Annotated in this window: 109 protein-coding genes, 3 tRNA genes, 1 pseudogene and 1 riboswitch (2 of these 114 only partly in view); of the genes and pseudogenes, 71 read left to right on the top strand and 42 right to left on the bottom strand. The window is 71.4% G+C overall.

Features of this window, described 5'->3' with window-relative positions; translation table 11 throughout:
- The 4 genes from ACGFT2_RS27440 to ACGFT2_RS27455 all read right to left on the bottom strand — a co-directional run.
- Positions 1–1,634, bottom strand: partial view of a hypothetical protein gene (locus ACGFT2_RS27440; protein WP_393282985.1) — the 5' portion only. The gene continues 520 nt to the left of window position 1, outside the view; 1,634 of the gene's 2,154 nt are visible here — the first part of the coding sequence; it begins with the start codon at positions 1,632–1,634; its stop codon lies beyond the left edge, outside the window.
- Positions 1,635–1,705: 71 nt separating this feature from the next.
- Positions 1,706–3,112: a condensation domain-containing protein gene (locus ACGFT2_RS27445; protein WP_393282987.1), complete on the bottom strand. Its 1,407-nt coding sequence runs from the start codon at positions 3,110–3,112 to the stop codon at positions 1,706–1,708.
- 197 nt (positions 3,113–3,309) lie between these two features.
- Positions 3,310–3,759 carry a nucleoside deaminase gene (locus tag ACGFT2_RS27450; RefSeq protein WP_393282990.1) on the bottom strand — a complete coding sequence of 150 codons (450 nt, stop codon included), beginning with the start codon at positions 3,757–3,759 and terminating at the stop codon, positions 3,310–3,312.
- A 214-nt stretch (positions 3,760–3,973) separates the two neighbouring features.
- Positions 3,974–4,285, bottom strand: coding sequence for a PLD nuclease N-terminal domain-containing protein (locus ACGFT2_RS27455; protein WP_393282993.1), 312 nt, complete (start codon positions 4,283–4,285; stop codon positions 3,974–3,976).
- Between the two features lie 76 nt (positions 4,286–4,361).
- Here ACGFT2_RS27455 and ACGFT2_RS27460 point away from each other — a divergent pair, with 76 nt between their 5' ends.
- The 9 genes from ACGFT2_RS27460 to ACGFT2_RS27500 all read left to right on the top strand — a co-directional run bounded on the left by ACGFT2_RS27460 (position 4,362) and on the right by ACGFT2_RS27500 (position 12,023).
- Complete coding sequence (locus ACGFT2_RS27460; protein WP_393282995.1) at positions 4,362–5,819, top strand: menaquinone biosynthesis decarboxylase; 1,458 nt, start codon at positions 4,362–4,364, stop codon at positions 5,817–5,819.
- Complete coding sequence (gene mqnP / locus ACGFT2_RS27465) at positions 5,816–6,718, top strand: menaquinone biosynthesis prenyltransferase MqnP (RefSeq protein ID WP_393282998.1); 903 nt, start codon at positions 5,816–5,818, stop codon at positions 6,716–6,718. Before ACGFT2_RS27460 ends, mqnP begins: the two co-directional genes overlap by 4 nt.
- Before the next feature lie 91 nt (positions 6,719–6,809).
- Positions 6,810–7,484: a UbiX family flavin prenyltransferase gene (locus ACGFT2_RS27470; protein ID WP_393282999.1), complete on the top strand. Its 675-nt coding sequence runs from the start codon at positions 6,810–6,812 to the stop codon at positions 7,482–7,484.
- Positions 7,485–7,563: 79 nt separating this feature from the next.
- Positions 7,564–8,019 (top strand): Lrp/AsnC family transcriptional regulator, encoded by a 456-nt coding sequence (locus ACGFT2_RS27475; RefSeq protein WP_393283001.1) that lies wholly within the window; start codon positions 7,564–7,566, stop codon positions 8,017–8,019.
- Between the two features lie 38 nt (positions 8,020–8,057).
- Complete coding sequence (gene mqnE / locus ACGFT2_RS27480; RefSeq protein ID WP_393283004.1) at positions 8,058–9,221, top strand: aminofutalosine synthase MqnE; 1,164 nt, start codon at positions 8,058–8,060, stop codon at positions 9,219–9,221.
- Positions 9,222–9,688: 467 nt separating this feature from the next.
- Positions 9,689–10,342 (top strand): UdgX family uracil-DNA binding protein, encoded by a 654-nt coding sequence (locus ACGFT2_RS27485; protein WP_393283006.1) that lies wholly within the window; start codon positions 9,689–9,691, stop codon positions 10,340–10,342.
- Between the two features lie 54 nt (positions 10,343–10,396).
- Positions 10,397–10,921 (top strand): GNAT family N-acetyltransferase, encoded by a 525-nt coding sequence (locus ACGFT2_RS27490; protein WP_393283009.1) that lies wholly within the window; start codon positions 10,397–10,399, stop codon positions 10,919–10,921.
- A 104-nt stretch (positions 10,922–11,025) separates the two neighbouring features.
- Complete coding sequence (locus ACGFT2_RS27495) at positions 11,026–11,325, top strand: DUF4229 domain-containing protein (protein ID WP_393283012.1); 300 nt, start codon at positions 11,026–11,028, stop codon at positions 11,323–11,325.
- A gap of 47 nt (positions 11,326–11,372) precedes the next feature.
- Entirely contained in the window at positions 11,373–12,023 is a 651-nt protein-coding gene (locus ACGFT2_RS27500; protein ID WP_393283015.1) for a TetR/AcrR family transcriptional regulator, read from the top strand.
- Positions 12,024–12,390: 367 nt separating this feature from the next.
- On the opposite strand, the gene ACGFT2_RS27505 is transcribed toward ACGFT2_RS27500, so the two are convergent.
- Positions 12,391–13,377 carry a MaoC family dehydratase gene (locus ACGFT2_RS27505; RefSeq protein ID WP_393283016.1) on the bottom strand — a complete coding sequence of 329 codons (987 nt, stop codon included), beginning with the start codon at positions 13,375–13,377 and terminating at the stop codon, positions 12,391–12,393.
- A gap of 345 nt (positions 13,378–13,722) precedes the next feature.
- Between ACGFT2_RS27505 and ACGFT2_RS27510 the strand changes: the two genes are divergently transcribed.
- The 3 genes from ACGFT2_RS27510 to ACGFT2_RS27520 all read left to right on the top strand — a co-directional run bounded on the left by ACGFT2_RS27510 (position 13,723) and on the right by ACGFT2_RS27520 (position 16,943).
- On the top strand, positions 13,723–15,690 hold the full coding sequence (locus ACGFT2_RS27510) for an AMP-dependent synthetase/ligase (RefSeq protein ID WP_393283019.1): 1,968 nt from the start codon (positions 13,723–13,725) through the stop codon (positions 15,688–15,690).
- 142 nt (positions 15,691–15,832) lie between these two features.
- Positions 15,833–16,735 (top strand): LysR family transcriptional regulator, encoded by a 903-nt coding sequence (locus ACGFT2_RS27515; protein WP_393283022.1) that lies wholly within the window; start codon positions 15,833–15,835, stop codon positions 16,733–16,735.
- 109 nt (positions 16,736–16,844) lie between these two features.
- A complete protein-coding gene (locus ACGFT2_RS27520; RefSeq protein ID WP_393283477.1) occupies positions 16,845–16,943 on the top strand; it encodes a hypothetical protein in 99 nt (32 codons plus the stop codon).
- Here the strand turns inward: ACGFT2_RS27520 and ACGFT2_RS27525 are convergent.
- Positions 16,902–17,552, bottom strand: a complete 651-nt coding sequence (locus ACGFT2_RS27525; protein WP_393283025.1) for a class I SAM-dependent methyltransferase — start codon at positions 17,550–17,552, stop codon at positions 16,902–16,904. The genes ACGFT2_RS27520 and ACGFT2_RS27525 overlap by 42 nt on opposite strands.
- Positions 17,553–17,638: 86 nt before the next feature.
- Here ACGFT2_RS27525 and ACGFT2_RS27530 point away from each other — a divergent pair, with 86 nt between their 5' ends.
- Positions 17,639–19,333 (top strand): protein kinase, encoded by a 1,695-nt coding sequence (locus ACGFT2_RS27530; RefSeq protein WP_393283026.1) that lies wholly within the window; start codon positions 17,639–17,641, stop codon positions 19,331–19,333.
- Here ACGFT2_RS27530 and ACGFT2_RS27535 read toward each other — a convergent pair.
- Both ACGFT2_RS27535 and ACGFT2_RS27540 read right to left on the bottom strand, forming a co-directional pair.
- Positions 19,330–19,644 (bottom strand): AzlD domain-containing protein, encoded by a 315-nt coding sequence (locus ACGFT2_RS27535; protein ID WP_393283029.1) that lies wholly within the window; start codon positions 19,642–19,644, stop codon positions 19,330–19,332. The genes ACGFT2_RS27530 and ACGFT2_RS27535 overlap by 4 nt on opposite strands.
- Positions 19,641–20,375: an AzlC family ABC transporter permease gene (locus ACGFT2_RS27540; RefSeq protein ID WP_393283032.1), complete on the bottom strand. Its 735-nt coding sequence runs from the start codon at positions 20,373–20,375 to the stop codon at positions 19,641–19,643. Before ACGFT2_RS27540 ends, ACGFT2_RS27535 begins: the two co-directional genes overlap by 4 nt.
- Before the next feature lie 68 nt (positions 20,376–20,443).
- Here ACGFT2_RS27540 and ACGFT2_RS27545 point away from each other — a divergent pair, with 68 nt between their 5' ends.
- Positions 20,444–21,010: a helix-turn-helix domain-containing protein gene (locus tag ACGFT2_RS27545; RefSeq protein WP_393283034.1), complete on the top strand. Its 567-nt coding sequence runs from the start codon at positions 20,444–20,446 to the stop codon at positions 21,008–21,010.
- Between the two features lie 133 nt (positions 21,011–21,143).
- Here the strand turns inward: ACGFT2_RS27545 and ACGFT2_RS27550 are convergent, their stop codons facing one another.
- Complete coding sequence (locus ACGFT2_RS27550) at positions 21,144–21,347, bottom strand: cold-shock protein (RefSeq protein WP_161146353.1); 204 nt, start codon at positions 21,345–21,347, stop codon at positions 21,144–21,146.
- A 286-nt stretch (positions 21,348–21,633) separates the two neighbouring features.
- On the opposite strand from ACGFT2_RS27550, the gene ACGFT2_RS27555 reads away from it, so the two are divergent.
- From ACGFT2_RS27555 to ACGFT2_RS27580, 6 genes are all read left to right on the top strand, one after another.
- Entirely contained in the window at positions 21,634–22,482 is an 849-nt protein-coding gene (locus ACGFT2_RS27555; RefSeq protein WP_393283036.1) for a menaquinone biosynthetic enzyme MqnA/MqnD family protein, read from the top strand.
- A gap of 50 nt (positions 22,483–22,532) precedes the next feature.
- Positions 22,533–24,395 (top strand): protein kinase, encoded by a 1,863-nt coding sequence (locus ACGFT2_RS27560; RefSeq protein ID WP_393283039.1) that lies wholly within the window; start codon positions 22,533–22,535, stop codon positions 24,393–24,395.
- 42 nt (positions 24,396–24,437) lie between these two features.
- Entirely contained in the window at positions 24,438–25,211 is a 774-nt protein-coding gene (locus ACGFT2_RS27565; RefSeq protein ID WP_393283042.1) for a prepilin peptidase, read from the top strand.
- Between the two features lie 72 nt (positions 25,212–25,283).
- Entirely contained in the window at positions 25,284–26,483 is a 1,200-nt protein-coding gene (mqnC, locus tag ACGFT2_RS27570; protein WP_393283045.1) for a cyclic dehypoxanthinyl futalosine synthase, read from the top strand.
- Between the two features lie 7 nt (positions 26,484–26,490).
- Positions 26,491–27,156 carry a hypothetical protein gene (locus ACGFT2_RS27575; protein ID WP_393283048.1) on the top strand — a complete coding sequence of 222 codons (666 nt, stop codon included), beginning with the start codon at positions 26,491–26,493 and terminating at the stop codon, positions 27,154–27,156.
- A gap of 65 nt (positions 27,157–27,221) precedes the next feature.
- Positions 27,222–27,917 carry a demethylmenaquinone methyltransferase gene (locus ACGFT2_RS27580; protein ID WP_393283051.1) on the top strand — a complete coding sequence of 232 codons (696 nt, stop codon included), beginning with the start codon at positions 27,222–27,224 and terminating at the stop codon, positions 27,915–27,917.
- 191 nt (positions 27,918–28,108) lie between these two features.
- Here ACGFT2_RS27580 and ACGFT2_RS27585 read toward each other — a convergent pair whose 3' ends face one another.
- Together ACGFT2_RS27585 and ACGFT2_RS27590 are read right to left on the bottom strand one after the other, a co-directional pair.
- Positions 28,109–28,417 (bottom strand): PASTA domain-containing protein, encoded by a 309-nt coding sequence (locus ACGFT2_RS27585; RefSeq protein ID WP_393283054.1) that lies wholly within the window; start codon positions 28,415–28,417, stop codon positions 28,109–28,111.
- A gap of 110 nt (positions 28,418–28,527) precedes the next feature.
- On the bottom strand, positions 28,528–29,046 hold the full coding sequence (locus ACGFT2_RS27590) for a GNAT family N-acetyltransferase (protein ID WP_393283056.1): 519 nt from the start codon (positions 29,044–29,046) through the stop codon (positions 28,528–28,530).
- A 47-nt stretch (positions 29,047–29,093) separates the two neighbouring features.
- Between ACGFT2_RS27590 and ACGFT2_RS27595 the strand changes: the two genes are divergently transcribed.
- Positions 29,094–30,428 (top strand): geranylgeranyl reductase family protein, encoded by a 1,335-nt coding sequence (locus ACGFT2_RS27595; RefSeq protein WP_393283059.1) that lies wholly within the window; start codon positions 29,094–29,096, stop codon positions 30,426–30,428.
- 48 nt (positions 30,429–30,476) lie between these two features.
- Here the strand turns inward: ACGFT2_RS27595 and def are convergent, their stop codons facing one another.
- Both def and ACGFT2_RS27605 read right to left on the bottom strand, forming a co-directional pair.
- A complete protein-coding gene (gene def / locus ACGFT2_RS27600; RefSeq protein ID WP_393283062.1) occupies positions 30,477–31,103 on the bottom strand; it encodes a peptide deformylase in 627 nt (208 codons plus the stop codon).
- Between the two features lie 345 nt (positions 31,104–31,448).
- A complete protein-coding gene (locus ACGFT2_RS27605; protein ID WP_393283064.1) occupies positions 31,449–32,276 on the bottom strand; it encodes a C40 family peptidase in 828 nt (275 codons plus the stop codon).
- 775 nt (positions 32,277–33,051) lie between these two features.
- Here ACGFT2_RS27605 and ACGFT2_RS27610 point away from each other — a divergent pair.
- The 15 genes from ACGFT2_RS27610 to recQ all read left to right on the top strand — a co-directional run bounded on the left by ACGFT2_RS27610 (position 33,052) and on the right by recQ (position 51,629).
- The gene (locus ACGFT2_RS27610) at positions 33,052–33,411 is read left to right on the top strand and encodes an NADH-quinone oxidoreductase subunit A (RefSeq protein ID WP_123460983.1); all 360 of its coding nucleotides are present in this window, start codon (positions 33,052–33,054) and stop codon (positions 33,409–33,411) included.
- A gap of 13 nt (positions 33,412–33,424) precedes the next feature.
- A complete protein-coding gene (locus tag ACGFT2_RS27615) occupies positions 33,425–33,979 on the top strand; it encodes a NuoB/complex I 20 kDa subunit family protein (protein WP_393283066.1) in 555 nt (184 codons plus the stop codon).
- The gene (locus ACGFT2_RS27620) at positions 33,976–34,812 is read left to right on the top strand and encodes an NADH-quinone oxidoreductase subunit C (RefSeq protein ID WP_393283067.1); all 837 of its coding nucleotides are present in this window, start codon (positions 33,976–33,978) and stop codon (positions 34,810–34,812) included. Before ACGFT2_RS27615 ends, ACGFT2_RS27620 begins: the two co-directional genes overlap by 4 nt.
- Positions 34,809–36,131: an NADH-quinone oxidoreductase subunit D gene (locus ACGFT2_RS27625; protein WP_353600408.1), complete on the top strand. Its 1,323-nt coding sequence runs from the start codon at positions 34,809–34,811 to the stop codon at positions 36,129–36,131. Before ACGFT2_RS27620 ends, ACGFT2_RS27625 begins: the two co-directional genes overlap by 4 nt.
- Positions 36,128–36,997, top strand: coding sequence for an NADH-quinone oxidoreductase subunit NuoE (gene nuoE / locus ACGFT2_RS27630; protein ID WP_393283069.1), 870 nt, complete (start codon positions 36,128–36,130; stop codon positions 36,995–36,997). Before ACGFT2_RS27625 ends, nuoE begins: the two co-directional genes overlap by 4 nt.
- Positions 36,994–38,343 carry an NADH-quinone oxidoreductase subunit NuoF gene (gene nuoF / locus ACGFT2_RS27635; protein WP_393283071.1) on the top strand — a complete coding sequence of 450 codons (1,350 nt, stop codon included), beginning with the start codon at positions 36,994–36,996 and terminating at the stop codon, positions 38,341–38,343. Before nuoE ends, nuoF begins: the two co-directional genes overlap by 4 nt.
- A complete protein-coding gene (locus tag ACGFT2_RS27640; RefSeq protein ID WP_393283074.1) occupies positions 38,340–40,844 on the top strand; it encodes an NADH-quinone oxidoreductase subunit G in 2,505 nt (834 codons plus the stop codon). Before nuoF ends, ACGFT2_RS27640 begins: the two co-directional genes overlap by 4 nt.
- Entirely contained in the window at positions 40,841–42,205 is a 1,365-nt protein-coding gene (gene nuoH / locus ACGFT2_RS27645; RefSeq protein ID WP_393283076.1) for an NADH-quinone oxidoreductase subunit NuoH, read from the top strand. Before ACGFT2_RS27640 ends, nuoH begins: the two co-directional genes overlap by 4 nt.
- Positions 42,198–42,839: an NADH-quinone oxidoreductase subunit NuoI gene (gene nuoI, locus ACGFT2_RS27650; RefSeq protein WP_393283079.1), complete on the top strand. Its 642-nt coding sequence runs from the start codon at positions 42,198–42,200 to the stop codon at positions 42,837–42,839. The genes nuoH and nuoI overlap by 8 nt, the downstream gene beginning before the upstream one ends.
- Positions 42,836–43,681 (top strand): NADH-quinone oxidoreductase subunit J, encoded by an 846-nt coding sequence (locus ACGFT2_RS27655; RefSeq protein ID WP_393283081.1) that lies wholly within the window; start codon positions 42,836–42,838, stop codon positions 43,679–43,681. Before nuoI ends, ACGFT2_RS27655 begins: the two co-directional genes overlap by 4 nt.
- Positions 43,678–43,977: an NADH-quinone oxidoreductase subunit NuoK gene (gene nuoK / locus ACGFT2_RS27660; RefSeq protein WP_393283084.1), complete on the top strand. Its 300-nt coding sequence runs from the start codon at positions 43,678–43,680 to the stop codon at positions 43,975–43,977. The genes ACGFT2_RS27655 and nuoK (ACGFT2_RS27660) overlap by 4 nt, the downstream gene beginning before the upstream one ends.
- 15 nt (positions 43,978–43,992) lie before the next feature.
- Positions 43,993–45,939, top strand: coding sequence for an NADH-quinone oxidoreductase subunit L (gene nuoL, locus ACGFT2_RS27665; RefSeq protein ID WP_393283087.1), 1,947 nt, complete (start codon positions 43,993–43,995; stop codon positions 45,937–45,939).
- Between the two features lie 5 nt (positions 45,940–45,944).
- Positions 45,945–47,516, top strand: coding sequence for an NADH-quinone oxidoreductase subunit M (locus ACGFT2_RS27670; protein WP_393283089.1), 1,572 nt, complete (start codon positions 45,945–45,947; stop codon positions 47,514–47,516).
- Positions 47,513–49,162, top strand: a complete 1,650-nt coding sequence (gene nuoN / locus ACGFT2_RS27675; protein ID WP_393283092.1) for an NADH-quinone oxidoreductase subunit NuoN — start codon at positions 47,513–47,515, stop codon at positions 49,160–49,162. The genes ACGFT2_RS27670 and nuoN overlap by 4 nt, the downstream gene beginning before the upstream one ends.
- Before the next feature lie 448 nt (positions 49,163–49,610).
- On the top strand, positions 49,611–51,629 hold the full coding sequence (gene recQ, locus ACGFT2_RS27680) for a DNA helicase RecQ (protein ID WP_393283094.1): 2,019 nt from the start codon (positions 49,611–49,613) through the stop codon (positions 51,627–51,629).
- A 22-nt stretch (positions 51,630–51,651) separates the two neighbouring features.
- On the opposite strand, the gene ACGFT2_RS27685 is transcribed toward recQ, so the two are convergent.
- From ACGFT2_RS27685 to fahA, 8 genes are all read right to left on the bottom strand, one after another.
- Complete coding sequence (locus ACGFT2_RS27685) at positions 51,652–54,417, bottom strand: fumarate reductase/succinate dehydrogenase flavoprotein subunit (RefSeq protein ID WP_393283097.1); 2,766 nt, start codon at positions 54,415–54,417, stop codon at positions 51,652–51,654.
- Positions 54,418–54,428: 11 nt separating this feature from the next.
- Positions 54,429–55,217 (bottom strand): ABC transporter ATP-binding protein, encoded by a 789-nt coding sequence (locus ACGFT2_RS27690; protein ID WP_393283099.1) that lies wholly within the window; start codon positions 55,215–55,217, stop codon positions 54,429–54,431.
- Positions 55,201–56,115, bottom strand: coding sequence for an ABC transporter permease (locus tag ACGFT2_RS27695; protein WP_393283102.1), 915 nt, complete (start codon positions 56,113–56,115; stop codon positions 55,201–55,203). The genes ACGFT2_RS27690 and ACGFT2_RS27695 overlap by 17 nt, the downstream gene beginning before the upstream one ends.
- Positions 56,112–57,455 (bottom strand): ABC transporter substrate-binding protein, encoded by a 1,344-nt coding sequence (locus ACGFT2_RS27700; RefSeq protein WP_393283105.1) that lies wholly within the window; start codon positions 57,453–57,455, stop codon positions 56,112–56,114. The genes ACGFT2_RS27695 and ACGFT2_RS27700 overlap by 4 nt, the downstream gene beginning before the upstream one ends.
- 36 nt (positions 57,456–57,491) lie before the next feature.
- Positions 57,492–57,719, bottom strand: coding sequence for a ferredoxin family protein (locus ACGFT2_RS27705; RefSeq protein ID WP_053852588.1), 228 nt, complete (start codon positions 57,717–57,719; stop codon positions 57,492–57,494).
- A gap of 64 nt (positions 57,720–57,783) precedes the next feature.
- Positions 57,784–58,572, bottom strand: coding sequence for a GntR family transcriptional regulator (locus ACGFT2_RS27710; protein WP_393283108.1), 789 nt, complete (start codon positions 58,570–58,572; stop codon positions 57,784–57,786).
- Positions 58,573–58,713: 141 nt separating this feature from the next.
- Positions 58,714–59,652, bottom strand: a complete 939-nt coding sequence (locus ACGFT2_RS27715) for a M56 family metallopeptidase (RefSeq protein WP_393283111.1) — start codon at positions 59,650–59,652, stop codon at positions 58,714–58,716.
- A 289-nt stretch (positions 59,653–59,941) separates the two neighbouring features.
- Positions 59,942–61,159, bottom strand: coding sequence for a fumarylacetoacetase (fahA, locus tag ACGFT2_RS27720; RefSeq protein WP_393283113.1), 1,218 nt, complete (start codon positions 61,157–61,159; stop codon positions 59,942–59,944).
- A gap of 304 nt (positions 61,160–61,463) precedes the next feature.
- Between fahA and ACGFT2_RS27725 the strand changes: the two genes are divergently transcribed.
- The 4 genes from ACGFT2_RS27725 to ACGFT2_RS27740 all read left to right on the top strand — a co-directional run bounded on the left by ACGFT2_RS27725 (position 61,464) and on the right by ACGFT2_RS27740 (position 65,254).
- Positions 61,464–62,708 carry an ATP-grasp domain-containing protein gene (locus ACGFT2_RS27725; RefSeq protein ID WP_393283480.1) on the top strand — a complete coding sequence of 415 codons (1,245 nt, stop codon included), beginning with the start codon at positions 61,464–61,466 and terminating at the stop codon, positions 62,706–62,708.
- Positions 62,709–62,837: 129 nt separating this feature from the next.
- On the top strand, positions 62,838–64,040 hold the full coding sequence (locus tag ACGFT2_RS27730; RefSeq protein ID WP_393283116.1) for an FAD-dependent oxidoreductase: 1,203 nt from the start codon (positions 62,838–62,840) through the stop codon (positions 64,038–64,040).
- Between the two features lie 276 nt (positions 64,041–64,316).
- Complete coding sequence (locus ACGFT2_RS27735; RefSeq protein WP_393283118.1) at positions 64,317–65,129, top strand: HAD family hydrolase; 813 nt, start codon at positions 64,317–64,319, stop codon at positions 65,127–65,129.
- 8 nt (positions 65,130–65,137) lie between these two features.
- Positions 65,138–65,254, top strand: a complete 117-nt coding sequence (locus tag ACGFT2_RS27740; RefSeq protein WP_393283119.1) for a PT domain-containing protein — start codon at positions 65,138–65,140, stop codon at positions 65,252–65,254.
- A gap of 113 nt (positions 65,255–65,367) precedes the next feature.
- Here the strand turns inward: ACGFT2_RS27740 and ACGFT2_RS27745 are convergent, their stop codons facing one another.
- Complete coding sequence (locus ACGFT2_RS27745; protein WP_393283120.1) at positions 65,368–65,868, bottom strand: transglycosylase SLT domain-containing protein; 501 nt, start codon at positions 65,866–65,868, stop codon at positions 65,368–65,370.
- A gap of 3 nt (positions 65,869–65,871) precedes the next feature.
- Positions 65,872–66,051: riboswitch (cyclic di-AMP (ydaO/yuaA leader) on the bottom strand.
- A gap of 748 nt (positions 66,052–66,799) precedes the next feature.
- On the opposite strand from ACGFT2_RS27745, the gene ACGFT2_RS27750 reads away from it, so the two are divergent.
- The 4 genes from ACGFT2_RS27750 (at position 66,800) to ACGFT2_RS27765 (ending at position 71,545) form a co-directional block, all read left to right on the top strand.
- On the top strand, positions 66,800–67,810 hold the full coding sequence (locus tag ACGFT2_RS27750; protein WP_393283121.1) for a polyprenyl synthetase family protein: 1,011 nt from the start codon (positions 66,800–66,802) through the stop codon (positions 67,808–67,810).
- 616 nt (positions 67,811–68,426) lie between these two features.
- Positions 68,427–69,629, top strand: coding sequence for an outer membrane lipoprotein carrier protein LolA (locus ACGFT2_RS27755; RefSeq protein ID WP_393283124.1), 1,203 nt, complete (start codon positions 68,427–68,429; stop codon positions 69,627–69,629).
- 82 nt (positions 69,630–69,711) lie between these two features.
- Entirely contained in the window at positions 69,712–70,671 is a 960-nt protein-coding gene (locus ACGFT2_RS27760; protein ID WP_393283483.1) for an ABC transporter ATP-binding protein, read from the top strand.
- Entirely contained in the window at positions 70,658–71,545 is an 888-nt protein-coding gene (locus tag ACGFT2_RS27765; protein WP_393283127.1) for an ABC transporter permease, read from the top strand. The genes ACGFT2_RS27760 and ACGFT2_RS27765 overlap by 14 nt, the downstream gene beginning before the upstream one ends.
- 6 nt (positions 71,546–71,551) lie before the next feature.
- Here ACGFT2_RS27765 and ACGFT2_RS27770 read toward each other — a convergent pair whose 3' ends face one another.
- Positions 71,552–72,139 (bottom strand): flavodoxin family protein, encoded by a 588-nt coding sequence (locus ACGFT2_RS27770; protein WP_393283130.1) that lies wholly within the window; start codon positions 72,137–72,139, stop codon positions 71,552–71,554.
- Between the two features lie 196 nt (positions 72,140–72,335).
- On the opposite strand from ACGFT2_RS27770, the gene ACGFT2_RS27775 reads away from it, so the two are divergent.
- Positions 72,336–73,316, top strand: a complete 981-nt coding sequence (locus tag ACGFT2_RS27775) for a hypothetical protein (RefSeq protein WP_393283132.1) — start codon at positions 72,336–72,338, stop codon at positions 73,314–73,316.
- Positions 73,317–73,516: 200 nt separating this feature from the next.
- Here ACGFT2_RS27775 and ACGFT2_RS27780 read toward each other — a convergent pair whose 3' ends face one another.
- The 3 genes from ACGFT2_RS27780 to ACGFT2_RS27790 form a co-directional block, all read right to left on the bottom strand.
- Positions 73,517–73,993: a VOC family protein gene (locus ACGFT2_RS27780; RefSeq protein ID WP_393283135.1), complete on the bottom strand. Its 477-nt coding sequence runs from the start codon at positions 73,991–73,993 to the stop codon at positions 73,517–73,519.
- Between the two features lie 74 nt (positions 73,994–74,067).
- Complete coding sequence (rarD, locus tag ACGFT2_RS27785) at positions 74,068–75,222, bottom strand: EamA family transporter RarD (protein WP_393283137.1); 1,155 nt, start codon at positions 75,220–75,222, stop codon at positions 74,068–74,070.
- Positions 75,223–75,443: 221 nt separating this feature from the next.
- The gene (locus ACGFT2_RS27790; RefSeq protein WP_393283140.1) at positions 75,444–76,298 is read right to left on the bottom strand and encodes an NAD(P)H-binding protein; all 855 of its coding nucleotides are present in this window, start codon (positions 76,296–76,298) and stop codon (positions 75,444–75,446) included.
- Positions 76,299–76,390: 92 nt separating this feature from the next.
- Between ACGFT2_RS27790 and ACGFT2_RS27795 the strand changes: the two genes are divergently transcribed.
- Positions 76,391–76,801, top strand: a complete 411-nt coding sequence (locus ACGFT2_RS27795; RefSeq protein WP_393283143.1) for a winged helix-turn-helix transcriptional regulator — start codon at positions 76,391–76,393, stop codon at positions 76,799–76,801.
- A 13-nt stretch (positions 76,802–76,814) separates the two neighbouring features.
- Here ACGFT2_RS27795 and ACGFT2_RS27800 read toward each other — a convergent pair whose 3' ends face one another.
- From ACGFT2_RS27800 to ACGFT2_RS27820, 5 genes are all read right to left on the bottom strand, one after another.
- Entirely contained in the window at positions 76,815–77,876 is a 1,062-nt protein-coding gene (locus tag ACGFT2_RS27800; RefSeq protein WP_393283145.1) for a 2-oxoacid:ferredoxin oxidoreductase subunit beta, read from the bottom strand.
- Positions 77,869–79,797 (bottom strand): 2-oxoacid:acceptor oxidoreductase subunit alpha, encoded by a 1,929-nt coding sequence (locus ACGFT2_RS27805; RefSeq protein WP_393283148.1) that lies wholly within the window; start codon positions 79,795–79,797, stop codon positions 77,869–77,871. The genes ACGFT2_RS27800 and ACGFT2_RS27805 overlap by 8 nt, the downstream gene beginning before the upstream one ends.
- A gap of 408 nt (positions 79,798–80,205) precedes the next feature.
- A complete protein-coding gene (locus ACGFT2_RS27810; protein ID WP_393283486.1) occupies positions 80,206–80,865 on the bottom strand; it encodes a LuxR C-terminal-related transcriptional regulator in 660 nt (219 codons plus the stop codon).
- Between the two features lie 271 nt (positions 80,866–81,136).
- Entirely contained in the window at positions 81,137–82,480 is a 1,344-nt protein-coding gene (locus tag ACGFT2_RS27815) for a sensor histidine kinase (RefSeq protein ID WP_393283151.1), read from the bottom strand.
- A gap of 266 nt (positions 82,481–82,746) precedes the next feature.
- Entirely contained in the window at positions 82,747–84,012 is a 1,266-nt protein-coding gene (locus tag ACGFT2_RS27820; RefSeq protein WP_393283153.1) for a sensor histidine kinase, read from the bottom strand.
- A 254-nt stretch (positions 84,013–84,266) separates the two neighbouring features.
- Here ACGFT2_RS27820 and ACGFT2_RS27825 point away from each other — a divergent pair, with 254 nt between their 5' ends.
- The 11 genes from ACGFT2_RS27825 (at position 84,267) to htpX (ending at position 95,713) form a co-directional block, all read left to right on the top strand.
- Entirely contained in the window at positions 84,267–84,686 is a 420-nt protein-coding gene (locus tag ACGFT2_RS27825) for an NADH-quinone oxidoreductase subunit A (protein ID WP_393283156.1), read from the top strand.
- Positions 84,677–85,288: an NADH-quinone oxidoreductase subunit B gene (locus tag ACGFT2_RS27830; protein ID WP_393283158.1), complete on the top strand. Its 612-nt coding sequence runs from the start codon at positions 84,677–84,679 to the stop codon at positions 85,286–85,288. Before ACGFT2_RS27825 ends, ACGFT2_RS27830 begins: the two co-directional genes overlap by 10 nt.
- Positions 85,285–86,844, top strand: a complete 1,560-nt coding sequence (locus ACGFT2_RS27835) for an NADH-quinone oxidoreductase subunit C (protein WP_393283161.1) — start codon at positions 85,285–85,287, stop codon at positions 86,842–86,844. The genes ACGFT2_RS27830 and ACGFT2_RS27835 overlap by 4 nt, the downstream gene beginning before the upstream one ends.
- On the top strand, positions 86,841–87,809 hold the full coding sequence (locus tag ACGFT2_RS27840) for an NADH-quinone oxidoreductase subunit H (protein WP_393283163.1): 969 nt from the start codon (positions 86,841–86,843) through the stop codon (positions 87,807–87,809). The genes ACGFT2_RS27835 and ACGFT2_RS27840 overlap by 4 nt, the downstream gene beginning before the upstream one ends.
- Positions 87,810–87,811: 2 nt before the next feature.
- Entirely contained in the window at positions 87,812–88,435 is a 624-nt protein-coding gene (locus tag ACGFT2_RS27845; protein ID WP_393283166.1) for a NuoI/complex I 23 kDa subunit family protein, read from the top strand.
- Positions 88,432–89,181 carry an NADH-quinone oxidoreductase subunit J gene (locus ACGFT2_RS27850; protein ID WP_393283169.1) on the top strand — a complete coding sequence of 250 codons (750 nt, stop codon included), beginning with the start codon at positions 88,432–88,434 and terminating at the stop codon, positions 89,179–89,181. The genes ACGFT2_RS27845 and ACGFT2_RS27850 overlap by 4 nt, the downstream gene beginning before the upstream one ends.
- A complete protein-coding gene (gene nuoK / locus ACGFT2_RS27855) occupies positions 89,181–89,555 on the top strand; it encodes an NADH-quinone oxidoreductase subunit NuoK (RefSeq protein ID WP_393283171.1) in 375 nt (124 codons plus the stop codon). Before ACGFT2_RS27850 ends, nuoK (ACGFT2_RS27855) begins: the two co-directional genes overlap by 1 nt.
- Entirely contained in the window at positions 89,552–91,546 is a 1,995-nt protein-coding gene (locus tag ACGFT2_RS27860) for an NADH-quinone oxidoreductase subunit L (protein ID WP_393283174.1), read from the top strand. The genes nuoK (ACGFT2_RS27855) and ACGFT2_RS27860 overlap by 4 nt, the downstream gene beginning before the upstream one ends.
- 6 nt (positions 91,547–91,552) lie before the next feature.
- The gene (locus ACGFT2_RS27865) at positions 91,553–93,127 is read left to right on the top strand and encodes an NADH-quinone oxidoreductase subunit M (RefSeq protein ID WP_393283176.1); all 1,575 of its coding nucleotides are present in this window, start codon (positions 91,553–91,555) and stop codon (positions 93,125–93,127) included.
- Positions 93,124–94,641, top strand: a complete 1,518-nt coding sequence (locus ACGFT2_RS27870; RefSeq protein WP_393283177.1) for an NADH-quinone oxidoreductase subunit N — start codon at positions 93,124–93,126, stop codon at positions 94,639–94,641. Before ACGFT2_RS27865 ends, ACGFT2_RS27870 begins: the two co-directional genes overlap by 4 nt.
- A 208-nt stretch (positions 94,642–94,849) precedes the next feature.
- Positions 94,850–95,713, top strand: coding sequence for a zinc metalloprotease HtpX (htpX, locus tag ACGFT2_RS27875; protein WP_393283180.1), 864 nt, complete (start codon positions 94,850–94,852; stop codon positions 95,711–95,713).
- Positions 95,714–95,865: 152 nt separating this feature from the next.
- Here htpX and ACGFT2_RS27880 read toward each other — a convergent pair whose 3' ends face one another.
- From ACGFT2_RS27880 to ACGFT2_RS27890, 3 genes are all read right to left on the bottom strand, one after another.
- On the bottom strand, positions 95,866–96,840 hold the full coding sequence (locus ACGFT2_RS27880) for a DUF2637 domain-containing protein (protein WP_393283183.1): 975 nt from the start codon (positions 96,838–96,840) through the stop codon (positions 95,866–95,868).
- Between the two features lie 8 nt (positions 96,841–96,848).
- Positions 96,849–97,130 (bottom strand): hypothetical protein, encoded by a 282-nt coding sequence (locus ACGFT2_RS27885; protein ID WP_393283186.1) that lies wholly within the window; start codon positions 97,128–97,130, stop codon positions 96,849–96,851.
- A gap of 546 nt (positions 97,131–97,676) precedes the next feature.
- On the bottom strand, positions 97,677–98,078 hold the full coding sequence (locus ACGFT2_RS27890; RefSeq protein ID WP_393283188.1) for a YccF domain-containing protein: 402 nt from the start codon (positions 98,076–98,078) through the stop codon (positions 97,677–97,679).
- A gap of 298 nt (positions 98,079–98,376) precedes the next feature.
- On the opposite strand from ACGFT2_RS27890, the gene ACGFT2_RS27895 reads away from it, so the two are divergent.
- A complete protein-coding gene (locus ACGFT2_RS27895; RefSeq protein ID WP_393283190.1) occupies positions 98,377–98,643 on the top strand; it encodes a GlsB/YeaQ/YmgE family stress response membrane protein in 267 nt (88 codons plus the stop codon).
- Positions 98,644–98,890: 247 nt separating this feature from the next.
- On the opposite strand, the gene ACGFT2_RS27900 is transcribed toward ACGFT2_RS27895, so the two are convergent.
- Positions 98,891–99,379 carry a YajQ family cyclic di-GMP-binding protein gene (locus ACGFT2_RS27900; protein ID WP_393283192.1) on the bottom strand — a complete coding sequence of 163 codons (489 nt, stop codon included), beginning with the start codon at positions 99,377–99,379 and terminating at the stop codon, positions 98,891–98,893.
- A gap of 228 nt (positions 99,380–99,607) precedes the next feature.
- On the opposite strand from ACGFT2_RS27900, the gene ACGFT2_RS27905 reads away from it, so the two are divergent.
- Positions 99,608–99,689, top strand: a tRNA-Tyr gene (locus ACGFT2_RS27905).
- Between the two features lie 254 nt (positions 99,690–99,943).
- Here the strand turns inward: ACGFT2_RS27905 and ACGFT2_RS27910 are convergent.
- Both ACGFT2_RS27910 and ACGFT2_RS27915 read right to left on the bottom strand, forming a co-directional pair.
- Entirely contained in the window at positions 99,944–100,336 is a 393-nt protein-coding gene (locus ACGFT2_RS27910; RefSeq protein ID WP_393283194.1) for a VOC family protein, read from the bottom strand.
- Positions 100,333–100,644: pseudogene (locus tag ACGFT2_RS27915) on the bottom strand (ArsR/SmtB family transcription factor). The gene ACGFT2_RS27910 and the pseudogene ACGFT2_RS27915 overlap by 4 nt, the downstream one beginning before the upstream one ends.
- A gap of 172 nt (positions 100,645–100,816) precedes the next feature.
- On the opposite strand from ACGFT2_RS27915, the gene ACGFT2_RS27920 reads away from it, so the two are divergent.
- The 3 genes from ACGFT2_RS27920 to ACGFT2_RS27930 are packed head-to-tail and all read left to right on the top strand — an operon-like array spanning position 100,817 to position 101,694.
- Positions 100,817–101,170 (top strand): DUF6233 domain-containing protein, encoded by a 354-nt coding sequence (locus ACGFT2_RS27920; protein WP_393283197.1) that lies wholly within the window; start codon positions 100,817–100,819, stop codon positions 101,168–101,170.
- A 44-nt stretch (positions 101,171–101,214) separates the two neighbouring features.
- A complete protein-coding gene (locus tag ACGFT2_RS27925; RefSeq protein WP_393283199.1) occupies positions 101,215–101,439 on the top strand; it encodes a hypothetical protein in 225 nt (74 codons plus the stop codon).
- 42 nt (positions 101,440–101,481) lie between these two features.
- On the top strand, positions 101,482–101,694 hold the full coding sequence (locus ACGFT2_RS27930; protein WP_393283201.1) for a hypothetical protein: 213 nt from the start codon (positions 101,482–101,484) through the stop codon (positions 101,692–101,694).
- 193 nt (positions 101,695–101,887) lie between these two features.
- Here ACGFT2_RS27930 and ACGFT2_RS27935 read toward each other — a convergent pair whose 3' ends face one another.
- Positions 101,888–102,544 (bottom strand): SDR family oxidoreductase, encoded by a 657-nt coding sequence (locus ACGFT2_RS27935; protein ID WP_393283204.1) that lies wholly within the window; start codon positions 102,542–102,544, stop codon positions 101,888–101,890.
- Between the two features lie 175 nt (positions 102,545–102,719).
- Positions 102,720–103,985 (bottom strand): hydrolase, encoded by a 1,266-nt coding sequence (locus tag ACGFT2_RS27940; RefSeq protein ID WP_393283207.1) that lies wholly within the window; start codon positions 103,983–103,985, stop codon positions 102,720–102,722.
- Positions 103,986–104,536: 551 nt separating this feature from the next.
- Between ACGFT2_RS27940 and ACGFT2_RS27945 the strand changes: the two genes are divergently transcribed.
- From ACGFT2_RS27945 to ACGFT2_RS27980, 8 genes are all read left to right on the top strand, one after another.
- A tRNA-Thr gene (locus tag ACGFT2_RS27945) sits at positions 104,537–104,609 on the top strand.
- 46 nt (positions 104,610–104,655) lie between these two features.
- Positions 104,656–104,728: transfer RNA gene (locus ACGFT2_RS27950), tRNA-Met, on the top strand.
- 90 nt (positions 104,729–104,818) lie between these two features.
- Positions 104,819–104,983 carry a 50S ribosomal protein L33 gene (rpmG, locus tag ACGFT2_RS27955; protein ID WP_003948671.1) on the top strand — a complete coding sequence of 55 codons (165 nt, stop codon included), beginning with the start codon at positions 104,819–104,821 and terminating at the stop codon, positions 104,981–104,983.
- 188 nt (positions 104,984–105,171) lie between these two features.
- Positions 105,172–105,624, top strand: a complete 453-nt coding sequence (locus ACGFT2_RS27960) for a MaoC family dehydratase N-terminal domain-containing protein (protein ID WP_393283210.1) — start codon at positions 105,172–105,174, stop codon at positions 105,622–105,624.
- A 7-nt stretch (positions 105,625–105,631) separates the two neighbouring features.
- The gene (locus tag ACGFT2_RS27965; protein WP_393283212.1) at positions 105,632–106,060 is read left to right on the top strand and encodes a MaoC family dehydratase; all 429 of its coding nucleotides are present in this window, start codon (positions 105,632–105,634) and stop codon (positions 106,058–106,060) included.
- Between the two features lie 391 nt (positions 106,061–106,451).
- On the top strand, positions 106,452–107,021 hold the full coding sequence (locus ACGFT2_RS27970; protein ID WP_393283215.1) for a TetR/AcrR family transcriptional regulator: 570 nt from the start codon (positions 106,452–106,454) through the stop codon (positions 107,019–107,021).
- Between the two features lie 111 nt (positions 107,022–107,132).
- On the top strand, positions 107,133–108,590 hold the full coding sequence (locus ACGFT2_RS27975) for a DHA2 family efflux MFS transporter permease subunit (RefSeq protein ID WP_393283218.1): 1,458 nt from the start codon (positions 107,133–107,135) through the stop codon (positions 108,588–108,590).
- A 107-nt stretch (positions 108,591–108,697) separates the two neighbouring features.
- The gene (locus ACGFT2_RS27980; RefSeq protein ID WP_393283221.1) at positions 108,698–109,753 is read left to right on the top strand and encodes a UDP-N-acetylmuramate dehydrogenase; all 1,056 of its coding nucleotides are present in this window, start codon (positions 108,698–108,700) and stop codon (positions 109,751–109,753) included.
- Positions 109,754–109,763: 10 nt separating this feature from the next.
- Here ACGFT2_RS27980 and ACGFT2_RS27985 read toward each other — a convergent pair whose 3' ends face one another.
- On the bottom strand, positions 109,764–110,396 hold the full coding sequence (locus tag ACGFT2_RS27985; protein WP_393283224.1) for an NAD(P)-dependent oxidoreductase: 633 nt from the start codon (positions 110,394–110,396) through the stop codon (positions 109,764–109,766).
- Between the two features lie 104 nt (positions 110,397–110,500).
- Here ACGFT2_RS27985 and ACGFT2_RS27990 point away from each other — a divergent pair, with 104 nt between their 5' ends.
- On the top strand, positions 110,501–111,109 hold the full coding sequence (locus ACGFT2_RS27990) for a TetR/AcrR family transcriptional regulator (protein WP_393283226.1): 609 nt from the start codon (positions 110,501–110,503) through the stop codon (positions 111,107–111,109).
- A gap of 72 nt (positions 111,110–111,181) precedes the next feature.
- Here ACGFT2_RS27990 and ACGFT2_RS27995 read toward each other — a convergent pair whose 3' ends face one another.
- Together ACGFT2_RS27995 and ACGFT2_RS28000 are read right to left on the bottom strand one after the other, a co-directional pair.
- Positions 111,182–112,222, bottom strand: a complete 1,041-nt coding sequence (locus tag ACGFT2_RS27995; RefSeq protein ID WP_393283229.1) for an adenosine deaminase — start codon at positions 112,220–112,222, stop codon at positions 111,182–111,184.
- A 212-nt stretch (positions 112,223–112,434) separates the two neighbouring features.
- Positions 112,435–112,949 carry the 3' portion of a pyridoxal phosphate-dependent aminotransferase gene (locus ACGFT2_RS28000; protein ID WP_393283232.1) on the bottom strand. Its footprint extends 712 nt past the window's final position, so the window shows 515 of its 1,227 coding nt (coding positions 713–1,227); its start codon lies off the right edge, out of view — the gene reads right to left on this strand; its stop codon occupies positions 112,435–112,437.

Below are 112,949 nucleotides of genomic sequence, written 5' to 3' on the forward strand. Positions count from 1 at the left end.
TGCAGCCGGTAACGGGCGTGCCCGGCCCCGGTGTAGTGGGCGGCCAGCGTCTCGTGCGCGGTGCGCCAGGCGGTGTGGTCCGCGTCCCGCAGGTGCAGCCGGAGCAGCAGCAGGGTGCGCACGAACGGGTCGCCCACGAACCGGCCCGGCCGGGCGGGCAGCCCCTCCTCGGCGAGGAGTGTCTGCAGGGCCCGTACGCTCGCCGGGCCGAAGGTGTCCGGCAGCAGCGCGGCGGCCAGGACGCAGGCCGAGTCGTGATCGTGCGCGGCGGCCAGCACGGTCAGCTCCTCCAGGTGCCCGGCCGGCACCAGCCGGCCCAGCAGCGTCTCGTAGGCGGGCCGGCCGGGCCGGTCCTCGGCGGGCCGTAACTCCGCGGTGAGCAGCCGGCCCAGTGCGGACGCCCCCGGCAGCTGCCGCCCGGACGCCTCCGGCAACTGCTGCGCGGCCGCCTCGGCGAGCAGCACGACGCCCAGTGGGTTCCCGCCGGTCAGCCGGTGCACGGCGGGCGGCAGCCGGGGCGGCACGGGCACCTCCGCGCAGACGGCGCCGACGATGTGCAGGGTGTCGTCCGCGCTCAGCGGCGGCAGCGCGACCGCCAGCGCCCGCGAGGAGGGCGCCGCGTCCGGCGTCCAGTCACAGCGCCGGGCCACCTCCGGCAGCTCCCGCCGGACCGCGCTGCGCAGTTCCTCCCGGCCCTCGCCGCGCCGGGCCGCGACGAACGCCACCTGGTCGGCGATCCCCTCGGCGCGGTCGCGCAGCACGGCCGAGACGAGCCCCGGGCCGGGCGCCGACTGCGCGTTGTCGAGCAGCACCAGCGGCCGGCCGAGCCGTTTCATCCGCGGCAGCACGCCCGTGTACGCCTCGGTCAGGTCGGTCAGCAGCGCCCGCACCAGGTACCGCTCGGCGTGCTCCCGCGAGCTGCCGCCCGCCTGGAAGTGCCTGGCCAGCAGGATCAGTCCGCGCTGGGCGTTCCCGCCCGCGTTCGGGTACGTCCGGTACCACACGGACGCCTTCTGGTGCCGGCGGCTGGCGAACCCCTCGGCGACGGACTCCAGGGTCGCCTCGATCGCCCCCTGCAGCAGTTGCCCGGTGCCGGTGGCCGCGGCGACCACCTTGGCCGCCACCTTCCCGGCCCAGCGCCCGGCGAAGCCGCTGATCCAGGTGCCGCTCTCGTTCAGCAGCAGGATCCGCTCGACCTCCCGGCGGATCCGCTCGGAGTCGGCGTCACCCCAGCCGCCCGCGGCCACCGCGACCAGCCCCGACATCAGCCGCGGGAACGTGATCCGCCCGGCGCCCGTCACCGGCGCCGCGAGCTGCTCGGCGAGCACCAGCAGTGCCTGCGCGAGTGGCGACCAGGACTCGGCCGGCCGGTCCGCGGGCGGCAGCACGAACTGGTCCTCCGCGCAGTCGATCAGCGCGACCGGTGTGTGTCCCCGGTAGCTGTCCCGCAGTTCGCCGAGAACCGCGCTCTTGCCGAGCCCGCGCGCCCCGGTCAGTACCACGAAAGGCGGTTCCTCCGCGTATTCCAGCGGATGACCGCGGTGATGATGGGGGCGCAGACCCACGAGGCGCGGTGCGAGACCGGCCGGATCGACATCGAACAGCGCCCCACGCCCGTGCAACCGTCTGTGCACTGCATCTCCCCCTCAACAACAGTGTAGGAAGGGGGAGTTGCTTCCGGCCAGGGTCAGTGGTGTCCATTGTGTCACGAGACTGCCGGAAGGCTCCCGTGAGCCACCGACGCGATCTGGTCGCGCAGCCGTTCCACGTACAGCCGCAGATTCTTCGCCGCCATGTCCGTGTCCGGGTACCGGCTGGCCAGCCACAGTCCCTCGGGCAGCCGGTTCACCCACACGCACACCTGGTCGCCGTACGACACCCGCAGCAGCCCGTGCGCATTCAGTTCGGCCCAGCGCTCGGCACCGGGGGTGGCCCGGGTGTCGACGTAGGAGACGATCGAGTACAGGTCGGGCGAGGTCGGCCGGAAGTCCGCGCCGAGCAGACTCAGCACCCGGGCCAGCGGCATCCGGGCCAGCGGCCGGTTCGCGTGCAACTGGGCGCGTACCGTCCGCAGGATGTCCGGGAAGGCCGGGTTGCGTTCCACCGGCACCTCGATCGGGGCGCCGCCCACGTACCAGCCGACCGACTCGCTCCACCGCGACTTCACCCGGGTGTGGAACGGGACCACCGTCCGGTACACCGACTGCCCGCCCAGTTCGTGGACGATGAGCGCGGTCGCCGCCAGCAGGCCGACCAGGGTGCCGCCGTAGGGCCTGCAGTACGCCTCGAAAGCCGCCGCCTCGGCGGCGTCCGCCAGCGGCTCGCACAGCATCTGCTGCCGGGGCAGCGGGCCGCCCGGCTCCAGGCCGAGGTCGACCGGGAAGCCCGGCAGCACCCCGTCGCAGCGGAGGATGAACTCGCGCCAGCGGGCGACGATCGCGTGCCGGCCGTCGATGCCGTCCGCGTCCGCCCGCTCGATCTCGCAGAAGTCGATGTAACTGGCCGCCGGTGTACGGGGGCCGGGCTCGGTCCCGGCGAGGCCCGCCGCGTACAGCTCGTGGATCTCGGCGGGGATCCGGTTCACGGAGTAGGCGTCGACGTTGCTGTGGTCGAAGGCCAGGTACACGCTCGCGCCGTCGTCCCGTACGACCGCCGTGTAGATCAGGTTCGGCCAGCGCAGCGCGTCCGCGACGGTGTCGAAGCGGTTCTGGAGGTGGCGGACGAGGTCGTCCGCGTCGGGGAAATCCCCGGCCTCCTCCTGGTGCAGGGAGACGTCGGCGGCGTCGAGGGTGAACCGGCGCAGTTCCTCGCCCACCCAGCGGAAGCCGCTGCGCAGCGTCTCGTGCCGGACGGTCCAGGCACGCAGCGCCTCCCGCAGCACGTCGAGGTCGACCGGTCCGGGGAGGTCGAAGGCGGTGCCGAGCCAGGTGGGCACGAACAGCCCGTCCTCCCGGACGCACTTGGCCGTCCGGATGTGCGACTCCTGGATGTAGGCCGGAGGCCGGGAGTCCTCCGGCAGCCCCGTCGCCACCGCTACGGTCGCCGGGCTCAGCGTCCACTCGACGAGCCGTCCCGGCCGGACCTCACAGCGCTGGATGTCAGTGATTCGCACGCGTCTCCCATCGCAGAGAGGGGCCCATGGACGGGCTCCCTACAAGGCAATGCCGTGGGGCGCGGCCGGGACATGCCCGTCCGGTTCATTTCAACGGAACGGGTGGCAGGCCGAACGCGAAACTGATTAACCGACGGTGACCGGAACGGACGGGTGCCCGGCGGGCCGGCCCGGGCCGGGGGCCTCGGCGGCCGGGCTCACTCACCGATGTCCTCGTGCCACAGGTCCGGTCGGGTGTCGATGAAGGCGCGCATCATCCGCACGCAGTCCGGGTCGTCCAGGAGCACGATCTCCACTCCGTGCCGGGCCAGCTCGTCGTGGCCGCCGTGGAAGGTCGTGGCCTCGCCGATCACCACGCGTGAGATGCCGAACTGGCGGACCAGGCCGGTGCAGTACCAGCAGGGGGAGAGGGTGGTCACCATGGTCGTGCCGCGGTACGTGCGCTGCCGCCCCGCCGCACGGAAGGCGGCCGTCTCGGCGTGCAGGGACGGGTCGCCGTCCTGGACCCTGCGGTTGCGGCCGCGGCCGAGGAGCGTGCCGTCGGCACCGTAGAGGGCGGCGCCGACGGGGATGCCGCCCTCGGCGAGCCCGGCGCGGGCCTCCTCGACGGCGGTGGCGAGCCAGGCACTGGCCTGTCGTCGGTCCATGCCCTCACTCTGCTGTCTCGCCCCCCGCCGGGGCAACGTCGGTCCGTACCGCGCTCTGCTGCCGCCCACCACCGGGGCGACGTCTGCGAGGCGGGCCGAGGACCGGCCGGCCGGGGCCGGCCGGGGCCGGCCGGGCACCCGGGTTGTTCTCCGCCCGCGCGGAACCCGGCACCGGGGCGGCCTCAGCGAAGGTGACGAACGGCCGGGAGCGGGATCAGTCGTTGTTCTTCGGGTCGTCCCGGTCCAGGGACCTGAGGAATTCGGGGTTGTCGTCGGGGGCGACCCAGCCGGCGCCGCCGCCGCGGCGTCCCGGCGAGGCAGCGGTGCCGTCCACACCGGCCTGCCGCTTCTTGCCGGTGAGCAGCCAGGCGACCGGGCCGACCAGGACCTCGCCGAAGAGCAGGATGATGATCACCCACACCACCTTCGGCAGATGGCGCACCTCTTCCTCGGGGGTGTTCAGGCAGTCCACGAAGGCATAGATCCACAGCGCGAGGACCAGCAGGAACGGCAGATACCTGAGCATGGTCGTGCGCTCTCCCGACGATGTGAGACGGCCCCGGTGACCGGGCCAGGGTAGCGGGTGGCCGATACTGGGACGCATGGCTTACGACGATCTTCGCTCCCTGCTCCGGGCGCTGGAGCGCGAGGGCGACCTCAAGCGCATCAAGGCCGAGGTCGACCCCCACCTGGAAGTCGGGGAGATCGTCGACCGGGTGCAGAAGTCCGGGGGCCCGGCGCTGCTCTTCGAGAACGTCAAGGGCTCCGCGATGCCGCTCGCGATGAACGTCTTCGGCACCGACCGGCGGCTGCTGAAGGCGCTGGGCCTGAAGTCGTACGGCGAGATCTCCGAGAAGATCGGCGGGCTGCTGCGGCCCGAGCTGCCGCACGGCTTCGTCGGCGTCCGCGAGGCCTTCGGCAAGCTCGGCGCGATGGCGCACGTGCCGCCGAAGAAGGTGAAGTCCGCCGGCGCGCCCGTCCAGGAGGTCGTCCTGCAGGGGGACGACGTGGACCTCGACCGGCTCCCGGCGCTGTTCACCTGGCCCAAGGACGGCGGCTCCTTCTTCAACCTGGGCCTGACCCACACCAAGGACCCCGAGAGCGGCATCCGCAACCTGGGCCTGTACCGGCTGCAGCGCCACGACAAGCGCACCATCGGCATGCACTGGCAGATCCACAAGGACAGCCGCAACCACTACCAGGTCGCCGCGCGCCGCGGCGAGCGCCTGCCGGTCGCCATCGCCTTCGGCTGCCCGCCGGCCGTGACGTACGCCTCCACCGCCCCGCTGCCCGGCGACATCGACGAGTACCTCTTCGCCGGGTTCCTCGCGGGCAAGCGGATCGAGATGGTCGACTGCAAGACGGTCCCCCTCCAGGTCCCGGCCAACGCCGAGGTGGTCATCGAGGGCTGGCTGGAACCGGGCGAGATGCTGCCCGAGGGCCCGTTCGGCGACCACACCGGCTTCTACACACCGCAGGAGCCGTTCCCCGCGCTGAGGATCGACTGCGTGACGATGCGCAGGCGCCCGCTGCTGCAGTCCATCGTGGTCGGCCGCCCGCCCACGGAGGACGGTCCCCTCGGCCGCGCCACGGAACGCTTCTTCCTCCCCCTCCTCAAGATCATCGTCCCGGACATCGTGGACTACCACCTGCCCGAGGCCGGTGGCTTCCACAACTGCGCGATCGTCTCGATCGACAAGAAGTACCCCAAGCACGCGCAGAAGGTGATGCACGCGGTCTGGGGAGCGCACATGATGTCCCTGACCAAACTGATCGTGGTCGTGGACGCCGACTGTGACGTCCACGACCTGCACGAGGTCGCCTGGCGGGCCCTCGGCAACACCGACTACGCCCGTGACCTCACGGTCGTCGAAGGCCCCGTCGACCATCTCGACCACGCCTCCTACCAGCAGTTCTGGGGCGGCAAGGCGGGTATCGACGCCACCAGGAAGTGGCCCGAGGAGGGCTACACCCGGGACGGCGGGTGGCCGGACATGGTCCTGTCGGACCCGGATACGGCGGCCCTGGTGGACCGTCGCTGGAAGGAGTACGGGCTGTGACCTCCGCGTCCGCCGCCATCCCCCAGCCGGGACGCACCAAGGCGTTCCTGCGGCTGGTGATGATCGAGCACTCGGTCTTCGCACTGCCCTTCGCCTACATCGCCGCGCTGACGGCGATGTACCGGTGGGACGAGAACATCCACTGGGGCCGGCTGCTGCTGGTCACGATCTGCATGGTCGGCCTGCGCACGTTCGCGATGGCGGTCAACCGGATCATCGACCGCGAGATCGACGCCCGCAACCCGCGCACCGCCCACCGCGAGCTGGTGACGGGCGCGATGTCCGTCCGCCACGCCTGGACGGGCGCCCTCGTCGCCCTGGTGGTCTTCCTCGGCGCCGCGGCCCTGCTCAACCCGCTGTGCCTGGCCCTGGCGCCGGTCGCGGTGATCCCGATGGTGGTCTACCCCTACGGGAAACGGTTCACCAACTTCCCGCAGGCCATCCTGGGGCTCGCCCAGGCCATGGGCCCGATCGGCGGCTGGCTGGCCGTCTCCGGCTCCTGGTCCTGGGACGCGGTGATCCTCGGCCTCGCGGTGGGCGTCTGGATCGGCGGCTTCGACCTGATCTACGCCTGCCAGGACGTCGAGACCGACCGCGAGATCGGTGTCCTGTCGGTCCCGGCCCGGTTCGGCATCCCGGCCGCGATCTGGGGCGCGCGGGCCTGCCACACGGTGACGACGGCCCTGTTCGTCTGGTACGCCCTGGCCACCCACGCCGGGCCCCTCTTCTGGCTGGGCCTCGCGATCGTCGCGGGCGCGTTCGTCTACGAGCACCGCATCGTCCGCCCGCACGACCTGTCCCGGCTGAACCGGGCGTTCTTCTCGGTCAACGGCTTCATCGGTATCGCCCTGTTCGTGTGCGCGCTGCTGGATCTCGTGGTCCGCGGTCTGACCGCGTGAGGGGACCGGCCCGGCGCCCCGGCCGCCCCCACAGCCCCCGACGCGTCCGACCCGGCCTGAGTCCTGGGCGACCCGCCGGTACGCTCAAGGTGTGAACGCAGGAGAAACGCAGCGCACGCCTTGGATCGTGGGGGTGTCCGGAGCTTCCGGAACGCCGTACGCGGCTGCCGTGCTGCGTGCGCTGCTGGCGGCGGGGGAAGCGGTGGACCTGGTGGTCAGCCGGGCCTCGCGGCTGACGCTGCTGGACGAGACCGGGATCTCGTTCCGTGACGCCCACTGGCGGGACGACCTGCGGGAATGGCTGACCCGGGGGGCCGACGGCAAGCCCGGGACCTTCGACGTGGACGTCAGCGGGGTGCGGTACTGGGGCGCGGGCGACCTCGCGGCCGGCCCGTCGTCGGGGTCGTACCGGGCGAAGGGGATGCTCATCGTGCCGGCCTCCACGGCCTGCGTGGCCGGTGTGGCGCTCGGCCTGTCCAAGGATCTTCTCCAGCGGGCGGCGAGCGTCACCCTGAAGGAGCGCCGCACGCTGGTCGTCGCGGTGCGGGAGACCCCCCTGAACGGTCAGACCCTGCGGCACCTGGTCGCGCTGGACGACGCCGGTGCCACGGTCGTGCCGGCCTCGCCCGCCTTCTACGCGGGTGCCACGCACATCCAGGACCTGGTGGACTTCGTCGCCGGACGGGTGCTGGACGCGGCGGGCGTCGGGCACGGCCTCTACCGGCGGTGGCGGGGCGAACTGGGCGGCGGCGGCCCCGACCGGTAGCGCCCGGCGCAGCGGGCCGCAGCACCTCTCATCACTCTTCGGAACTCTTCGGACCTCTTCAGTGGAAGGCTTCGATCGCATGGACGCGGTGGACAGGCAGCTCATCCAGGCCCTGAGGGAGAACGGCCGGGCCTCGTACGCGGAGCTGGGGCGCCTCGTCGGCCTGTCGGGACCCAGCGTCACCGACCGCATCAACCGGCTGGAGGCGGCCGGTGTCATCACCGGCTACCGCGCCACCGTGGACTCGCCCTCCCTCGGCCTCGGCGTCACCGCCCTGATCGGCATCTCGCTCTCGGACGCCGCCGACCACGAGGACGTGGCGCAGCGGCTGCGGGACCTGACGGAGATCGAGGACTGCTGGTTCATCGCCGGCGACGACTCCTTCATGCTCAAGGTGCGCTCGACGGACGTGGACGGTCTGGAGAAGACCATCCGGCGGCTGAGCGGGACCACGGGCGTCTCCCGGACCCGTACGACGATCGTGCTCTCCACGAAGTGGGAGAACCGGGTCGGGGAACTGCCCGAAGAGGTGTAGGGATACCGTTGGTCGGGCTGTCGGAGAAAGGTGTGGGCATGGACGTCGGACTCAAGCGCGAGCTGGAGGAGAAGGTCCGTTCCGGTGAGCGGCTGACCCGCGAGGACGGCATCGCGCTGTACGAGTCGGACGACCTGGCCTGGCTGGGCGGCCTCGCGCACGAGGTGCGGACCCGCAAGAACGGTGACGTCGTGCACTTCAACGTCAACCGCCACCTGAACATGACCAACGTGTGCACGGCCTCCTGCGCCTACTGCTCGTTCCAGCGCAAGCCGGGCGAGAAGGACGCGTACACGATGCGCATCGAGGAGGCCGTCAAGCTCGCCCAGGCGATGGAGTCGGAGAACCTCACCGAGCTGCACATCGTCAACGGCCTGCATCCGAACCTGCCGTGGCGGTACTACCCCCGGTCGCTGCGGGAGCTGAAGGCCGCCCTGCCGAACGTCTCGCTCAAGGCGTTCACGGCCACGGAGATCCACCACTTCGAGACGATCTCCGGGCTGAGCGCGAGCGAGATCCTGGACGAGCTGATCGACGCGGGGCTGGAGTCCCTCACGGGCGGCGGCGCCGAGATCTTCGACTGGGAGGTCCGGCAGCACATCGTGGACCACCGGACCCACTGGGAGGACTGGTCCCGCATCCACCGCCTGGCGCACGAGAAGGGTCTGAAGACCCCGTGCACCATGCTCTACGGCCACATCGAGGAGCCGAGGCACCGGGTCGACCACGTGCTGCGTCTCCGCGAGCTGCAGGACGAGACGAACGGCTTCCAGGTCTTCATCCCGCTGCGCTACCAGCACGACTTCGTGGACATGCAGGACGGCAAGGTGCGCAACCGCCTGCAGGCCCGCACCCAGATGGCGACCGGCGCGGAGGCCCTCAAGACCTTCGCCGTCTCCCGCCTCCTCTTCGACAACGTCCCGCACGTGAAGGTCTTCTGGGTCATGCACGGCGTGCAGACCGCCCAGCTGGCGCTGCAGCACGGCGCCGACGACATGGACGGCTCGGTCGTCGAGTACAAGATCACTCACGACGCGGACAACTACGGCACGCCGAACAAGCTGACCCGCGAGGACCTGCTGGACCTGATCCGCGACGCCGGTTTCCGCCCGGTGGAGCGCAACACGCGCTACGAGATCATCCGCGAGTACGAGGGCGCCGACCCGGCCCGCCGGGACGCCCCCCAGCCCATGCGGGTCTGAGCCCACCACCAACTGAACCACCGGCCGATCCGGCGGCCGAACCACCGGCCGAACCGGCGACCGAACAACCGGCCGAACCGGCGGCCGAACCGGCGGGCCGAAGGATGCGTGGCTCCGGTACGCGCCCGGGTGCGGCACCGCGGTGGCCGATCGCGCAGTTCCCCGCGCCCCTGGGTGGGACCACCCACGCCCCCGGAACGACCGGCACCACAGTCGCCCCGAAGGGGCGCAGGACGCACCGCCACCACAGTCGCCCCGAAGGGGCGCGGGGAACTGCGCGACCGGCCCACCACCGGGCCGCGGCCGGACGGTATCCGGGGGCGCGGGGAACTGCGCGATCGGCTCACCACCGGGCCGCGGCGGGACGGTATCCGGGGGCGCGGGGAACTGCGCGATCGGCCACCGCCGGGCGGCGGCCCGGGCGTGGTCGTCGTTCGGTGCCCCGCACGACGGGTACCCGGTGCACCGTGACCGCACGGACGACCACCCCCGAGGACGCCTACACGGCGCAGCCCTTCGTACCGGACCACGGCGGCCTGGCCGCCCTCCGCAAGGCCGCCGCCGACTGCCGCGGCTGCCCGCTGCACCGGGACGCCACCCAGACCGTCTTCGGGGCCGGGAAGGCCGCCGCCCGCGTGATGCTCGTCGGCGAACAGCCCGGCGACCAGGAGGACCGGCAGGGCAAGCCGTTCGTCGGCCCCGCCGGCAAGCTCCTCGACCGCGCCCTGGGGGACGCCGGCATGGACCCGGCGGACGTGTATGTCACCAACGCCGTCAAGCACTTCAAGTTCACCCGCGCCGAGCCGCGCAAGCGCCGGATCCACAAGGCGCCGACCCTCCGGGAGGCGACCGCGTGCGGGCCGTGGCTCGCCGCCGAGCTGGCGATCGTGCGGCCCGAGCTGATCGTCGTGCTGGGTGCGACGGCCGGAAAGGCGCTGCTGGGTTCGTCGTTCCGGGTCGGCGAGGTGCGCGGGACCGTACTGGAGCGGGAGATCCACGGCCGCCCGGAGCGGCTGGTGCCCACCGTGCACCCGTCGTCCGTGCTGCGGGCGGACGACCGCGAGGAGGCCTACCGGGGCCTGCTGGCCGACCTGAAGGTGGCCGCACGCGCCCTCGCGTGACCGCCATCCGGAATGCGGCTGCACGCACCTTTCAGTAATAGATACCATCCGCGCATGCCCCTTACCTTTACGCTCGACCCCGCCGTCACCCCTGCCCTGCGCGACGGCATCCTCGACCTGTGGGCCGACGTCACCAACGCCGGCGGAGCCGTCGGCTTCGTGGCCCCCGTGACCCGCGAGGACATACGCCCGGACCTGGTGAACCACTTCGCCGCCATGGCCGAGGGACGGCACCGGCTGCTCGTCGGGCACGACGAGGCCGGCGAGGTGGCGGCGACGGCCTTCTTCTCCTTCAACAAGCACCGGCTGCAGCGCCACTGGCTGTGGCTCTACACGGTTATGGTCCACCCCCGTCATCAGGGCAAGGGCTACGGGCGCGAGCTGATGGCGGCCGCGGCGGACGCGGCCCGCACCTTCGACGGCATCGACGCGATCCGGCTCGGCTGCCGCGGCGGCCTCGGCCTCGAGCACTTCTACGGCTCCTGCGGCTACAAGGAGGTCGGCCGGGTGCCCGGCGCCATCCGCGTGTCCGCCGACGACCACCGCGACGACATCACCATGCTGCTGCCCCTCGTCTGAGGCCCCCCCACCCACTGCCAAGATCGAGCAGAGGGCGTGCTTCACTGGACGATGCCCGATATGGGTTGTCCGACCACACGTACGACACGGAAGAGTGGATTGAGATGCTCCGCTACACGCTGATGCGCCTCGGCATCTTCGCCGGCTGCCTCGTGGTCGTCTGGGGAGCCGTCTACTCCGGCATCTTCCCGCGCGGCTACGGCAACGCCAACTTCCTGTGGCTCCTGCTGCTCGCCATGGTGCTCTCGGCGCCGATCAGCTGGGTGGTGCTGCGCAAGGAGCGGGACCGGGCCTCGGTGCAGGTCGCCGGCAAGGTGGACCGGATGAAGGCCAACCTGGACGCCAACCGCAGCGTGGAGGACGGCGCCGACGACACCGCTCACGCGCAGGGCCAGCCCTCCTGACCGAGCGGTCGGCTCCCGGCGCGCCGGGCCCCGATTAGTCTTGCCCCATGGGTGCCGTGAAGACCAAGCGGATGCCGCGTGCGGCGCGGGAGCAGCAGATGCTCGACGCCGCCGTACGGATTTTCGGCCGGCGGGGGTACATGGCGGCGTCGATGGACGAGATCGCCGAATTGGCGGGTGTGTCCAAGCCGTTGGTGTATCTGTACCTGAACTCGAAGGAAGACCTCTTCACGGCCTGCATCCGCCGGGAGGCCGCCGCGCTGACCGAGGCGGTGCACTCCGGTGTGCGGACGGACCTGCCGGCGGACCGGCAACTGTGGGACGGGCTGCGGGCGTTCTTCGCGCACACCGCCGAGCATCCCGACGCCTGGTCCGTGCTGCACCTTCAGGCCCGCACCCATGGCGAGCCGTTCGCGACCGAGGTCGCGGCGATGCGCGAGGGGATCGTCGCGTTCGTCACCCGGCTGATCGCGGTCGCGGCCCGGGAGGCCCACCGGGATCCGGACCTGCCCGAGCGCGAGGTCGCCGGGCTGGCCGAGGCCTTGGTCGGAGCGGCGGAGTCACTGGCCGCCTGGGCCAACACCACCCCGAACATCACCGCGCGCCAAGCCGCGGCAACCTTGATGAACTTCGCCTGGTCAGGCCTGGCCAACCTGATGCAGAACCACCCCTGGGCCCCTTCCCCCGAAGCGCTCTGACACCCCCCGGCCCCCTTCCAGAGCCGCGAAAACCACGCACCCGCACCCGACACCGGCGGGGTCACCCACCCCTTCCGGGGGCGCGGGGAACCGCGCGACAACCCCCCACGCACCCGCGCCCGACGCCGGCGGGGTCACCCACCCCTTCCGGGGGCGCGGGGAACTGCGCGACAAGCCCCCACGCACCCGCACCCGACACCGGCGGGGTCACCCACCCCTTCCGGGGGCGCGGGGAACCGCGCGACAACCCCCCACGCACCCGCGCACGACACCGGCGGGGTCACCCACCCCTTCCGGGGGCGCGGGGAACTGCGCGACAAGCGCCCACGCACCCGCACCCGGTGGCGGCGAGCAACCGCCCCCCCGGTCACCCCCACCCCGTGTCGGACAGCCCCCTCACCTCACCGGCCAGATGGAGCCTCCCACCCGCGCCCCGCAGGACGAAACGGCCGGCCCCGTCCGCCCCGTACGTCACCGTTCCCGGCAACAGCACCGGCGCCCGGAACCCCGCCCGGACGACGGCCGCGCCGGGCGTGCCGTGCGCGGCCAGACAGCGGGCCACCGTCCACATGCCGTGTGCGATGGCCCGCGGAAACCCGAAGAGCCGGGCGGTGAGCGGATGCAGATGGATGGGGTTGCGGTCACCGGACGCCGCACCGTACCGCCGTCCCACGTCCCCGGCGATGCTCCACTCGGCCACGACGGGCAGCACGACGTCCCCCGAGGTCTCGCCGGTCCCACCCTGCTTCCCCGGCCCACCGTGCCCCTCTCGCTCGCCCGGCCCACCGTGCCCACCACGCTCGCCCGGCCCGACCGGCGTGCTCGTCTCGGCCGGTCCGCTCGGCGCACCCGACTCGGCCGGCACCGGACCCGCATCGGTGCGGTGCCGGGCGAGGTAAGTGCTGCGGGACTCCCAGACGACGTCCCCGCCCAGCCGCAGCCCGGTCACGACGGTGGCCTCGGTGCCGCGCCGGTGCGGGGCCAGCCCCTCGACCCACACGGCCAGTTCGTACTCCCCGTCGGCGGGCAGCGCGGCGAAGCGGACGATCTCGACCGACGTGTGGACCAGGCCCAGCAGCGGCAGCGGGAAGTCCCGGCCGCTCATCAGCCGCATGGCCAGCGGGAAGCCGAGGACGTGCGGGTAGGTGACCGGCAGGTGCGGCTCGCCGGTGGGGAAGCCGCAGACCCGCTCGTAGGCGGCCAGCCTGGCCAGGTCCACGCGCAGGCCGGGCAGGACGAGCCGGGTGCGCGGGAACACCGCGTCCGGGGCCGGCCGTTTGAAGGGGGATCGCAGGGCGCCCCGTGCCAGCAGCGGGCCCAGCGCGGGTGCGGCGGAGAGCGTGACGGCGCTCATCAGGCCCCCGGCAGACCCGGGCGCCGGGTGAGGAAACGGCCGGGTGCCGTGCCGGTGAAGCTCAGGTGGCGGTCGGCCATGTCCAACTCCCGCGCGACTCGGTCCCAATTGCCTACTCTGGAGTAAGGTTACCGGAGGTAAGTCAAGGTGAGCCACTGTCGGGAGGGGTCATCGCCAGGTGGGCCGCAGGCGGTGTGCGCGGGTGCTTGCACATCAGTGGCCCCGGATTACCCCCGCACCCGCACAACCCCCTCACAGCGGACCCGTACGATCACCTGCCTAACCAGCGGTAACCCCCGTCTCGCCGGGGGCACCGCAGGTGCACGCACGCCAGAGGAGCCGCCCGTGTCCACCCCGCACCCGAACACCCCCGTCTCCTCCGGCACCCCGGTCCACGCCACCGACTACGACGGCCACCCGGTCCTCGTCGGACCCGAGATACGACGGCTGGACGGCGCCGTACGGGAGGTATCGGTCCCTCCGTTCGCACCCCCGGTCACCCACGGCTCCCTCGCCGACCTGCCGTACGACAACGCGGAGGCGGCCCCCGACACGGTCGTCCTCAGCCGCAAGCTGCCCGACGGCCGCTGGACGGACGTGACGGCCGACCGGTTCGCCGCCCAGGTCCAGGCCGTGGCCAAGGGGCTGATCGCCGAAGGCCTGATGCCCGGCGACCGGATCGCCGTCATGGCCAACACGAACTACGACTGGACCCTCCTCGACTTCGCCGCCTGGGCGGCCGGCCTGGTCACGGTGCCGGTGTATCCCACCTCCTCCGTCTTCCAGACCCGCTGGATCCTGCACGACTCCGGCGCGGTCGCGCTGGTCACCGAGACCGCCGCCCAGGCCGCCGCCATCGGCCCCGAACTCCCGCACCTGCTCGACCTGCGCCACCTGTGGGTGATGGAGAAGGACCACGTGGCCGCGCTCGCAGACGCGGGCGCCCCGGTGCCGGACGGCGAGGTGAACGTACGCCGGGGCATGCTGGGTCCGGCCACGCTCGCCACGCTGATCTACACCTCCGGCACCACCGGCCGCCCCAAGGGCTGCGCCCTCTCGCACGGCAACTTCTTCGCCGAGGTCGACAACGCGATCGAACTCCTCTACCCGGTCTTCAAGGCGAAGGACGACCAGCCGTCGGTCCTCCTCTTCCTCCCCATGTCCCACGTCTTCGGCCGGATGGTGGCCGTCGCCTGCGTCCGCGCCCGGGTGCGCCTCGGCCACGCCCCCAGCCTGGCACCGGCCGACCTCCTGCCGGACCTGGCCGCCTTCCGGCCGACCTGCCTGCTGACCATCCCCTACATGCTGGAGAAGATCTACAACTCCGCGCGGGCCAAGGCGGAGGCGGGCGGCCGGGTGGCGGCCTTCGACCGGGCGGCGGTCGTGGCCGAGCGCTACGGCGAGGCGCTGGAGGCCCGCCAGACCGGCACCGGCCACGGGCCGAGCCGTGCCCTGAAGACGCAGCGCACCTTCTACGACCCGCTCGTCTACCGCAAGATGCGCGCCGCCATGGGCGGCCGCGTCCGGTACGCGATCTGCGGCGGCTCCCCGCTCGGCCGGCGGCTCGCCGCGTTCTACGCGGGCGCGGGCATCGAGATCTTCGAGGGCTACGGCCTCACCGAGACCACCGGCGCCTCCACGATCACCCCGCCCCTCAAACCCCGCCTGGGCACGGTCGGCTGGCCGATGCCCGGCACGCGGGTACGGATCGCCGCGGACGGCGAGATCCTCCTGGCCGGCGACCACGTGCTGCGCGGCTACTGGGATCCGCAGGCGGGCGGTGTGGTCCCCGCGACCCGCGACGGCTGGCTGCCCACCGGCGACCTCGGCGAGCTGGACGACGAGGGCTATCTGACCATCACCGGCCGCAAGAAGGAGCTGCTGATCACGGCGGGCGGCAAGTCGGTCGCCCCGGCCCCGCTGGAGAACTGGCTGCGCCGGCATCCGCTGATCTCCCAGGTGATGCTGGTGGGTGACGGCCGCCCCTACATCTCCGCCCTCATCACGCTCGACCCCGACGGCATCACGCACTGGCGCCAGATGATCGGCAAGCATCCCGTGCCACCGGAACTCCTGGTCGGCGACCCGGAGCTGACGGCGGTGCTGCAGCGGGCGGTGGACGAGGCGAACAAGCTCGTCTCCCGCCCCGAGTCCATCCGCCGCTTCGCCGTACTGCCGGTCGACTTCACGGAATGGTCGGGCCACCTCACCCCGTCGATGAAGCTCCGCCGCGACCAGATCATGAGCGACTTCGCGACGCAGGTGGCGGCCCTGTACGAGCGGCGCGAACGGTCGGCACCCGCTCCTCGCTGATCCCACGTCGTCCGGACTCGGCGGGGCGCGGAGCGGGTTGCCGCCTGGGTCGGTCGCGGCCCACCCACGATCCTCGTACGACCTGCGGAGGCCAGTCAATCCTTGGGTTCGCTCACCAAACCCAAGTGCTAGCTTGGGTGTTGTGACCCTGGACGACCTCCGTGTGTTCGTGGCCGTGTGCCGGGCGGGCAGCCTCAGTTCGGTCGCCCGTGAACTCGGCTGCACCCAGTCCGCCGTCAGCCAGCACGTCAGACGGCTGGAGCGGGAGACCGGCGTGGCCCTGCTGGAGCGCCGGCCGCGCGGAGTCGTACCGACCCAGGCCGGGCGGATCCTGGAGAACGCGGCGGCCGAGGGCATCTCCGGTCTCGACCTGGCCGTACGGCACTTGCGCGATCTGGTCGACGGCCACAGCGGACAGGTCCGGGTGGCCACCGGCGCGACGACCGTCCAGCACTTCATGTCCGACGCGGTCGTCACCTTCCGCCGCCGTCACCCCCAGGTCAACCTGGAGTTCCGCACGGTCAGTTCGGGGCGGGGCACCTTCGACGCCCTCGCCGACGGAACCCTCGACCTCGCCTGGATCACCGTCGGCCCGCCGGTGCGGGGGATCGAGCAGCGGACGGTCGTCGAGCTGCCGTGGCTCCTCGCCGTGCCCGCCACCGACCCCCTCGCCGGCCGCCCGCATCTTGACCCGGCCGAACTCGCCGAGGTCCGGCTCATCCGCCTCCCGCCGAACTCCACGTCCGCCGCCCACCTGGACGCCGCGTGCGCCGAGCGGGGCGTCCACCTCACCTACGAGCCGAGCGTGGCCGACTGGGACACGGCGCTGCTGCTCGCCGAACTCGGCGTCGGGAGGGCGGTCGTACCCGCTGTTCCCGGCCTGCCGGCCCGGGGCGAGAGCCCGCTGCGCCTGATCCCGCTGCCCGGCCTTCGTCCCCTCCCGGTCGGCTGGGCGGTCCGCCGCTGGGACGCGCTCAGCCCTCCGGCGCGGGCGTTCGCGGACACGGTCGTGGAGTGCCGGGTCGCGACGTCGGCCTCGGGCTGAGCGGCAACTCCGCCCGGACGCGCACTCTCCCGCACCTGGCGCAGGTCCACGTACAGCGGTGGTGAAGACGGCGATCGCGTAGAGGTCGCCCCACCCCACCGCCGTCCGCATCCGTGCCTCGCAGCGGCCGGCCGCCGCTCACCTCACCGCCGCCCCCGCCGCCTGGTCAGCCTTTCTTCCGGGCGAGAAGGAACGCCTGCGGCGCTGACTCGGCGTTCCTCTCCTCGCGCTCGCGCACGGTGCTGGAGCGCAGCGTGAACCCGGCGCCGGACAGCAGCTCGGCCATCCGCTCGGGCCGGCGCCGGTGGAAGTCGAGTACGACCGGCCGGTTCCAGGGCCGGTCGAGGCGGAGTGGCTCGTCGCCCGTCTGGAAGGCGAGCTGGAGCAGGCCGCCGGGGGCCAGGGCGCGGTGGAATTCGGCGAACAGACGGGGCAGCCGGTCCACAGGCGTGTGGATGCTGGAGTACCAGGAGACGGCACCGGCCAGCGAACCGTCGGCGACGGGCAGCTCCAGCATCGAGCCCTGCTCGAACCGCAGGGCGGGATGCTCCCGGCGGGCGATGGCGATCATGGACGCGGACAGGTCCAGGCCGAAGACGGACAGGCCAAGGGAGGACAGGTGGGCGGTGATCTCGCCGGGCCCGCAGCCGAGGTCGGCGACCGTGCCGTCGGGGCCGACCTGTTCCGCGAACGCGGCGAGCAGCGCCCGCTCCAGCGGCCTGTCGGCGAGCGGATCCCGGAAGTGCCCGGCGTAGTCCTCGGCGACGGCGTCGTAGAAGGTGCGGGTGGCGGCCAGGAAGTCCTCGGTGTCGGTCATGGGGAGGGACCGTAGCGGGCCGCACCGACACCTCCCTTTAGGCTGCTGCCCTTGGCCAGCGCATCTAAGTGGGGGGTAGTGGGCCGATGGACCATGCGACGGAGGCTTTCCAGCCACTGCAGGCGGAGGATCCGGCCGTGGTGGCGGGTTACCGGCTCGCGGCCCGGCTGGGCGCCGGTGGCATGGGCCGGGTGTACCTCTCGCACACCCAGGGCGGTCGCCCCGTGGCGATCAAGGTGGTGCGGCCGGAACTGGCCGACGACCCGGACTTCCGGCGGCGGTTCGGCCGGGAGGTCAAGGCGGCCCGGCGGGTGAAGGGGGCGTACACCGCCGAGCTGATCGACGCCGACCCGGACGGCGTACCGCCGTGGCTGGCCACGCTGTACGTGCCTGGCCCGTCCCTCACGGAGGCCGTCGTACGGCGCGGGCCGCTGCCGGTCCCGGCGGTGCTGTGGCTGATGGCGGGCGTGGCCGAGGCGTTGCAGGCCATCCACGCCGAGGGCATCGTGCACCGGGACCTGAAGCCCTCGAACGTGCTGCTGGCCGCCGACGGGCCACGGGTGATCGACTTCGGCATAGCACTGGCCGCCGACGGAACGTCGTACACGGCGACCGGCAACACCATCGGCACGCCCGCGTACATGGCTCCGGAACAGGCGTCCGGGGACGAGGTCACGGCCGCCACCGATGTCTTCGCGCTCGGCCAGACGGCGGCGTTCGCGGCGCTGGGCAGGCCGCTGTACGGCGACGGCTCCGGAGTGAACATGCTGTACCGGATCGTGCACTCCGAACCCGACCTGTCCCTGCTGCCCGAGGTGCTGCGTCCGTTGCTCGCCCGGTGTCTGGCCCGCGATCCGGCGGAGCGGGCCGCTCCGGCGGAGATCGTGGAGTGGTGCAGGCGGCGGCTGGGCGCGGACGCCGACGCCGCCGGGGGACCGGCCATGTGGCGGGAGATCACCGGTCCGGAGGTCGAGGTCCCGGCCCCGGTGGCCGACCCCACCCCGGTGGTCCCGCAGCCCCTGATCGGCCGTCCGCAGCAGACGGCCGGCCACCCGCGGACGACAGCCGGATATCCGTGGCCGCCCGCCGGGTGGCCGCAGCCGACGCCGGAGCAGCGGAAGGCCGGCAGGCGGCGCACCGCGCTGATCACGGCCGCCGGTGTGGCGGGTGGCGCGCTGCTGGTGACGGCCCTGGCCTGGTCGGTGATGGACGCGGGCGGGCTCCGCAGCCTGGGCGGGCCCCGCTCCACGACGTCCGCCCCCGCAGCCGCACGGTCGTCGGATCCGGTGGCGGGCGCCTCGTCGGGATCCTCGTCGGACGCCTCGGATTCGGCGGCCCTCGGCACCGGTGACCGCGCACCGGGCACCTCGCCGTCGTCCGCGGCCTCGCCCCGGAACCCGGTGGCCACCCCGTATCCCCTGGTGTCGCTGCGTCCGGAGAACTCCGTGAACCTGCGGAACCCGGACGCCGAACTGAACAACCGCAAGGGCGACATCCGCTTCGGCTGCAAGATGGTGGGCTGCGAACTGGAGAGCGACACCGCCGTGTTCCTCCAGTCGTACGGCAAGCCCGGGGAGGCCACCCTCGACATGTGCCGCCTCATGCTCGCGCACAGCAAGGTACACACCCTCCCGCTGGCCGCGGCGGCGAACGGCACCGAGATCTGCATGAAGGACTCCCTCGGAGACATCGGGGTGTTCGTGATCTCGACGAAGTCGACCGCGGTACCGAAGCTCGCCTTTCTCGACGGGGAGCTGACGATCTGGCGCAAGGCCGCCTAACCCACCCCCACCATCCGCAGCACCGCCGTCGTCGCCGCCGCGCCCAGCACCACCACGACGAACGGGGCCCGGCGCCAGGCCAGTACGGCGCCGGTCAGCACCCCGGTGGGGCGGGCCCAGCCGGCGAAGCCGCCGGACTCGGTCAGGGCGCCCGTGGCCAGGAGGGCGACGAGGAGGACCACCGCCCCGGCCGAGGCCAGCTCCTGGACCCGGGGCGGGACGGTGACCCGGCCGTGCAGGACCGGGCCGACCAACCGGAACGCGTACGTGCCGACGGCCAGGGCGAGGATCACGACGACCGCGGCGTTCACGTGGCGGCTCCCGGGACGGCCGGGCGGCGGTGCAGGAACAGGCCGGCGAGGGCGAGCAGGACCGGCACTCCGGCCGGGACGGCGGGCGTGACCGCGAGGGCGAGGGCGGCGCCGGGCAGGGCGCAGCGCCGTACCGCCGCGTCGGCGCGCAGCGCGGGCAGGACCAGCGCGACCAGGACGGCGGGGAAGGCGGCGTCCAGGCCGTAGCGGGCGGTGTCGCCGAGCGCGCCGCCCGCCAGGGCGCCGGCCAGGACACCGGTGTTCCACACGGCGAACAGGCCGAGCCCGGAGATCCAGAACGCCCGCCGCCGCCGTGCCGCGTCCGGCTGGGCGAGGGCGAAGGCGACCGTCTCGTCGGTGACCAGGTGGGCGCCGAGGAAGCGGCTCGCCCGGCCGGTGCCGAGGATCTCGGCCACGGCCAGACTGAAGGCCGCCGTTCGCGTGTTGAGCAGCAGCCCGGTGGCCGCCGCGGCGACCGGCCCGCCCCCGGCGAGCAGCACACCCACCGCGCTGAACTGGGCCGAACCCGCGTACACCACCAGCGACATCAGGACCGGCACCCACACCGGCAGCCCGCCGGCGACGGACACGGCACCGAAGGAGACGCCGACGACGCCGCTGGCCAGCCAGACCAGGGAGCTGTCACGCAGCAGGGAGCGGTCGGTGGCGGTGGTGACGGCGGAGGTTCCGTCGGAGGGGCCGGTCTCGGGTGTTCGGTGTGGCGAACGCATGTTTCCTACAATGGACAACAGACACCCTGTCCGTCAAGGCGAACGATCGTACCGATGGAGCGAACGACATGTCCGAGGCCGTACCTGCCCGGCTCCCCCTGGAATGGATCGCCACGTCCCTGAAGCGGGAGCGCGGCCGCGCCGGGCTCTCCCTGTCCGAGCTGGCCAAACGCGCCGGCATCGCGAAGTCGACGCTCTCCCAGCTGGAGGCCGCGAGCGGCAACCCGAGCATGGAGACCATCTGGGCGCTGGGCGTGGCGCTCGGAGTGCCGTTCAGCGCACTGGTCGAGCCGCCGGCACCGCGGGTCCGCGTGATCCGGGCGGGCGAGGGACCCGCCGTCGCCTCGGAGCAGGCGGACTATGTCGCCACGCTGCTGTCGGCGAGTCCGCCCCAGGCCCGGCGGGACATCTACCACCTGCGGGCCGAACCGGGGGCGGCGCGCGTGTCGGAGCCGCACATTCCGGGCACCGTGGAGCATCTGATCGTCGGCGCCGGGCGGGTCAAGGCGGGACCGGCCGGAGAGGAGGCGGAACTCGGCCCCGGGGATTACATGACCTATCGGGGGGACGTCGCGCACTCGTACGAGGCAATGGCGCCGGGCACGGCCTTCGTCCTCGTCATGCAGCACACGTAGGGAATTCGCCGGGAATTCACCCGAAGGGCCGGGCGCGGGTCGCCGCGAGGTGGCCGGAAAAGGCAGGAGCCCCGTTGCCGTGAGGCGCGGGGCTCCTTGGGTACTGCACTCAGGTTCTGCGATCAGGCAGTGATCAGACGGGGGTGACGTTCTCCGCCTGCGGACCCTTCGGGCCCTGCGTCACGTCGAAGTTCACGGCCTGGTTCTCCTCGAGGGAGCGGAAGCCGGTGGCGTTGATCGCGGAGTAGTGAACGAAGACGTCGGGGCCGCCGCCCTCCTGGGCGATGAAGCCAAAGCCCTTTTCGGCGTTGAACCACTTCACGGTTCCGGTAGCCATAAGCCCTCCTTGGGCCCAAAAGGGTTGCCCTGCTCCAGAACCTGCACGTGCGAAACGGTGCTGCACAACTGCATTCGTCTGAAAACGACGAGAGCCCGCGGTCACATGCTCCGCAGGCTCTGTACTGCAAGGGAAACCAAACTGCAACTTGCGAGGAGCCTAGCACGCAGGCCGCCGAAAGCAATAGAGGCCAAGATCACTTCACCCGGATGTTTGAACGTTCGCCAGCCCGTTTGGCGGCGGGGCCGGTCCGCGCCCGTCAATGCACGGGGTCTAGCCTCGCGATGTGGACAATTCCCGCACCCGGCCGCGCGTCGGCCACATCCAGTTCCTGAACTGCCTGCCCCTCTACTGGGGGCTCGCCAGAACCGGCACGCTCCTCGACTTCGAGCTGACCAAGGACACCCCGGAGAAGCTCAGCGAGCAGCTGGTGCGCGGCGACCTCGACATCGGGCCCATCACCCTGGTCGAGTTCCTCAAGCACGCGGACGACCTGGTCGCCTTCCCCGACATCGCGGTCGGCTGCGACGGCCCGGTGATGTCGTGCGTGATCGTCTCCCAGGTGCCCCTCGACCGGCTGGACGGCGCCCGGGTGGCCCTCGGCTCGACCTCCCGCACCTCGGTCCGGCTGGCCCAGCTCCTGCTGGCCGAGCGCTACGGCGTCCAGCCCGACTACTACACCTGCCCGCCCGACCTCAGCCTGATGATGCAGGAGGCGGAGGCCGCCGTACTCATCGGCGACGCCGCCCTGCGCGCGAACCTCCTGGACGGTCCGCGCTACGGCCTGGAGGTGCACGACCTCGGCGCGCTCTGGAAGGAGTGGACCGGCCTGCCCTTCGTCTTCGCGGTCTGGGCCGCCCGCCGCGACTACCTGGAACGCGAGCCCGCCATCACCGGCCAGGTCCACGAGGCCTTCCTCGCCTCCCGCAACCTCTCCCTGGAGGAGGTCGGCAAGGTCGCCGAACAGGCCGCCCGCTGGGAGGCGTTCGACGAGGCGACCCTGGCGCAGTACTTCACCACCCTCGACTTCAGCTTCGGCCCCTCGCAGCTGGCGGCCGTCGCCGAGTTCGCCCGCCGGGTGGGCCCGACGACCGGCTTCCCCGCGGACGTCAAGGTGGACCTGCTGCAGCCGTGATCCCGAGTCACTAGGCTGCCGGGCACAAGGCGTTGGGGGGAGAGTGCGCCATGCAGCCGTTGGAAGCCGACGAGCCGGCCGGGATCGGACCCTACCGGCTGCTCGGCCGGCTCGGTTCCGGCGGCATGGGCCGGGTCTATCTGGGCCGCAGCGCGGGTGGCCGCACGGTCGCCGTGAAGACCGTGCACCCGCACTTCGCCCTGGACGAGGAGTTCCGGGCCCGCTTCCGGCGCGAGGTGGAGGCCGCGCGCCGGGTCGGCGGCGCCTGGACCGCGCGCGTGCTGGACGCGGACCCGGACGCCCCGGTGCCCTGGGTCGCCACCGCCTACGCGGCCGGCCCGTCCCTCGCGGCGGCCGTCACCGGCAGCGGCCCGCTGCCCGCGCACACCGTACGGGCCCTGGGCGCGGGCCTCGCCGAGGCGCTGGCGGCGGTGCACGAACTGGGCCTCGTCCACCGGGACGTGAAGCCGTCCAACGTCCTGCTGACCCTGGACGGCCCCCTGCTGATCGACTTCGGCATCGCCCGGGCCATGGCCGGCACGGCGTCCCTGACCTCCACCGGTGTCTCCGTCGGGTCGCCGGGCTACATGTCCCCCGAGCAGATCCTCGGCAAGGGCGTCAGCGGCGCCGCCGACGTCTTCTCGCTCGGCGCCGTCCTCGCCTGCGCGTCCGTCGGCGAACCGCCCTTCCGTGGTGACTCCTCGGCGGCCCTGCTCTACAAGGTCGTCCACGAGGAGCCCGAACTGGGCTCCCTCGACGGCGAGATGCGGGAGCTGGTGGCCGCCTGCCTCGCCAAGGACCCGGCGGCCCGGCCCGCGCCCGCCGAGGTGGGCCGACGGCTCGCCCCGGAGGGCACCGCCCGCCTGATCGCGGGCGGCTGGCTGCCCGGCGCGCTGGTGGAACAGGTCAGCCGCAGCGCCGTACGCCTGCTGAACCTGGACACGGGCGAGGCGGCGCGGTCCGGCCCGGTGAACTTCAGCAGCCTGTCCCTCGCGAAGGGGGACCCCGGGGCGAACTCCACGCGGGAGCCCGGGCCGGTCGGTGTGGGGGAGCGCGGGCCGGTCGGTACGGAGCCCGGGCCGGTCGGTGTGGGGGAGCGCGGGCCGGTCGGTTTCGGGGAGCCCGGGCCGGTCGGTGTGGGGAGCGCCGGATCCGCCGGACGCGTCGCGCCGCTGTGGGCCGGCGAGTTCGGCCCGGCACCCGTCGGAGCGTCGGCCGCCGTGCCCCCGCCGCAGGACGTGCCGCCTCCCGGCCGGCTCTCCCCCAGTGTGGCGGCGGCCTCCACGCCCACGGAAGGCGGTCGTGGGCGCCGGCTGAGCTGCACGGTGGCACTGGCGGTCGCCGGGGTGCTGGCCGTGGCCACCGTGGGGCTCGGCACGCTCGCGCGGCCCTGGTTCCAGGGCGGCGGCGACACGAGCGCGGGCGGCGACACCGCCCACTCCCCGGTCCCGACGGCGGGCGGCTCCGTCCGGTCACCGGCCCCGACCACGGGCGGCGCCGCCGATTCCCCGGCCCCGAGCGCCTCCGCCGCCAGCCCCGGAGGCCAGGGCGACCAGCCGGCCACCCTGCCGGCCCGCTACCTCGGCACCTGGGAGGGCCAGGCCACCGGCCTCGGCGGCGCCCTCCCCATGGGCACCTTCCGGCTCACCGTGCAGCAGGCGCGCGTGGGCCGGGAGATGGGACGGCTGCGGCAGACCGACCAGCTCGGCGCCGTCTGCGACGACACCCTCCTCCTGAAGAAGGTGACCGGGAACCGGATCCTCGCGACCTCGGTGGGCGCCGCCGGCAACCACGCCGGCTGCAACCCCACCCCGCACCAGGTGGAGTTGACACCGGTCGGTGACGATCTTCGGTACACATCGGATAGTTCGGACGAAGGCAGACCGGTTTCGCGGATGTCGAAAGTCCGTTAGCGACAGCGGGGGTGCGGCGATGCCGACGGGAAGCGGGACCCGATGAGCACGGTCGGGACGAGTACGGGCGCGCTGATGGTCGTCGCCGCGATGTGGGGCGCACTGACCGGCGCGCTGCTGCCGCGCGCCGCCCACCGGTTCGCCGTACCGTCCGGCGAGCCCTGGCGGGACCGGTGCCCCGCCGGTCACCCGATCCGGGGATGGCTGGGCGGCGCGCGATGCGGTGAGTGCGCGCGTTCCTCCGCGTACCGCGACAGCCCTTCCGCTCCGTACCGCCACACCACCCCCCTCCTGCCCGCCACCGTCACCGCCCTCGTCTGTGCCGCCCTCGCCGCCGCCACCGGCACCCGGCCCGAACTGGCGGTCTGGCTGCTGCTCGCACCGGCCGGCGTGCTGCTGGCCGTGGTGGACCTCCGGGTGCGCCGGCTGCCCGACCCGCTGACCCTGCCGCTCGCCGCGGCCGCGCTCGCTCTGCTGGGCCTCAGCGCCCTGCTGCCCGAGCACGCCGGACACTGGCCCACCGCGCTCTGCGGCGCCCTCGCACTCGGCGCCGGCTATTTCGTCCTGTTCCTCATCAACCCGGCCGGCATGGGCTTCGGCGATGTGAAGCTGGCCGTGGGAGTGGGCGCCGTACTCGGCTGGTACGGCTGGCCCACCGTCCTGCTCGGCACCTTCGTCGGATTCCTGCTCGGCGCCCTCTACGGCGGCACGCTCGTCGTCGTCCGGCGGGCGAACCGCAAGAGCGCGATCCCGTTCGGCCCGTTCCTGCTGGCCGGTGCCCTCGCCGGGCTGCTGATCGGCGCGTACACGGCCTGACGTCTTCGGTGCGAAACGGCTGGCGTAGGCTGGTTCGGTCCGTCCACACCCCTTGACGAAAGGGACGCCCTGGTGACAGAGCAGGCCGACCTCCAGTCTGTCCTCGACCGTGCCGCTGCCGGTGGGCGGATCACCCCGGAAGAGGCGCTCGTCCTCTACCGCGACGCGCCCCTGCACGCCCTGGGCGCCGCCGCCGACGCCGTACGGCGCCGCATGTACGCGGGTACCGAGCACATCGCGACGTACATCATCGAACGCAACATCAACTACACGAACGTGTGCGTCACGGCGTGCAAGTTCTGCGCCTTCTACGCGGCCCCCAAGGACACCGGGAAGGGCTGGACCCGCGACCTCGACGACATCCTGCGCCGGTGCGCGGAGACCGTCGAGCTGGGCGGCACCCAGATCATGTTCCAGGGCGGCCACCACCCGGACTACGGCGTCGAGTACTACGAGAAGCACTTCAAGGCCATCAAGGACGCCTTCCCGCAGCTGGTGATCCACTCGCTGGGCGCCTCCGAGGTCGAGCACATGGCCCGGATCTCCGGTGTGTCCGTGGAGGAGGCCATCACCCGCATCCACGAGGCCGGCCTGGACTCCTTCGCGGGCGCCGGTGCGGAACTGCTCCCCGAGCGGCCGCGCAAGGCCATCGCCCCGCTGAAGGAGAGCGGCGAGCGCTGGCTGGAGATCATGGAGGCCGCGCACGGGCTCGGCGTGGAGTCCACCTCCACCATGCTGATGGGCACCGGCGAGACCAACGCCGAGCGCATCGAGCACCTGCGCATGATCCGGGACGTACAGGACCGCACGGGCGGCTTCCGCGCCTTCATCCCGTACACCTACCAGCCCGAGAACAACCACCTGAAGGGCCGCACCCAGGCCACGATCTTCGAGTATCTGCGGATGATCGCGATCGGCCGCCTCTTCCTCGACAACGTCCGGCACATCCAGGGCTCCTGGCTCACCACCGGCAAGGAGGTCGGCCAGCTCTCCCTGCACTACGGCGCGGACGACCTCGGCTCGATCATGCTGGAGGAGAACGTCGTCTCCTCGGCCGGCGCGAGGCACCGGTCCAACCGCCTGGAGATCATCGACCTGATCCGCAAGGCGGGCCGGGTCCCGGCGCAGCGCTCGACGACGTACGAGCACCTGGTCGTGCACGACGACCCGGCGAACGACCCCGTCGACGACCGCGTGGTCTCCCACATCTCCTCCACGGCGATCGAGGGTGGCACGGCCCACCCCGAACTGAAGCTGCTCGTGTCCGACTGAGCCGACGGTGCTGACGATCCACGCCGCCCCCCTGGTCCTGCCGGTGGGCGCGGCACCCGTGCCGGACGGCGCGGTCCTGGTGGACGGCGACCGGATCACGGCCCTCGGGCCGTACGAGGAGGTCGCCGCCGGTACGCCGGGCGCGCGGACGCGGCGCTGGCCAGGCGTGCTCACCCCGGGGCTGCGCCAGTGGCACCCGCTGTGGCTGCTGCGGCACTGCTACCACCCCGACCCGCGCGAGGCCGGCGAACTGGGTGAACTGCCGCTCTGGGGCGAGCGATTGACCGCCCTGGGCGACCTCACCGAGACCCGCTGGGCGGGCAGTGTACGGCGCGGTCTGCAGCGGATGCTCCGCTACGGCACGACCGCGGTCGCCTCCCCCGGAGGCCGTTTCGCCGATCCGCTGGTGGCCACCGCCGTCGCCCGGTCAGGGCTGACCGTCGTGGGGATCACTGGCGCCCCCGGCGGCCCGCTGCTCGGCGAGCGGCCCGGCCTCGACCCCTTCGCCGAGGGGTGCGACCTGCCCGGCACCGCCCACGGCCCGCTGGCCGTCGGCGGCCGGGCCGACCTGGCCGTGTTCGACGTGCCCGACGAGACGGCCCTGCGCGAGCGCGGCGGCTCGAGCTGCGTGGCCACCGTGCTGGCCGGCCGCCTGGTGTACCGGGGCCGCTGAGCGGCCGGCGCGCGGGGGTGGAAGCCGGGGCTCCCGCCCCGGGACCGTGCTGCAACAATGAGCGGGTGACCCGCGCTTCCCTGAAAAAGCAGCCGCACGAAGTCGCCTCGATGTTCGACGACGTGGCGGAACGGTACGACCTGACGAACGACGTGCTGTCGCTCGGCCAGGACCGGCGCTGGCGCAAGGTGGTGGCGCAGGCGGTCGACGCGCGCCCGGCGCAGAAGGTCCTCGACCTCGCGGCCGGCACGGCGACCTCCTCCCTGCCCTTCGCCCGGTCGGGCGCGTACGTCGTCCCCTGCGACTTCTCCCTCGGGATGCTGCAGGTCGGCAAGAAGAAGCACACCTGGCTGCCGTTCACGGCGGGCGACGCGACGAAGCTGCCGTTCAAGGACGACACCTTCGACGCCGTGACGATCTCCTTCGGGCTGCGCAACGTCCAGGACACCGACGCGGCCCTGCGGGAGATGCTTCGCGTGACCCGGCCCGGCGGGCGCGTGGTGATCTGCGAGTTCTCGCACCCCACGTGGGCGCCCTTCCGGACCGTCTACACCGAGTACCTGATGCGGGCCCTGCCGCCGGTCGCGCGCGCGGTCTCCTCGAACCCGGACGCGTACGTCTACCTCGCCGAGTCCATCCGTTCCTGGCCCGACCAGCCCGCCCTCGCCGAACGGCTGCGCAAGGCGGGCTGGTCGAAGGTGGCGTGGCGCAACCTCACCGGCGGTGTGGTCGCCCTGCACCGTGGCTTCAAGGAGAGCTGAACCCCGTCCCGAGCTTTGCTGCACCGAGTCTTGAGCGGAGCTGAACCCCGTCCGGAGCTTCGCTGCACCCGGTCTTGAGCGGAGCTGAACCCCGTCCGGAGCTTCGCTGCACCCGGTCTCGAGCGGAGCTGAACCCCGTCCGGAGCTTCGCTGCACCCGGTCTCGAGCGGAGCTGAACCCCGTCCGGTGGCTCAGCGGCCGATCATCTCGAAGGCGTCTCCCGCTTCCCCGAGCTCGCGTTGCAGACCGCCGCTCGGGGGACGCGGGATGCGCGGTTCGCGCACGCCCCCGCCGCCCTCGCCCTCACCGAAGTCGAACCACACGTACACCATCGAGTCCGGCGGCACCTCGGCACCGGGCTGCGGATACTGGCGCACGACGTAGTCGACGACCGTGTGGAGGAAGTCCGGGCGGTCGGGCGCGTTGAGGAACAGGCCCTGCGTCCGGGCCGTTTCGCGCGCGTCCACGGCCATCAGCCCGACCAGTCGCGGAACACGCACATCGGGTGTTTTGGGTGTTATACGCACAGATGTCACCCCCAGCGGTACTGGAAGGGTAACTCCCGTGCGTCCCGCCCGGAAAGGCGCCGGTGTCTTTCTGTAACAGACGACTACTCTGCGTGAGAAAGGTCGAGCCGGTAGCAGACCGCCGGCTCCCCGAGCGCGGGGTGCTCGTACTTCTCCGCCGCCTCCATGCCGAGCCGCCGGGTCACCGCGATCGACCGCTCGTTGCCCGGCCGGACCATCGCCACCACACCCGGCACCCCGGCCGCCCGCACCCGCCGGAGCGTCTCCAGCGCCGCGGCGGTGACGTACCCCCTGCCCCAGTACGCCCGCCCGAGCCGCCAGCCGATCTCCGTCTCACCGACCGGCCCCCAGTCCGGCCGCCACGGCTGCGCTCCGGTGAAGCCCATGACCTCACCGGCCTCGTCCAGCATCGTCCACAGGCAGAAGCCGTGCTCCGCGTCGTGCCGCCGCTGGCGCGCGGTGAGTTCCTCGTACACCGAGAGCGCGGCGGACCGGCCGCCGTAGAACTCCATGACCTCGGGGTCGTCGAAGACGCGGTGCCAGGCGACCGCGTCCTCGTGGGTGGGAACGCGCAGCCGTACCGCGGGCAGAGGTCTGTTCACTGGGCAGCCCTTCAGGCGGGTGATCAAGTCTGCTGAATAGACTGCCCATGTCCAGTGCCGGTCGGCACGCACATTTCGAACCTTGGGGAGATCCCGCCGTGACCGAGCCCCTCTCCGACAACACCGCCGATGTGATCGTCGTGGGCGCGGGGCCAGCCGGCTCCACGACCGCGTATTACCTCGCCAAGGCCGGTCTCGACGTCCTGCTCCTGGAGAAGACCGAGTTCCCGCGCGAGAAGGTGTGCGGCGACGGCCTCACCCCCCGCGCGGTCAAGCAGCTCGTCGCCATGGGCATCGACATCTCCGAGGAGGCCGGCTGGCTGCGCAACAAGGGCCTGCGCATCGTCGGCGGCGGCGTCCGGCTCCAGCTCGACTGGCCGGATCTCGCCTCGTTCCCGGACTACGGACTGGTCCGCAAGCGCGACGACTTCGACGAGCAGCTCGCCCAGAACGCCCAGAAGGCCGGCGCCCGCCTGTTCGAGCGCTGCAACGTCGGTGCCCCGATCGTCGACGACCGCACCGGTCAAATCACCGGTGTGACCGCCAAACTCGGTGAGGAGAAGCGCGAGGTCACCTTCCACGCGCCGATCGTCGTCGCCGCCGACGGCAACTCCACGCGCCTGTCGCTGGCGATGGGCCTGCACCGCCGCGAGGACCGCCCCATGGGCGTCGCCGTGCGCACGTACTTCACCTCGCCCCGGCACGAGGACGACTACCTGGAGGCCTGGCTGGAACTGTGGGACCGCCGCGGCCCCGAGGACCGCCTGCTGCCCGGCTACGGCTGGATCTTCGGCATGGGCGACGGCACCTCGAACGTCGGCCTCGGCGTCCTCAACACCTCGGACTCCTTCAAGGAACTGGACTGGCGCGAGGTCCTGAAGGCCTGGTGCGCGTCCATGCCCGAGGACTGGGGCTACACCCCGGAGAACATGACCGGCCCCATCCGCGGGGCCGCCCTGCCCATGGCCTTCAACCGCCAGCCGCACTACACGAAGGGCCTGCTGCTCGTCGGCGACGCCGGCGGCCTCGTGAACCCCTTCAACGGCGAGGGCATCGCCTACGCCATGGAGTCCGGCCAGATCGCCGCCGACGTCATCGTCCAGGCCCACGCGCGAGCCACGCCCGCGCAGCGCGAGATCGCCCTCCAGCGATACCCGCAGGTCCTCAAGGACACCTACGGCGGCTACTACTCCCTCGGCCGCGCCTTCGTGAAGCTCATCGGCAACCCGAAGATCATGCGGATCGCGACCCAGCGGGGTCTCTCGCACCCGATGCTGATGAAGTTCGTCCAGAAGCTCCTCGCGAACCTCACCGACCCCACGGGCGGCGACGCGATGGACCGGATCATCAACGGCCTGAGCAAGGTGGCCCCGAAGGCCTAGCCCCACCCGGACCGGGCTCAAGCCCGGCTCAAGCCCGGCCCAGACGGCTCAGGCTCGGCTGAGGGCGATGGCCTTGGCGGCCCGGCGGGCGTACACCTCGTCCCGCCGGGCGGCCGTCTGCTCCATGGCGTCCTTTTTCTCCCGCTTCGACAGCCGGTCCAAGTAGACGTACCCCTGGGTGTGGTCGGTCTCGTGGGCCAGGCACCGCGCGAAGTACCCCGCGCCCTCGACGGCGAGTGCGGCACCGTCCCTGTCCTGCCCGCGCACGACGGCCCGGTCCGGTCGCGGTACGGCCATCACGGCGCCCGGTACCGACAGGCACCCCTCGTTCTCGTCCAGCAGCCGTCGCCCGGCCAGGGGTGTTTCGAGCACCGGATTGACGACGTGTCCGACATGCCGGACTCCTTCGCCGTCGAGGCAGTCGTACACGAACAAGCGCAGATCCACACCGACCTGATTGGCCGCCAGCCCCGCCCCGTCGGCGGCGTACATGGTGCGGAACATGTCGTCGATGAGCGCGGCGAGGTCGGGGCCGAACTCCGTGACGTCCCGGCAGGGCCTGTGCAACACCCCCTCGCCGGCCTCGGTGATACGGCGCACCGCGCCGCGCCCCGCCTCGGGGGCGTACCGGGGGAAGGCGCCGACGGGGCGCCCCTGTACGAACACGCGTGGCATCGCGCTGTCTCCTTCGCTCGTGGTCGAGCCGCCGTTCGGCGACCGAAATCGAGCATGTCAGGCAGAGCGCGGGCCGGGGAGCGGGTGGCGGGGGAAGGAGACGGGTGAAGCCGGCCGGGAACGCGGCGAGCCGGCCGGGAACGCGGCGAACGGCAGAAATGCCGCGAGCCGGCCGGGGGCACCACGATCGGCAGGCAAAGCCGCGATAGGTAGGGAATGCCGCCATGGGTAGGCAAAGCCGCGATCGGTAGAGAATGCCGCGGGCCGGGCTAAGCGGAAAAGGCGCAGGGGCCGCTGCCCCCGAGCGGCTGCGGCCCCAACGCGCGTGAGAGGTGCGAGATGCCCTCAGAGCACTCGCACGGCGCCGGTGGGCGGGTCGTACGACAGCGGCCTCTCCACGACGCCGGTGGAGGGGTTCTGCGCGCCGACGAACATACCGTCGCCGACGTACACGCCGACGTGATACGCGCTGCCCGCACTGCCCCAGTACAGAATGTCGCCCGGCTGCAGATTGCTCAGCGAGACCTGGGTGCCGGCGGTCGACTGGTCCTGGGAGACGCGCGGCAGGCCGACGCCGATCTGCTTGAAGGCCGTCTGCACCAGGCCCGAGCAGTCGTAGGCGGTGGGGCCGGTGGCGCCGGAGACGTACGCCTTGCCGACCTGTGCCTTGACGAAGCTGATGACGGCGGCGGCCGAACCGGTGGCCGTCGAGGTGCCGGTGGAGGTCGAGGTGGAGGTGGAGGTGGAGCCGGTGCCCGCCGTGGTGGAGAGCGTCATGCGCTCCGCGCTGCGGGTGGCGCGCTCGGCGGCCTGCTTGCGCGCGGCCTCCTCGGCCTTCTTCTTGGCCTCGGCCTTCTTCTTCGCCTCCGCGAGGTCCGCCTTGGCCTGCTTCGCGGCCTTTGTCGCGGCGGCGTCGCGCTCGGCCCGCAGCTCGTAGTTGGCGGCGGCCTGCTGGGTGGCGTCAGCGGACTTGGCGGCCTGGGCGGCCAGGTCGGCCGTCAGGGTGGGCAGCTCGAGGGTCTGCGTCACCGGCTCGGCTGCGTTCGCCGAACCGGACGCCCCGGCGACTGCCAGGGTGCCGAGGACGCCACCGGCAACTCCGGCCCGCATCGCGAGGGTCGACGCGCTGCGGCGGGGCTTCCGGTGGCTGCGTATGTGAGCGGTGTGGGACATGGGAACAACCGGTACCAGGGGCTCCTTCATATCTTCAAGAAACGTGTGGTGCGCCACAGTTGTTCAACCGCGCCCCGAATCCCGGGCGCGTCGCTCTTTATTGACGCCGTAACGGACATTGCGGACGACGATGATCAAGCCCTTGATCACGGTCTTTGATCATTACGTCCGAATTGCCCGTCACCTACCACTGGTTGGGACGGTTGGCCAAGCCCGGTACTCAGGGTTCTCTCATCGATGTGGCGGACGTCACGGAACGGTTACCGGAAGGGTGGCGTCCGGGGCGCGCGGCGCTCGTGAACGCGTGCACGCACCCGCATCCCGTCCACATCGCGCCCCACCTCTCCCTCGGATGTGTGAACGCGGTCCATTATCAAGGCTCCGCACCCAATGCCAATTTGCATGCGTCGGAACCCTCTTGATATGGAGATGCCCCTCCCGGCCTGCGACGACGAGCGAGAATGTCACTTCTGGTGATCAACTGAACGCTTCGAGTGTGAAGATCACCCATCATCCGACTTCATGATCCTTCGTCAGGTGGTGGAGATCACAAAGCTTGTGCAATACCCCGTGTCGCAGATCACAGAGCGGCGGGCATAAGATGCGAGGCAGTTGGGCTTGTGACCTGCTTCACATGTTCTCGATCTTCGCCCGGGACGAGCGGGGCCCGTGGGACCTGAGAGGCAGGTGTGAGCCCAGTGCAACCTCCCCCGGGTCTCGCCCGACCAGGGGGGACCCCCATGCAGTCAGCGCCGACTGAGAGGAGCGAGGAGCGGTGAACGCTTATGCGCCCATCCTCGTACTGGGAGCCCTCGGGGCAGGCTTTGCGATCTTCTCCGTGGTCTCGGCCACGCTGATCGGTCCGAAGCGGTACAACCGCGCCAAGCTCGAGGCCTACGAGTGCGGTATCGAGCCGACCCCCACGCCGGCCGGCGGCGGGCGCTTCCCCATCAAGTACTACCTGACGGCGATGCTCTTCATCGTCTTCGACATCGAGATCGTCTTCCTCTACCCCTGGGCCGTCACCTTCGACGCCCTGGGGATCTTCGGGCTCGTGGAGATGCTGCTCTTCGTGCTCACCGTCTTCGTCGCGTACGCGTACGTATGGCGGCGCGGCGGCCTGGAATGGGACTGAGGGGCCTTTAGACATGGGACTCGAAGAAAAGCTGCCGAGCGGCTTCCTGCTGACCACCGTCGAGCAGGCCGCGGGCTGGGTGCGCAAGGCGTCCGTCTTCCCGGCGACCTTCGGCCTCGCCTGCTGTGCCATCGAGATGATGACCACCGGCGCCGGCCGCTACGACCTGGCCCGCTTCGGCATGGAGGTCTTCCGCGGCTCGCCGCGCCAGGCCGACCTGATGATCGTCGCCGGCCGGGTCAGCCAGAAGATGGCGCCGGTCCTGAGGCAGGTCTACGACCAGATGCCCAACCCGAAATGGGTGATCTCCATGGGTGTCTGCGCCTCCTCGGGCGGCATGTTCAACAACTACGCGATCGTCCAGGGCGTCGACCACATCGTGCCGGTCGACATCTACCTGCCCGGCTGCCCGCCCCGCCCCGAGATGCTGGTCGACGCGATCCTCAAGCTCCACCAGAAGATCCAGTCCACCAAGCTCGGCGTGAACGCCGAGGAAGCGGCCCGCGAGGCGGAGGAGGCGGCGCTCAAGGCCCTGCCCACGATCGAGATGAAGGGGCTGCTGCGGTGAGCGACGGCAACGGCACCAACGGTGTGAACGGGTCGGCGAACGGCTCCAACGGCTCCAACGGCTCCAACGGTGCCAAAGGGACCGACGGCGTCAACGGCGTCAACGGGGCCGGCGGGGCGAACCCCGAGAAGGACCTCGCCGCCTCCAACCTCCCCGGTCAGCGCGGCCAGGGTGGCGAGGAGATCCGCGTCCAGCGCGGCATGTTCGGCGCCGACGGCGGCGGCGACACCTCCGGCTACGGAGGCCTCGTCCGCTCCATCCGGCTCCCCGGACCGGCCACCCGCCCCTACGGCGGCTGGTTCGACGAGGTGGCCGACGAACTGGAAGGCGCACTGGAGGAACAGGGCCTGCTGCCCGCCAACGCCATCGAGAAGACGGTCGTCGACCGCGGCGAGCTGACCTTCCACATCGAACGCGAACACCTGGTCCGCGTCGCCCGCACCCTGCGCGACGACCCGGCCCTGCGCTTCGAGCTGTGCACCGGCGTCAGCGGCGTCCACTACCCCCACGACAAGGGCCGGGAACTGCACGCCGTCTACCACCTGCGCTCGATCACCCACAACCGGCTGATCCGCCTCGAGGTCAGCACCCCCGACGCCGACCCGCGCATCCCGTCCCTGGTCTCCGTCTACCCGACCAACGACTGGCACGAGCGCGAGACCTACGACTTCTTCGGGATCGTCTTCGACGATCACCCGGCCCTGACCCGGATCATGATGCCGGACGACTGGCAGGGCCACCCGCAGCGCAAGGACTACCCCCTCGGCGGCATCCCCGTCGAATACAAGGGCGCCCAGATTCCGGCTCCGGACCAGCGGAGGTCGTACTCGTGAGCACGCAGTCAGCATCCGCCCGCGAGACCACCGAGGGCACCGTATATACGGTCACCGGTGGCGACTGGGACGAGATCGTCCAGTCCGCGGCCCGCGCCGACGACGAGCGCATCGTCGTCAACATGGGTCCCCAGCACCCGTCCACCCATGGAGTGCTCCGCCTGATCCTGGAGATCGAGGGCGAGACGGTCACCGAGGCCCGCTGCGGCATCGGCTACCTGCACACCGGCATCGAGAAGAACCTCGAGTTCCGCACGTGGACGCAGGGCACCACCTTCGTCACGCGCATGGACTACCTGACGTCCTTCTTCAACGAGACCGCCTACTGCCTCGCCGTCGAGAAGCTCCTCGGCATCGAGGACGAGATCACCGAGCGCGCCGACATCATCCGGGTCCTCCTGATGGAGCTGAACCGGCTCTCCTCCCACCTGGTGTGCATCGCCACCGGAGGCATGGAGCTGGGCGCCACCACGATCATGATCTACGGCTTCCGCGATCGTGAAATGATTCTCGACCTCTACGAGCTCATCACGGGCCTCCGGATGAACCACGCGTACATCCGCCCCGGCGGACTCGCCCAGGACCTGCCACCCGGCGCGGTGGACCAGATCCGCGAGTTCGTGAAGAAGATGAAGAAGAACCTCCCGGAGTACGACAAGCTCGCCACCGGGAACCCCGTCTTCAAGGCCCGCATGCAGGACATCGGCTACCTCGACCTGGCCGGCTGCATGGCCCTCGGCGTCACCGGCCCCATGCTGCGCTCCACGGGCCTGCCGCACGACCTGCGCAAGGCCCAGCCGTACTGCGGCTACGAGACGTACGACTTCGACGTCCCGACCGCCGACACCTGCGACGCCTACGGCCGCTTCCTGATCCGCCTGGAGGAGATGCGCCAGTCGCTCAGGATCGTCGAGCAGTGCCTGGACCGGCTCCAGCCCGGCCCGGTCATGGTCGCCGACAAGAAGATCGCCTGGCCCGCCCAGCTCGCCCTGGGACCGGACGGACTCGGTAACTCCCTCGACCACATCAAGAAGATCATGGGCACCTCCATGGAGGCCCTGATCCACCACTTCAAGCTGGTCACCGAAGGCTTCCGCGTCCCGCCGGGACAGGCGTACGCGGCCGTCGAGTCCCCCAAGGGCGAACTCGGCGTGCACGCCGTCTCCGACGGCGGCACCCGCCCCTACCGGGTCCACTTCCGCGACCCGTCCTTCACCAACCTGCAGGCCATGGCGGCGATGTGCGAAGGCGGCCAGGTCGCCGACGTCATCGTCGCCGTCGCATCCATCGACCCCGTGATGGGAGGCGTCGACCGGTGACCACCAGTTCCTCGGAGCGGGGCGTCAGCCTGGGCATGCCCGAACTGCCCGCGCCCGCGTACCCGGACGACGTCCGGGCCCGACTGGAGGCGGACGCACGCGAGCTGATCGCGCGCTACCCGGACTCCCGGTCCGCCCTGCTGCCGCTGCTCCACCTCGTGCAGTCACAGGAGGGCCACGTCACGCGGACCGGGATGCGGTTCTGCGCGGACATGCTCGACCTGACCACGGCCGAGGTCACCGCCGTCGCCACCTTCTACACCATGTACCGGCGCAAGCCGTCCGGTGACTACCAGGTCGGCGTGTGCACCAACACGCTGTGCGCGGTGATGGGCGGCGACGCGATCTTCGAGGCCCTTCAGGAGCACCTGGGCGTCGGCAACGGCGAGACCACCGAGGACGGCAAGGTCGGACTGGAGCACATCGAGTGCAACGCGGCCTGCGACTTCGCCCCGGTCGTGATGGTCAACTGGGAGTTCTTCGACAACCAGACCCCGGCGAGCGCCAAGCGGCTGGTCGACGACCTGCGCGCGGGACGGCCCGTACAGCCCACGCGCGGGGCACGGCTGTGCACCTTCAAGGAGACCTCGCGCGTGCTGGCCGGTTTCCCCGACGAGCGGCCAGGGGCCGTCGAGGAGAGCGGCAGTGCGGGACCCGCGTCGCTGGTGGGCCTTCGCCTGGCAAGGGGAGAGGCCGCACCCGCGCGCGTGGTCCATCCACGCGACGGCGGTCCGCACGAGGAGTCCGCGGACGCGATGCACGAGCCGCCGCCGGCCGAGCACCTCAGCTCGCACGACGCGCCGCAGGAGACATCCGCCTCCGACCCGGCCCACCCGGCAGGCCCTACCGCCGAGGAGGGGGAGTGATGACCGTGGCACCCGAACTCAAGGACACGAGTCCCGAGAAGCTGCTCGCACCCGTGCTGTCGGCCTTCTGGGACGAGGACCGGTCCTGGACCCTGGACGTCTACCGGAGGCACGAGGGGTACGAGGGGCTCCGCAAGGCGCTCGCCATGTCCCCGGACGACCTGATCGCCTACGTCAAGGACTCCGGTCTGCGTGGTCGCGGCGGCGCTGGATTCCCGACGGGAATGAAGTGGCAGTTCATTCCGCAGGGTGATGGGAAACCGCACTATCTAGTTGTCAACGCCGACGAATCGGAGCCCGGGACCTGCAAGGACATCCCGCTCCTCTTCGCGAACCCGCATAGCCTCATCGAGGGCATTGTGATCGCGTGTTATGCCATCCGGTCGTCGCATGCCTTCATCTATCTGCGTGGTGAAGTCGTCCCCGTCCTGCGGCGGCTGCACGAGGCCGTGCGCGAGGCCCGTGCGGCGGGCTACCTCGGCGAGAACGTCCTGGGCAGCGGGCTCGATCTCGAAGTCACCGTGCACGCGGGCGCGGGCGCGTACATCTGCGGTGAAGAGACCGCGCTGCTCGACTCGCTCGAAGGACGCCGTGGGCAACCGCGGCTGCGCCCCCCCTTCCCTGCGGTGGAAGGCCTTTACGCCTGTCCGACTGTGGTGAATAACGTCGAGTCGATCGCGTCGGTTCCCGCCATCCTGAAAAACGGCAAGGAATGGTTCAGGTCGATGGGCAGCGAGAAGTCCCCGGGCTTCACGCTCTACTCGCTCAGCGGCCATGTGGCGAGCCCCGGCCAGTACGAGGCACCGCTCGGCATCACGCTGCGCCAGCTCCTCGACATGAGCGGCGGGATGCGGCCCGGGCACCGCCTGAAGTTCTGGACGCCCGGCGGCTCCTCGACGCCGATGTTCACCGACGAGCACCTCGACGTCCCCCTCGACTACGAGGGCGTCGGCGCCGCCGGATCCATGCTCGGCACCAAGGCCCTGCAGTGCTTCGACGAGACGACCTGCGTGGTGCGGGCGGTGACCCGCTGGACCGAGTTCTACGCCCACGAGTCCTGCGGCAAGTGCACACCCTGCCGCGAAGGAACGTACTGGCTGGTGCAGCTGCTCCGGGACATCGAGGCCGGCAAGGGCGTGATGTCCGACCTGGACAAGCTGAACGACATCGCCGACAACATCAACGGCAAGTCGTTCTGCGCCCTCGGCGACGGCGCGGCCTCACCGATCTTCTCCTCGCTGAAGTACTTCCGCGAGGAGTACGAGCAGCACATCACGGGCCGGGGCTGTCCCTTCGACCCGGCCAAGTCGACGGCCTGGGCGGATCGCCCGGAGGTGAACGCATGACCGTGACCACCAGTGCTCCCTCCGGTGGGGGAGAGGCGGCGGTCCCGCCGGAAGACCTCGTCACGCTGACGATCGACGGCGCCGAACTCAGTGTGCCCAAGGGCACCCTGGTGATCCGGGCCGCCGAACTCCTCGGCATCGAGATCCCGCGGTTCTGCGACCACCCCCTGCTAGACCCGGCCGGGGCCTGCCGCCAGTGCATCGTCGAGGTCGAGGGCCAGCGCAAGCCGATGGCCTCGTGCACCATCACCTGCACCGACGGCATGGTCGTCAAGACCCACCTCACCTCGCCGGTCGCCGAAAAGGCCCAGCAAGGCGTGATGGAGCTGCTGCTCATCAACCACCCCCTGGACTGCCCGGTCTGCGACAAGGGCGGCGAGTGCCCGCTGCAGAACCAGGCCATGTCGCACGGCAACGCCGACTCCCGCTTCGAGGGCAAGAAGCGCACCTACGAAAAGCCCGTACCGATCTCCACCCAGGTCCTGCTCGATCGCGAGCGGTGCGTCCTGTGCGCCCGCTGCACCCGCTTCTCCAACCAGGTCGCGGGCGACCCGATGATCGAACTGGTCGAGCGGGGCGCCCTCCAGCAGGTCGGCACCGGGGAGGGCGACCCGTTCGAGTCGTACTTCTCCGGCAACACCATCCAGATCTGCCCGGTCGGCGCGCTGACCTCGGCGGCCTACCGCTTCCGCTCCCGCCCCTTCGACCTCGTCTCCTCGCCGTCCGTCTGCGAGCACTGCGCGGGCGGCTGCGCGACCCGCTCCGACCACCGGCGCGGCAAGGTCATGCGGCGGCTGGCGGCCAACGACCCCGAGGTCAACGAGGAGTGGATCTGCGACAAGGGACGCTTCGCGTTCCGGTACGCGCAGCAGAAGGACCGCCTCGACACGCCGCTGGTACGCAACGCCGACGGTGTCCTGGAGGCCGCCTCCTGGCCGGAGGCACTGGAAGCGGCCGCGCGCGGGCTGATGGCCGCCCGCTCCCGGGCCGGCGTCCTGGTCGGCGGCCGGCTGACCGTCGAGGACGCCTACGCGTACAGCAAGTTCACGCGCGTGGCACTCGACACCAACGACATCGACTTCCGCGCGCGCGTGCACAGCGGCGAGGAGGCCGACTTCCTCGCGGCCCGCGTTGCGGGCCGCGGCCGTGACCTCGACGGTACGGGAGCCACGTACACCTCCCTGGAGAAGGCACCCGCCGTCCTCCTCGTCGGGTTCGAGTCCGAGGAGGAGGCCCCCGGAGTCTTCCTGCGGCTGCGCAAGGCCTGGCGCAAACACAAGCAGCAGGTGTTCTCGCTGGCCACGCACGCCACCCGGGGCCTGGAGAAGGCGGGCGGCAAGCTGCTGCCGGCCGCACCCGGCACCGAGACCGAGTGGCTGGACGCCCTCGCAAGCGGCACCGGCCTGGAGGAGCCCGGCACACTCGCCGCCGAGGCGCTGCGCACCGAGGGCGCCGTCATCGTCGTCGGCGAACGGCTGGCCACGGTGGCCGGCGGGCTCACCGCCGCCGCACGGGCCGCCACCGCGACCGGCGCCCAGCTGGTGTGGATCCCGCGCCGCGCCGGTGAACGCGGTGCCGTCGAGGCGGGCGCGCTGCCGTCGCTGCTTCCGGGCGGCCGTCCGGCGACCGACCCGCGCGCACGGGAGGAGGTCGCCGCCGTATGGGGACTCGCCGAACTCCCGCTGCGCTACGGCCGCGACACCGACCAGATCGTCGAGGCCGCGGCCACCGGCGAACTCTCGGCACTGGTGGTGGCCGGCGTGGAGATCGCCGACCTGCCCGACCCGGCACGCGCGCGTGAGGCACTCGACAGCGTCGGCTTCCTGGTGTCGCTGGAGCTGCGCCCCAGCGAGGTCACCGAGCGCGCCCACGTCGTCCTGCCGGTCGCCGCGGTCGCCGAGAAGGCGGGCACCTTCCTCAACTGGGAGGGAAGGGTGCGGTTCTTCGAGGCCGCCCTCAAGCCCGAGCAGATGACCCGCCGCCTGGCACCGACCGACACCCGCGTACTGCAGATGCTGGCCGACGCCATGGACGTCCACCTGGGCCTGCCGGATCTGCGCACCACGCGCGCGGAGATCGACCGGCTCGGCCCCTGGACCGGCCCCCGCGCCTCCGACCCGGCGGAGTTCGCGGGCGTACTGCCCCGCCCCGCCGTCGGCGAGGCCGTACTCGCCGGGCACCGGCTCCTGCTCGACCAGGGTGTCCTGCAGGAGGGCGACGAAGCGCTCGCGGGGACCCGGCACACCGCACACGCGCGCGTGTCGGCCGCGACGGCCGCCGAGGCAGGCGTCGATGACGGCGCACTTCTCGCCGTCACCGGCCCCGCCGGCACGGCACAGCTCCCGCTGCGGGTCACCGAGATGCCCGACCGGGTGGTGTGGCTGCCGCTGAACTCCGTCGGCGGCGGAGTCGCCTCCGACACCGGTGCACAGCCCGGTTCTCTCGTCCGTATCGGCCCGGCGGTCCCCGCCGAAGAGGCCCCCAAGGAGGTGGAGGCATGAGCCCGTACCTCGCCGCTGAAAACCTCTCGATGTTCGGCCGCGACCCCTGGTGGCTGGTCGTCGTGAAGGCGGTGTTCTGCTTCGCCTTCGTCGTGGCGTCCGTGCTGTTCGCCATCGTCTGGGAACGCAAGGTCGTCGCCTGGATGCAGCTGCGCATCGGCCCCAACCGGAACGGCCCCTGGGGCATGCTCCAGTCGCTCGCCGACGGCGTGAAGCTGATGTTCAAGGAAGACCTCGTCGTCAAGCGCGCGGACAAAGTGGTCTACATCCTCGCGCCGATCATCATGACCGTCCCGGCGCTCATGGCGATCGCGGTGATCCCCTTCGGCCCGGCCGGCAACGAGATCTCGATCTTCGGCCACCGCACCACGATGCAGCTCACCGACCTGCCGATCGCGATGCTCTTCATCCTCGCGACCGCCTCCGTGGGCATCTACGGCATCGTCCTCGCGGGTTGGAGTTCCGGATCGACCTACCCGCTGCTCGGCGGCCTGCGCTCCTGCGCGCAGATGATCTCGTACGAGATCGCCATGGGCGCGGCGTTCGCCTCCGTGTTCCTCTACTCGGGCTCCATGTCGACGTCCGCGATCGTCGACCAGCAGCACGACCGCTGGTACGTCCTGCTGCTGCCGGTGTCGTTCATCCTCTACATCGTCACGATGATCGGCGAGACCAACCGCGCCCCCTTCGACATGCCGGAGTCCGAGGGTGACCTGGTCGGCGGCTTCAACACCGAGTACTCGTCCATCAAGTTCGCGCTGTTCATGCTCTCCGAGTACGCGAACATGGTGACCGTCTCGGCCGTGGCGACCACCCTGTTCCTGGGCGGCTGGCGGGCCCCCTGGCCGGTCAGCACCTTCTGGGAGGGCGCGAACCACGGCTGGTGGCCGATGCTCTGGTTCGTCGTCAAGGTCCAGCTGCTGCTCTTCATGTTCATCTGGGTGCGCGCCTCGCTGCCACGCGTGCGCTACGACCAGCTGATGAAGCTCGGCTGGAAGGTGCTCATCCCGGTCTCGGTGGTCTGGCTGATGCTCGTCGCGACCGTGCGCGCGCTGCGCAACGAGAACTACGACTTCGCCGACATCGCCCTCTATGTCGGCGGCGGTGTCCTCGCCCTGCTGCTGATCTCCTTCGTCGCCGACATGTTCCGCGAGAAGGCGAAGACGGCCGAGCGGAGCGCCGCCCCGCAGCCCGGCTTCGACCCCCTGGCGGGCGGATTCCCCGTACCGCCGCTACCCGGACAGGAGCTGCCGGCGGTGCCGAGGCGCCACTCGCGCCGCGAGCGGGAGCTGATTGTCAGTGGCGGGCCGGACACTGTCAGTGACGGACCTACGGATGGAAAGGAGGCGTCCGATGACTGAGGAGCCCAAGGAGACCAAGCCCGGTTTCCAGAATCCCGTGGCCGGCTTCGGCGTGACCTTCAAGGCCATGTTCAAGAAGCGGCTGACCGAGCAGTACCCGGAGCAGAAGAAGACCACGGCTCCGCGGTTCCACGGACGGCACCAGCTCAACCGCCATCCGGACGGCCTGGAGAAGTGCGTCGGCTGCGAGCTGTGCGCCTGGGCCTGCCCCGCCGACGCCATCTACGTGGAAGGCGCCGACAACACCGACGAGGAGCGCTACTCGCCGGGCGAGCGGTACGGCCGCGTCTACCAGATCAACTACGCCCGCTGCATCCTGTGCGGGCTGTGCATCGAAGCGTGCCCCACGCGCGCGTTGACGATGACCAACGATTTCGAGCTGGCGGACTCCAGCCGCGCCAACCTCATCTACACCAAGGAGCAGCTGCTCGCCGGCCTCGAGGACACCATGGTCGAGACGCCGCACGCGATCTTCCCGGGGACCGACGAGCAGGACTACTACCGCGGCCTGGTGACGCAGGCCGCGCCCGGCACCGTCCGGCAGGTCGCCGTCTCCAAGGGCGAGGTCCCGCAGGAGGCGGCCTCCACCTTCGGCGAGGACGAGCCGGCCTCGGAGAAGGTGATCGGCCGATGAGCGCGGAGACCCTCGCCGCCTACACCACCTCCACCGGTGAGGCCGTCCAGTTCTGGATCCTCGGGACCGTCGCGGTGATCGGCGCCCTGTGCACCGTCCTCATGAGAAGGGCCGTGCACAGCGCGCTCTGCCTGGCCGGCACCATGATCGTCCTGGCGGTGTTCTACCTCGCCAACGGCGCCTACTTCCTCGGAATCGTGCAGATCGTCGTCTACACCGGCGCGATCATGATGCTGTTCCTGTTCGTGGTGATGCTCGTCGGCGTCACGGCCGCCGACTCCCTGAAGGAGACCATCAAGGGCCAGCGCTGGCTGGCCCTTCTCTGCGGGGTGGGCTTCGGCGTCCTGCTGTTCACGGGCCTCGCGAACGCCTCCCTGAAGGAGTTCAACGGCGCCGGCCAGGCGAACGCGAACGGCAATGTACAGGGCCTCGCCGCCCTCATCTTCACCAAGTACGTCTTCGCCTTCGAAATCACCGGCGCCCTGCTCATCACGGCCGCCGTCGGCGCCATGGTGCTCACCCACCGCGAGCGCACCGAACGCGCCAGGACCCAGCGCGAGCTGTCCGAGCAGCGCGTCCGTGAGGGCGTGCACCTGCCGCCGCTGCCCGCCCCGGGCGTGTACGCCCGGCACAACGCCGTGGACATCGCGGGCCTGCTGCCCGACGGCACCCCTTCCGAGCTGACGGTCAACAAGACGCTGCGCGAGCGGGGCCAGATCCGTGACGTGTCCACGGAAGCTCTCAACGACCTGCGGGCGCTGGAGCAGCGCGCGGAGGAGCGCCTCGAGCGCACGACGGTCGATCCGGCCACGTTCAAGCGGCCCGAGGAGGCGTCGAAGTGAATCCGGTCTACTACCTCTACCTCGCCGCCCTGCTGTTCACGATCGGCGCGACCGGCGTCCTCATCCGCCGCAACGCCATCGTGGTCTTCATGTGCATCGAGCTGATGCTGAACGCCTGCAACCTCGCGTTCGTCACCTTCTCCCGGATGCACGGCAACCTCGACGGCCAGATCATCGCCTTCTTCACGATGGTCGTCGCCGCCGCGGAGGTCGTGGTGGGTCTCGCGATCATCGTGTCGCTGTTCCGCGCCCGCCACTCGGCCTCGGTCGACGACGCCAGCCTGATGAAGCTGTAAGGGGTCGGAAGAATCGTGGAGAACCTGATCGCGCTGCTCATCGCGGCGCCCCTGCTCGGAGCGGCCGTCCTCCTGGTCGGCGGCCGGCGGCTCGACCGCGTCGGCCACTGGATCGGCACGCTCCTGTCGACCGCCTCCTTCGCGTTCGGCCTGATCCTCTTCGCCGACCTGCTCGGCAAGAACGCGGAACACCGCACCCTGACCCAGCATCTGTGGACGTGGATCCCGGTCGAGAGCTTCCAGGCGGACGTCACCTTCCGCCTGGACCAGCTGTCGATGACGTTCGTGCTCCTGATCACCGGCGTCGGCTCGCTGATCCACCTGTACTCGGTCGGGTACATGGAGCACGACGAGCGCCGCCGCCGCTTCTTCGGGTACCTGAACCTGTTCCTCGCGGCGATGCTGCTGCTTGTCCTCGCCGACAACTACCTGCTGCTCTACGTCGGCTGGGAAGGCGTCGGTCTCGCCTCCTACCTGCTGATCGGCTTCTGGCAGCACAAGCCCAGCGCTGCGACCGCGGCGAAGAAGGCCTTCCTGGTCAACCGCGTCGGCGACATGGGCCTGTCGATCGCGATCATGCTGATGTTCACCACCTTCGGCAGCTTCGCCTTCGGGCCGGTCCTCAGCCACACCGGGGACGCCTCCGAGGGCAAGCTCACCGCGATCGGCCTGATGCTGCTGCTCGCCGCCTGCGGCAAGTCGGCGCAGGTGCCGCTGCAGTCCTGGCTCGGCGACGCCATGGAGGGCCCGACGCCGGTCTCGGCCCTGATCCACGCCGCGACGATGGTGACCGCGGGCGTCTACCTGATCGTCCGCTCCGGTGCCATCTTCAACGCCGCCCCCGACGCCCAGCTGGTCGTCACCGTCGTCGGCGCGGTCACGCTTCTCTTCGGTGCGATCGTCGGTTGCGCCAAGGACGACATCAAGAAGGCGCTGGCCGGCTCGACCATGTCGCAGATCGGCTACATGGTGCTCGCGGCGGGCCTCGGCCCCATCGGATACGTCTTCGCGATCATGCACCTGGTGACACACGGTTTCTTCAAGGCCGGACTGTTCCTCGGTGCCGGTTCCGTCATGCACGGCATGAACGACGAGGTCGACATGCGCAAGTACGGCGGTCTGCGCAAGTACATGCCGATCACGTTCATCACCTTCGGTCTCGGCTACCTGGCAATCATCGGCTTCCCAGGCCTGTCCGGCTTCTTCTCCAAGGACAAGATCATCGAGGCGGCCTTCGCCAAGGGCGGCACCGAGGGCTGGATCCTCGGCGGCACGGCCCTTCTGGGCGCTGCCATCACCGCGTTCTACATGACGCGCGTGATGCTGATGACCTTCTTCGGAGAAGAGCGTTGGAAGAACCAACCCACTCGCTCGCCGGAGGCCCCGAGCGCCGAACCCGCCGCCGAGCACCACGGTGAGCACGCCGAGCCGCACCCGCACGAGTCCCCGAAGGTCATGACGATCCCGATGATCCTGCTGGCCGTCGGCTCCGTCTTCGGCGGCGCCTTCTTCAGCATCGGCGACCGCTTCCTGCACTGGCTGGAGCCCGTCACGGGCCACAGCGAGGGAGACTCGCCGCTCAGCGCCACCACCGTCACCGGCGCGACCATGGTCTGCCTGGTCATCGGTGTCGGCATCGCCTGGGCCCAGTACGGCCGCAAGCCCGTCCCGGCCGTCGCCCCGCGCGGCTCGCTGCTCACCCGCGCGGCCCGGCGCGATCTGCTCCAGGACGACTTCAACCACGTCGTCCTGGTCCGCGGCGGCGAGCACCTCACGCGCTCCCTGGTGTACGTCGACCACACGCTGGTCGACGGCGTCGTCAACGGCACGGCGGCCGGCTTCGGCGGGCTGTCCGGCCGGCTGCGCCGGCTCCAGAACGGCTTCGCCCGCTCCTACGCGGTCTCGATGTTCGGCGGTGCGGCCCTCCTGGTCGCCGCGACCCTGCTGATGAGGGCGGTCTGATACCGATGTCCTTTCCTCTGCTGACAGCGACGGCGGCGCTCCCGGCCCTCGGGGCCGTCGCCACGGCCGCCGTGCCGGCCTCGCGGCGCACCGCCGCCAAGTGGCTGGCGCTGCTCGTCTCGCTCGCCACGCTCGCCCTCGCGATCGTCGTCCTGGTCCGCTTCGACCCGGACGGCGCCCGCTACCAGCTCACCGAATCCCACGCCTGGATCAAGGACTTCGGGGTGAGGTACGAGCTGGGCGTGGACGGCATCGCCGTGGCGCTGATGGCGCTCACGGCCCTGCTCGTCCCGTTCATCGTCCTCGCGGGCTGGCACGACGCCGACCCGCTGGAGACCGGCAGCCGCCGCTGGCGCCCCACCCAGGGCTTCTTCGCGCTGATGCTCGCCGTCGAGGCGATGGTGATCATCTCGTTCGAGGCCACGGACGTCTTCCTCTTCTACATCTTCTTCGAAGCCATGCTCATCCCGATGTACTTCCTCATCGGCGGCTTCGGGGACCGGGCCCACGAGCACGGGGAGGAGACGGCGGCCACCCAGCGGTCGTACGCGGCGGTGAAGTTCCTGCTCTACAACCTGGTCGGCGGCCTGATCATGCTGGCCGCGGTGATCGGCCTCTACGTGGTCGCCGGGAACTTCAGCCTCCAGGAGATCGTGCAGGCGCGGGCGAACGGCTCGCTGCACATGGCGACGAACACCGAACGCTGGCTCTTCCTCGGCTTCTTCTTCGCCTTCGCGGTGAAGGCGCCACTGTGGCCGCTGCACACCTGGCTGCCCAACGCCATGCAGGAGTCCACCGCCCCGGTCGCCGTCCTCATCACGGCGGTCGTCGACAAGGTGGGCACCTTCGCGATGCTCCGCTACTGCCTCCAGCTGTTCCCGGACGCCAGCAAGTGGGCGACGCCCGTCATCCTCGTACTGGCGCTGATCAGCATCATCTACGGCGCGCTGCTCGCCGTCGGCCAGCGGGACATCAAGCGCCTGGTGGCGTACGCGTCGATCTCGCACTTCGGGTTCATCGTCATGGGCATCTTCGCGATGACCAGCCAGGGCCAGTCCGGCGCCACGCTCTACATGGTCAACCACGGCATCTCCACAGCCGCGTTGATGCTGGTCGCCGGCTTCCTGATCTCCCGGCGCGGCTCGCGGCTCATCGCCGACTACGGAGGCGTGCAGAAGGTCGCCCCGGTGCTCGCCGGCACCTTCCTGATCGGTGGCCTCGCGACGCTCTCCCTGCCCGGACTCGCCCCCTTCGTGAGCGAGTTCCTGGTCCTCGTCGGCACCTTCGCGCGCTATCCCGTGATCGGCATCATCGCCACCCTCGGCATCGTCCTCGCCGCGCTGTACACCCTCGTGCTGTACCAGCGGACGATGACGGGCCCGGTGAAACCCGAGGTCTCGGCCATGCCCGACCTGCGCGCACGTGAACTCCTGGTCGTCGCCCCGCTGATCGTGCTGCTGATCTTCCTGGGCGTCTACCCGAAGCCCGTCACGGACATCGTCGATCCGGCGGTCAAGCAGACCATGTCCGACGTACACAAGAAGGACCCCAAGCCCGAGGTGGAGGCGGCCAAGTGAGCGCAACAGCCGTCCACAGCCTGTGGACAACCGCGGCCGAACCGATCTCGAAGATCGACGCGCCGAAGATCGAATACGGACAATTGTCGCCGACCCTGATCGTCATCGGCGCCGCGCTGGTCGGAGTCCTGATCGAGGCCTTCATCCCGCGCAAGTCCCGCTACTACGCCCAGGTGTTCGTCTCCGCCGTAGCACTGTGCGCCGCGTTCGCCGCGGTCGTCGCGCTGGCGGCCGACGGATACGGCACCACCAAGGCACACATCGCCGCCATGGGGGCGATCGCCGTGGACGGACCGGCCCTGTTCCTGCAGGGCACGATCCTGCTGGCCGGCCTGGTCGCCCTCTTCACCTTCGCCGAGCGCCGCCTCGACCCGGAGGCCCACGGCAACCGGGTCGACTCCTTCGCCGCCCAGGCGGCCTCGGTGCCGGGCAGCGACAGCGAGAAAGCCGCCGTGAAGGCCGGGTTCACCACCACCGAGGTCTTCCCGCTGCTGCTCTTCGCCATCGCGGGCATGCTGGTGTTCCCCGCGGCCAACGACCTGCTGACGCTGTTCGTGGCGCTGGAGGTCTTCTCCCTGCCGCTGTACCTGCTGTGCGCCCTGGCCCGCCGCAAGCGGCTGATGTCGCAGGAGGCCGCGGTCAAGTACTTCCTGCTCGGCGCGTTCGCCTCGGCGTTCACCCTGTTCGGCATCGCCCTGCTGTACGGCTACGCGGGCTCGGTGTCGTACGGGCGCATCGCCCAGGTCGTCGACGGCACGGTCACCAACGTCGACCCGGCGCTCGCCGACACCATGGGCAACGACGCGCTGCTGCTCATCGGCGCCGCGATGATCGTGATGGGTCTGCTGTTCAAGGTGGGCGCGGTGCCGTTCCACATGTGGACGCCCGACGTCTACCAGGGCGCGCCCACCCCGGTGACAGGCTTCATGGCGGCGGCGACGAAGGTGGCCGCGTTCGGCGCGCTGCTGCGCCTGCTGTACGTCGTCCTGCCCGGCCTGCGCTGGGACTGGCGGCCGGTCATGTGGGCGGTGGCGATCATCACCATGCTGGGCGGTGCGATCGTCGCCATCACACAGACCGACATCAAGCGGCTGCTGGCGTACTCGTCCATCGCACACGCCGGATTCATCCTCGCGGGTGTCATCGCCACCTCGAAGGACGGCGTGTCGTCCGTGCTCTTCTATCTGGCCGGGTACTCGTTCGTGACGATCGGCGCGTTCGCCGTGGTCACCCTGGTGCGCGATGCGGGCGGCGAAGCGACCCACCTGTCCAAGTGGGCGGGTCTGGGCCGGCGTTCCCCGCTGGTGGCAGCGGTGTTCGCGGTGTTCCTGCTGGCCTTCGCCGGTATCCCGCTGACCTCCGGCTTCGCGGGCAAGTTCGCCGTGTTCAAGGCGGCGGCGGACGGCGGCGCGGCTCCCCTGGTCGTCGTCGGTGTGATCTCCTCGGCGATCGCCGCGTTCTTCTACATCCGCGTGATCGTGCTGATGTTCTTCAGCGAGCCGAGGCCCGAAGGCCCGACCGTGGCCGTCCCCTCGCCGCTGACCACGGCGGCGATCGGCGTGGGCGTGGCGGCGACGCTCGTCCTCGGTGTGGCGCCGCAGTACTTCCTGAACCTGGCGAACCAGGCGGGAGTGTTCGTGCGCTGACCTTCCCCGTCGTACGAGCCGCTGCCCGGTACCCCTCCGCTGACAGGGGTGCCGGGCAGCGGCATGGAGGATGCAGCGGCACGGAGGAACAGGAACGGCGGCGAAGCACCGCGCGACGAAGATCATCACGATGGGGCCCGGGCGATGGGGATCACGGTGGCGCTCCGGTGATCACGAGGGACCCCTCCGGTGATCGCCGCGGATCTTTCGAGTGATCACCTCGGATCATCCGAGCGGTCGCCGCGGACCTCTCGGCCGCCGGCGGGCGGAGGCGCCGCGGCGTGCTTTTCACCTCGCTTGCCGCAGGAGCCTGTGGATAACTCCGGCGCTGTCGGTTCGGCCCTCTATCGTGGAGGCAGCGGTCGGGAAACGACACACGGGGGACCGGCGGGGACAGACGGGGGACAGGACGATGGGCGCGACGGGTGGAAGCAGCGAGATGCCAAGGATGACCGAGGGGCCGGGCACGGTCGACAGCGAGGCTCTGGCCGACAGCGAGGCGCTGGCCACACTGCACCGTGTCTTCGGATACGAGGCCTTCCGCGGCGAGCAGCAAGAGATCATCGAGCATGTGGTGGCGGGCGGCGACACCGTCGTGCTCATGCCCACCGGCGGCGGCAAGTCGCTGTGCTACCAGATCCCGGCCCTGGTCCGGCCCGGGACCGGGGTGGTGATCTCTCCCCTGATCGCACTGATGCAGGACCAGGTGGACGCCCTGCGCGCTCTCGGCGTGCGGGCCGGCTTCATGAACTCCACGCAGGACTTCGACGAGCGGCGCGTGGTCGAGGCCGAGTTCTTGGCCGGCGAACTGGACCTGCTCTACCTGGCCCCGGAGCGGCTGCGCCTGGACACCATGCGCGACCTCCTCTCCCGCGGCAAGATCTCCGTCTTCGCGATCGACGAGGCGCACTGCGTGTCCCAGTGGGGCCACGACTTCCGCCCCGACTACCTCACCCTGTCCCACCTCGGCGAGCGCTGGCCGGACGTCCCGCGGATCGCCCTCACCGCCACCGCCACGCACGCCACCCACCAGGAGATCACCCAGCGGCTGAACCTGCCGACGGCCCGGCACTTCGTCGCCAGCTTCGACCGGCCCAACATCCAGTACCGGATCGTGCCGAAGGCCGACCCCAGGAAGCAGCTGCTCGCCTTCCTCCGGCAGGAGCACGCGGGCGACGCCGGCATCGTCTACTGCCTCTCCCGCAACTCGGTGGAGCGGACGGCGGAGTTCCTGGTGGCCAACGGCATCGAGGCGGTGCCGTACCACGCGGGTCTCGACGCGAGCACCCGCGCAGCGCACCAGTCCCGGTTCCTGCGCGAGGACGGCCTGGTCGTGGTGGCGACCATCGCCTTCGGCATGGGCATCGACAAGCCCGACGTACGCTTCGTCGCCCACCTGGACCTGCCCAAGTCCATCGAGGGCTACTACCAGGAGACCGGCCGGGCGGGCCGTGACGGGCTGCCGTCCACGGCCTGGATGGCCTACGGCCTCAACGACGTCATACAGCAGCGCAAGCTGATCCAGTCCGGTGAGGGAGACGAGGCCTTCCGCCGCAGGGCGGCAGCCCACCTCGACTCCATGCTCGCCCTGTGCGAGACGGCCCAGTGCCGCCGAGGCCAGCTGCTCGCCTACTTCGGCCAGGACCCCGACGCGGCGGCCTGCGGCAACTGCGACACCTGCCTCACCCCACCGGAGACCTGGGACGGCACGGTCGCAGCGCAGAAGGTGCTGTCGACGGTGGTGCGGCTGCAGCGGGAGCGCGGGCAGAAGTTCGGCGCGATGCAGATCGTCGACATCCTGCTCGGCAAGCGCACCGGCAAGGTGATCCAGTTCGACCACGATCAGTTGTCCGTCTTCGGGATCGGCGACGATCTCACCGAGGGCGAGTGGCGCGGCGTCGTCCGTCAGCTGCTCGCCCAGGGGCTGCTGGCGGTCGAGGGAGAGTACGGCACGCTGGTCCTCACCGAGGCGAGCGGCTCGGTGCTGCGCCAGGAGCGCGAGGTGCTGCTGCGCAAGGAGCCGAAGAAACCGGCCGGCTCCCGCTCGCGCTCGACCGGCGCCTCCGGGGGCGACCGCAAGGCCAAGGCCGCCGCGGCCGAGCTGCCCGAGGAACTGCTCCCCGCCTTCGAGGCCCTGCGCGCCTGGCGCGGTGAGCAGGCCCGGGAGCAGGGCGTTCCGGCATACGTCATCTTCCACGACGCCACCCTGCGGGAGATCGTCTCCCTGTGGCCCGGTTCGGTGCGGGAGCTGGGCACGGTGGGCGGTGTCGGCGAGAAGAAGCTGGCGACCTACGGGGAAGGGGTGCTCGAGGTGCTGGCCTCCCTGGACCGGCCGGCCCCGGCCGGCGCCGCGGCCCCGGCCGGCGCCGCGGCCCCGGCCGGTGCCGGGGATCCGGCGGGTGCCGGACCCCCGGAGGAGCACTGGCCCGAACCGGCGGACGAGCCCGAGCCGGACGACTGGATATAACCCGGCAGGACGCGGTGCGGAACTACAGACCCCGGGCGGCGTAGGCCCGGACGTCCGCATCCGAGTCCGCCGTGGCCGTGGCGAGGGCCGCCCGGGCCTCCTCGGTGGCCCGGTGCCGGGTCAGTGCCAGGACCGCTGCCTTGCGGACGTCGGCGTTCGGGTCGGCGAGAGCCTTCGCGAGCGCGGGGACCGCGGTGTCGGCGGGCGCGGACGACAGCGCCGTGGCGGCACCCGACCGCACCTGCCAGGCCGGGTCGGACAGGCCGGCCACGGCACGGGCGGCGAGCGGTGCCGGGCAGCCGGTGGTGGCCAGCGCACCGAGCGCGGCGCCGCGCACCAGCGGATCGGCGTCCTCGGTGAGCCGCTCCAGCGTCCCGGCGAGCAACTCCCGGTCGGGCCCGCTCAGGGACGCCGAACCGACGGCGGCGAGTGCCTTGGCCACGCCGACCCGGACCTCCCGGGAGGGATCGTCCGCAGCGCCCGCCAGCGGTCCGACCGCGTCGACCGAGACGAGCGCCCGCACGGCCTCGGTACGGACATGGATGTCGGGATCGTCCAGAGCCGCCGCGAACACCTCCACCCCACCGAGCCGCAGGGCGCGCAGCACATCCAGGGCGGCCCCACGGACAACGGGGTCGGCCTGGCCGAGCGCACCGGTGAGGGCGACGCCCAGAGCGGGCTCGGGCGCCAGGGTCTCGACGAGCTCGCGCAGTGAGGCCGCGGCGGCCGCGCGGACCTCCGCGTCCGGGTCGGCGAGGGCACCGGCCAGGGCCTGCCCGGTACCGGGCGGCACGGTCTCGGTGAGTACCGAGACGGCCGTACGGCGAACGGCGGGATCGGCGTCGTTCAGGTAGGGCCCCAGCTCGGCGAGGCCGGGTTCCGCCTCGGCCAGCTCCAGCAGTTCCAGGAGCCGCGGCGAGGAGGCGTCCGGGGCCCCTGCCCGGTCGGCGGGTCCGGCGGCGCGGGCGGAGGCCGGTCCGGCGGCGACCGGCGCCACCTCGCGCGGCCCGGCCGTGGCCACGTGCTCGGGATGGACCTCACCCAACCGCCGGGAGGAACCGCCGACAGGCGTGAACTCATCCACCGGCACCAGATAGGGAGCCACGGGACGTGCCGTGAACTCCATCGCACCGGAGGGGGACTTGTGCAGATCGAGATGATGGAACCAGGACACGTCGTCGCGCCCGGGATGGTCGAGGCGGTCGTGGTAGAGACCCCAGCGGGACTCGGTGCGGGCCAGGGAGGCGCGAGCGGCCATCTCCGCACAGTCGCGGATGAAGGAGACCTCGGCGCAGCGCATCAGTTCGTGCGGGGTGCCGGCGCCCATCGCGGCGATGTCGGCGCGCATCCGCTCGAAGGCCTCCAGCGCCAGCGAGAGTCGTGCGCCGGACTTGGGCGGGGCCACGTAGTCGTTCACGAAGCGGCGCAGCTTGTACTCGACCTGGGGTTGCGGCGGGCCGTCCGGGTTGCGCAGCGGGCGGTAGATCAACTCGTGGGCCTCGCGCACCTGGTCCGCGGGAAGCTCACCGGCGTAGGCCGTGTACTGCGCGGCGTCCGCGCCCGCGAGGTCGCCGAAGACGAAGGCGCCGATCATGTAGTTGTGGGGGACGCAGGCGAGGTCGCCCGCGGCGTACAGGCGCGGGACGGTCGTGCGGGCGTGGTCGTCGACGCGGACACCGGAGGCCGAGTGCCCGCCGCACAGACCGATCTCGGAGATGTGCATCTCGACGTCGTGAGTGCGGTAGTCGTGCCCGCGTCCGGCGTGGAAGGTGCCGCGGGTCGGCCGCTCGGTGGAGTGCAGGATCGACTCCAGGGCGGAGACCGACTCCTCGGGAAGATGGCTGAGCTTCAGGTAGACCGGACCACGGTCGCTGGCCACCTCGGCGGCGAACTCGGCCATCATCTGCCCCGACCAGTAGTCGGAATCGACGAAACGCTCGCCGTGCCGGTTGACCTGGTAGCCGCCGAAGGGGTTGGCGACGTAGGCACAGGCCGGGCCGTTGTAGTCCTTGATCAGCGGATTGATCTGGAAGCACTCGATGCCGGTCAGCTCGGCGCCCGCGTGGTAGGCCATGGCGTAACCGTCGCCGGCGTTGGTCGGGTTCTCGTAGGTGCCGTAGAGGTAGCCGGAGGCGGGCAGCCCCAGCCGGCCGCAGGCACCCGTCGCGAGGATCACCGCACCCGCGCGGACGGTGACGAAGGCACCGGTGCGGGTGTTGAAACCGACGGCACCCACGGCGCGGCCCTCGGCGGTGAGCACCCGGAACGGCATGACCCGGTTCTCGATCCTGATCCGCTCCCGCATCTCGCGCCGCCGCAACTGCCGGTAGAGGACCTTTTTGACGTCCTTGCCCTCTGGCATCGGCAGTACGTACGAGCCGGAGCGATGGACCTGGCGGACCGCGTACTCGCCGTGCTCGTCCTTCTCGAACTTGACCCCGTACGACTCCAGCCGCTGGACCATCGCGAATCCGCGGGTGGCGGTCTGGCGGACGGTGGACTGGTCGACGATGCCGTCGTTGGCGCGGGTGATCTCGGCGACGTAGTCGTCGGGCCGGGCACGGCCGGGAACGACCGCGTTGTTGACGCCGTCCATGCCCATGGCGAGCGCGCCGGAGTGACGGACGTGGGCCTTCTCCAGCAGCAGCACGTTCGCACCGCGCTCGGCGGCGGTCAGGGCGGCCATGGTGCCGGCGGTACCGCCACCGATGACGAGGACGTCGCAGGTCAGCTCCTCGGCGTCGGCGACGGCGGGGATCTCCGGGGTAACGGGCGCGGGGGTGGTCACCGGGGTGCCTTTCAGGAGCCGAGCGAGGTGAGGATGTCGCGGCGCAGGGCCACGCGGTCCGGAGCGTCGAAGGCCGCACGGTCACGGGGGTGCGGCACGTTTCGTACAGCGGCCACCCGGCCTGAGCCGAGCAGGGCCACGCGGTCGCCGAGGAAGAGTGCCTCGTCCACGTCGTGCGTGACGAAGACGACCGTCGCGCCCGTACCGTGCAGCACCTCGACCAGCAGGTCCTGCATGCCGGAACGGGTCTGGGCGTCGAGCGCGCCGAAGGGCTCGTCCATCAGGACCGCGCGCGGGCTGTCGGCCAGGGCGCGGGCCAACTGGGCACGCTGGCGCTGCCCGCCGGACACCCGGTGCGGCAACTGCCCGGCCTGCGCGCTGACCCCGACCCGCGCGAGCCAGGCCTCGGCCCGTGAGCGGCGTTCGGCGCGTGGCACGCCCCTGATGGCGAGCGGCAGTTCCACGTTTCCGCGCAGCGTCCGCCAGGGCAGCAGCGCGTCCTCCTGGAAGACCAGCGCGCGGTCGGCCGACGGGCCGGTCAGCGGGCTGCCGTCCACGTCCGCCGCACCGCCCAGCGGGGCAAGTAGCCCGGCGAGCGTGCGCAGCAGCGTCGACTTGCCGCAGCCGGACGGGCCGACGACGGTGAGGATCTCGCCGGGGGCGACCTCGAGGTCGACGTCGGCCAGGACCGGGGCGTCCGGGCGGCCCAGGACGGCGCCGCGGAACACGAGCCGGGTGCCGCGTGCGGTTCCCGGTGCCGGCCTGGCCGGAGAGGTGACGGTCTCAGACGAGGTGCTCATCGCGGGCCTCCTCGGTGTCGTTCTCGCCCTGCTGGTCGGGCTGGGACTTGTGCTCGGCCTCGCCGTCGGTGCGAGCCGGGACGGTGAGCGGGCGGGCCGCGCGGGCGCGGCCGCCGGGGACGTACGAGGTGCGGGGCAGCCAGCGGGTCAGGCGCCGGCCGAGGAGTTCCACGGCCGTGGAGGTCAGCCAGCCGAGGACGCCGATGGTGACCATGCCGACGAACACGCCCGGGTAGTTCACCACCGTGTAGTCCTGCCAGGTGCGGTACCCGACTCCGTACTGGCCGGAGATCATCTCGGCGGAGATCACGCAGATCCACGACACGCCGATACCGACCGACAGACCGCCGAAGATGCCCGGCAGCGCCCCCGGCAGCACGACCGAGCCGAGGATGCGGAGCCGGCCGCCGCCCATGGTGCGCACGGCCTCTTCCCACACCGGGGTCAGCGCGCGGACCGCGTGCCGGGTGGAGACCAGCACGGGGAAGAAGGCGGCGGTGCAGGTGATGAAGACGATGCCCTGTTCGTTCGAGGGGAAGAGCAGGATCGCGACCGGGACGAGCGCGATCGCCGGTATCGGCCGGACGACTTCCAGGACGGGACCGAGCAGGTCCTCGGCGAGGCGCGAGCGGGCCACGAGCACGCCCGTCGCCACGCCCAGGACGGCCGCCAGCGCGAAGCCGGTGAGGATGCGGGTCAGGCTGTCGGTGAGGTCGGTCCAGTAATCGGCGCCGGAGAGCCGGTCGGAGAAGGCACGGGCGACGTCCGTGACCGTCGGGAACTGCGAGAAGCGCAGCCACAGGTCCACGTCCAGGCTGGTCAGCAGCTGCCACAGGCCGAGGGCGGTGGCCAGCGACACCGCTCGCAGCGCATAGCGGGCGAGGGGCCGCCGGGTCATGACGCACGCTCCAGTGCCGTCTCGTAGGAGACGGTACGTGCACCGCCGTGGCCGGAGACGTAGGTTCGCGCTGTGGCCGGGGTGACGAAGGGCAGCAGCCGGTCGCCGTCGGCCACCCAGACCGCCTTGTCGGCGAACCAGAGGGTGCCGGTGGTGGCGTCGGGCACGTAGGCGGCACGAATGGCGTCGCGATGCCCGGCCACGTACGCCAGCAGCTCCTTCGGGGCCTTGAAGGTGATCGTCTTGCGGCCGCCCTTGGCCCACACCTCGCTCGCGGCCGGTGCAGGCGAGGACGCGAGCCGCTGGGCGTAGGAGGAGCCGAGGGCCTTCTTCACGTACCGGTCGTCGACGAAGGCGCCCACGTCCACGTCACCGGTCAGCTTGGCGGCCTTCAGCACGGATACGTCCTGCTCGAGCGCCGTGACCAGTTGCGGTTTGACCGCCGGGTCGAAGGTGGCGATGCCGTGGGCGCCGTTGTAGAGGTAGACGACCTCGGCTGGCAGTCCGGTGGCCTCGGCGACCTTCTCCGCAGCGGTGACGGGATGGTCGCTCAGGTAGTCCGTGGCCTGGGCCTGGGCCTTGAGGAAGGCGTCGAGGACGGCGGGGTGCTGCTGGGCGAAGTCCTCGCGGGCCGTGACGCCGTGGAAGGTGGGCAGCTTCAGCTGGGCGCCGTCGTACAGCGCCTTCGCCTTGCCCTGGAAGGCGAGCAGACCGGGCCAGGCGACGAACTGGGACAGTGCGTCCACGCTGCCGGCGGAGAGCGCCGAAGCACCGACGGCGGGCTGCTGGTTGAGTTTGGAGATCCCCTTGTCAGGGTCGATGCCGGCGCGCTGCAGGGCCCGTACGAGTGTGCCGTCGGCGGCGGAGCCGATGCTCGTGGAGACCTTCTTGCCCTTGAGGTCCTTCAGGGTGGTCAGCTTGGAGTCCGGTGCGGTGACGACGGTGTTGAGGCCGCCGCGCAGGTTGTAGCCGGTGACGGAGATCAGGTGGGTGGGGCGTCCGAGCTGTTTGCCGCGGGCCGCGTTGAGCAGCAGCGGGAAGTCGCCCATCGAGCCGATGTCGATCTTTCCGGCGGTCATCTGGGCGGTGATCGGGGCGCCGGTGGCGTAGTCCTGCCAGTCGACCTTGTAGGTGTGGCCGTCGTGCAGGGCGTTGAGCTGCTTCTCGAAGTAGCCGAGCGAGCGCAGGAGCGTGCCGGCGGTGACGGTGTTGATGGTCTTGGACTGGTAGCCGACGGTCACGGTGACCGTGGTGCCGCTGCCGGCCTCGGCGCTGCCGCCGCAGGCGGACAGCGGAAGGAGGAGCGCGGCGGCGGACAGGGAAACTGCCGTGCGTTTCATGCTGGTTCGGCCTCTCACCGGAGCGGTACGGACGGGTCAGCGGAGCAGGTAGGGCATGTTGACCGTGACGGCTCCGGTGGGGCAGCGGGCCGCGCACGGGCCGCAGTACCAGCACTCGTCGACGTGCATGTACGCCTTGCCGCTGCTGGTGTCGATGGCCAGGGAGTCCAGCGGGCACATGTCCACGCAGAGGGTGCAGCCGTCGATGCACTTCGACTCGTCGATGGTCACGGGCACGTCGGCCCGCTGGGGCACCAAGGGCATGGCTGTCTCCAGGAAGCGTGCAGGCGGGGATGCGTGCAGGCGGGGTGGGGTGGATGAAGGGCGGTTACGTCCGGTGGAGCAGGCCGCTCATGGTGATGCGGTCGCCACGGAAACGGATGAACTCCAGGTCCACGGGGCGGCCGTCGGCGAGGTGTGTGAGGCGTTCCAGCATCAGCACGGCGGCACCGCGCGGGGCCTGGAGCACGGCGGCGGAATGGGTGTCCGCGTTCACCGCCTCCAGGGTGATTTCGGCGTGGCCGAGGGGCTGTCCGGTGATGGCTTCCAGGAGGCGGAAGACATCGGTGTTCTCCAGGTCGGCGCCGAGCAGCGAGGTGCCGATGTCGAGCGGAATGTAGGTCAGGTCGAGGGAGAGTGGCAGACCGTTCAGGCGGCGCAGGCGTTCGATGTAGAGGACGTCGGCGCCGGCCGGGACGTCCAGGCGCTCGGCGACCGGGGCGGGTGCGGGAGCGGGGCCCATGGTGCGGACCTCGTTGGTGACGCGGCCGTGTTCGTGGAGGGTTTCCGCCAGGCCCATCAGGCTGTCGAGCCCGTGGGGGTATTTCCGGGCGACGACGACGGTGCCGACGCCCGGCAGCCGCTCCACCAGTCCCTCGGCCCGGAGCAGGTCCAGGGCCTGGCGGACGGTGTTGCGGGAGGCCCGGTAGTCGGTGGCGAGGCTGGATTCGTGGGGAAGGGGGCCGTCCTCGAAGGCGCCGGTCAGGAGCTGGTGACGCAGCAGGTCGGCGAGTTGCCGGGCCCTGTCCGCACGCAGCCGGCGACGCGTGCGGTGGGCGGCGACGGTGGTCGCTGCGCCCTGACCGGCGAGGTCACGGGTGCGGTCGGTGGGTGGCATGGCTGGAACCATACCGAGAAGGTAGGGAAAGGGGTGTTGCTGGTTTGTTGCGCCAGGTGACGGGGCGTTCGGAAGGCGTGTTGACCTGCACATTCACGCTCAGGCGCAGTCGGATGCGCCACCCTGCCGACATGCCCGCGATCAGGAGAGTGCCGTCAGACCCGGTGCGAACGTGATCACCAGGGGCAGCAGGGGCACCAGCGCGGCCACCGTCGTGGTCAGGGCCCGTTGGCGGCGCAGCAGCCGTGGCGGTGGTTCGAGCAGGCGGTCCACGCGTTCGCCGAGGAGGCGGCGGCTGGAGGCGCAGGAGAGGACACCGCGGTGCTGGTTGAGCTCGATCAGCGCGAGGGCCGTGGTGAGGTGCCCGCAGCGACGGGACGCCGTGTCGTCGGCGGCCAGTTCGACCAGGCGGTGCGTCTGGTCGCAGAAGTGGGTGAAGAGCGGTACCCGCGGGAAGCCCGTGGCGAGCGCGGTGGACAGGTGCAGCAGCCAGTCGTGGTGGGCCCGGGCGTGGCCGCGCTCGTGCGTGAGGACGGCGTCCAGCTGGTGGTCCGTGAGGCGCTGCAGCGCCCCGGTGGTGACGACCAGCTGTGGTGGGTGCCCCGGCATCCACCAGGTGTCCGGGTACTCGTCCTCCAGGACCAGCATCGGCCCGCGTGCCGCCGGCAGCCCGGCCGGCAGGTCGGGGGCGCGTTCGCGCAGCTGCGCCCTGGCCTGGTCCCGGCTGCGGCGGGCCTCGACGAGCTCGCGGCCCAGCATCGCCGTCGTCCATGCGGCCCCGCAGGCCAGCAGGAGGGTGAGGACGGCGGCCCACACCGGTGCGGCGGACAGGTCGTAGGCGGCGGTCACCGCGGGTGGCGCGGGGGCGAACACATGGTCGCGCACAGTGTGGAAGACGGCCGCCGCGCCCAGGACCAGTGCGGTCAGGCAGCACAGCAGGACGGTGGCGACGAGGCACTGCCACACCCACAGTGCGAGCACGGGGTCCCGCTCGGGCCAGTCGGCCCGGGTCAGCGCACGCGGTGCCGGTACGGCGGCCGTCAGGGCGACGACGCTCAGCAGGAGCAGGCAGATGGTCATGCCGGGGCTCCGGTTCCTGGTCGGAGAGTTGCGCGGGTGCCGGGCGGTGCGGGTGCGACGCGCCGGGAGCGCGTCACCAGGGCGATACGCCGGGGGCGCGTCGCGTGATGTGTGTCCCGTCAGTATGACGCCGAGGGAGGGTGTGAGTCAGCTGCCGGCGGGGAACCGCCCGCTGTCCGTCGGCTCCGGCCCGCCCGAGCACGCCTTGCACTCACCACCTGTGTCGAGCGGTGAGTGCAGGGCGCTCGCCGGGCGGGACCTGAGTCGGCTCCTTGCTACCGGCCGGCGATCACCCCGGCACCACGCGCCCGCTGACCTCCCCGAGTCCGACTCGGGCCCCGTCCGCCCCAGGCGCCCATGCGGAGAACGTCACCACGTCGCCGTCCTCCAGGAAGGCGCGCTTGCCGTCCGGGAGCTCCAGCGGCTCGCGGCCGTTCCAGGTCAGCTCCAGCAGGGAGCCCCGCTGGCGCTCCTCCGGTCCGCTCACCGTGCCCGAGCCGTACAGGTCGCCGGTGCGCAGCGAGGCGCCGTTCACCGTCATGTGGGCCAGCTGCTGAGCGGCGGTCCAGTACATGGTCGAGAAGGGCGGCTCCGACACGACGTGCCCGTTGATCGCGACGGAGATGCGCAGGTCGTAGCCGCCGGGCTCGATCCCGGGGGCGGAGTCGTCGAGGTAGGGCAGCAGCGGGTGGGTGCGCTGCGGTGGTGCCACGCGCGCGTGCTCCAGCGCCTCCAGGGGGGTGATCCACGCCGACACCGAGGTGGCGAAGGACTTGCCGAGGAAGGGGCCGAGGGGGACGTACTCCCAGGCCTGGATGTCCCGCGCGGACCAGTCGTTCAGCAGGCACAGCCCGAAGACGTGCTCCCGGAAGGCGCCGAGCGCGACCGGGCTGCCGAGTTCAGAGGGTACGCCCACGACGAAGCCGACCTCGGCCTCGATGTCCAGCCGGATCGACGGGCCGAAGACGGGTGCGGGGTCGGCGGGGCCCTTGCGCTGCCCGGACGGTCGGACGACGTCGGTGCCGGAGACGACGACGGTGCCGGACCGGCCGTGATAACCGATCGGCAGGTGCTTCCAGTTGGGAGTGAGGGATTCCTCGGCGTCCGGGCGGAAGATCTGGCCGACGTTCCGGGCGTGGTTCTCCGAGGCGTAGAAGTCGACGTAGTCCGCGACCTCGAACGGCAGGTGGAGGGTCACCGACGTCAGGGGGTGGAACAGCGGTTCGACGGCCGGCCGGTGCGAGGGCGCCGTCACCCACTCCTGCAGCGCGCGCCGCACCTGCGACCAGGCTGTGCGCCCGGCCGCCAGCAGGGGGCCGAGGGAGGGCTGGGCGAGCAGGGACGTGTACGGCGAGCCGAGCGCGGCGGCCGCCGCGCCCGCGTCGAGGACATGGTCCCCGAGCCGGACGCCGACCCTCCGCTCCGTGCTGCCCGAGGGCGAGAACACGCCGTAGGGGAGGTTGTGCGGGCCGAAGGGGTCGCCCTCGGGGACGTCGAAGGGGGGCATGGGGTGCTGCCTCGCTCTCATCCGGGCCTTGCATGGCGCTGCGTTCCATGTGGTCGGGCCACACGTTACGGCCGGGATGCGTGTCTTGGGCAGTGTGCTCGGGCGTCCCCCGTGCTCATGGGCGAATGGTGGCCGTGGAACATCGAATGGTTGCCCGATGGATACCTAAAGAGTTCGCAATGTCCCAATAGGCCTTGTCGGAGGCGGCAATTCCGGCTTAGCGTCCTTTGGGGGACACGGACGGGGTGGGTCCGTTCCATTGGGGGGACACGTGGGGGGACCCGTGGCCGGAAGCACCGTCACCGTGCCGTTCGAGCCCGACCGTGACGTGCCGGGCCTGATCGTCAAGTTCGGCGACTACCCACTGCACCACGGTGGTGTCGGCGCGATCCGCAGTCTGGGCCGCCTGGGCGTGCCCATGTACGCCGTCACCGAGGATCCGTACACGCCGGCGGCCTCCTCGCGCTATCTGAAGAAGGCGTTCGTGTGGCCGACGACCGGCGCGGAGGACCCGGCCCTGCTGGTCGAGGGCATGCTGCGCATCGGCCGCCGGATCGGCCGTCCGACCGTGCTGATCCCGACGGACGAGGAGGCCGCCGTACTCATCGCCGAGCACCAGGAGGAGCTGGCCGGGCCCTTCCTCTTCCCACGCGTCGATCCCACGCTGCCCCGCCGCCTCGCCAGCAAGCAGGGACTGCACGAACTGTGCGTGGAACACGGCATCGCGAGCCCCACGGCCGCGTTCCCGCGGTCGTACGGCGATGTCGTCTCCTTCGCCGACACCGCCCGGTTCCCGGTGGTGGCCAAGAACCGTGAGGCGTTCGTGCGGCGCAGCCGGCCGGCCGTGAACGGCACCACGAGGATCACCACGCGCGCGGGCCTGCTCGCACTGGCCCGGGACTGGGGCGAGGACCCCGGCGTGATCCTCCAGGAGTACCTGCCGCGCCAGGAGGCCGAGGACTGGATCGTGCACGCCTGCTTCGACCGGGACTCCAGCCCCGTCGCGCTGTTCACCGGCGTCAAGGTCCGCTCGTGGCCTCCGCACGCGGGCATGACGGCGAACGCGTACGTCGTCGACAATCCGGAACTCGCCGACCTCGCCGCTCGTTTCATCAAGCAGATCGGCTTCAGCGGCATCATCGACCTCGACCTGCGCTTCGACCGGCGCGACGGACAGTACAAGCTCCTCGACTTCAACCCGCGCATGGGCGCCCAGTTCCGGCTCTTCGAGAACGAGTCGGGAGTGGACGTCGTCCGCGCGATGCACCTGCACCTGACCGGCCGTCCCGTTCCCGAGGGGGAACAGCGCGCCGGCCATCGCTACATCGTGGAGAACATCGACCTCCCCGCCCTCCTCGCCTACCGCCGCGGCGGCTATACGACGCCGCACGCTCCGGCGAGGGCGAGCGGGACGGAGCTGGCCTGGTTCGCGGGTGACGACCCGCTGCCGTTCCTCACGATGCTCGCCCGCTTCGTGCGCCCGGGCGCGAAGCACCTCTATCAGCTGTGGCGGACCAACCGCCGCGGCAGCGGCACAGCCACGAAGTAGGCCGCCTGTGGCGGACCGACGCCACAGGCATCAGCACAGCCACGAAGCGGACAAGGCCACGAAGCGGACAAGGCCACGAAGCGGACAAGGCCACGAAGGTGGCGCATCGCGTCTCTGGGGAGGGACTTCGTGATTCGACCGGTTGCAGTCATCGGGGCGGGGCCGTTCGGCCTGTCCACCGCCGCGCATCTGCGGGCGCGCGGCATCCCCGTCCGCGTCTTCGGCGACCCCATGGTGAGCTGGCGCGACCACATGCCGGAGGGCATGCTCCTGAAGTCGACCCCCGCCGCCTCGAGCCTGGACTGCCCGCAGCCCGGCCACACCCTCGCCGACTACTGCGACACGGCCGGCATCCGCCGGCTGGTGACCGACGAGGACATCATCCCGGTGGAGACGTTCATCGCCTACGGCGAGTGGTTCCAGCGCAAGCTGGTCCCCGGCCTGGAGCAGGTGCGCGTCGTCTCCGTCGACCGCGACACGAGCGGTGGCTTCGAGCTGAAACTCGACTCGGGCGAGCTGTTCACCGCGCGCGCGGTCGTCGTCGCCACCGGCCTGTCCGGTCTCGCCCGCCTCCCGGCGGAGCTGGCCGGGGCGGTCGCCGACGGCCCGGCTGCGACGGGACCGGTCTCGCACAGCGCCCAGCACCACGACCTCGGCCGGTTCGCCGGCAAGGAGCTGATCGTGATCGGCGCCGGCCAGTCCGCGCTGGAGACGGCGGTGCTCGCGGCCGAGGCGGGCGCCCGGGTGCGGGTGGTCGCGCGCGGGCGCGGCCGGGTCGCCTTCGGCGCCCCGCCCTGGAAGCAGCCGGCTCTCCGCCCCGAGTCCCCCTTCGGCCGGGCCTGGTCGCTGTGGGCGCTCAGCCACTACCCGCACCCCTACCGCTTCCTGCCCGAGGCCACCCGCCACCACCTGGTCCGCCGGGTCCTCGGCCCGCTGGGCGCCTGGTGGCTGCGCGAGCGCTTCGAGAGCCGCGTGCAGGTCCGTGAGATCGAGCGGCTGACCGGCGCCGAGGCCCCGGACGGCAGCCCCGTCCTCACCGTCCGCCTGCCCGACGGCCGGACCGAGCGGCTCAGCGCCGACCACGTCATCGCCGCCACCGGATACCGCGTCGACATAGCGGCGATGGACTTCCTCGGCCCCGAGCTGCGCACCCGCCTCGCGGTGAGCCGCGGCACCCCGAAGCTCGGCCCCGGCTACGTCTCCTCCGTGCCCGGCCTGTACTTCACCGGGCTCCCTGCGGCGTCCTCGTACGGCCCGGTGATGCGTTTCGTCTGCGGCACGGAGTTCGCCTCCCCCCGGCTGACGAAGCACCTGGCCGCGGCCCACGGTTGAGGTACCACGGCCGGCCCGGCGCCCCTGCCGCCCTCGCCGTCTCGCTCACCGGCAGGCCCACGGACAGCTCTCCGGCCACGATCAGGAGCACCTCCCGGCCACGACCGGACGACTCCCCGGCCACGACTGGACAGCTCCCCGGCCACGACCCGGCGCCACTCCGCCGGCCACCCCCGGCCACCAGGGGTGCCGTGGGCATCACTTGGGGCTGAGCAGCACGTAAGTGCGTGGAACGACGGGTGAGTCGGCGGGGCGCGGGGTCCGTATTCTCTGATCATGGCACCCACCCCCGCGTACGGACTGATCGCCACCGACCTGGACGGGACGCTGCTGCGCGGCGACGACACCGTCTCCGACCGGTCGCTGGCCGCGCTCGCGAGGGTGGCGCGGGCGGGCGCCCGGCACCTTGTGGTGACGGGCCGGCCGGCCCCGCGGGTACGGCTCCTGCTGGCGAACCTCGGCTGTACTGGGCTTGCGGTGTGCGGGCAGGGTGCCCAGGTCTACGACGCTGCCGCCGGCCGTCTGCTGTGGTCGGTCCGGCTGGACCGGGAGCTGGCGGAGACCGCGCTCGGCAAGATCGAGGCGGAGGTGGGGCAGGTCTACGCGGCCGTCGACCAGGACGGCGTGGACGGGCTCACGCTCATCGAACCCGGGTATCTGATGCCGCACCCGACGCTGCCGGCGGTCCAAGTCGCCCGGCGCGACGACCTGTGGTGCGAGCCCATCAGCAAGGTGCTGCTGCGCCACGCCACCCTGTCGGACGACGAGTTGGCGTCCGTCGCGCGCGCGGCGGTCGACTCGCTGGCGACCGTCACCATGTCGGGGCCGGGAACCGTGGAACTCCAGCCGCGCGGGGTGACCAAGGCGACCGGTCTCGCGCTTGCCGCAGAGCGGCTCGGGATCGGCGCCGAACGGGCCCTGGCCTTCGGGGACATGCCCAACGACATCCCGATGTTCCACTGGGCCGGACGAGGGGTGGCCATGGCCAACGCCCATCCCGAACTTAAGGCGGTGGCCGACGAGGTCACCTCGTCGAACGAGGACGACGGCATCGCCGTCGTCCTCGAAAGAGTCTTCCCGGCCGGCTGACCGGCCGAGTGGCCGACCGGACAGTTCGCCCGACCGAGCGGCCATCCGCCCGACCGACCGCCCAACTGACCGACCGACCAGCCGAGCGACCGGCCAACCGGCCGACAGACCGGCCAACCGGCTAACCGGCCGGCCGTCACTTCAGCGACTCGCCGTCGGTCCGGTGACCGGTGCGCGCCGGTCCGTCAGGTGCCGGTGCGCACCGGTCCGCCGGGTGAGGGGTGCCGGTCCGCGCAGGTCAGTACGCGCCGAACACGTTGTCGATCGACCCGTACCGCGCGGCCGCGTAGTTGCAGGCGGCGGTGATGTTGGCGACCGGGTCGTAGACGTTGAACGACGTTCCGGCCACGTGGTACGCGTTGAAGGTCGGGTCGATGACCTGGAGCAGGCCCTTGGACGGGATGCCCTTGGCCGCGTTGGAGTCCCAGAGGTTGATGGCCGAGGGGTTGCCCGAGGACTCCCGCATGATGTTGCGGTGGATGCCGTTGTAGGTGCCCGGGATCTTCTTCTCGGCCATGATCGCGAGCGACTCGCGGATCCAGCCGTCGAGGTTGTTCGGGTATCCGGCGAGCGTGGTGGACGGCGTGGTGGCCGTGGGAGCGGCCGCAGGAGTGGCCGCGGAGGCGCCGGTGGCGCCGATGAGCGGGAGGGCGAGCACGGCGGCACCGGTGCCGGCGACGGCGAGCTTGCGGACGAGACGGCTGGTGCGAACGCGGCGAGGCTGAGCGGCAGCAGGCATGGGGAAGTTCCTCTCCGGCGCCTGCGAGGTGAGCTGTCGGGTTCGGGCGGGGAGGTGCCCGGCCGCACTCCGGAGAGTGCGATTTCACCCCTAGCCGTTCCGGTGCGACGTATGCCGTCCGGTCCGGCGACTTACCTGGTTCCCCCGCTCCTGCCCTGCGAATGAGTTCGTCGATGGGTTACGCGGGCGGCGGCAGGATTTGGCGCTCCGCCCGACGGCCCGGAACGTATGCGAGAGCACATGTCGGGAACAAGTGCCTGATTCATACAACGCACTGTTTGACCTTGATCTGTGCCGTATGGGGTACTTGATCCTTTGCGGTTGCCAACTTCTCAACTCGCCGAGGACGTAAGGGAGAAGGGATGGCCGTGCTGGTGGAGGGGGCGAGGGGGGTGGTTGCTCCACGTGACCCAATTCACGAAATAGCAAAATGCAGCAAATCAGACATGGAGGATTAAGCCGATTCGGTCCTGAAGTCGGATTCCGGTGGAATTCGCGATACGCCCTCGGCCGTTCTCGCGCCTCATCGCCGGCCGCGGAGAGGGTGCGTAGGGGGGTGGAGAGGGGGGTGGCGGGGGTGAGTGGGGGCGGCGGGGGATCGACCGTCGCCCGGATCCGGGCGGATTGAGCCGATTCGAGCGCGCCTGGGTGCCCGCGGGGCCGGCAGGGTGGACGCCTCCGTTGTGGGCCGGCGTTACTCCGCTCACCTTCGGATTCGCGACAAGCAGTGTGTACTGCTGTTAAGTCGATAGATATCTGTTCGTATCAGCCGATCAGCACCATACCGGTCATGATCCGATACCGCCCGGGCTGGACCGGTGGGCGCTATCGGTGATCGAAAGAGGACCGGATACGCTGACTTGAGTGATGGCAACGACCTATCGACAAACCGTGTAATCGCCAGCAGACACCAGCAGACAGGAGACCCCTCGTGACCGTCGTCGGGCCGTTCGGGCTGAGCGTGCGGGACCAGGCTCTGGAAGCCGATGTCCAGGTCGGATTGGCGGCTGTCGAGGAAGGCTTGCTCGAGGCCACCAAGAGCGAGGTCCCGTTCATCACAGAGGCCGCCCAGCACCTCGTGCGGGCCGGCGGGAAGCGGTTCCGGCCGCTGCTGGTGATGCTGGCGGCGCAGTTCGGCGACCCTTACGCACCCGGTGTCGTGCCGTCCGCCGTCGTGGTCGAGCTGACCCACCTCGCCACCCTGTACCACGACGACGTCATGGACGAGGCGGCCGTGCGACGCGGCGTGGACAGCGCCAACACGCGCTGGGGCAACTCCGTCGCGGTCCTCACGGGCGACTTCCTGTTCGCCCGAGCCTCCCAGATCCTCGCCGACCTCGGCCCCGAGGCGGTCCGGGTGCAGGCCCTGGCGTTCGAACGGCTGGTCACGGGCCAGATCCTGGAGACCGCCGGTCCCGCGGACGGCCGGGACCCGGTCGAGCACTACCTGGACGTGCTCAGCGGCAAGACGGGCTCCCTGGTGGCGGTCGCGTGCCGGTTCGGCGCGATGATGTCCGGCGCCGACGAGACGGTCGTCGACGTGCTCACGCAGTACGGCGAACGGCTCGGGGTCGCCTTCCAGCTCGCGGACGACGTCCTGGACATCGCCTCCGACTCCCACGAGTCGGGCAAGACGCCGGGTACCGACCTGCGCGAGGGCATCCCGACCCTGCCCGTGCTCCGGCTGCGCGAGCGGGCCGCCCGGATGGGGCTGCCCGAGGACGTCGCACTGTGTGACCTGCTGGACTCCGACCTCAGCGACGACGCCCGGCACGCCGAGGCGCTGGCCGCGCTGCGTGCGCACCCCGCGCTGGAGCAGGCCCGCCGGGACACCGTCCGGTACGCGGAGGAGGCGCGCGCCGCGCTGGCGCCGCTGAGGGAGTGCGACGCCAAGGCGGCCCTGCTCGAACTGTGCGACGCGGTGGTCCACCGCGCCGGCTAGCCGCCCCGCCGGCCTCCCCGCCGAAACGCACACACGAGACGCGAAGCCGACCCCGAGCGCCGTCCCAGGCGCCGGCTCCGTGCGCCGTCCCAGGCGCCGGCTCCGTGCGCCGTACCAAACGCCGGCTCCGTGCGCCGTACCAAACGCCGGCCCGTGCGCCGTACCAAACGCCGGCCCGTGCGCCGTACCAAGCCCGAACCCGTGCGCCGGCCCCGTGCGCCGTACCCCGGCGTCGACACGAGCGTGAACTCCCGCGTGAACGCCCATGTGCATCACCCGCGCCGATCACCCGCGCCGATCACCCGCGCCGAACACCCGCGCCGAACACCGCGCGGCACGCACGGGCGGTGCTTCCGGGTGCGGTTCCCGCGGCACGGTGGTAGGGCTGACATGGGCCCGCGGTGCCGGACCCCTACGGGTCGGGCGGCCGCCGGGCCCCGTGTGTCATACCGGAGGCGTACACGGGATTGGCTCCGAGGTCTGACGCTTCCTCACGGCCGATTTGGTGAGATGGGTACCACGGAAATCACCACTCCTCACCGATTCGGGTGAGAATGGCGGCTCAGGGTGGACCAGCGTGAGGACAGCCGCCGCCGACGACGGAGGTAAGGCACACATGGCACCGTACGAATCCGACGACGCAACGGTCGCCGCACAGGACGAGGACCCGCGCTCCGGCCGGCGCAAGGCCGTCCGGTACGCCGTTCCGGTCGCGGTGGTGGGGGTGGCGGCGGCCACGATCGGGCTGGTCCCGGCGCTCGCCGACTCCGGAGACCCCGATCTGCCCCGGATCACCGCACAGCAGCTCATAGAGAAGATCGCCAAGTCGGACGTGCAGCAGTTGTCCGGCACCGTGCGGGTCAGCACCGACCTGGGACTGCCCGACCTCGGCGGTCTCCAGAACGGCATCGCCCCCGGCGCGTCCCAGGGCTCCGGCGACGGCTCCTCCGCCGACCCGCAGGCCAAGCTCACCGAGCTGGCGACCGGCACGCACACCCTGCGGGTGGCGGCCGACGGCCCGGACCGGCAGAAGCTCTCGCTGCTGGAGCAGGGCGCCGAGTACAGCCTCATCCACGACGGCAAGGACGTCTGGGGCTACGACAGCAAGAGCAATGAGGTCTATCACTCCGACGCGGCCGGATCCGGCAAGGAGGGCCACCGGGCGGAGTCGCCCGCCACGCCCAAGGACTTCGCCGAAGAGGCCCTGAAATCGGTGGACGACACCACGTCCGTCACGGTCGACGGCACCGCGCACGTCGCCGGCCGCGACGCCTACCGGCTGCTGATCAAGCCCAAGCAGTCCGGCACCACGGTCGGCGCGATCACCATCGCCGTGGACGCGAAGACGGGCCTGCCGCTGAAGTTCACCCTGACCCCGAAGAGCGGCGGTGACGCCGTCGTCGACGCCGGCTTCACCCAGGTCTCCTTCGCCAGGCCGGCCGCCTCCACCTTCGACTTCACCCCGCCCAAGGGGGCGAAGGTCACCGAGGACGAGCACGGGTCCGAGGCGCGGGACCACGGCCGGAAGCCGGGCGGGGGCCTCGCCCAGGGCATGGACGGTGCCAAGGTCCTCGGCAAGGGCTGGACGTCCGTCGTCACCTTCGACACCGGTTCCGGGAGCGGTATGCCGTCCGGTTCCCAGGGCGGCGACCTCGGCGGCTTCCTCGACTCGCTCGGGGACAAGGTCTCCGGCAAGTTCGGCAAGGGCACGGTCTTCTCCACCCGCCTGGTCAACGCCCTGATCACCGACGACGGCAAGGTCTACGCCGGCGCCGTGACCAAGGACGCCCTGGTGAAGGCGGCGGACGCGGGGAAGTAACCCCTTCCGGGCACGACGAATCGAGAGGGAGCCGATGGACGCAGCGTCCGCCGCGCACGGGGAGGAGCGCGATGCGGAGGACATGCCGGAGCGTGACCTCGGAGAGGATCGGGCGAGCGTCATCGCCACGCGCGGCCTCACCAAGCGTTACCGCGGCGGACAGCTCGCCGTCGACGGTCTCGACCTGACCGTCCCGGCGGGCAGCGTCTTCGGTTTCCTCGGCCCCAACGGCTCCGGCAAGACCACCACCATCCGCATGCTGATGGGCCTGATCGAGCCGACCGCGGGCACGGCACGCGTGCTGGGCCACCCCGTGCCCCGGTCGGCCCGCGCGGTCCTCCCGCAGGTCGGCGCCCTGATCGAGGGCCCCGCGCTGTACGGCTTCCTGTCCGGCCGGGACAATCTGCTGCGCTACGACGCCGCCGACCCGACCGCCGATCCCCGCACCCGGCGTGCCCGCGTCGGCGCCGCGCTGGACCGGGTGGGTCTCGCGGCGGCCGCGGGCAAGAAGGCGAAGGCCTACTCGCTCGGCATGAAGCAGCGCCTCGGCCTCGCCGCCGCGCTGCTCCGGCCGCGCCGGCTGCTCGTGCTGGACGAGCCCACCAACGGCCTCGACCCGCAGGGCATGCGCGAGATCCGCGGCCTGGTCAGAGAACTGGCCGCCGACGGCACGACCGTCTTCCTCTCCTCCCACCTGCTCGACGAGATCGAGCAGGTGTGCACCCATGCGGCGGTGATGACCCGGGGCCGGCTCGTCACCCAGGGCGCGGTGGCCGACCTGGCGGCCGGAGCACGCGGCCGGCTGGTGGTGACCACCCCGGACCCGGCCGAGGCGGCCCGGGTGCTCAAGGAACAGGGCGTCGGGGACGTGACCGCCGACGGCGACCGGGTCACCGGCGAGCCGCCCGAGCGGGATCTCGCCGAGGTGACCGCGGCTCTGGTGGCCGCGGGCGTCCGCGTCCGGGGCCTCACGCTCGAACGGGCCTCGCTGGAGGATGCGTTCGTGGCACTGACGGGGGAGGGCTTCGATGTCGCGGGCTGAGGTGGTGGAGGTGACGGCGGCCGTACGCAGGCCGAGTCCGCTGTGGACCTTCGGACTGCTGCGCAGCGAAGTGATCACCACGCTGCGGCGCTGGCGCACACTCGCCCTGCTCGGGGTGCTGGCCGCGGTGCCGGTGCTGGTGGGTGTCGCGGTGAAGGTCGAGACGAGCGGCGGTCCGGCGTCGGGCGGAGGCGGTGCGGAAGGCCCGGCGTTCATCTCGCAGATCACCAACAACGGCCTGTTCCTGGTGTTCACGGCGCTGGCCGCCACCCTGCCGTTCTTCCTGCCGATGGCCGTCGGTGTCGTCGCGGGCGACGCGATCGCGGGCGAGGCGGGCGCGGGCACCCTGCGCTATCTGCTGGTCGCCCCGGCCGGCGGCACCCGCCTGCTGCTGACCAAGTACGCGACCGTGATGGTCTTCTGTGTCCTGGCCACCCTGGTCGTCGCCGCATCGGCGCTGATCGTCGGCGTTCTGCTCTTCCCGCTGGGTGAGCTGACGACCATATCCGGCACCCGGATCAGCTTCGCCGAGGGGCTTGGCCGGGCCCTGCTGATCGCGCTGGCCGTGGCCGCCTCACTGGTGGGCGTGGCGGCCCTCGGCCTGTTCGTGTCGACCCTGACCAACAGCGGCATCGCGGCGATGGCGACCACCGTCGGCCTGCTCATCACGGTCCAGATCCTCGACCAGATACCCCAGCTGCACGCGCTGCAGCCGTACTTCTTCTCGCACTACTGGCTGTCCTTCGCCGACCTGATGCGCGACCCCGTCTACTGGGACGACCTGACGAAGAACCTCGGCCTGCAGGCGCTGTACGCCGCCGTGTTCGGCTCGGCGGCCTGGGCGCGGTTCACGGCGAAGGACATCAACGCCTGAGCGGGCTCACACGCTCTCGTACGGGAAGCGGGCGGCGGGCGCGTCCTGTGCGAAGAACGTCTTGGCGCGCGCCAGCGCCTCGGTGTCCCGCAGCACGTCGCCGCGCGCGCTGCCGTTGCCCAGCAGCACTCCGCCGAAGCGCATCCCCAGGTACGCGGCCGAGTTGTTGAGGGTGCCGACGTAGGGATCGGCGACGGACGGTTCGGGGTCCGCCAGGGCGGCGATGCCCCAGAGCGTGCGGCCGGCCATCGCCGCCTTGAAGCCGAGACCGGGGGTGCGCAGCCAGGCGGACCAGTGGTCCAGGTAGTTCTTGGTCAGGGCGGAGACCGAGTACCAGTACAACGGCGAGGCGATCACGATGTCCGTCGCCGCGAGCGTGGCTTCCAGCAGCCGGCCGGCGGAGGTGGACTCCGGCGGCCGTACGTGGTCACTGTCGTGCCGCAGGTCCACGAAGTCCGGCAACGGGTCCTCGGCGAGGCGGACCCAGTGCTGCCCGACGTCCCCGGGAAGCTGTTCGGCGGCCCTGCGGGCCAGCGACTCGGTGTTGCCCTCGGCGCGGGCACTGCCCAGGACGAAGAGGAAGCGGCGGCTCATGGGTCCCCCAGACGAAGCGGTGGCGAAGTTCAAATAAAAGCGTGTGCATTTTATGCATGCGCAATCAATTTTGGCCAGGGTGCGGCTGGTGCGAGGCTGTGACGTCGCAGTGACGCGGAAGCCGACCGGAACCGACACACTGGTTGGCAGGACGCGTACGACCGGATCGTGACGCCGGGGGAGTGAGGGAAAGCCGATGTCTCGACTCAGCTTCGAGAAGAAGCGGGCGCAGCAGCCCGCGGCGCATCCGGCGGTGGTGGCCGTCCGGGTGACCGGGCCGGCCGGCGCGTCGGTGGGCGGGACGGACATAGTGGCTGCGCCGGGGGAGCGGATCCAGCAGGCCGTGCTGGACCACCTCCAGCGCCTGGCCATCAGCCTCGGCGCCCCCATACGGGCCACGATCCACGACGAGTACGCGGGCTGTGTGGTTCCGCTGGAGGTCTCGGCCGACGGCTCCAGCCGGATGACCGGGGAGCCGGTCCCGGTGGCCGCGAACGCGTCACCGGCAGTGGCGGAGGCACCGGCCGGGCCGCCGCCGGAGCCGGCGGACCGGTTCGGCCCCGCTCCGGTCATGGACGCGCTGCCCTCCGCGCTCATCCCGGTGTCCACCGAGCCGGAGCCGGCGCACGCCCCCACCCACACCCCGCCCCGGGGTTTCGACGCCGTGGCCGAGGAGGTGCTCGGGGACGGCCCCGTGACCGAGACCGCCGAGGGCGCCGAACTGCTCACCGAGCCGATGACGCGGATCAACGACGCCGTACGGGCGGGCCGGATCGACGCGGCCGCCGAACTCGCCGACCGCACGGTCACCGAGGCATCGGCCGTCCTGGGCCCCCGCCACGCCGAGGTGCTCCATCTGCGGGAACTGACCGCCTACATCGCCTACCTGGCGGGCGACCCGGCCCGCGCCTTCCACCTGTCCCTGGACCTCGCCCGGCTGCGCCGCCAGGCATGGGACATGGAGGCGGCCTACGGCAACGTGCAGAGCGCCGCGACCGCCTGGCGCGCGGTGCGCGAGCCCGAGGAGGGGCTGCGGATGGGCCGTGACCTGATCGACCTGTGGGCCGATCTCGCCGCCGAGCCGGGTCCCGCGGCCGACGACCCGCGGCCTCTGGAATCCGCCCGTGCCCGCATGACCCGCCTCACCGACCGGGCGGCCCGCGCGGCACAGGCCTAGGGCCTGTCCGACGATTGCCGTCTGCCCCGCGACGCCATGCGCCCACTCGCGCCGCACCGGGCCCTGACCCACCGACGTCCGGTACGGGGCCCAGGGCCCGGCACTCCCTCGGCTTCCCGCCGGGGGACCACGCCTGCGGGACCCGGACACCCGCTCACCGGGACCGGTGCGGCAGGGACGGCGCACGGGTACCGGTGCCACTAGTGCACGCAGAACTCGTTGCCCTCCGGGTCCGCCATCACCACCCACGCGCCGGAGGGCTCCGTCACCTCCCGCAGCACCCGCGCGCCCAGCACCTCCAGCCGTGCCACCTCCTGCGCCCGCAGTCCCTCACCGGGATGCAGGTCGAGATGGAGCCGGTTCTTGCCGGTCTTCGCCTCCGGCACGCGCTGGAACAGCAGCCGCCGCCCGAGCCCGGTACCGGTCCGGTGGTCGTACGGGTCGTCGGGGTGCCGAACGGCGATCAGGTCGCGGAAGGCGGGACGGCCGTGGTACTCGACGGTGGCCTCACCCGACAGCGCTCCCAGCTCCAGCAGCCCTTCGATCAGGGCGCTGTTGTCCTCGGCGGTGTAGTGCAGTGCGGCGGCCCAGAAGTCGGCCTGGCTGTGCGGGTCGCCCGTGTCGATGACGAGCTTCCAGTGCAGCGGGGCGGGCGTGGGTGCGGGTGTCGTGGTCATGGTCACCACTTATAGCCGCCCCCACCGGCCGGGCGAGCGGATTCCCGAACGGTGGTTCCGGCGGTGGCCGTCGGCTACGGTCTCGCCGCGTCGCTGCCCGGCCCGCAGGGATCCGGCACGGAAACGTCCGGCTTGGCGAGGCTCTGCGCGGCGAGGCTCGGTGCGCGAGGGTCCGGCGCGCAGGCGCCTGGTGTGGCGAGGCCCGGTGCTGAAGGGTCCGGCACGGCGAGGCCCGGCACGGCGAGGCCCGGCACGGCGAGGCCCGGTTCGGCGAGGCCCGGTTCGGCGGGGCCCGGTTCGGGAAGGCCCGGTTCGGCGGGGCCGGTGAGGGTGCGGGCCGTCCGGCGCGCGGTGCGCAGCGCGTTGCCCGTGAGCAGCACCAGCGCCACCCAGACCAGCGCGAACCCGGCCCAGCGCTCGAACGGCATCGCCTCGCCGAAGTAGAGGACGCCGAGCAGGAACTGGAAGACGGGGGCCAGGTACTGCAGCAGGCCCAGCGTGGACAGTGGCACGCGGATCGCCGCCGCGCCGAAGCAGACCAGTGGCAGAGCGGTGACGAGTCCGGTGGACGCGAGAAGGGCGGCGTGCCCGGTGCCGTCGTCGACGAAGCTGCAGTCACCGTGCGCGATGAGCCACAGCAGATAGGCGAGGGCGGGCAGGAACTGGATAGCGGTCTCGGCGGCCAGCGACTCCACACCGCCGAGGGCCACCTTCTTCTTCACCAGGCCGTAGGTGGCGAAGGAGAAGGCGAGACAGAGCGAGATCCACGGCGGGCGGCCGTATCCGACGGTCAGCACGACGACGGCGGCGAGGCCGGTCGCGACCGCCGCCCACTGCACGGGCCGCAGCCGCTCCTTGAGCAGCAGCACCCCCATCGCGATGGTGACCAGCGGGTTGATGAAGTACCCGAGGGAGGACTCGACGACATGGCCGGAGTTCACGGCCCATATGTAGACGCCCCAGTTCACCGTGATGACGGCCGCCGCCACGACGACGAGCGCGAGCCGGCGCGGCTGGCGCAGCAGTTCCCCGGCCCAGGCCCAGCGCCGTACGAAGAGCAGGGCGACGGCCACGAAGACCAGGGACCACACCATGCGGTGGGCGAGGATCTCGAGCGCCCCGGCGGGCTTGAGCAGCGGCCAGAACAGCGGCACCAGCCCCCACATGCCGTAGGCGGCGAAGCCGTTCAGCAGGCCTGTTCGATGTTCACCCTTGGATGTCCCGGCCACGGGCCCTCCCTCACGTCGCAGCCACGCGGGAACGAAGGTAACGCCGATGGCATCCGCCTGTCATGCCCGTATCGCCATACGGTCATGACAGGCGGGGGGAGGGTGCTCTCGAAGGGCGGACAGGGCTCGGCCAACGGCTGCTCACGGTCCTGGCCAGGTCCTTAGTGGCAGCTCGGAGCCGGTCACGGGCCCTAGTGCCGCGGGGCTCACCGGAGGCCGGCTCAGCCCTTGAGCGCGACGGTGATCGCCTCCGCGAGAGGGGTGGCCGGGCGGCCGGCCAGTCGCGACAGGTCACCGGTGGAGACGACCAGCTCGCCCTTCTCGATCGACGCGTCGACGCCGGCCAGGATCTCGGCCAGCGGTTCCGGCAGCCCGGCGCCGGTCAGGATGCCCTTCTGCGTCTCGCCGGAGACGGCGTTGTAGACGATCTCCCGGCCGGTCTGCCGGCTCAGCTCGGCCGCGTACTCGGCGAAACTCCAGGCCTCGTCGCCGCCCAGCTCGTACGTCGTGTTCTCGTGTCCCTCGCCGGTGAGAACCGCGACCGCCGCGGCCGCGTAGTCGGCGCGCGAGGCCGAGGAGACCCGGCCCGCACCGGCCGCCGCCACGACCGCGCCGTGCTCCAGCACCGGGGCCAGGTTCTCGGTGTAGTTCTCGTGGTACCAGCCGTTGCGCAGCAGCGTGTACGGCAGGCCGGAGGCGAGCAGCACCTCCTCGGTGGCCCGGTGGTCGTCGGCCAGCGCGGCGGTCAGGCTGCCGGGGGCACTGGTGTACGCGAGCAGCGCCACGCCCGCCGCCCTCGCCGCGTCGATGACGACCGAGTGCTGCCGCACCCGGCCCTTGTCGAACTCGTTGCCCGAGATCAGCAGGACCTTGTCGCCGGCCGCGAACAGGCCGTCGAAGGTCTCGGGCGCGTTGTAGTCGGCGACGGCGACCCGCACTCCGCGGGCCGCCGGGCCGGCGGCCTTGTCCGCGTCGCGCACGACCGCGGTGATCCGCTCCGCCGGGACCTTCTCCAGGAGCTGCTCCACTACGTGTCGGCCGAGGTGGCCGGTGGCTCCGGTGACGACGATGCTCATGGGTGCAAACTCCTCGTTCGGGTGGCTGTGCCACTTACCCTAGGAGAAGCGCTTTCTCGTGGAAAGTACCCACTTTGAAGTAAGGTACTGGCATGGCGGTAAGTAACAGCAGGGCGCGTACCGGCGCCGAGGCCGAGGCACAGTGTCCCTACCGGCTGGTCCTGGAGCACGTCACCAGCCGCTGGGGCGTGCTGGTGCTGATCGAGCTGCTGGCGGGCGCGCGACGGTTCAGCGAGCTGCGCCGGGCCATCGGCCGGGTGGGACGGGTCAGCGAGAAGATGCTCGCCCAGACCCTGCAGACCCTGGAGCGCGACGGCCTGGTCCACCGGGACGCCAAGCCGGTCATCCCGCCCCGGGTCGACTACTCGCTCACCGGCCTCGGCCGTGAGGCGGCGGAACAGGTGCGCACCCTGGCCACGTGGACCCACGACCGCATGGACGAGGTGGAAAAGGCCCGACGGGCATACGACGAGGCCCGGGAACAGCGGTCCCGGGCCTCGTGACACGGCGGCCGGCTCAGCCGACGACGGTCCAGGTGTCACCGCCGGCGAGCAGCGCGGACAGGTCGCCCTTGCCGCGCTGCTCGATCGCCGCGTCGAGCTGGTCGGCCATCGCCGAGTCGTACACCGGCCGTTCCACCGAGCGGAAGACTCCGATCGGCGTGTGGTGCAGGGTGTCCGGGTCGGCCAGCCGGGACAGGGCGAACGCGGTCGTCGGGGAGGCGGTGTGCGCGTCGTGGACGACGATGTCCGCCTCGTTGTCCGGGGTCACCGTCACCACGCTCAGATCACCGGTCCGCCGGTCACGCACGACACCGCGCGTCCCGTCGGCACCGAAGCGGATGGGCTGCCCGTGCTGGAGGCGGATCAGCGCCTCGTCGGCCTGCTGCTTGTCCTTCAGGGCGTCGAAGGCGCCGTCGTTGTAGATGTTGCAGTTCTGGTAGATCTCGATCAGAGCCGTGCCCGGGTGATCGGCGGCGGCGCGCAGCACCTCGGTCAGATGCTTGCGGTCGGAGTCGATCGTGCGCGCCACGAAGGACGCCTCCGCGCCGATCGCCAGCGACACCGGGTTGAACGGCGCGTCCAGGGAACCCATCGGCGTCGACTTGGTGACCTTGCCGACCTCGGAGGTAGGCGAGTACTGGCCCTTGGTCAGGCCGTAGATCCGGTTGTTGAACAGCAGGATCTTCAGGTTCACATTGCGGCGCAGCGCGTGGATCAGGTGGTTGCCGCCGATGGACAGGGCGTCGCCGTCACCGGTGACGACCCACACGCTCAGATCCCGGCGGGAGGCGGCCAGGCCGGTCGCGATCGCCGGGGCGCGGCCGTGGATGGAGTGCATCCCGTAGGTGTTCATGTAGTACGGGAAACGGGAGGAGCAGCCGATCCCGGAGACGAAGACGATGTTCTCCTTGGCCAGCCCCAGCTCGGGCATGAAGCCCTGCACGGCGGCCAGGATCGCGTAGTCACCGCATCCCGGGCACCAGCGCACCTCCTGGTCCGACTTGAAGTCCTTCATCGACTGCTTGGCCTCGGCCTTGGGGACCAGCTGCAGCAGCCCGTGGGTGGCGTCAGTCATCGATGGCCTCCTTCAGCACCGCGGCGAGCTGCTCCGCCTTGAACGGCATGCCGTTGACCTGGTTGTAGGAACGGGCGTCGACCAGGTACCTCGCCCGGATCAGGGTGGCCAGCTGTCCCAGGTTCATCTCCGGGACGATCACCTTGTCGTACTGCTTCAGCACGTCCGCGAGATTGCGCGGGAAGGGGTTCAGATGGCGCAGGTGGGCCTGCGCGATGGAGTCGCCGGCCGTGCGCAGCCGCCGCACCGCCGCCGTGATCGGGCCGTAGGTCGAGCCCCAGCCCAGCACCAGCGTCCTCGCGCCGTGCGGGTCGTCCACCTCGATGTCCGGGACCTCGATCCCGTCGATCTTGGCCTGGCGGGTGCGGACCATGAAGTCGTGGTTGGCCGGGTCGTAGGAGATGTTGCCCGTGCCGTCCTGCTTCTCGATGCCGCCGATGCGGTGCTCCAGGCCCGGTGTGCCCGGGATCGCCCACGGCCGGGCGAGAGTCCGCGGGTCCCGCTTGTAGGGCCAGAAGACCTCGGTGCCGTCGTCGAGGGTGTGGTTCGGACCGGAGGCGAACCGCACGCGCAGGTCCGGCAGCTCCTCCAGATCCGGGATCCGCCACGGCTCGGAGCCGTTGGCCAGATAGCCGTCGGAGAGCAGGAAGACGGGGGTCCGGTACGTCAGCGCGATCCGGACCGCCTCCAGCGCCGCGTCGAAGCAGTCCGCCGGCGTCCTGGGCGCGACCACCGGCACCGGGGCCTCGCCGTTGCGGCCGTACATCGCCTGCAGCAGGTCCGCCTGCTCCGTCTTGGTCGGCAGACCGGTGGACGGGCCGCCGCGCTGGATGTCGATCACGAGCAGTGGCAGCTCCAGCGAGACCGCGAGCCCGATCGTCTCGCTCTTCAGGGCCACACCCGGCCCGGACGTGGTCGTGACCGCCAGCGAGCCGCCGAACGCCGCGCCCAGCGCCGCGCCGATGCCGGCGATCTCGTCCTCCGCCTGGAAGGTCCGCACGCCGAAGTTCTTGTGCCTGCTCAGCTCGTGCAGGATGTCCGAGGCCGGCGTGATCGGGTACGAGCCCAGGAACAGCGGCAGATCGGCCTGCTGCGAGGAGGCGATCAGGCCGTACGCCAGGGCGAGGTTGCCGGAGATGTTCCGGTAGGTGCCGACCGGGAAGGCCTTGGCGGCCGGGGCGACCTCGTAGGAGACCGCGAAGTCCTCCGTCGTCTCACCGAAGTTCCAGCCGGCCCGGAACGCGGCGATGTTGGCCTCCGCGATCTGCGGCTTCTTCGCGAACTTCGACTTCAGGAACTTCTCGGTGCCCTCGGTGGGCCGGTGGTACATCCAGCTCAGCAGGCCCAGAGCGAACATGTTCTTGCTGCGCTCGGCCTCCTTGCGGGAGAGCTCGAACTCCTTCAGCGCCTCCACCGTGAGGGTGGTCAGCGGCACCGGGTGCAGGCTGTAGCCGTCGAGCGAGCCGTCCTCCAGCGGAGAGCTGTCGTAGCCCACCTTCTGCAGGGCGCGCTTGGTGAACTCGTCGGTGTTGACGATGATCTCCGCACCGCGCGGCAGGTCGCCGATGTTCGCCTTCAGGGCGGCCGGGTTCATCGCGACCAGCACGTTCGGCGCGTCGCCCGGGGTGAGGATGTCGTGGTCGGCGAAGTGGAGCTGGAACGAGGAGACACCGGGCAGGGTGCCTGCCGGGGCGCGGATCTCGGCGGGGAAGTTCGGCAGGGTGGAGAGGTCGTTGCCGAAGGACGCGGTCTCCGAGGTGAACCGGTCCCCGGTGAGCTGCATGCCGTCACCCGAGTCCCCCGCGAACCGGATGATCACCCGGTCCAGGCGCCGCACGTCCTTCGCTCCGCCCGGATTGCGCTGTTCTCCTACGACGGCTTCGTCCGCGTGCTCCGTTGGGCTGCTGACCTGGCTGGTCACTGAACTGGACCTCCTTCGAGGCGGCTGTCCGGGGCGTGGTCTGTCCCACGGACCATCCCAGGATCAACCCTACGTCGGTAAGGGTCGCCCTCCCGAGGTCATCCGAGAACCGGATGACATTTCGAGACGGCCTGTCGCGCTGGCCCCCATGATGTCCCGCATCTCTCAAGCGCTCCTCAAAGCGCTCCGCGCGCCTCCCCCGGTTCCTCCTTCCGCCGCCCGGCTCCCGCCCCGGCCCCTGCCGCCTGGGTGCCGCCGCCCGGCTCCCGCCGCCTGGGGCCCGCCCCGCCCGGGCCTCCGTGCTCCCGGCCTCCGTGCTCCCGGCTTCCGCGCTCCGGATCCCACCAGGTCGGTCATCGGGTCACACCGGGGCACTCACCAGGTCACTCGCCGGTCCGGGCGAACGCGTCACGAGTTCAGATACGTCAGCACGGCCAGGACCCGCCGGTGGTCACCGTCGCTCGGGGCCAGACCGAGCTTAAGGAAGATGTTGCTGACGTGCTTCTCCACCGCCCCGGCGCTGACCACCAGCTGCCGGGCGATCGCCGAGTTCGTCCGCCCCTCGGCCATCAGCCCGAGCACCTCGCGCTCGCGCGGGGTGAGCCCCACCAGCACGTCCTGCTTACGACTGCGCCCGAGCAGCTGCGCGACCACCTCCGGGTCCAGCGCCGTACCGCCCTCGGCCACCCGCACCACCGCGTCGACGAACTCCCGCACGTCCGCGACCCGGTCCTTGAGCAGATACCCCACACCCCGGCTGGATCCGGCCAGCAGCTCGGTGGCGTAACGCTCCTCCACGTACTGCGACAGCACCAGCACCCCGAGCCCCGGGTGGGCCTTGCGCAGCGTCACGGCCGCCCGCACCCCCTCGTCGGTGTGCGTCGGCGGCATCCGCACGTCCGCCACCACCACGTCGGGCAGGGCGCCCTGCGCATGCAGCTCGGCGATGGTCTTCACCAGCGCCTCCGCGTCCCCGACACCGGCCACCACGTCGTGCCCCCGGTCGGTCAGCAGCCGGGTCAGGCCCTCCCTGAGCAGCACTGAATCCTCGGCGATGACCACCCGCACCCTGTCCTCCACGATCTCTCGGCCCCCCACACCCACACCCCGTCACCGCGACGACGTCCGACGACGTCCGTCCCTGAGCGCGTCATACGGAAGTGACGCGCGTCCGTACGGAAGTCCAGCATTCCAGCATTCGGGCCGAGCCGCCGCACTCGGTGATGCCGGGCGGTGCCGGCGAGGTGGTCGTCATGCCGGGGAGACGGGCCCGGTTCGGGATCCCGCGGGGTGCCGGTGGGTATGGACGGACGCCTGTCTCACACGGCCCCGCCGGGCCTCACAGCCGTGTCCGCCAGGGAAGTTCCGCGATCACGCGGGTCGGGCCGCCGGCCGGGGAATCCACCATGAGGATGCCGTCCACCGCGTCCAGACGTCCGGCGAGGCCGGCCAGGCCCGACCCGCGTGAGACGTCCGCGCCGCCCACGCCGTCGTCGCTCACCTGCAGCATCAGCCGGTCCTCCGAGCGCCACACGTCGACGGAGGCGGAACGGGCCCCGCTGTGCTTGCTGATGTTCTGCAGCAGCTCGGAGACGGTGAAGTAGGCGATGCCCTCGATGGCCGGGGCGGGCCGGGCGGGCAGGTCGACCTCGACCCGCACCGGCACCGTGCAGCGGGAGGCGACGGAGGACAGGGCCGCGTCCAGGCCCCGGTCCGTGAGCACGGCCGGATGGATGCCGCGGGCCAGGTCGCGCAGCTCCTGCAGCGCCGTCTTCACCTCGCCGTGCGCCTCCTCCACCATCCGGGCCGCGGCCCTGGGGTCCTCCTGGAGCTTCTCCTTCGCCAGCCCCAGATCCATGGCCAGACCGACCAGCCGGGCCTGCGCCCCGTCGTGCAGATCCCGCTCGATACGCCGCAGGTCGGCCGCGGCCGTGTCGACCACGACCCCACGGTCCGACTCCAGCTCCTCCACCCGCGCCGACAGCGGCGACGGCCCCAGCAGCCCCCGCACGAGCAGCCCGTCCACGGTCGTCAGGGCCCGTACGAGCCAGGGTGTGGCCAGAGTGAAGACCAGACCGACGAGCGCGGTCACGGTGATCTCGAACGGGTTGTCGAGATAGACGCTGTGGTGCGCGTCGCCGTACAGCTGCAGACCCCCGCTTCCGGCGTACGCCGGGAACACCCAGAACCACAGCGGATACGTCAGCAGCGCCCAGCCGACGGTCCAGAAGGTCACGGCCACGGAGAACGAGAACACCGCCCACGGGAACTGCACCAGCGCGTACAGCAGGTGCCGCCAGGAGACGCCGCTCTTGAGGACCGCGCCCATCCAGGCCAGCGCGCCCGGCTTGGGCACCCGCAGCGGCTCCGGGTCGGCCACGTCCAGGTGGAGCAGCCCACGCGCGCGTGCCCGCTCCAGCGCGCCGAAGCCACGGCAGCCGACGAGCGCCGCCGCCAGCACCGGGACGCCGAGGAACGTCACGAGCAGGCCCGCGCCGAGCGAGACCATCGTCACCGTCCAGGTGAACAGCACGATGGAGATCGGCAGGCTCAGCAGGACATGGCCGAGCTCACGCCACGCGCGCGCCTCGAACGGCGCCCGCAGCGCGGCGGGCAGCCGGTGACCGGTTCCGGCGGGCTGCCCGTGCCCGTGCCCGTACTCGTGTGCGTAGTGCGTGGCCATCGAATGCCGTCCCGTCCGTCTCGTCTTCGTGTCTTCTCGTCTTCGTGTCTTCTCGACTGCGCGACCGCGTGTCTTCGCGACCCCTCGTGTCTTCACGTCCGGGTGGCCGCTCAGCCGTATCTCCAGGGTCGTGCGCCGCGCGCCGCAGAGCCATGAAGGCCGTCGGCGTCTTGGGCGGGGGGTTTTCCCCACCCCGGGAGCGGCGGAGGACGGCCACCCCCCGTCCGGGTGCCGGGGGACGGAGACACGCGCCTGCCCGGGCGGGCCTACGCCTTCCGGTCCCGCCACGGCAGTTCAGCGGTGACCACCGTCGGGCCGCCGGCCGGTGAGTCGAGCACGAACAGGCCGTCCACCGCGCCCAGCCGGTCCGCCAGACCGCGCATGCCGGTACCTCCGTCGAGCCGGGCCCCGCCCTGGCCGTCGTCCCGGACCTGGATGAGCAGCCGGGTGTCCGAACGCCACACGTCGATGGAAGCCGTCCGGGCCCGGCTGTGCTTGCTGATGTTCTGCAGCAGCTCGGAGACGGTGAAGTACGCGATGCCCTCGATGGCCTCCGCCGGCCGGTCCGGCAGGTCCACGCTCACCGTCACCGGCACCGTGCAGCGCGAGGCGACCGAAGAGAGGGCCGCGTCCAGGCCCCGGTCCGTGAGCACCGCCGGATGGATGCCGCGGGCCAGGTCACGCAGTTCCTGCAGGGCCAGTTTCACCTCACCGTGCGCCTCGTCCACCATCGCCGCCGCGGTGTCCGGGTCCTCCAGCAGCTTCTCCTTGGCCAGACCGAGGCCCATCGCCAGGTTGACCAGCCGGGCCTGCGCCCCGTCGTGCAGGTCGCGCTCGATCCGGCGCAGATCCGCCGCGGCCGTGTCGACCACGACCCCGCGGTCGGACTCCAGCTCGGCGATCCGGCGTTCCAGCTCGTCGGAGGGCGACAGCAGTCCCCGCACCATCGCCCGGTCGACGTTCGCGAGTCCACGCGCGAGGTACGGCAGCACCGGCCACAGCACGAACAGCGAGATCAGCACGATGCAGAAGGTGAGGATGCCCCAGGGCAGCCGGATGGCGTCGTACAGCAGCGTCCGCCAGCCCACCGGGTCCTTCAGCGCCATCCGCAGCCGCTGCGCCAGGCCCCCGCCCCTGGCGAGCGGCAGCGGCGTCGGCTCCTCCACCCGCACCCCGAGCAGTTTCCGCGCCCGGATCCGCTCCAGCTTGCCCAGCTGGCGGGCGCCCAGCAGGCCGAGCGCGAGCAGCGGCAGGCCGATCACCGTGACGGTGAGGGCTCCTCCGGTGGCCAGCACCGTGACGGCGTAGACGAAGCCGAACACCGCCACGGGCAGATTCAGCAGGAGATGCGCGATCTCCTTCCAGGTGTGCGCCTCGTAGGCCGGCCGCGGCCGGGGCAGACGGCCGGCACCGGTCCGGCCGGCACCGGTCCGTTGGGCACCGTCGGCCCGGTGGGCGTCGTCGGCCCGGTGGGTGTCGTCGGGCCGGTCGGTACCGCCGGGCCGGTCGGCGGCGAAGCTGGGAGCGGTCATACCGGTCAGCCTGCCGTGCCCGGTACCTTCCGCGCCATGCGGTACGCCGCCCTGCGCCGACGGGGGAAATCCCCACCCCGGCCCCACCTTCGATTCCTCCCCGGCCCTCACCCCGGCCCCGCCCCGCGTCTCAGGGCGTGACGGGCTGCTTACCTCTTCTTTATCAGGGCCTAGACTCCGGTGCGTACATCCTTGAAGCACGTTGCATCACACAGTTCACCGAAGTCACGAGGTCAGAGAGCGAGGGACGGACGGTGCGGGAGACGTTGGGGGGCTCGCCGGCCGCCGCGGCGGACGTCATCGCGGCCGGCTATTTCCGGTCCTATTCGGTTGTCGGACTGCTCGCCCTCGTCGGCGTGCTGTTCGTCGCGGTCGCGTTCGGCGCGGGCCGCCTGCTGCGCCCGGTGGTGCCGACTCCGGAGAAACTGCTGACCTACGAGTGCGGCGTCGACCCCGTCGGTGAGGGCTGGGCCCACACCCAGGTCCGCTACTACGTCTACGCCTTCCTCTACGTGATCTTCGCGGTGGACTCCATCTTCCTGTTCCCCTGGGCGACGGTCTTCGCCGCCCCCGGCTACGGCGCGACGACCCTCGTGGAGATGTTCATCTTCCTCGGCTTCCTCGCCGTGGGCCTGCTGTACGCATACAAGAAGGGCGTCCTGGCATGGACGTGAACCCCTCGGTCTCCGAGCCTGTCCTGCTGCCCGAGCCCCAGCGGCTTGGCGCGCTCGCGCGCCTGGCGCCCGAGCCGATGAAGGTGGTCCTGAACTGGGGCCGCCGCTACTCGCTCTGGGTCTTCAACTTCGGCCTCGCCTGCTGCGCGATCGAGTTCATCGCCGCGTCGATGGCTCGCCACGACTTCATCCGGCTCGGCGTCATCCCCTTCGCGCCGGGGCCCCGCCAGGCCGACCTGATGGTGGTCTCCGGCACGGTCACGGACAAGATGGCCCCGGCCGTCAAGCGCCTGTACGAGCAGATGCCCGAGCCCAAGTACGTCATCTCCTTCGGAGCCTGCTCGAACTGCGGCGGCCCGTACTGGGACTCCTACTCCGTCACCAAGGGCGTCGACCAGATCATCCCGGTGGACGTGTACGTCCCCGGCTGCCCGCCGCGCCCCGAGGCGCTGCTCCAGGGCATCCTCAAGCTCCAGGAGAAGATCGCCCGCGAATCCCTGGGGGAGCGGTACGGCGCCGGTTCCGCCCGGCCGTCCGCGGCCGCCCTGCAGAGCGGCCTGGTGGAGCCTCCGGCCCCGGCCGGCGAAGGGGATGCCCGATGAGCACGGCCGGCTGGCTGCCCGCCCCCGCAGAGGACCTCTTCGGCACGGACGCCACGGCCGAGGAGTCGTACGACGTCCTGACCGTGGACGTACCGCCGTCCGCCTGGCTCACCGCCCTGGAGACGGCCCGTACGACCCTGTCCTGCACCTATTTCGACTGGCTGAGCGCGGTCGACGAACCCGGCACCGGCTTCCGCGTGTCCGCCCATCTCGTCGCGCTGAACCCGGTCCGCAGGCTCCTCGTCCGCACGACCGTCCCGCACGAGGCACCGACGCTGCCGTCCGCCGTCGGCGTCTACGCGGGCGCCGCCTGGCACGAGCGTGAGACCCACGAGATGTTCGGGGTGGTCTTCGCCGATCACCCCGGACTCGAGCACCTGCTGCTCCCCGAGAACTTCGAGGGCCACCCGCTCCGCAAGGACTTCGTGCTCGCCGCCCGTGTCGCCAAGGCGTGGCCCGGCGCCAAGGAGCCGGGGGAGTCCGCGGCGGGTGCGGGGCACGGTGGCCCCAAGCGCCGCCAGATGCTGCCCCCGGGCGTCCCCGACCCGAACGAGTGGGGCCCGCTCAAGGGTCAGCTGCCGGCCGCCCCCACCCGCCCGGCCCGCGCGGCCGGACGCCCGGCGGCAGAGCGTCCCACCCGCACCCCCGGCGAACGCCCGCCCCGACGCACCCGCACTGCGGCAGAGGGCTCCACCGGCCGGACCGCGGCAACCACCGCCGCGGCAGCGGCCGCAGCCGCCGCCACGGAGGACGCCACGGGGACGCGACCGGAGGAGTCTGCCGCGGGTGCCGCCGGTGCTACAGGTGGTGCGGGTGCTGTGGGTGCCACGGGTGCTGCGGGTGCCGTGGACGTGCCTTCGGAGGGTCCGGCCGCCGAAGCCTCGGTGGCACACGAGCCCGGCCCGGCTCAGCCGGCCGCTCCCGCCGCTGCACCAGCACCGGCACCGGCCCCAGGGCGACCGCGCCGCGCGCGCACCGCCTCTCAGGGATCGGCCTCGCAACGAGCCCGGAAACCGGCCGAACCCGCAACGACCGAACCCGCAACGACTGACGCCGCACCGGCCGAAGCCGCGCCGACTGACGCCGAGTCGGCGGAAACCGCCCCGACTGAACCGGGGTCGACTGAACCGGGGTCGACTGAACCGGGTTCGCCTGAACCGGAGTCGGCGGAATCGGCTTCGGCGGAATCGGGCAGGGCCGTTCGGTCTGCCCGGCGGAGCACGGCCCCGCGCAGTTCGGACGCGCCCTGGCATCACGCGCGCCCGGCCTTCGACGGACCGGAGCCGACGCCTCCGTCCCGCCCGGAGGAATCCGCGCAGACCCCCGAGCCCGAAACCGCCGAGCATCCCCGAGAGCCCGGCACACCCGAAGTACCCCAGGAACCTCAAGAGCCCCGAGAACCACAAGCCCCGGTGGAGTCCGCCGAGCAGGAAGCGCCCGGCGACGGCCCCGCCCGGCCAGGCCACTCCGACCGCACCGACCGTCCGGACCACACCCGCCCGGACCAGCCCGATCGCCCGGACCACCCCGACCACTCCACAGGAGGCCCGCAGTGAACGACGTGTCGGACGTCGCCCTGCGACTCCTCGTCGTGTTCGTCGTCTTCCTCACGTTCCCGCTGATCGTGGGCCAGACCGAGCACAAGGTGATGGCCCATATGCAGGGCCGCCTCGGCCCGATGTACGCGGGCGGCTTCCACGGCTGGGCCCAGCTCATCGCGGACGGCGTGAAGTTCGCCCAGAAGGAGGACGTGGTCCCGGCGGGTGCCGACCGCCGCGTCTTCCAGCTCGCCCCCGCGGTCGCCCTGCTGCCGTACCTCCTCGTCCTGCTCGCCATCCCGATCGGCCCGAGCGAGGGCGCCGTCGGCCAGGTCCTGGACGCCGGCGTGTTCTTCGTACTCGCGGTGATGGGCGTCGGCGTCCTCGGTTCGCTGATGGCCGGCTGGGCCAGCGCGAACAAGTTCTCCCTGCTCGGCGGCCTGCGCACAGCCGCCCAGCTGCTCGCCTACGAACTGCCCATGCTGCTCGCCGCGGCCTCGGTCGCGATGGCGGCGGGCACCGTCTCCCTGCCCGGCATCCTGCACTCCTTCCACTGGTGGTGGGTGCCCTGGCAGATCGTCGGCGCGGTCGTCTTCTTCGTCGCCGGACTCGCCGAACTGCAGCGCCCGCCGTTCGACATGCCCGTCGCCGACTCGGAGATCATCTTCGGCGCGTACACCGAGTACACGGGTCTGCGCTTCGCCCTGTTCCTGCTCGCCGAGTACGCGGGCATCGTCGTCCTGTGCGGCCTGACCACCGTCCTCTTCCTGGGCGGCTGGCACGGCCCGTGGGGCGCGGACGGCCTCGGCTGGCTGTGGACCCTGCTGAAGGCCGCGATCCTCGCGTTCCTCGTCATCTGGCTCCGCGTCACCTATCCCCGGCTGCGCGAGGACCAGCTCCAGAAGCTCTCCTGGACCCTCCTCGTCCCGCTCTCCCTCGCCCAGATCGCCCTCACCGGCATCGTCAAGGTGGTGATCTCCTAACCATGGCCCCCATCCCCGGCTCCGGCCTCGCCAAGGGCCTGGCCGTCACCCTGCGCACGATGACGAGGAAGACGGTCACCGAGCAGTACCCGGACGCCCTGCCCGACCTCCCGCCCCGCACCCGTGGCGTGATCGGCCTGTTCGAGGAGAACTGCACGGTCTGCATGCTGTGCGCCCGCGAGTGCCCGGACTGGTGCATCTACATCGACTCGCACAAGGAGACGGTGCCCCCGGCGGCGCCGGGCGGACGCGAGCGCAGCCGTAACGTCCTCGACCGCTTCGCCATCGACTTCTCCCTGTGCATGTACTGCGGTATCTGCATCGAGGTATGCCCCTTCGACGCCCTCTTCTGGTCCCCGGAGTTCGAGTACGCCGAGACGGACATCCGTGACCTCACCCACGAGCGGGACAAGCTCCGCGAGTGGATGTGGACGGTCCCGGCCCCGCCCGCCCTGGACCCCGGAGCGGAGGAGCCCAAGGAGATCGCCGCCGCCCGCAAGACCGCCGAGAAACTGGCCGCAGCACAGGCCGAAGCAGACACACCACAGACCGAAGCACCGCGGCCGCAGGCCGAAGCGCGGGACCCGCACGGCCGAGCGCAGGAACCAGGAGAGGGAGAGTCATGAGCCACGCCGCAACCGCCGGCCCGCTCGCCTCCAGCACCGGCACCGGCATCGGGAGCGCACTCCTGGCCGTGACCGAACGGCACGGCTTCCTGTCCCCGAACGGCGTCGAGATCGCCTTCCTCCTCGTCGGTCTCGTCACCCTCGGCGCCGCACTCATCACGGTCACCACGCGGCAACTGGTGCACGCCGCCCTGTGGCTCGTGGTCGCCCTCGGCGGCCTCGCCGTGGAGTACCTGCTCCTCACAGCCGAGTTCATCGCCTGGGTGCAGGTCCTGATCTACGTCGGTTCCGTCGTCGTCCTCCTCCTGTTCGGCCTGATGCTCACCAGAGCCCCCATCGGCGCCTCCCCGGACGCCGACTCCGGCAACCGCTGGGCCGCCCTGACCGTCGCGGCCGTCGCAGCCGTCGCCCTGGTCTGGGTGGTCGTCGACGCCTTCCGCACCACCTGGATCGACCTGGACGGCCCAGCCGCGGGCACCACGCGCGTCACCGGCGAAAGCCTCTTCCGCCACTGGGTCCTGCCCTTCGAGGCCCTCTCCGTCCTGCTCCTCGCGGCCCTGGTCGGCGCCATCGTCCTGTCCCGCAAGGCGAAGACGGAAGCGGCCGCCCCCGGCACACCCGCCCCGGCCGCCGGCCCGGCGTCCGTCTCCGCCGCCGGCCCGGCGTCCGTCTCCGCCGCCGGCCCGGCGCCCGCTGCGGCGGACGACCCGGCGACCGGCTCCGGCGAAGAGGAAGGCGCCCGCTGATGCACCTCGCCTATCCCGCCGTCCTCTCCGCCCTCCTCTTCTGCACCGGCCTGTACGGCGTCCTCGCCCGCCGCAACGCGATCCTGGTCCTGATGTCGGTGGAGCTGATGCTCAACGCCGTCAACCTCAACCTGGTCGCCTTCGACGTCTGGCTCAGCCGGGCCGCCGAGGAGACCCTGCACTCCGGCCAGGCGCTGACCCTGTTCACCATCGCCATCGCCGCGGCCGAGATCGGCATCGGCCTGGCGATCGTCCTCGCCGTCCACCGCAACCGAGGCACCTCCGACATCGACAAGCTCCGCGACACCGCAGAGGGCCCCGACGGCGAGGGCCCCGGCACCTCCGCGGCCGAGAAGGCTGAGGCCACCGCGTGACCACGACCAACCTCGCCGTCCTCGTCCCCCTCCTGCCGTTCCTCGGCGCCGTGGCCGGCCTGCTGCTGGGCCGCACCGCCCCCGGCTTCGTCCGCCCGCTCGCCGTGCTGCCGCCCCTGGCCGCCCTCGCTGCGGCCGCGCTGGTCGCCGTACGGCAGGGCGGCGGCCCGGCCGTCGAGGCGCACACCGAGCTGACGCCGACCGGGTCCGTCCCCGTCGAGCTGGCCCTGGACATCGACGGCTTCGCCGCGCTCGTCGCCGTCCTGGTCGCCTTCGTCGCGACCTGCGTCCAGATCTACTCGACGGGCTATCTGCGGGACGACCCGCGCTACCCGTCCTACGCCGCGCTCGTCTCCCTGTTCACCTCCGCGATGCTCCTGGTCGTCTACTCGGGCGACCTGATCGTGCTGCTGGTCGGCTGGGAAGTCATGGGCATCTGCTCCTACTTCCTGGTCGGGCACTACTGGGAGACCCCCGAGGCCCGCGCCGCCTCCCTGAAGGCCTTCCTGGTCACCAAGCTCGGCGACGTGCCGTTCCTCATCGGCCTGTTCGCCCTCGGCACCGACGCCGGATCGTTCCGCATCACCCGCGTCCTCGGCACCGTCGCGAGCGGCGGCCTCGACCACCCGACGGTGATCGCCCTGCTGCTGCTCGCCGGCGTGGCCGGCAAGTCGGCCCAGTTCCCGCTGCACACCTGGCTGCCGGACGCGATGGCGGGCCCGACGCCCGTCTCGGCGCTGATCCACGCGGCCACCATGGTCGCGGCCGGCGTCTACTTCGTCGCTCGTCTCCTTCCCGTCTTCGAGGCGTCCTCGGCCGCCATGACGGTCCTCGCCGTCATGGCCGCCGTCACCATGACCGGCTCGGGTCTGGCCGCCCTCGCCCAGGACGACATCAAGCGCGTCCTCGCCTACTCGACGATCGGCCAGCTCGGCTACATGACCGGCGCCCTCGCCGTCGGCGACCGCGGCGCCGCCGTCTTCCACCTGCTGTCCCACGGCGCCTTCAAGGCGCTGCTCTTCCTCGCGGCCGGCGTGATCATCCACGCCGCCGGAACCAACTCGCTGGCCGCCATGTCCCGCATGCACGGCCTGCGCGACCGCGTCCCGGACGCCTACTGGACGATGACCGTGGCGCTGCTCGCGCTCGCCGCGATCCCGCCGTTCAGCGGCTTCTTCTCCAAGGAGTCCGTCCTCGGCGCCGCCGAACACGTCACCGACGGCCGCACCGCGCACGTGCCCGGTGCGGCCGGCTGGATCGTCCTCGTCGCCGGCCTGGCCGCCGCCCTGCTCACCGCCGCCTACGCCACCCGGCTGTGGCTGCTGGCCTTCCGCGGCCGGGGCACCGAGGCCCCCGACCACGGCCGTCAGCCACTGACGATGACCGTGGTGCTGCGGGTGCTGGCGATCCCCTCCCTGGCCTTCGGCGGGCTCGCCTACCGCTCGCTGCCCGGCTGGTTCGACGGCCGCGACCTGACCCCGACGCTCCTCACCTCGATCCTCGGCACGGGTCTCGCCCTGGTCGGCGGACTGCTCACCTACGGCGCCTGGCAACGCACCTCCGCACTCGCCGCCCGCGCCCCGATCGGCGCGGTCGCCGCCCACCCCGAGGGCGACGCGGGCCTGGTGGAGGCCGAGGCCATCGCCACCCACGAGCCGGCCTACGGCGACATCGCCTACGCCCCCGACCCGGCGGACCCCGGGCGCCTGCTGCTCGGCCGGCTGCACCGGCACGCGGCCGCCGGCTTCCACCTGGACGCGGTGTACACGGCGCTGTTCGTCCGCCCGGTCCAGGCCGGAGCGAGCCTCGTCCGGTTCCTCGACCGCGAGGTCGTCGACACCTACGTGAACGGCGCCGCCGCCCTGCCCCGGCTGCTCGGGGCCGCCGTACGGCGGGCGCAGACCGGCAATGTGCAGACCTATGTGAGCGCGCTGCTCGCCGGCACCGTCGTCCTGGCGGTCGCCGTCGTCCTCGTCGCGACCGGAGCGTGAGCAGGCGTGATCGATATCAACGAGTCCGTGATGCAGTTCCTTCTGGCGTTCGTCGTCGTCGGCCCGCTCCTCGGCGCCGTCGCCGCCCTCCTGCCGGCCCCGCCCGGACTGAAGGGGAAGTCGCCCGACCAGGCCGTGCTCCGGCACGGCGTCACCGTCACCGGCGTGATCCTCATCGCCGCGATCGTCCTGGCGCTCGGCTTCGACCACGACCAGCCGTCGAGGATGCAGGCCACGACCGACATCAGCTGGATCCCCGCACTCGACGTGCGGATCCACCTCGGCATCGACGGCATCTCCCTCCCCCTTCTCGTCCTGACCGCGCTGCTGACCTTCCTGTGCGCGCTCTACTCGTACTTCAAGCCGCCGTCGGGGCCGTCCCCGAAGGCGTTCGTCGCCTTGCTGCTGCTGCTCGAGTCCGGCACTCTCGCGACCTTCGCCGTCCTCGACCTGCTGCTGTTCTTCCTCGCGTTCGAGATGGTGCTCATCCCGATGTACTTCCTCATCGCCCGCTGGGGCGGCGAGGGCCGGACCCGGGCCGCCTGGAAGTTCATCCTGTTCACGCTGCTCGGCTCCGTCGTCATGTTGCTCGGCCTGCTCCTGATCGGACTCAAGGCGGGCACATTCGACATGGTGGCACTCGCCACTGACAACGGCCGGTCGCTGACCACGTCCGTGCAGGTCATCGCCGTTCTCGCGGTCGGGATCGGGCTCGCGGTCAAGACGCCGATGTGGCCGCTGCACAGCTGGCTCCCCGACGCTCACACCGCGGCGCCGACCGTCGGCTCCGTCATGCTGGCCGGTGTCCTGCTCAAGATGGGCACCTACGGGTTCGTCCGCATCCTGCTGCCGGTGGTGCCGCACGGCTTCCGCACCTTCGCGCCGTACCTCGCCGCGTTCGCCGTCGTGGGGATCGTCTACGGGTCGCTGGCCTGCCTGGCCCTCGCCAAACGAGGCGCGAACGGCGACCTCAAGCGGCTGATCGCCTACTCCTCCGTCGGCCACATGGGCTTCGTCCTGCTGGGCATCGCCACCATGACCCCGACCGGCGTGAACGGCGCCCTGTTCGCCAACATCGCCCACGGCCTCATCACCGGCCTGCTGTTCTTCCTGGTCGGCGCGCTCAAGGACCGCACCGGCAGCACCGACCTCGACACGCTGGCCGAGGAGACCGGCGCCGCGCTGTACGGCAGGGCCCCCCGCCTCGGCGGGCTGCTCGCCTTCGGCGCGGTCGCCTCGCTCGGACTGCCGGGGCTGGCCGGATTCTGGGGCGAGATGCTGTCGCTGTTCGGCGCTTTCAAGCCCGCAGCCGACCTCAGCAGGCCCGCGTTCCTCACCTTCATGGCCATCGGCGCGTTCGGCACCCTGCTGACGGCCGCGTACATGCTGATCGTGGTCCGCCGCGTCTGCATGGGCGGCGTGGAGCAGGAGACGCCGAAGCTCGCCGACGTCCGCGGGTACGAGTTCGCCGCCTGGACCCCGCTCGTCACCCTCACCGTCGTCGCCGGGCTGTGGCCGAAGGCCCTGCTCGGCCTGACCGACCCGGCCGTGCAGCAGCTCCTCGCAGGAGGCACCCGATGAGCGTCCAGCCGCTCGCCGCGTCGGCGGTCCAGTCCGTCGACTGGCTCGCGATCGCCCCGCCCACGATCGCCGCCGTCGTGGCGCTCGTCGTCCTCGTCGCCGACCTGTTCGTGCCCGAGCCCCGCAAGGCGGTGCTCGGCTGGGTCTCGGTCGCCGGCCTGGCCGTTGCGGCCCTGGCGCTCCTGCCGCTCCTGGACGGTGACCGCAGCACCTTCTGCCTGACCGGCCACGCGCGTGCGTGCAGCTACACAGCCGATCACTTCACCGTCGTCATCCAGTTCCTGGTCCTCGGCGGGGCCCTGCTCGCGGCCCTGCTGTCGGTGACGAACCTCGACGACGACCGGCGGCGCGTCCCGGCGGGCGAGTTCTGGTTCCTGCTGCTGTCCTCCGCCGCCGGCGCCGCCCTGCTGCCCGCCTCCCGCGACCTGGCCACCCTGATCGTCGCCCTGGAGGTCGCCTCCCTGCCGGCCTTCGCCCTGGTGGGCATCCGGCACGGCGACAAGCGGTCCTCCGAGGCAGCGCTGAAGTTCTTCCTGTCCTCGGTCACCGCCACCGCGGTCAGCCTGATGGGCGTCAGCTTCGTCTACGCCTGCACCGGCACCCTCTACCTCACCCAGGTCGCCCAGCGCCTGCCGCACACCGACGGACAGCTGCACACGCTCGCCCAGACCGGCGTCGTCCTCACCCTCGTCGGCTTCGCCTTCAAGACGGCCGCCGTGCCCTTCCACTTCTGGGTGCCCGACACGTACGTGGGCGCGCCTCTGCCCGTCGCCGCCTACCTCTCCGTCGTCGGCAAGGCGGTCGGCTTCTCCGGCCTGATCCTCGTCACCGTCGTCGCGTTCCCGTCGTACGCGGACATCTGGGGGCCGGCGCTCGCCGCCCTGGCCGCCCTCACCATGACCGTCGGCAACGCCGGCGCCCTGCGCCAGCAGGCCACGCGCGCGTACAGCGCCGTACGCCTGCTCGCCTGGTCCTCCGTCGGCCAGGCCGGCTACCTCCTCGTGCCGATCGCCGCCGCCGGATACGCCGAGGACCCGCGGAAAGCGGTCGGCTCCACCGTCGCGTACGCCCTGATGTACGCCGCCGTGAACCTCGGCGCGTTCGCCGTGGCCGCCCTGGTGGGGCGTACGAAGCCCCTCAACCGGATCGCCGACTACCGCGGCCTGTACGCCGACAACCCGCTCAGCGCGCTCCTCCTGGCCTTCTTCCTGCTCTGCCTGGCCGGACTGCCGCCGGGTGTCATCGGCCTGTTCGCCAAGGTCACCGTGTTCTCGGCGGCCGTCGACGCGGGCCTCGGCTGGCTCGCCGTCGTCATGGCCCTCAACGTCGTGATCGCCCTCTTCTACTACCTGCAGTGGACGGCCCTGCTGTTCCGCGCCCCCGAGGGCGAGCCCGCCCAACACCGCGTCCCGGCACCCTTGACGGCCGCGATCGCCCTGACCGGAGTCCTCGGCGTCGCCCTTTCCGGAGCACCTCAGCTCGTCCTGCGCTTCGCGGCGACCGGCCTGTTCTGAGGCCGCCCCCCGGCCAAGGACCCGGTACGCGCGCGTGGGGGCACCCTGCCACCACGCGCGCGTGAGGCCGAAACCGCACGTCACCCGTACGGCCGGACCGCGCCGCCGCGCACAGCAGGGAACTCGTGACCGCCGCCTGGCGTTGTCAGAAGAGGGAGGGTCCACTGGACCAAAGTGTTCCCCAGCTGCACGACTTGGAGGGCGCACCGTGCACCGCCGGCACAACGGGCTCAGGACCGCCGTACTCCTCGGGGGACTGTCCGCACTCATCATCGTCATCGGCAGCTTCTTCGGCCGCACCGGGCTCATCGTCGCGGTCCTGATCGCCCTGGGCACGAACGCGTACGCGTACTGGAACAGCGACAAGCTCGCCCTGCGCGCGATGCGCGCCCGCCCGGTCAGCGAGTTCGAGGCCCCGGCGCTGTACCGAATGGTGCGCGAGCTGTCCACGCAGGCCCGCCAGCCCATGCCCCGGCTGTACATCTCCCCCACGGAGGCCCCCAACGCCTTCGCCACGGGCCGCAACCCGCGCAACGCCGCGGTGTGCTGCACGGAGGGCATCCTGCGCCTGCTGGACGAGCGCGAGCTGCGCGGCGTCATCGGCCACGAGCTGAGCCACGTCTACAACCGGGACATCCTCATCTCCTCGGTCGCCGGCGCCCTGGCCTCGGTGATCATGTTCCTGGTGAACTTCGCCTGGCTGATCCCGATCGGCCGCTCGGACGACGACGACGGCCCCGGCCTGCTCGGCATGCTCCTGATCATGATCCTGGGCCCGCTCGCCGCCACCCTCATCCAGCTGGCCATCAGCCGTTCCCGGGAGTACGAGGCGGACGCCTCGGGAGCCCAGCTCACCGGTGACCCGCTCGCCCTGGCCGGCGCGCTGCGCAAGCTGGAGGCCGGCACCAAGCAGCTCCCGTTGCCGCCCGAGCCCCGCATCGAGACGGCGAGCCACATGATGATCGCCAATCCCTTCCGTCCGGGCCAGGGACTGTCCAGGATGTTCTCCACGCACCCCCCGATGGCGGAGCGCGTCGCCCGGCTCGAAAAGATGGCAGGCCGCCCCCGGTGAAGGTGGTCCCGAACGGCATTCGCCCTTCCTGAGCGGCAGCGGCTCCCTGAAGGATCCGAAGCTCGCCTCAGATGGTCTGGAAGGGCGATGCGGTCGTATGACAGCCGAAGATGCAGGCCCAGAGCTGGAACGGCAGTCCCCGGTACAGCACCTCACCCAGCATCCGGCCGCCCGCTCCCAGTGGGCGGGCGCAGATGGCGCAGTCCATGGCCATCTGCTGGCGGGGCAGGAGCCGGGCGACGTCGGGAAGAAGCAGATGCGCCGTCGAGACTAGGCTTTTCACTCGTGTGGTCCTCCTGAGAAAGTCTTGTCGACGGCGTACTGCCCTGCGGCTGCGCGTCAGTCGCTTCGTTGGTGGGCGTCTCCAGAGGCTGCAACCGGTGTCGCGGCAGCGTCCTTCGGGGCGGCCTGGTGAGGGTGATCTGCCGCACCACCTGCTGGAAGCAGGCGAGCGAGGCGAAACTCGGCAGGGCGGCAGCCGCGGTGTCGACGAGGTCTTTCGGCGCTTGCGCCACGCACAACGTCATGGCGACGGCGGAGAACAGCAGGAGCACGGACCACGAATGGAAGGCCCGCCGTTGATGCAGCGCTGCGCGGACAATGGACAGCGACGCCACGAGCCAGGGGCCGAACACCAGGAAAGGCCACCAGGAGACCACGCTGCTCTGCGTCCGGGTCTCTGCCACGAACCGCAGTGGGTCGTATGCGATCAGGCCGCCGAAAATGCTCACGGCTGACGCGATGACGGTCACCAGTGCCGCGATGAAGTAGCTGGTGATGCGGGCCTTGCTCGGCCGCTGTCTCTCCCGGACCTTGCGGTGCCCCCTCGGGGATGACCTGACCGGGGGCAGCTCTGCCGTGAGCTCCACCAGGGCGTCACGGGGGGTCTTCGGTCCTGGGCCCGCGAAGTGGTCCTCGTTGCGGGCTACCGGGATCTTCGGCTGCTGCTCGACGGCGTCCTGCAGCATGAAGGCGAGCTCTTCCGCAGGGTCCCAGCTCGATTCCGGAGGAATCAAGGGGGCATAGACGTCCTCGGTCGGAAGTCGGTGCCGCCCCCCGGTGTCGTAGTAACCGTTCGAATAATCGACAGGGGGATCTGGATAAAATTCCATCTGCCCGTCCCACATGTCGGGTCTCATTCCGCCGGCGAAGCACAGGACCAGGTTCCCAGCCCCACCCAGCGCTTCGAGGTGTCTCTTTCCAGGAAGCTCATCGAGTCCATGAAATCCTGGAGGATCTCCTCGGTCACCTCGAGCGGGACGGGGAGGCCGCCCATCATCAGAACCCCCTTGGACGTATCCGCACCGGACGGCGCGGGCAGGTAGGTGTAGGGACCCAGCCGCGCGGACCGTCCAGCAGTCGAGTGGAACCGCTCTGCAACAGGTTGGAGTACCTGACCCCTCAACGCCTTCATCACGCTTCGACTAACTCCGCCATACCGGGATGGGTGCGCGGCGAACGAGTGAAGGATTAGCCGGACAAGCACGTTGTTGAGGTATCGGGCGGACCTATATGCAGCCCGTATGAGAAATGAGGGCGACGGATGTGTCGCAGTCGGAGGCGCGGAAGAAGAGCTCCTCCGGAATGGCGATACCCGACCGTGCGATCGCCTTGTCAGGTTGTCGTGCCATCGGATGACGGTGGGACGGTGGGTACGTCGCTCGGCGCGAGGCCGTCGCGCCGGAATCTTATCATGTGCGACACGCGTCTATTCGGAAAGTCCCTCGAAGGCCTTATTCGGCATGGTCAAAGCAACGGATTGTGCGGGGCGCGATGAATAGGAATTTCGATTCTCGCCGAGTGGGCGGCGAGGTTCGCGACCGGTCGCCGGCGGACGCCGAAAGCAGGGAACCCGGCGGCCCCGGCTCAGCACGCGATCAACCCGGGCTCAGTGCGCGAAGCCTCGGGCTCAGCGCACGCACCCCCGGGCTCAGTGCGCGATCGAGCAGAGGGGCCCGTGTGGTCAGCGCCCGCCGAAGCCCTGGTCCGAGGGGACGACCTCCCGCCCGAGAGGCATGAGCGAGATCGGGATCAGCTTCAGGTTCGCCCAGCCGAAGGGGATTCCGATGATCGACAGGAACAGCGGGATGCTCGTGATCAGATGGGCCAGCGCCAGCCACCATCCGGCGAAGACCACCCAGATCACGTTGCCGATGAAGGACCCCGACCCGGCGTCCGGCCGGTCCACCGTGGTCCGGCCGAACGGCCACAGGACGAAGCCGGCGATGCGCAGCGACGCGATGCCGAACGGGATGGTGATGATCAGAATGAAGCAGATCAGGGCAGCTACGAGGTAGCCGAGCGCCATCCAGAAGCCGCAGAAGACGAGCCACACGACATTGAGCAGCAGGTTGAACACCTTCATGATCGGCACCTCTCCAGGTCACTCCGTCGGCATGCCTGCTGACACCAGTATCAGCTGATCACGTTCCCGGACGGAATCGCCGTGTCCTGCTCGCACGGCGGCCCGACGCCGCGATCGCGGCTGCCCCGGCCGGCCGTGCCCTCGGTGCGGAGTCCCACCGATCGCCGCAACCGGGCGACATGCCCCAGGCGTCCTCTTCACAGACACGGCACGAACACACGCGCGACGGTCGGCGGCCCTCACCGACATTTCAGGGGCCGGCGAGTGCGGACACGGCGCGGAAGGGCAGGTTCACGGCATGGGCATCATCAGTTGGATCATCCTCGGACTGCTGGCCGGAGCCATCGCCAAGGTCCTGCTGCCGGGCCGCGACCCCGGCGGCTTCATCGGCACGACCTTCATCGGCGTCGCGGGAGCCTTCATCGGCGGCTGGATCTCGGCCCGCTGGCTGGACCACCCGGTAAGCAAGCACTTCTACGACGGCGCCACCTGGGCAGCGGCCATCGGAGGCTCCCTGGTGCTCCTGATCGCCTACCGCATCCTGTTCGGCAACTCACGCGACTGAACGCCGCCGGGCAGCACGGCGAGTGACGGCGCCGCCGACGGCGGTACGGCCAGCACGATGCGGCCAGCACGGTGCGGCACCGATGCGGCGAGCACGGTGCGGCTTGCATCGATGGCGGCAAGCGCCAGTGTGGTCGCAGCGGTGCGGCAAGCAGCGCGGCGGGCGCCCCGGGCCTCGTATCGGCCCCGGGGCGCCCGCCCGTTTTCGCTCCTGCCCTCCGGGGCGGTGCAGCCGGAGCCCGGGAGACCTACCGGTAGTTCACGAACTGCAGCGCGAAGTCGAAGTCGTGGCCCTTGAGGAGGGTGATCACGGTCTGCAGGTCGTCGCGGCTCTTGGAGCTGACCCGCAGCTCGTCGCCCTGGACCTGGGCCTTGACGCCCTTGGGGCCCTCGTCGCGAATGATCTTCGCCACCTTCTTGGCGTTCTCCTGGGAGATACCCTCCTCGATCGAGGCGAAGATCTTGTACTCCTTGCCGGAGAGCTGGGGCTCACCCGCGTCGAGCGCCTTCAGCGAGATGCCGCGCTTGATCAGCTTGGACTGGAAGACGTCGAGGACAGCGTTCACCCGGTCCTCGGAGTTCGCCTCCATCAGGATCTTGTCACCGGACCACGAGATCGAGGCGCCGACGCCCTTGAAGTCGTAGCGCTGCGAGATCTCCTTGGCGGCCTGGTTGAGGGCGTTGTCGACCTCCTGCCGCTCGACCTTCGAGACGATGTCGAAACTGGAGTCGGCCATGTCCTGTGGCTCCTTGTATCGGGGTGCTTGTCGGGTGCGTGCCGGCGTGCGCGAAGCGGCGGCCGCCGGGCCCGGTGTGGTGCCGGGCCGCATCCGCACCAGCCTAGCCACCCCGTGAGCCGAGGAGTGGCGATCAATCGGGTGGCGAAGCACCCCTGTGTATCGGGTATTGTTTACGTCGTTGCCAGGGAGCACCGCCGAAGCGCGGCGCGATCGGCAGCGACCCCCGGCGGTGTGCCCGAGCGGCCAAAGGGAGCAGACTGTAAATCTGCCGGCTCAGCCTTCCCAGGTTCGAATCCTGGCGCCGCCACACGGGAATCAGGGCCCCGTGATCTGTGAAAGCAGATCACGGGGCCCTGGCCGTTTCCGATGTCCGGCCGGCAGACCTTGCGTTGCCGGAGCCGTGCGACAGCGAAGCGTGGGCCTCTGCCGTCCAAGGCGCGGGCCGACGTGGAGCCAGGCTGCCGCCCCGTCCCGGGCGTTCCCCTCCCGCGGGGGCCGGTCGGTGAGGTGAAGGGCCGTCAGGAAGCCGGCCGGAGTGTCCACCGCACCCGGGCGAATCGGCTACCGCGGCTTGGTCGCGATCTGGATCAGGTTGCCGCAGGTGTCGTCGAAGACGGCGGTGGTGACGGGGCCCATCTCCAGGGGCTCCTGAAGGAAGCGGACGCCGAGAGCGTGCAGGCGCTCGTACTCCGCCCGCACGTCGTCGACGGCGAACTGGGCGAGCGGGATGCCGTCCTGCACGAGCGTGTCGCGGTAGGTCTTGGCGGCCGGGTGGCCGGTGGGCTCCAGCAGGAGTTCGGTGCCGTCGGGCTCCTCGGGCGAAACCACGGTCAGCCACCGGTCCTTCTCGCCCACCGGGACGTCGTGCTTCTTCACGAAGCCGAGGATCTCGGTGTAGAAGCGCTCGGCCTTGGCCTGGTCGTCGACGAAGACACTGGTCAGATGAATCTTCACGGGGTGCTCTTCTCCGGTCCGGATGTGTCGGGCACGAGCCGCCGCCCGGCGAACTGCCGCAGCGGCTCCGTGTTCAGGTCATGGAACCTGTGGCGGCCTTCCCGCCTGGTCTCGACGAGCCCCGCGGCCTCCAGCACGGTGAGATGCCGACACACCCTTGACGCGAGATGCCGAGCCGGTGCTCCATGCTCAGCCGGGAGCAGATCTCGGACAGTGTCCGTCCGGACTTCTCCGTGAGCTCGTCGCGGATGGTGCGGCGGGTGGGGTCGGCCAGGGTCGGCCAGGGCTCTGAAGAGGTCGTCGGCCACGATCCGAGGATAGGCAACCACTCACTTGTCGCCGGTGTGCGTGCGTGTCGCCGGTGTGCGGTGCGCCATGGGCGTGCGGCGGTGCGTCGTCGGCGCGCGGTGCGCCATCGATGGGCTGTGCGCTCGCGGCCATGGTCGCGCTTTTCCCCTCCGCGCCCCTAGAATCGAACGTGTGAACGATGACCGTCCGCTGACGCGTCTCGACATGCTGCGTTTCGCGCGCCGCGTCGTCGAACACCAGGCCGCGCGGCAGCTTGCGCTCATGGACCGGTGGATCGCGGACGAGGAGCGCCGGGAAGCCGAACGGCAGCGCCGCCTCGCGGTACGACGGACCGCTCCGGACTGGCTGATCGAGCGCGGCCTGAACGGCCGGAGCGCGGTCTACGTCCACGTCGGCGGCTGCTCCGGCGCCGGCGGCCGCTCGAAGGGGATCGGCCGTCAACAGGCGGTACGCGCGCTCACCGAAGGAGGTGTCACGGCATGCCCGCTGTGCCGTCCGGACACCATGCTGGGAATTGTCGAATGACCGGCCCGGGTGCGGGTCCGGGCGGTCCGGACGATGCTGGAGCCATGGCCGGGAAACGTCCCATCATCGTGCAGCTGCCGTCCCCGACCGGCGGCCGCCGGGTCCGGGTGGACGGCGAGATCCTGGGCCTCGCGCACAGCGTGCGGGACCTGGTCGAATTCCTGCGTCGGGCGGGGCTGGAGATCGAGCCCGAGCAGGTGGCCGACTCGCCGCTGATCGACTGGCGCGGGGTGGGTCCGGACCGGTGGGAGGCGGAGACCCGAACCTGACGACGGTGCCGCCCGCGCCCCGTCGGCAGGCAGACTGACGCCATGTCCTCCCGCCGCAGAACCTGTCCCGTGTGCCGCCGCGAGATCGCCGTCGTCGCGGGCCGCTTCGCGCGCCACGACCCGCCCGGCACGCGGGAGAGCGGGGACCTCGTCTCCTGCGCCGGATCCCGGCAGCACGCACAACTCGGAGCCGTCCAGCCGTCGTTGGACGGGTACGCCGTACCGGACTTTCCCGGGCAGCTGCCGCTCTTCTGAGTTCGGAGCGGTTCGGTTCTGACGGAACCGCGGAGGGGGAGGGGCCGGCCGAGGGGCAGCTCGCGAACCGACGGCGCGTCAGCGCCCCCTTCACGCGCCGCCACTGGGTCCGCCGCGGCCTATCCGTACGCCGCCACTGGGTCCGCCGCGCCGCGTCCGTGGTCCCCGACCGTGCAACGGCCGGGGACAGGCCTCAGTTCCCGGCCACCGACTTCACCGCCACCGACACCGGCGTCGAACCGCTGATCAGATCCAGTGTCAGGCCGGCCGTCGACGACGTCTCCACCAGCTCCGCGAGGACGGCCGCCACGTCGTCCCGAGGAATCGCCCCCCGCCCGGTGTGCGCCTCCAGACGGACCAGGCCGGTCCCCGGGTCGTCCGTCAGCGAGCCGGGGCGCAGGATCGTCCAGTCCAGCGCCTCCTGCCGGGCGACGTACGCGTCGGCCTCACCCTTGGCGCGCAGGTACACGTCGAAGACCTCGTCCCCCTTGTGCCCGGGATCCGCGCCCATCGCGGAGACCACCACGAAGCGGCGTACGCCCGCGCGGACGGCCGCGTCCGCGAACAGCACCGCCGCACCCCTGTCCACCGTCTCCTTGCGGGCCGTACCGCTGCCCGGGCCCGCACCGGCCGCGAAGACCGCCGCGTCAGCGCCCTGCAGCCGCGCCGCGACCTCCTCCACCGAAGCCGACTCCAGGTCGAGCAGGACCGGTTCGGCACCGGCCGCCCGAAGATCATCGTTCTGCTCGGCGTTGCGGATGATTCCTGCGACCTCGTCTCCGCGCGCGGAGAGCAGACGCTCCAGCCGCAGCGTGATCTGACCGTGTCCACCAGCAATGACAATGCGCATGATTCCGACCGTACGCCCGAAGAGGTGCGTCCGCCGCACGAGTTAACCGGCGCGCCCGGAACACGCCCGGCGCATGCGCACAGCCCGCGCCCGATCGGGCACCGCGCCCTCCGTCACCCCCCCCCGCCGCACCGCCGCCGTGCCCCGCGGCGCACCCCTCCGCGTCGGTGTCACCTCACGACAGCTCCTTCCGACCCTGCCGCGGCAGCCCGAGTTCCGCTGCCGCCGCCGAGTTGCAGTACTCGCGCACCGCGCTGGTGCGGGCCACCACCCGGCCCCGGTGCACCACGATCCGGCTGTAGGCGAGGGAGAGCGCGCCGGACAGGTGGTCGCCGCGTACGGCGAGGAGTTCGGCCGGGAAACCCGCCTCCAGGCGCACGTCCGGCAGGCCCAGTACCGCGCGGGCCGAGGCGGAGACGGCGTCGTACGCGTCCTCGGGGCGCAGGCCGTGGGCGGAGGCGAGCAGGTAGGCGGCCTCCAGCGGGTCGCCTCGGCCGACGGGGTTGGAGACGTCGCGCAGGGCGCCGCTTCCGGCCGAGACCCGCACCCCGGCCGTTCGCAGCAGCCGTACCGGTGCCGTGCCCTGCCGGTCGGCGTTGCCGCAGCCGCCCTGGGGCAGGCACACGACCGTGACACCGGCCGCCGCCAGCTGGTCCGCGATGCGGGCGGCGGCTTCGGTGGGCAGGCGCGCGAGACCGGCGCACGGACCGATCGTCACGCCGGGGCGCAGGCCCCCCGCCATGGCCGCGAGCCGGGCCAGCCGGGCCGGGTCGGCGGCGTCCGTGTGCAGGTCGACGGGGCAGCCGTGCTCGGAGGCCACCTCCAGGACCGCCTCCACATACCCGGTGGGATCCGGGTCCAGGTCCGGACAGCCGCCCACCACGGAGGCGCCCATCTTCAGCGCGTCCCGGAGCATCGCGAGCCCGTCGGCCCCGGCCACCCCGGTCAGCAGACGGGGCATCGCCACCGTCGTCAGTTCCGCGAGCCCCCGCAGCGAACGCCTGGCCTGCAGGACCGCTCCCAGTGCACCCAGCCCCTGGACGTCGCCCACGCGTACGTGCGCGCGTACCGCCGTCGCCCCGTGCCCGAGCTGCAGCAGGGCCGCCTCCGTGGCGCGGCGCTGGACGTCCTCGGGCGCGTACGACACCGGTCCGGGGCGTTCGGCGGACAGGGCGGTGTCACCGTGGCCGTGCGCTTCGGCCGGGGCCGGGAGGAGCAGGTAGCCGCTCAGGTCCAAGCGCGTGGACGCCGTCCGGGCGGGGCCGGGCGCGAGACTGCCGGCCGTTCCCACCGCCTCGATGCGCCCGCCGCTCAGCCGTACGTCCACGGTCCGTCCGTCGGTGAGCCGCGCCCCGCACAGCAGCAGGGCGGCCGGTTCGGACGATCCGGAGGCGCCCGACGAGTTCGGCGGCTGGTGAGGCTGCGGCTGGCTGTCGGGCATCGCGCTCCAGGGTCGGGGCCGGGGGCTCGGGCAGACCGGCGTGAGGGCTCGGAGTCCGGAACCCCAAGATCACGCAGAGTGAGTCGAGCCTAGGGTGACGCGCCGCTGGGGTCGCGCAGGAGCGCAATAGTCGTACCGGCGTGGTCTACCCCTGGCGGTACACGGGTCGCTCACGCGCGTGGCGCGGGCTGCTCCCGCTGACGGCAGCCCGCCCGCCCGCGGCAACCCCGCCGTGCGGCGTTCGTCACGTTCGTGACGCGGAGCGAGCCCGCGGGCGTGACTCTGCGTATCCGAAACCGCAAGCGGCCCAACGTGTTCTCGACGCGCCTGCGCGGGCGCGCCTGTGGCCGCCGCCGGCGCCCCGCAGCGGCACGCCCACGCGCGTGTGCCCACGTCGGCGACGTCACCCGCTCGGCCCGCCGGCACCCGTGTCCCCACCGGTACTCCCCGGGCTCAGGGGGCGGCCGGGAGGCCTGGGAAGGGGGTCATGGCGGGCGGCCGGATACGGATTTGGGTGAACGGCGGCGGACCGTGTAATGTCTTCATCGCTCGCCCCAATAGCTCAGTCGGCAGAGCGTCTCCATGGTAAGGAGAAGGTCAACGGTTCGATTCCGTTTTGGGGCTCTGGTGTGAGAGGTACCCGTCGAGAGACGGGGCCCGATCGCATCTCAGCGGTGTAGCTCAGTCGGTAGAGCAAGCGGCTCATAATCGCTGTGTCACCGGTTCAAGTCCGGTCACCGCTACTGACAGTAGCCGATTGCGGGGTCGGTCCTTCGATCGGCTACTCTTTCTTGCGTTGAATTAGTCCATCCGTTCGTCTTAGGAGCACTCACGTGGCTGCCACCGACGTCCGCCCGAAGATCACGCTGGCCTGCGTGGAGTGCAAGGAGCGGAACTACATCACCAAGAAGAACCGGCGTAACAACCCGGATCGTCTTGAGATGAAGAAGCACTGCCCGCGTTGCAATGCGCACACCGCGCATCGCGAAACGCGATAAATAGGCTCGTTCGTGAGGCCGTCCCCTTCGTGGGGGCGGCCTCACGGCGTTTTCGCCTGCTCGGCGACCCGGCCGCGGGCCGGCTCGGCGATCATCCACTCCACGCGGCCACCTGCCCCGCGCACGTTCCCCGGGTGTTTCCGGCTAATTTGGGGCCATTCACAGCAGACATCAGGAGGTGCCGGGCCATGGCGCTCGACCAGTCCTTCGTGGGACGGACCTACCCGCCCACCACGCCCTATGAGGTGGGCCGGGAGAAGATCCGCGAGTTCGCCGAGGCGGTGGGAGAGACCAACCCGGTGTACACGGACCCCGAGGCCGCGAAGTCGTTCGGTCACCCCGATGTGATCGCCCCGCCCACCTTCGTGTTCTCCATCACCTTCCGCGCCGCGGGCCAGGTCGTCCAGGACCCGCAGCTCGGGCTGGACTACAACCGCGTGGTCCACGGGGACCAGAGGTTCGCGTACAGCCGTCCGGTCAGGGCCGGCGACCGGCTCACGGTCACCTCGACCATCGAGGCGATCAAGTCCCTGGCGGGCAACGACATCCTGGACGTCCGCGGCGAGGTGCACGACGAGGCGGGCGAGCACGTCGTGACCGCCTGGACGAAGCTCGTGGCCCGCGCGGCCGAGGAGGCGTGAGGACCTGATGACGGCGAAGATCGCGTACGACGACGTCGAGGTCGGCACCGAACTGCCGGTGCAGGCCTTTCCCGTGACCCGCGCCACGCTCGTGCGCTACGCGGGAGCCTCGGGGGACTTCAACCCGATCCACTGGAACGAGAAGTTCGCCAAGGAGGTCGGCCTCCCCGACGTCATCGCGCACGGCATGTTCACCATGGCCGAGGCGATCCGGGTGGTCACCGACTGGCTCGGCGACCCCGGCGCCGTCGTGGAGTACGGCGTCCGCTTCACCAGGCCCGTCGTCGTGCCGAACGACGACCAGGGCGCCCTGATCGAGGTCAGCGGCAAGGTGGCGGCCAAGCTGGACGACAACACCGTGCGGGTGGACCTGACGGCGATGAGTGCCGGCCAGAAGGTGCTGGGCATGTCCCGGGCGACCGTCCGACTGGCCTGACGGCGAGTCCCCTGCCGGCGGCGGAGGACCGGCCTGACGGCGAGTCCTCCGGCAGAGGGAGCCGGCGCACGTGTGGTGAAGTGCGACGGCACGCGCAGTCGTAAGGGGCGTTCTCCATGGCGAGGCGCCCCTTACGCATGCCGCGCCGGCCGGCCCCACCGGCCCCGCCGCCCCCGCCGACGCATCGGCCCGCCCCCGCCGACGCCTCGGCCCGACCCCGCAGGCCCCAGCGATTCCCCCGGCCCCAGCGATTCCCGCCCACTCCGGCCCCAGCGGTTCCCACCCACTCCGGCCCCAGCGATTCCCCCCGGCCCAGCGATTCCCGCCCACTCTCGCCCCGAAGCGCCCCGCCGCCTTGCCAGGTTAGTGATTGAGTACTAACTTAGCGGCCATGCCCAGAATGAGCGCAGAGGAGCGGCGCGAGAGCGTCATCCGCGCGGCGACCGCCGAGTTCTCGCGCGGCGGCTACCACGGCACCAGCACCGAGGCGATCGCCAGACGCGTCGGGGTGTCGCAGCCGTACCTCTTCCGGCTCTTCCCGGGCAAGAAGGCGATCTTCCTCGCGGCGGTGGAACGCTGCATGGAGGACACCATCCGGACCTTCGAGGAGGCCTCCGAGGGGCTTCAGGGGGAAGAGGCCCTGCACGCCATGGCCAACGCGTACACCGGGGTCATCGCGGAGCGGCCCGAGCGGCTGATGATGCAGATGCAGATGTACGTCGCCGTGGCCTCCGCCGAGCAGGAGGGCGATCGCGAACTCGGTGAGAGTGTGCGAGCCGGCTGGATGCGGCTGTGGGAGACGGTGCGCCGGGCGCTCGGTGCGGACGTCAACGAGACGACCGTCTTCCTGGCGTACGGAATGCTGATCAACTGCCTGGTGGCCATGGGTTTTCCCGCCGAGCACCGGGTGTGGGAAGGGCTCTATCCGTCAGCACGGCTGAAGGGCCGTCTGGAGAAGTAGCACGGGGCGGTGGGGGGTTGCGCGGAGCCGGCAGTGGGGGCGGCGCGGCCTTTGCATGGCCAAAAAAGTTAGTCATCGATAACTAACTAGATCTCACTCTCTGGGGGAGAGATGTCAGAAACGACCGCACAGGACGGCGCGCGGCGCGGGGGAGCCGTGTGGGCGCTGGTCATCACCAGCGTCGCCGGATTCATGGCGGCCCTCGACAACCTCGTCGTCACCACCGCCCTGCCCTCCATCCGCGAGGATCTCGGGGGCGCGCTGGACGACCTGGAATGGACCGTGAGCGCCTACACGCTCACCTTCGCCGTCCTGCTGATGTTCGGCGCCGCGCTGGGCGACCGCTTCGGCCGCCGCCGGCTCTTCATCGCCGGACTCGCCGTCTTCACCGGCGCCTCCGCCGCCGCGGCCATGGCACCCGGTATCGGCTCCCTGATCGCCGCCCGCGCGGTCCAGGGCGTGGGCGCGGCCGTGATGATGCCGCTCACGCTGACCCTGCTGACCGCGGCCGTGCCCGCCGCCAAGCGCGGCACCGTGTACGGGATCTGGGGCGCCGTCAACGGACTCGCCGTCGCCTCCGGACCGCTCATCGGCGGCAGCCTCACCGAGCACGTCTCCTGGCACTGGATCTTCTGGCTGAACGTCCCGCTCGGCCTGGCCGTGCTGCCGCTCGCCCGTCTGCGACTGACCGAGTCCTACGGAACCGGCGCCCGGCTCGACATCCCCGGCACGCTGCTCGCCAGTGGAGGGCTCTTCGGGATCGTGTACGGCCTGGTCCGCGGGCCCGCCGACGGCTGGACCGACACCGTGGTGCTGACCGCGCTGTTCGCGGGGGCGGCCCTGCTGGTGGGCTTCGTCCTCTACAGCTCGCGCGCCGCCGCCCCGATGCTGCCGATGCGGCTGTTCCGCTCCCGCGCCTTCGCCGGGATCAACGCGGCCAGCCTGCTGATGTTCGTCGGAATGTTCGGCTCGATATTCCTGCTCAGCCAGTACATGCAGGGCGTGCTCGGCTACTCGCCGACCGAGGCGGGCCTCAGGATGCTGCCGTGGACCGGCATGCCGATGCTCGTCGCGCCGATCGCGGGAATCCTGTCCGACCGCATCGGGGGGCGGCCGGTCGTCGCGGCCGGCCTGTTCCTGCAGGCCGCCGGCCTCGGCTACATGGCCTTCGTGGCCACGGCGGACGCCTCCTACGCGGTCCAGCTGCCCGCCCTGATCATCAGCGGCATCGGCATGGCGCTGTACTTCGCCCCGGCGGCCAACCTGGTGATGTCCAGCGTGCGTCCGCAGGAACAGGGCATCGCCTCCGGCGCCAACAACGCGCTGCGCGAGGTGGGCGGTGCGCTCGGCATCGCGGTCATGTCGTCGATCTTCTCCGCGCAGGGAGGGTACGAGAGTGCGCGGAGCTTCGTGGACGGCCTGCGGCCCGCGCTGGTCACCGGTTCCGCGGTGGTCGCCGTCGCCGCCCTCGCGGCCCTGCTGATCCCGGGCCGCCGCGACTCCGCCGGCCTGCTCGCCTCCGCGGCCGAGCAGGACGCGGCCCCGGTCCTCCAGGCCACCACCCGCTGACCGGACCACCACTCACCTCGGACGCGTCCCCGGGCGCACGCCCGCGTGCCGGCACCACGGCACGCGGGCGTGCGGTGCTGCCGGAGGTGTCTCGTAGTCTTGGGCGCGTGCAGGTACTCCACGACGCCCCCCTGGCCCCACTGACCACCTTCCGGCTGGGCGGTCCCGCGACGCGGCTGGTGACCGCGGCCACCGACGCCGAGGTGATCGCCGCCGTCCGCGAGGCCGACGACAGCGGCACCCCGCTGCTGGTCATCGGCGGCGGATCGAACCTGGTCATCGGCGACAAGGGCTTCGACGGCACCGCTGTGCGCATCGCCACGCGCGGTGTCGAACTGCGCGGCACGACCCTGGAGCTGGCCGCCGGCGAGGTGTGGACGGACGCCGTCGCCCGCACGGTCGAGGCCGGGCTCGCCGGGGTCGAATGCCTGGCCGGGATCCCGGGGTCCGCGGGAGCCACACCGATCCAGAACGTGGGCGCCTACGGCCAGGAGGTCTCCGCCACGATCACCGAGGTGATCGCGTACGACCGCCGGGCCGGCGAGACCGTCACGCTGACGAACGAGGAGTGCGCCTTCTCGTACCGGCACAGCCGCTTCAAGGCCGACCCGGAGCGCTATGTCGTGCTGCGCGTCCGGTTCGAGCTGGAGGACGCGGACGGGCTGTCCGCGCCGGTCAAGTACGCGGAGGCGGCCCGGGCCCTCGGTGTGCGGCCGGGCGACCGGGTGCCGCTCGCCGACGCCCGCGAGACAGTGCTGAAGCTGCGGGCCGGCAAGGGCATGGTCCTCGACCCCGAGGACCACGACACCTGGTCGGCCGGGTCCTTCTTCACCAACCCCATCCTCACCGACGAGCAGTTCGCCGCGTTCCACGCGCGCGTGCGTGAGCGGTTGGGCGAGGATGCCGAGCCGCCCGCGTACCCGGCGGGCGAGGGCCGCACGAAGACCTCCGCGGCGTGGCTGATCGACAAGGCCGGCTTCACCAAGGGCTACGGCGACGGACCGGCCCGCATCTCCACCAAGCACACCCTCGCGCTCACCAACCGGGGCCACGCCACCGCCGAAGACCTGCTGGCCCTGGCCCGCGAGGTGATCGCGGGGGTCCGTGAGGCCTTCGGCGTCACCCTGGTCAACGAGCCGGTGACGGTGGGCGTGAGCCTGTGACCGGACCCGCTCAGTAGGCCACCCCCACCCCCTGCTTCAGGGTCTCCCGGGCGTCGATCATCGACAGCATCGCGTGCGCGACGTCCGCGCGGCCGATGAAGCGGCCCGCGCGCGGGAAGCCGCCGACGACGGTGCGATAGCGGCCGGTGAGCGGCTTGTCCTGCAGGCGCGGCGGCCGCACGGACGTCCAGTCGGTGCCGCTGCGGGCCAGCTCCGCCTCCATCTCGCGCAGATCGGTGTAGATGTCCTTGAGGACCGCCGACACCACTCTCCGCATGCCACGGTCCAGGGCGCCGTCGTCCGCCGGAGCGGGGCCGACGGGAGCGGCGCTGACCACCAGCAGCCGTCGTACGCCCTCCGCCTCCATGGCGCCGAGGACCGTCCGGGTCAGCCGCACGGTCACTCCGGCGTTCTTGCGGCCGCGCGCGCCGAGACCGGAGAGGACGGCGTCCCGGCCCCGCACGGCGGCGCGCAGCTCCTGCGGGTCGGCCAGGTCGCTGCGGACGACCTCCAGGCGGTCGCCGGTGAGGCCGAGGCCGGCAGGGTCCCGTACGACCGCCGTGACCTCGTGACCGGCGGTCAGGGCCTGACGGACCAGTTCCCCGCCGATTCCCCCGGTGGCGCCGAAAACAGTGAGCTTCATGGGCCCGGCCCCCTAGCCGAGAAGAGATGGGTGAGTGTTTACTCACCCCTGCCGCCTCTAGGGTGGGTAAGTACTCACCCACCCGTCAAGCCGATCGGAGTCCCGTGGAGACGAAGCCCGCGCGCGTCCGCATCCTCGACGCCGCTCACGAGCTGATGCTCACCGTGGGTCTCGCCCGCGCCACCACCAAGGAGATCGCCCGGGCGGCCGGCTGCTCCGAAGCGGCTCTCTACAAGTACTTCGACAGCAAGGAAGAGCTGTTCGTGCGGGTCCTCGACGAGCGCCTGCCCCGGCTCGCCCCGCTGCTCGACGGCCTCTCCACCGAACCGGGACAGGGCACCCTGGAAGGAAACCTCACCGAGATCGCCCGCCGAGCGGCCCTCTTCTACGAGCAGAGCTTCCCGATCGCCGCCTCCCTGTACGCCGAGACCCAGCTCAAGCAGCGCCACTACGACACCCTGCGCGCCATCGGATCCGGACCCCACCTGCCGATCCAGGGGCTGGACGCCTACCTGCGCGCCGAACAGAGGGCCGGCCGGGTCCGCGCCGGCGCCGACACCTACGCCGCCGCCTCCCTGCTGCTGGGCGCCTGCGCCCATCGCGCGTACGCCTACGACGCCGTCGCGAGCGATGAGCGGCCACCGGTGGACGAGTTCGCCGCCCGGCTCACCCGCACACTGCTGGGCGGAATCCGCGTCGCCGGCCGTCCCTGAGCCGGCCGCCCGGCGGCGGGCACCCGGTCGAACTGCTGGTCCGCTTCCAGGCATGTCCGCCCCGCGCCCACCTCAGGCGGCCGGGCGAGCCAGCCATTCGTCCACGCCGGCCAGCAGCCGCGCCCTGACGTCCTCGGGAGCGGCGGAGGCCCGCAACGACTGCCGGGCCAGCTCCGCGAGTTCGGCGTCCGTGAAGCCGTGGGCGTGGCGGGCGATCTCGTACTGGGCGGCCAGCCGGGAGCCGAACAGCAGCGGGTCGTCGGCGCCGAGGGCCAGCGGCACGCCTGCCTCGAAGAGCGTGCGCAGGGGGACGTCCTCCGGCTTCTCGTAGACGCCGAGCGCCACATTGGAGGCGGGGCACACCTCGCAGGTCACGCCCCGGTCGGCCAGCCGCTTCAGCAGCCGCGGGTCCTCCGCCGCGCGTACCCCGTGCCCGATCCGGGAGGCGTGCAGATCGTCCAGGCAGTCCCGGACCGAGGCCGGACCGGTCAGCTCGCCGCCGTGCGGGACCGAGAGCAGACCCCCCTCGCGCGCGATGTGGAAGGCCCGGTCGAAGTCCCGCGCCATGCCGCGCCGCTCGTCGTTGGACAGCCCGAAGCCGACCACGCCCCGGTCCGCGTACCGCACGGCCAGACGGGCCAGGGTGCGCGCGTCCAGCGGGTGCTTCATGCGGTTGGCGGCCACCAATACGCGCATGCCGAGGCCGGTCTCCCGGGAGGTCGTCTCCACCGCGTCGAGGATGATCTCCAGCGCCGGGATCAGACCGCCCAGGCGTGGTGCGTACGACGTCGGGTCCACCTGGATCTCCAGCCAGCCCGAGCCGTCCTTCACGTCTTCCTCGGCGGCCTCCCGGACCAGTCGCCGGATGTCCTCCGGCTCCCGCAGACAGGAGCGCGCCGCGTCGTACAGCCGCTGGAAACGGAACCAGCCCCGCTCGTCCGTGGCCCGCAGTCTGGGAGGTTCGCCGCTGGTCAGCGCCTCCGTCAGCGCGTCGGGCAGCCGCACGCCGTGCTTGTCGGCCAGTTCCAGGACGGTCCCCGGCCGCATCGAGCCGGTGAAGTGCAGATGCAGGTGGGCTTTCGGCAGCTCGGACAGATCACGTACACGCTCCATTCCAGGATCCTGCCGTACGGACCCGCCCTCCCGGTAGCCGTTTCCCCCTTAGTGGTCTTGCTCGCACACAGAAGCGGGCCGCCTCCCCGGAGGGAAACGGCCCGCACGCGCGCGTGGGTGGCGGGGACGTCGGTCCCGCGCCTCTGCGGAGGCGAGGACCCCGCCTCTGCGGAGGCGAGGACCCCGGTCCCGGCGGCTCTGCAGCGAGGACCTCAGTCCCGCGCCTCCGCCAGCAGCTTCTGCATCCGGCTGACGCCCTCGGCGAGGTCCTCGTCGCCGAGCGCGTACGACAGCCGCAGGTAACCCGGCGTGCCGAAGGCCTCGCCCGGGACGACCGCGACCTCCGCCTCCTCCAGGATCAGCGCGGCCAGCTCGACGGTGTCCTGCGGCCGCTTGCCGCGGATCTCCTTGCCGAGCAGCGCCTTGACCGACGGGTAGGCGTAGAAGGCGCCCTCGGGCTCCGGGCAGAACACGCCGTCGATCTCGTTGAGCATCCGCACGATCGTCCGGCGGCGGCGGTCGAAGGCCTCGCGCATCGTCGCCACGGCGTCCAGGCCGCCGGAGACGGCGGCGAGGGCGGCCGCCTGGGCCACGTTGGAGACGTTCGAGGTGGCGTGCGACTGCAGGTTGGTCGCGGCCTTGACCACGTCCTTCGGGCCGATGACCCAGCCCACGCGCCAGCCGGTCATGGCGTAGGTCTTCGCCACACCGTTGACCACGACGCACT

This window comes from Streptomyces sp. NPDC048514, assembly GCF_043199955.1.
Classification (GTDB): domain Bacteria; phylum Actinomycetota; class Actinomycetes; order Streptomycetales; family Streptomycetaceae; genus Streptomyces.

Coding starts and splice junctions, on each gene's coding strand:
- ACGFT2_RS27455 (WP_393282993.1), bottom strand. CDS start 4,285: ATGCTCAGGTATCTGCCGTTCCTGCTGGTCCTCGCGCTGTGGATCTAT.
- ACGFT2_RS27925 (WP_393283199.1), top strand. CDS start 101,215: ATGGCCGGGAAACGTCCCATCATCGTGCAGCTGCCGTCCCCGACCGGC.
- ACGFT2_RS27820 (WP_393283153.1), bottom strand. CDS start 84,012: ATGACCGCTCCCAGCTTCGCCGCCGACCGGCCCGGCGGTACCGACCGG.
- ACGFT2_RS27695 (WP_393283102.1), bottom strand. CDS start 56,115: ATGACCCGGCGGCCCCTCGCCCGCTATGCGCTGCGAGCGGTGTCGCTG.
- ACGFT2_RS27890 (WP_393283188.1), bottom strand. CDS start 98,078: ATGAAGGTGTTCAACCTGCTGCTCAATGTCGTGTGGCTCGTCTTCTGC.
- ACGFT2_RS27655 (WP_393283081.1), top strand. CDS start 42,836: ATGAGCGCGGAGACCCTCGCCGCCTACACCACCTCCACCGGTGAGGCC.
- ACGFT2_RS27870 (WP_393283177.1), top strand. CDS start 93,124: ATGAGCGTCCAGCCGCTCGCCGCGTCGGCGGTCCAGTCCGTCGACTGG.
- ACGFT2_RS27965 (WP_393283212.1), top strand. CDS start 105,632: ATGACGGCGAAGATCGCGTACGACGACGTCGAGGTCGGCACCGAACTG.
- ACGFT2_RS27715 (WP_393283111.1), bottom strand. CDS start 59,652: ATGACCATCTGCCTGCTCCTGCTGAGCGTCGTCGCCCTGACGGCCGCC.
- ACGFT2_RS27900 (WP_393283192.1), bottom strand. CDS start 99,379: ATGGCCGACTCCAGTTTCGACATCGTCTCGAAGGTCGAGCGGCAGGAG.
- ACGFT2_RS27850 (WP_393283169.1), top strand. CDS start 88,432: ATGAGCCACGCCGCAACCGCCGGCCCGCTCGCCTCCAGCACCGGCACC.
- ACGFT2_RS27880 (WP_393283183.1), bottom strand. CDS start 96,840: ATGTGGGACGGGCAGATGGAATTTTATCCAGATCCCCCTGTCGATTAT.
- ACGFT2_RS27735 (WP_393283118.1), top strand. CDS start 64,317: ATGGCACCCACCCCCGCGTACGGACTGATCGCCACCGACCTGGACGGG.
- ACGFT2_RS27795 (WP_393283143.1), top strand. CDS start 76,391: ATGGCGGTAAGTAACAGCAGGGCGCGTACCGGCGCCGAGGCCGAGGCA.
- ACGFT2_RS27995 (WP_393283229.1), bottom strand. CDS start 112,222: ATGGAGCGTGTACGTGATCTGTCCGAGCTGCCGAAAGCCCACCTGCAT.
- ACGFT2_RS27525 (WP_393283025.1), bottom strand. CDS start 17,552: ATGACCGACACCGAGGACTTCCTGGCCGCCACCCGCACCTTCTACGAC.
- ACGFT2_RS27970 (WP_393283215.1), top strand. CDS start 106,452: ATGCCCAGAATGAGCGCAGAGGAGCGGCGCGAGAGCGTCATCCGCGCG.
- ACGFT2_RS27500 (WP_393283015.1), top strand. CDS start 11,373: ATGGGTGCCGTGAAGACCAAGCGGATGCCGCGTGCGGCGCGGGAGCAG.
- ACGFT2_RS27495 (WP_393283012.1), top strand. CDS start 11,026: ATGCTCCGCTACACGCTGATGCGCCTCGGCATCTTCGCCGGCTGCCTC.
- ACGFT2_RS27775 (WP_393283132.1), top strand. CDS start 72,336: ATGTCTCGACTCAGCTTCGAGAAGAAGCGGGCGCAGCAGCCCGCGGCG.
- ACGFT2_RS27540 (WP_393283032.1), bottom strand. CDS start 20,375: ATGCGTTCGCCACACCGAACACCCGAGACCGGCCCCTCCGACGGAACC.
- ACGFT2_RS27935 (WP_393283204.1), bottom strand. CDS start 102,544: ATGCGCATTGTCATTGCTGGTGGACACGGTCAGATCACGCTGCGGCTG.
- ACGFT2_RS27975 (WP_393283218.1), top strand. CDS start 107,133: ATGTCAGAAACGACCGCACAGGACGGCGCGCGGCGCGGGGGAGCCGTG.
- ACGFT2_RS27615 (WP_393283066.1), top strand. CDS start 33,425: ATGGGACTCGAAGAAAAGCTGCCGAGCGGCTTCCTGCTGACCACCGTC.
- nuoH (WP_393283076.1), top strand. CDS start 40,841: ATGAGCCCGTACCTCGCCGCTGAAAACCTCTCGATGTTCGGCCGCGAC.
- mqnE (WP_393283004.1), top strand. CDS start 8,058: ATGGACGTCGGACTCAAGCGCGAGCTGGAGGAGAAGGTCCGTTCCGGT.
- ACGFT2_RS27505 (WP_393283016.1), bottom strand. CDS start 13,377: ATGAGCGCCGTCACGCTCTCCGCCGCACCCGCGCTGGGCCCGCTGCTG.
- ACGFT2_RS27530 (WP_393283026.1), top strand. CDS start 17,639: ATGGACCATGCGACGGAGGCTTTCCAGCCACTGCAGGCGGAGGATCCG.
- ACGFT2_RS27640 (WP_393283074.1), top strand. CDS start 38,340: ATGACCGTGACCACCAGTGCTCCCTCCGGTGGGGGAGAGGCGGCGGTC.
- nuoK (WP_393283171.1), top strand. CDS start 89,181: ATGCACCTCGCCTATCCCGCCGTCCTCTCCGCCCTCCTCTTCTGCACC.
- ACGFT2_RS27690 (WP_393283099.1), bottom strand. CDS start 55,217: ATGAGCACCTCGTCTGAGACCGTCACCTCTCCGGCCAGGCCGGCACCG.
- ACGFT2_RS27490 (WP_393283009.1), top strand. CDS start 10,397: ATGCCCCTTACCTTTACGCTCGACCCCGCCGTCACCCCTGCCCTGCGC.
- ACGFT2_RS27845 (WP_393283166.1), top strand. CDS start 87,812: ATGGCCCCCATCCCCGGCTCCGGCCTCGCCAAGGGCCTGGCCGTCACC.
- recQ (WP_393283094.1), top strand. CDS start 49,611: ATGACCGAGGGGCCGGGCACGGTCGACAGCGAGGCTCTGGCCGACAGC.
- ACGFT2_RS27605 (WP_393283064.1), bottom strand. CDS start 32,276: ATGTCCCACACCGCTCACATACGCAGCCACCGGAAGCCCCGCCGCAGC.
- ACGFT2_RS27545 (WP_393283034.1), top strand. CDS start 20,444: ATGTCCGAGGCCGTACCTGCCCGGCTCCCCCTGGAATGGATCGCCACG.
- ACGFT2_RS27985 (WP_393283224.1), bottom strand. CDS start 110,396: ATGAAGCTCACTGTTTTCGGCGCCACCGGGGGAATCGGCGGGGAACTG.
- ACGFT2_RS27765 (WP_393283127.1), top strand. CDS start 70,658: ATGTCGCGGGCTGAGGTGGTGGAGGTGACGGCGGCCGTACGCAGGCCG.
- ACGFT2_RS27710 (WP_393283108.1), bottom strand. CDS start 58,572: ATGCCACCCACCGACCGCACCCGTGACCTCGCCGGTCAGGGCGCAGCG.
- fahA (WP_393283113.1), bottom strand. CDS start 61,159: ATGCCCCCCTTCGACGTCCCCGAGGGCGACCCCTTCGGCCCGCACAAC.
- ACGFT2_RS27940 (WP_393283207.1), bottom strand. CDS start 103,985: ATGCCCGACAGCCAGCCGCAGCCTCACCAGCCGCCGAACTCGTCGGGC.
- def (WP_393283062.1), bottom strand. CDS start 31,103: ATGCCACGCGTGTTCGTACAGGGGCGCCCCGTCGGCGCCTTCCCCCGG.
- ACGFT2_RS27475 (WP_393283001.1), top strand. CDS start 7,564: ATGGACGCGGTGGACAGGCAGCTCATCCAGGCCCTGAGGGAGAACGGC.
- ACGFT2_RS27780 (WP_393283135.1), bottom strand. CDS start 73,993: ATGACCACGACACCCGCACCCACGCCCGCCCCGCTGCACTGGAAGCTC.
- ACGFT2_RS27960 (WP_393283210.1), top strand. CDS start 105,172: ATGGCGCTCGACCAGTCCTTCGTGGGACGGACCTACCCGCCCACCACG.
- ACGFT2_RS27755 (WP_393283124.1), top strand. CDS start 68,427: ATGGCACCGTACGAATCCGACGACGCAACGGTCGCCGCACAGGACGAG.
- ACGFT2_RS27770 (WP_393283130.1), bottom strand. CDS start 72,139: ATGAGCCGCCGCTTCCTCTTCGTCCTGGGCAGTGCCCGCGCCGAGGGC.
- nuoI (WP_393283079.1), top strand. CDS start 42,198: ATGACTGAGGAGCCCAAGGAGACCAAGCCCGGTTTCCAGAATCCCGTG.
- ACGFT2_RS27835 (WP_393283161.1), top strand. CDS start 85,285: ATGAGCACGGCCGGCTGGCTGCCCGCCCCCGCAGAGGACCTCTTCGGC.
- ACGFT2_RS27450 (WP_393282990.1), bottom strand. CDS start 3,759: ATGGACCGACGACAGGCCAGTGCCTGGCTCGCCACCGCCGTCGAGGAG.
- ACGFT2_RS27760 (WP_393283483.1), top strand. CDS start 69,712: ATGCCGGAGCGTGACCTCGGAGAGGATCGGGCGAGCGTCATCGCCACG.
- ACGFT2_RS27700 (WP_393283105.1), bottom strand. CDS start 57,455: ATGAAACGCACGGCAGTTTCCCTGTCCGCCGCCGCGCTCCTCCTTCCG.
- ACGFT2_RS27705 (WP_053852588.1), bottom strand. CDS start 57,719: ATGCCCTTGGTGCCCCAGCGGGCCGACGTGCCCGTGACCATCGACGAG.
- ACGFT2_RS27670 (WP_393283089.1), top strand. CDS start 45,945: ATGTCCTTTCCTCTGCTGACAGCGACGGCGGCGCTCCCGGCCCTCGGG.
- ACGFT2_RS27895 (WP_393283190.1), top strand. CDS start 98,377: ATGGGCATCATCAGTTGGATCATCCTCGGACTGCTGGCCGGAGCCATC.
- ACGFT2_RS27800 (WP_393283145.1), bottom strand. CDS start 77,876: ATGACTGACGCCACCCACGGGCTGCTGCAGCTGGTCCCCAAGGCCGAG.
- ACGFT2_RS27550 (WP_161146353.1), bottom strand. CDS start 21,347: ATGGCTACCGGAACCGTGAAGTGGTTCAACGCCGAAAAGGGCTTTGGC.
- ACGFT2_RS27565 (WP_393283042.1), top strand. CDS start 24,438: ATGAGCACGGTCGGGACGAGTACGGGCGCGCTGATGGTCGTCGCCGCG.
- ACGFT2_RS27745 (WP_393283120.1), bottom strand. CDS start 65,868: ATGCCTGCTGCCGCTCAGCCTCGCCGCGTTCGCACCAGCCGTCTCGTC.
- ACGFT2_RS27830 (WP_393283158.1), top strand. CDS start 84,677: ATGGACGTGAACCCCTCGGTCTCCGAGCCTGTCCTGCTGCCCGAGCCC.
- ACGFT2_RS27930 (WP_393283201.1), top strand. CDS start 101,482: ATGTCCTCCCGCCGCAGAACCTGTCCCGTGTGCCGCCGCGAGATCGCC.
- ACGFT2_RS27815 (WP_393283151.1), bottom strand. CDS start 82,480: ATGGCCACGCACTACGCACACGAGTACGGGCACGGGCACGGGCAGCCC.
- ACGFT2_RS27560 (WP_393283039.1), top strand. CDS start 22,533: ATGCAGCCGTTGGAAGCCGACGAGCCGGCCGGGATCGGACCCTACCGG.
- ACGFT2_RS27790 (WP_393283140.1), bottom strand. CDS start 76,298: ATGAGCATCGTCGTCACCGGAGCCACCGGCCACCTCGGCCGACACGTA.
- ACGFT2_RS27595 (WP_393283059.1), top strand. CDS start 29,094: ATGTCCAGTGCCGGTCGGCACGCACATTTCGAACCTTGGGGAGATCCC.
- ACGFT2_RS27460 (WP_393282995.1), top strand. CDS start 4,362: ATGGCTTACGACGATCTTCGCTCCCTGCTCCGGGCGCTGGAGCGCGAG.